At 73.9% G+C, this 115,343-nt stretch carries 85 protein-coding genes, 3 pseudogenes and 4 riboswitches (2 of these 92 cut by a window edge); of the genes and pseudogenes, 44 read left to right on the top strand and 44 right to left on the bottom strand.

The features are described from left to right. Both ABT015_RS37950 and ABT015_RS02540 read right to left on the bottom strand, forming a co-directional pair. On the bottom strand, positions 1 to 390 hold the 5' portion of the coding sequence (locus ABT015_RS37950; RefSeq protein ID WP_502897259.1) for a tetratricopeptide repeat protein. 120 nt of this gene lie to the left of the window's left edge; only the first 390 of its 510 coding nucleotides appear in the window; its start codon is at positions 388 to 390; its stop codon lies off the left edge, out of view. Between the two features lie 195 nt (positions 391 to 585). Next, a pseudogene (locus ABT015_RS02540) lies at positions 586 to 930 on the bottom strand (glycoside hydrolase family 15 protein); the annotation flags it as partial. Between the two features lie 80 nt (positions 931 to 1,010). Between ABT015_RS02540 and ABT015_RS02535 the strand changes: the two are divergent. After that, a complete protein-coding gene (locus ABT015_RS02535; protein ID WP_350875948.1) occupies positions 1,011 to 1,259 on the top strand; it encodes an alpha/beta fold hydrolase in 249 nt (82 codons plus the stop codon). Positions 1,260 to 1,361: 102 nt separating this feature from the next. Here ABT015_RS02535 and ABT015_RS02530 read toward each other — a convergent pair whose 3' ends face one another. Continuing rightward, a complete protein-coding gene (locus ABT015_RS02530; RefSeq protein ID WP_350875946.1) occupies positions 1,362 to 1,727 on the bottom strand; it encodes a darcynin family protein in 366 nt (121 codons plus the stop codon). A gap of 80 nt (positions 1,728 to 1,807) precedes the next feature. Beyond that, positions 1,808 to 2,701: an NAD(P)H-binding protein gene (locus tag ABT015_RS02525; protein ID WP_350875944.1), complete on the bottom strand. Its 894-nt coding sequence runs from the start codon at positions 2,699 to 2,701 to the stop codon at positions 1,808 to 1,810. 104 nt (positions 2,702 to 2,805) lie between these two features. On the opposite strand from ABT015_RS02525, the gene ABT015_RS02520 reads away from it, so the two are divergent. Beyond that, positions 2,806 to 3,789, top strand: coding sequence for a LysR family transcriptional regulator (locus ABT015_RS02520; protein ID WP_350875942.1), 984 nt, complete (start codon positions 2,806 to 2,808; stop codon positions 3,787 to 3,789). 26 nt (positions 3,790 to 3,815) lie between these two features. Here ABT015_RS02520 and ABT015_RS02515 read toward each other — a convergent pair whose 3' ends face one another. From ABT015_RS02515 to ABT015_RS02490, 6 genes and pseudogenes are all read right to left on the bottom strand, one after another. Next, positions 3,816 to 5,012 (bottom strand): cytochrome P450, encoded by a 1,197-nt coding sequence (locus ABT015_RS02515; RefSeq protein WP_350875940.1) that lies wholly within the window; start codon positions 5,010 to 5,012, stop codon positions 3,816 to 3,818. A 31-nt stretch (positions 5,013 to 5,043) separates the two neighbouring features. Continuing rightward, positions 5,044 to 6,417: an NAD(P)/FAD-dependent oxidoreductase gene (locus ABT015_RS02510; RefSeq protein ID WP_350875938.1), complete on the bottom strand. Its 1,374-nt coding sequence runs from the start codon at positions 6,415 to 6,417 to the stop codon at positions 5,044 to 5,046. Beyond that, positions 6,407 to 6,616, bottom strand: coding sequence for a ferredoxin (locus ABT015_RS02505; RefSeq protein WP_350875936.1), 210 nt, complete (start codon positions 6,614 to 6,616; stop codon positions 6,407 to 6,409). The genes ABT015_RS02510 and ABT015_RS02505 overlap by 11 nt, the downstream gene beginning before the upstream one ends. Before the next feature lie 266 nt (positions 6,617 to 6,882). Further along, positions 6,883 to 8,088 carry a cytochrome P450 gene (locus ABT015_RS02500; protein ID WP_350875934.1) on the bottom strand — a complete coding sequence of 402 codons (1,206 nt, stop codon included), beginning with the start codon at positions 8,086 to 8,088 and terminating at the stop codon, positions 6,883 to 6,885. A gap of 93 nt (positions 8,089 to 8,181) precedes the next feature. After that, the gene (locus ABT015_RS02495) at positions 8,182 to 8,400 is read right to left on the bottom strand and encodes a ferredoxin (RefSeq protein WP_350875932.1); all 219 of its coding nucleotides are present in this window, start codon (positions 8,398 to 8,400) and stop codon (positions 8,182 to 8,184) included. Between the two features lie 164 nt (positions 8,401 to 8,564). Continuing rightward, a pseudogene (locus ABT015_RS02490) lies at positions 8,565 to 8,873 on the bottom strand (ATP dependent DNA ligase); the annotation flags it as partial. A 281-nt stretch (positions 8,874 to 9,154) separates the two neighbouring features. Between ABT015_RS02490 and ABT015_RS02485 the strand changes: the two are divergent. Next, the gene (locus tag ABT015_RS02485) at positions 9,155 to 15,337 is read left to right on the top strand and encodes a DNRLRE domain-containing protein (RefSeq protein WP_350875930.1); all 6,183 of its coding nucleotides are present in this window, start codon (positions 9,155 to 9,157) and stop codon (positions 15,335 to 15,337) included. Beyond that, the gene (locus ABT015_RS02480) at positions 15,334 to 15,591 is read left to right on the top strand and encodes a hypothetical protein (protein WP_350875928.1); all 258 of its coding nucleotides are present in this window, start codon (positions 15,334 to 15,336) and stop codon (positions 15,589 to 15,591) included. The genes ABT015_RS02485 and ABT015_RS02480 overlap by 4 nt, the downstream gene beginning before the upstream one ends. A 144-nt stretch (positions 15,592 to 15,735) precedes the next feature. Here ABT015_RS02480 and ABT015_RS02475 read toward each other — a convergent pair whose 3' ends face one another. From ABT015_RS02475 to ABT015_RS02465, 3 genes are all read right to left on the bottom strand, one after another. Further along, complete coding sequence (locus ABT015_RS02475; RefSeq protein ID WP_350875926.1) at positions 15,736 to 16,653, bottom strand: phosphatase PAP2 family protein; 918 nt, start codon at positions 16,651 to 16,653, stop codon at positions 15,736 to 15,738. Positions 16,654 to 16,809: 156 nt separating this feature from the next. Beyond that, entirely contained in the window at positions 16,810 to 17,472 is a 663-nt protein-coding gene (locus tag ABT015_RS02470; protein WP_350875924.1) for a response regulator, read from the bottom strand. Beyond that, positions 17,469 to 18,764, bottom strand: coding sequence for a sensor histidine kinase (locus ABT015_RS02465; RefSeq protein ID WP_350875922.1), 1,296 nt, complete (start codon positions 18,762 to 18,764; stop codon positions 17,469 to 17,471). Before ABT015_RS02465 ends, ABT015_RS02470 begins: the two co-directional genes overlap by 4 nt. A gap of 325 nt (positions 18,765 to 19,089) precedes the next feature. Here ABT015_RS02465 and ABT015_RS02460 point away from each other — a divergent pair, with 325 nt between their 5' ends. After that, positions 19,090 to 20,589, top strand: a complete 1,500-nt coding sequence (locus ABT015_RS02460; RefSeq protein ID WP_350876329.1) for an alpha/beta hydrolase family protein — start codon at positions 19,090 to 19,092, stop codon at positions 20,587 to 20,589. A 111-nt stretch (positions 20,590 to 20,700) separates the two neighbouring features. Here the strand turns inward: ABT015_RS02460 and ABT015_RS02455 are convergent, their stop codons facing one another. Continuing rightward, on the bottom strand, positions 20,701 to 21,189 hold the full coding sequence (locus tag ABT015_RS02455; protein ID WP_350875920.1) for an SRPBCC family protein: 489 nt from the start codon (positions 21,187 to 21,189) through the stop codon (positions 20,701 to 20,703). 63 nt (positions 21,190 to 21,252) lie between these two features. On the opposite strand from ABT015_RS02455, the gene ABT015_RS02450 reads away from it, so the two are divergent. Then, entirely contained in the window at positions 21,253 to 21,921 is a 669-nt protein-coding gene (locus tag ABT015_RS02450) for a TetR/AcrR family transcriptional regulator (protein ID WP_350875918.1), read from the top strand. Here the strand turns inward: ABT015_RS02450 and ABT015_RS02445 are convergent. From ABT015_RS02445 to ABT015_RS02435, 3 genes are all read right to left on the bottom strand, one after another. Next, a complete protein-coding gene (locus tag ABT015_RS02445) occupies positions 21,888 to 22,820 on the bottom strand; it encodes a glycoside hydrolase family 18 protein (RefSeq protein WP_350875916.1) in 933 nt (310 codons plus the stop codon). The genes ABT015_RS02450 and ABT015_RS02445 overlap by 34 nt on opposite strands. A gap of 229 nt (positions 22,821 to 23,049) precedes the next feature. Then, positions 23,050 to 23,475, bottom strand: a complete 426-nt coding sequence (locus tag ABT015_RS02440; RefSeq protein ID WP_350875914.1) for a VOC family protein — start codon at positions 23,473 to 23,475, stop codon at positions 23,050 to 23,052. Positions 23,476 to 23,629: 154 nt separating this feature from the next. Continuing rightward, positions 23,630 to 24,496 (bottom strand): LLM class flavin-dependent oxidoreductase, encoded by an 867-nt coding sequence (locus ABT015_RS02435; RefSeq protein ID WP_350875912.1) that lies wholly within the window; start codon positions 24,494 to 24,496, stop codon positions 23,630 to 23,632. A 781-nt stretch (positions 24,497 to 25,277) separates the two neighbouring features. Between ABT015_RS02435 and ABT015_RS02430 the strand changes: the two genes are divergently transcribed. The 12 genes and pseudogenes from ABT015_RS02430 to ABT015_RS02375 all read left to right on the top strand — a co-directional run bounded on the left by ABT015_RS02430 (position 25,278) and on the right by ABT015_RS02375 (position 50,985). Further along, on the top strand, positions 25,278 to 31,712 hold the full coding sequence (locus ABT015_RS02430; RefSeq protein WP_350875910.1) for a non-ribosomal peptide synthetase: 6,435 nt from the start codon (positions 25,278 to 25,280) through the stop codon (positions 31,710 to 31,712). Then, the gene (locus ABT015_RS02425) at positions 31,709 to 34,669 is read left to right on the top strand and encodes a type I polyketide synthase (RefSeq protein ID WP_350875908.1); all 2,961 of its coding nucleotides are present in this window, start codon (positions 31,709 to 31,711) and stop codon (positions 34,667 to 34,669) included. The genes ABT015_RS02430 and ABT015_RS02425 overlap by 4 nt, the downstream gene beginning before the upstream one ends. Further along, the gene (locus ABT015_RS02420; protein ID WP_350875906.1) at positions 34,666 to 39,336 is read left to right on the top strand and encodes a non-ribosomal peptide synthetase; all 4,671 of its coding nucleotides are present in this window, start codon (positions 34,666 to 34,668) and stop codon (positions 39,334 to 39,336) included. The genes ABT015_RS02425 and ABT015_RS02420 overlap by 4 nt, the downstream gene beginning before the upstream one ends. A gap of 85 nt (positions 39,337 to 39,421) precedes the next feature. After that, positions 39,422 to 40,321 carry a phytanoyl-CoA dioxygenase family protein gene (locus ABT015_RS02415; RefSeq protein ID WP_350875904.1) on the top strand — a complete coding sequence of 300 codons (900 nt, stop codon included), beginning with the start codon at positions 39,422 to 39,424 and terminating at the stop codon, positions 40,319 to 40,321. Between the two features lie 2 nt (positions 40,322 to 40,323). Beyond that, a complete protein-coding gene (locus tag ABT015_RS02410) occupies positions 40,324 to 41,766 on the top strand; it encodes a cytochrome P450 (protein WP_350875902.1) in 1,443 nt (480 codons plus the stop codon). Next, positions 41,763 to 43,616 (top strand): non-ribosomal peptide synthetase, encoded by a 1,854-nt coding sequence (locus ABT015_RS02405; protein WP_350875900.1) that lies wholly within the window; start codon positions 41,763 to 41,765, stop codon positions 43,614 to 43,616. The genes ABT015_RS02410 and ABT015_RS02405 overlap by 4 nt, the downstream gene beginning before the upstream one ends. Further along, a complete protein-coding gene (locus tag ABT015_RS02400) occupies positions 43,613 to 44,347 on the top strand; it encodes a DUF6875 domain-containing protein (protein WP_350875897.1) in 735 nt (244 codons plus the stop codon). Before ABT015_RS02405 ends, ABT015_RS02400 begins: the two co-directional genes overlap by 4 nt. Further along, on the top strand, positions 44,344 to 44,580 hold the full coding sequence (locus tag ABT015_RS02395; RefSeq protein ID WP_350875895.1) for an MbtH family protein: 237 nt from the start codon (positions 44,344 to 44,346) through the stop codon (positions 44,578 to 44,580). Before ABT015_RS02400 ends, ABT015_RS02395 begins: the two co-directional genes overlap by 4 nt. Next, positions 44,577 to 45,869, top strand: a complete 1,293-nt coding sequence (locus ABT015_RS02390) for an ATP-grasp domain-containing protein (protein WP_350875893.1) — start codon at positions 44,577 to 44,579, stop codon at positions 45,867 to 45,869. Before ABT015_RS02395 ends, ABT015_RS02390 begins: the two co-directional genes overlap by 4 nt. A gap of 133 nt (positions 45,870 to 46,002) precedes the next feature. After that, positions 46,003 to 47,301, top strand: coding sequence for an MFS transporter (locus ABT015_RS02385; RefSeq protein WP_350875891.1), 1,299 nt, complete (start codon positions 46,003 to 46,005; stop codon positions 47,299 to 47,301). A 123-nt stretch (positions 47,302 to 47,424) separates the two neighbouring features. Then, positions 47,425 to 47,547 (top strand): annotated as a pseudogene (locus ABT015_RS02380) (LysR family transcriptional regulator); the annotation flags it as partial. A 615-nt stretch (positions 47,548 to 48,162) separates the two neighbouring features. Continuing rightward, entirely contained in the window at positions 48,163 to 50,985 is a 2,823-nt protein-coding gene (locus tag ABT015_RS02375) for a hypothetical protein (RefSeq protein WP_350875889.1), read from the top strand. A 75-nt stretch (positions 50,986 to 51,060) separates the two neighbouring features. Here ABT015_RS02375 and ABT015_RS02370 read toward each other — a convergent pair whose 3' ends face one another. Continuing rightward, entirely contained in the window at positions 51,061 to 51,600 is a 540-nt protein-coding gene (locus tag ABT015_RS02370) for a hypothetical protein (protein ID WP_350875887.1), read from the bottom strand. A gap of 364 nt (positions 51,601 to 51,964) precedes the next feature. On the opposite strand from ABT015_RS02370, the gene ABT015_RS02365 reads away from it, so the two are divergent. The 3 genes from ABT015_RS02365 to glsA all read left to right on the top strand — a co-directional run bounded on the left by ABT015_RS02365 (position 51,965) and on the right by glsA (position 54,040). Further along, a complete protein-coding gene (locus ABT015_RS02365; protein ID WP_350875885.1) occupies positions 51,965 to 52,387 on the top strand; it encodes a DUF6325 family protein in 423 nt (140 codons plus the stop codon). A gap of 47 nt (positions 52,388 to 52,434) precedes the next feature. Continuing rightward, positions 52,435 to 52,737, top strand: coding sequence for an SHOCT domain-containing protein (locus ABT015_RS02360; RefSeq protein ID WP_350875883.1), 303 nt, complete (start codon positions 52,435 to 52,437; stop codon positions 52,735 to 52,737). 76 nt (positions 52,738 to 52,813) lie between these two features. Continuing rightward, positions 52,814 to 54,040 (top strand): glutaminase A, encoded by a 1,227-nt coding sequence (gene glsA / locus ABT015_RS02355; RefSeq protein ID WP_350875881.1) that lies wholly within the window; start codon positions 52,814 to 52,816, stop codon positions 54,038 to 54,040. Positions 54,041 to 54,075: 35 nt separating this feature from the next. Here glsA and ABT015_RS02350 read toward each other — a convergent pair whose 3' ends face one another. From ABT015_RS02350 to ABT015_RS02340, 3 genes are read right to left on the bottom strand one after another with little or no spacing between them, the layout of a single operon-like run. After that, a complete protein-coding gene (locus ABT015_RS02350) occupies positions 54,076 to 55,884 on the bottom strand; it encodes an SLC13 family permease (RefSeq protein WP_350875878.1) in 1,809 nt (602 codons plus the stop codon). A gap of 36 nt (positions 55,885 to 55,920) precedes the next feature. After that, positions 55,921 to 57,621, bottom strand: a complete 1,701-nt coding sequence (locus ABT015_RS02345; RefSeq protein ID WP_350875876.1) for an AbgT family transporter — start codon at positions 57,619 to 57,621, stop codon at positions 55,921 to 55,923. Next, a complete protein-coding gene (locus ABT015_RS02340) occupies positions 57,618 to 59,147 on the bottom strand; it encodes a leucyl aminopeptidase family protein (protein WP_350875874.1) in 1,530 nt (509 codons plus the stop codon). Before ABT015_RS02340 ends, ABT015_RS02345 begins: the two co-directional genes overlap by 4 nt. A 258-nt stretch (positions 59,148 to 59,405) precedes the next feature. On the opposite strand from ABT015_RS02340, the gene ABT015_RS02335 reads away from it, so the two are divergent. Beyond that, positions 59,406 to 60,077, top strand: a complete 672-nt coding sequence (locus ABT015_RS02335) for a hypothetical protein (protein ID WP_350875871.1) — start codon at positions 59,406 to 59,408, stop codon at positions 60,075 to 60,077. A 61-nt stretch (positions 60,078 to 60,138) separates the two neighbouring features. Here the strand turns inward: ABT015_RS02335 and ABT015_RS02330 are convergent, their stop codons facing one another. Further along, positions 60,139 to 61,431 carry a cytochrome P450 family protein gene (locus ABT015_RS02330; protein WP_350875869.1) on the bottom strand — a complete coding sequence of 431 codons (1,293 nt, stop codon included), beginning with the start codon at positions 61,429 to 61,431 and terminating at the stop codon, positions 60,139 to 60,141. Between the two features lie 185 nt (positions 61,432 to 61,616). On the opposite strand from ABT015_RS02330, the gene ABT015_RS02325 reads away from it, so the two are divergent. Beyond that, complete coding sequence (locus tag ABT015_RS02325) at positions 61,617 to 62,168, top strand: P-loop NTPase family protein (RefSeq protein ID WP_350875867.1); 552 nt, start codon at positions 61,617 to 61,619, stop codon at positions 62,166 to 62,168. A 58-nt stretch (positions 62,169 to 62,226) separates the two neighbouring features. On the opposite strand, the gene ABT015_RS02320 is transcribed toward ABT015_RS02325, so the two are convergent. Next, positions 62,227 to 63,228 carry a LacI family DNA-binding transcriptional regulator gene (locus ABT015_RS02320; protein WP_350875865.1) on the bottom strand — a complete coding sequence of 334 codons (1,002 nt, stop codon included), beginning with the start codon at positions 63,226 to 63,228 and terminating at the stop codon, positions 62,227 to 62,229. A gap of 178 nt (positions 63,229 to 63,406) precedes the next feature. Here ABT015_RS02320 and ABT015_RS02315 point away from each other — a divergent pair, with 178 nt between their 5' ends. Then, positions 63,407 to 64,348 (top strand): nitrilase-related carbon-nitrogen hydrolase, encoded by a 942-nt coding sequence (locus ABT015_RS02315; protein WP_350876327.1) that lies wholly within the window; start codon positions 63,407 to 63,409, stop codon positions 64,346 to 64,348. A gap of 112 nt (positions 64,349 to 64,460) precedes the next feature. Here ABT015_RS02315 and ABT015_RS02310 read toward each other — a convergent pair whose 3' ends face one another. Beyond that, complete coding sequence (locus ABT015_RS02310; protein ID WP_350875863.1) at positions 64,461 to 64,793, bottom strand: ArsR/SmtB family transcription factor; 333 nt, start codon at positions 64,791 to 64,793, stop codon at positions 64,461 to 64,463. Positions 64,794 to 64,890: 97 nt separating this feature from the next. After that, a riboswitch (cobalamin riboswitch) is annotated at positions 64,891 to 65,132 on the top strand. Between the two features lie 51 nt (positions 65,133 to 65,183). On the opposite strand from ABT015_RS02310, the gene nicT reads away from it, so the two are divergent. After that, positions 65,184 to 66,293: a Nickel transporter NicT gene (gene nicT, locus ABT015_RS02305; RefSeq protein WP_350875861.1), complete on the top strand. Its 1,110-nt coding sequence runs from the start codon at positions 65,184 to 65,186 to the stop codon at positions 66,291 to 66,293. Between the two features lie 104 nt (positions 66,294 to 66,397). Here nicT and ABT015_RS02300 read toward each other — a convergent pair whose 3' ends face one another. Beyond that, positions 66,398 to 67,801 carry a short-chain fatty acyl-CoA regulator family protein gene (locus ABT015_RS02300; protein WP_350875859.1) on the bottom strand — a complete coding sequence of 468 codons (1,404 nt, stop codon included), beginning with the start codon at positions 67,799 to 67,801 and terminating at the stop codon, positions 66,398 to 66,400. 347 nt (positions 67,802 to 68,148) lie between these two features. Between ABT015_RS02300 and aceA the strand changes: the two genes are divergently transcribed. The 6 genes from aceA to ABT015_RS02270 all read left to right on the top strand — a co-directional run bounded on the left by aceA (position 68,149) and on the right by ABT015_RS02270 (position 75,880). Beyond that, positions 68,149 to 69,444, top strand: coding sequence for an isocitrate lyase (gene aceA, locus ABT015_RS02295; protein ID WP_063352213.1), 1,296 nt, complete (start codon positions 68,149 to 68,151; stop codon positions 69,442 to 69,444). 101 nt (positions 69,445 to 69,545) lie between these two features. Then, positions 69,546 to 71,156 (top strand): malate synthase A, encoded by a 1,611-nt coding sequence (aceB, locus tag ABT015_RS02290; protein ID WP_350875856.1) that lies wholly within the window; start codon positions 69,546 to 69,548, stop codon positions 71,154 to 71,156. A 24-nt stretch (positions 71,157 to 71,180) separates the two neighbouring features. Beyond that, positions 71,181 to 72,047 (top strand): 3-hydroxybutyryl-CoA dehydrogenase, encoded by an 867-nt coding sequence (locus ABT015_RS02285; RefSeq protein ID WP_350875854.1) that lies wholly within the window; start codon positions 71,181 to 71,183, stop codon positions 72,045 to 72,047. 253 nt (positions 72,048 to 72,300) lie between these two features. Then, positions 72,301 to 73,806, top strand: a complete 1,506-nt coding sequence (locus ABT015_RS02280) for an MmgE/PrpD family protein (protein ID WP_350875852.1) — start codon at positions 72,301 to 72,303, stop codon at positions 73,804 to 73,806. Continuing rightward, positions 73,806 to 74,711: a methylisocitrate lyase gene (gene prpB, locus ABT015_RS02275; protein ID WP_350875850.1), complete on the top strand. Its 906-nt coding sequence runs from the start codon at positions 73,806 to 73,808 to the stop codon at positions 74,709 to 74,711. Before ABT015_RS02280 ends, prpB begins: the two co-directional genes overlap by 1 nt. Positions 74,712 to 74,731: 20 nt before the next feature. Then, positions 74,732 to 75,880, top strand: coding sequence for a bifunctional 2-methylcitrate synthase/citrate synthase (locus ABT015_RS02270; protein WP_350875848.1), 1,149 nt, complete (start codon positions 74,732 to 74,734; stop codon positions 75,878 to 75,880). Here the strand turns inward: ABT015_RS02270 and ABT015_RS02265 are convergent. After that, positions 75,826 to 77,292: a short-chain fatty acyl-CoA regulator family protein gene (locus ABT015_RS02265; RefSeq protein ID WP_350875846.1), complete on the bottom strand. Its 1,467-nt coding sequence runs from the start codon at positions 77,290 to 77,292 to the stop codon at positions 75,826 to 75,828. The genes ABT015_RS02270 and ABT015_RS02265 overlap by 55 nt on opposite strands. Positions 77,293 to 77,309: 17 nt before the next feature. Continuing rightward, the gene (gene folP / locus ABT015_RS02260; protein ID WP_402447911.1) at positions 77,310 to 78,170 is read right to left on the bottom strand and encodes a dihydropteroate synthase; all 861 of its coding nucleotides are present in this window, start codon (positions 78,168 to 78,170) and stop codon (positions 77,310 to 77,312) included. A gap of 114 nt (positions 78,171 to 78,284) precedes the next feature. Between folP and metF the strand changes: the two genes are divergently transcribed. Beyond that, positions 78,285 to 79,202, top strand: a complete 918-nt coding sequence (gene metF, locus ABT015_RS02255) for a methylenetetrahydrofolate reductase [NAD(P)H] (protein ID WP_350875841.1) — start codon at positions 78,285 to 78,287, stop codon at positions 79,200 to 79,202. Positions 79,203 to 79,291: 89 nt separating this feature from the next. On the opposite strand, the gene metE is transcribed toward metF, so the two are convergent. The 6 genes from metE to ABT015_RS02225 all read right to left on the bottom strand — a co-directional run bounded on the left by metE (position 79,292) and on the right by ABT015_RS02225 (position 90,043). Continuing rightward, complete coding sequence (gene metE / locus ABT015_RS02250; protein ID WP_350875839.1) at positions 79,292 to 81,607, bottom strand: 5-methyltetrahydropteroyltriglutamate--homocysteine S-methyltransferase; 2,316 nt, start codon at positions 81,605 to 81,607, stop codon at positions 79,292 to 79,294. A 165-nt stretch (positions 81,608 to 81,772) separates the two neighbouring features. Then, a riboswitch (cobalamin riboswitch) is annotated at positions 81,773 to 81,994 on the bottom strand. A 29-nt stretch (positions 81,995 to 82,023) separates the two neighbouring features. Then, positions 82,024 to 82,905 (bottom strand): ECF transporter S component, encoded by an 882-nt coding sequence (locus ABT015_RS02245; RefSeq protein ID WP_350875837.1) that lies wholly within the window; start codon positions 82,903 to 82,905, stop codon positions 82,024 to 82,026. Next, positions 82,902 to 84,590, bottom strand: coding sequence for an ABC transporter ATP-binding protein (locus tag ABT015_RS02240; protein ID WP_350875835.1), 1,689 nt, complete (start codon positions 84,588 to 84,590; stop codon positions 82,902 to 82,904). The genes ABT015_RS02245 and ABT015_RS02240 overlap by 4 nt, the downstream gene beginning before the upstream one ends. After that, positions 84,587 to 85,840 (bottom strand): CbiQ family ECF transporter T component, encoded by a 1,254-nt coding sequence (locus ABT015_RS02235; protein ID WP_350875833.1) that lies wholly within the window; start codon positions 85,838 to 85,840, stop codon positions 84,587 to 84,589. Before ABT015_RS02235 ends, ABT015_RS02240 begins: the two co-directional genes overlap by 4 nt. 10 nt (positions 85,841 to 85,850) lie before the next feature. Continuing rightward, on the bottom strand, positions 85,851 to 87,074 hold the full coding sequence (locus ABT015_RS02230) for a hypothetical protein (protein WP_350875830.1): 1,224 nt from the start codon (positions 87,072 to 87,074) through the stop codon (positions 85,851 to 85,853). Then, positions 87,071 to 90,043, bottom strand: a complete 2,973-nt coding sequence (locus ABT015_RS02225) for a prenyltransferase/squalene oxidase repeat-containing protein (protein WP_502897258.1) — start codon at positions 90,041 to 90,043, stop codon at positions 87,071 to 87,073. The genes ABT015_RS02230 and ABT015_RS02225 overlap by 4 nt, the downstream gene beginning before the upstream one ends. A 378-nt stretch (positions 90,044 to 90,421) precedes the next feature. Further along, positions 90,422 to 90,498: riboswitch (cobalamin riboswitch) on the top strand. 133 nt (positions 90,499 to 90,631) lie between these two features. Here ABT015_RS02225 and ABT015_RS02220 point away from each other — a divergent pair. Further along, positions 90,632 to 92,068, top strand: a complete 1,437-nt coding sequence (locus tag ABT015_RS02220) for a prenyltransferase/squalene oxidase repeat-containing protein (protein ID WP_350875826.1) — start codon at positions 90,632 to 90,634, stop codon at positions 92,066 to 92,068. Between the two features lie 108 nt (positions 92,069 to 92,176). Continuing rightward, complete coding sequence (locus ABT015_RS02215) at positions 92,177 to 92,524, top strand: hypothetical protein (RefSeq protein WP_350875824.1); 348 nt, start codon at positions 92,177 to 92,179, stop codon at positions 92,522 to 92,524. Between the two features lie 66 nt (positions 92,525 to 92,590). On the opposite strand, the gene ABT015_RS02210 is transcribed toward ABT015_RS02215, so the two are convergent. Together ABT015_RS02210 and ABT015_RS02205 are read right to left on the bottom strand one after the other, a co-directional pair. Then, positions 92,591 to 93,070 carry an SCO2322-related protein gene (locus ABT015_RS02210; RefSeq protein WP_350875822.1) on the bottom strand — a complete coding sequence of 160 codons (480 nt, stop codon included), beginning with the start codon at positions 93,068 to 93,070 and terminating at the stop codon, positions 92,591 to 92,593. A 52-nt stretch (positions 93,071 to 93,122) separates the two neighbouring features. After that, positions 93,123 to 94,196 carry a prenyltransferase/squalene oxidase repeat-containing protein gene (locus ABT015_RS02205; protein WP_350875820.1) on the bottom strand — a complete coding sequence of 358 codons (1,074 nt, stop codon included), beginning with the start codon at positions 94,194 to 94,196 and terminating at the stop codon, positions 93,123 to 93,125. A gap of 366 nt (positions 94,197 to 94,562) precedes the next feature. Here ABT015_RS02205 and cobF point away from each other — a divergent pair, with 366 nt between their 5' ends. Continuing rightward, the gene (cobF, locus tag ABT015_RS02200) at positions 94,563 to 95,321 is read left to right on the top strand and encodes a precorrin-6A synthase (deacetylating) (RefSeq protein WP_350875818.1); all 759 of its coding nucleotides are present in this window, start codon (positions 94,563 to 94,565) and stop codon (positions 95,319 to 95,321) included. A gap of 46 nt (positions 95,322 to 95,367) precedes the next feature. On the opposite strand, the gene ABT015_RS02195 is transcribed toward cobF, so the two are convergent. The 5 genes from ABT015_RS02195 to ABT015_RS02175 are packed head-to-tail and all read right to left on the bottom strand — an operon-like array spanning position 95,368 to position 100,774. Then, complete coding sequence (locus ABT015_RS02195) at positions 95,368 to 96,144, bottom strand: enoyl-CoA hydratase (RefSeq protein WP_350875816.1); 777 nt, start codon at positions 96,142 to 96,144, stop codon at positions 95,368 to 95,370. Continuing rightward, positions 96,141 to 97,058, bottom strand: coding sequence for a 3-hydroxyisobutyrate dehydrogenase (gene mmsB, locus ABT015_RS02190; RefSeq protein ID WP_350875814.1), 918 nt, complete (start codon positions 97,056 to 97,058; stop codon positions 96,141 to 96,143). The genes ABT015_RS02195 and mmsB overlap by 4 nt, the downstream gene beginning before the upstream one ends. Continuing rightward, on the bottom strand, positions 97,055 to 98,128 hold the full coding sequence (locus tag ABT015_RS02185) for an enoyl-CoA hydratase/isomerase family protein (RefSeq protein ID WP_350875812.1): 1,074 nt from the start codon (positions 98,126 to 98,128) through the stop codon (positions 97,055 to 97,057). Before ABT015_RS02185 ends, mmsB begins: the two co-directional genes overlap by 4 nt. Further along, positions 98,128 to 99,267, bottom strand: a complete 1,140-nt coding sequence (locus ABT015_RS02180) for an acyl-CoA dehydrogenase family protein (RefSeq protein ID WP_350875810.1) — start codon at positions 99,265 to 99,267, stop codon at positions 98,128 to 98,130. Before ABT015_RS02180 ends, ABT015_RS02185 begins: the two co-directional genes overlap by 1 nt. Positions 99,268 to 99,274: 7 nt before the next feature. After that, positions 99,275 to 100,774: a CoA-acylating methylmalonate-semialdehyde dehydrogenase gene (locus tag ABT015_RS02175; protein ID WP_350875808.1), complete on the bottom strand. Its 1,500-nt coding sequence runs from the start codon at positions 100,772 to 100,774 to the stop codon at positions 99,275 to 99,277. Between the two features lie 217 nt (positions 100,775 to 100,991). Continuing rightward, a riboswitch (cobalamin riboswitch) is annotated at positions 100,992 to 101,164 on the bottom strand. Between the two features lie 268 nt (positions 101,165 to 101,432). On the opposite strand from ABT015_RS02175, the gene ABT015_RS02170 reads away from it, so the two are divergent. The 3 genes from ABT015_RS02170 (at position 101,433) to ABT015_RS02160 (ending at position 103,546) form a co-directional block, all read left to right on the top strand. Next, positions 101,433 to 101,885 (top strand): BlaI/MecI/CopY family transcriptional regulator, encoded by a 453-nt coding sequence (locus tag ABT015_RS02170; RefSeq protein ID WP_350875806.1) that lies wholly within the window; start codon positions 101,433 to 101,435, stop codon positions 101,883 to 101,885. Further along, positions 101,876 to 102,823, top strand: coding sequence for a M48 family metalloprotease (locus ABT015_RS02165; RefSeq protein ID WP_350875804.1), 948 nt, complete (start codon positions 101,876 to 101,878; stop codon positions 102,821 to 102,823). Before ABT015_RS02170 ends, ABT015_RS02165 begins: the two co-directional genes overlap by 10 nt. Positions 102,824 to 103,018: 195 nt before the next feature. Further along, on the top strand, positions 103,019 to 103,546 hold the full coding sequence (locus ABT015_RS02160) for a MarR family winged helix-turn-helix transcriptional regulator (protein WP_350875802.1): 528 nt from the start codon (positions 103,019 to 103,021) through the stop codon (positions 103,544 to 103,546). Positions 103,547 to 103,549: 3 nt separating this feature from the next. Here ABT015_RS02160 and ABT015_RS02155 read toward each other — a convergent pair whose 3' ends face one another. From ABT015_RS02155 to ABT015_RS02140, 4 genes are read right to left on the bottom strand one after another with little or no spacing between them, the layout of a single operon-like run. Beyond that, a complete protein-coding gene (locus ABT015_RS02155; protein ID WP_350875800.1) occupies positions 103,550 to 105,013 on the bottom strand; it encodes an ABC transporter ATP-binding protein in 1,464 nt (487 codons plus the stop codon). Next, positions 105,010 to 105,861 (bottom strand): ABC transporter permease, encoded by an 852-nt coding sequence (locus ABT015_RS02150; protein WP_350875798.1) that lies wholly within the window; start codon positions 105,859 to 105,861, stop codon positions 105,010 to 105,012. Before ABT015_RS02150 ends, ABT015_RS02155 begins: the two co-directional genes overlap by 4 nt. Next, entirely contained in the window at positions 105,858 to 106,856 is a 999-nt protein-coding gene (locus ABT015_RS02145; protein WP_502897254.1) for an ABC transporter permease, read from the bottom strand. The genes ABT015_RS02150 and ABT015_RS02145 overlap by 4 nt, the downstream gene beginning before the upstream one ends. Further along, the gene (locus tag ABT015_RS02140) at positions 106,853 to 108,409 is read right to left on the bottom strand and encodes an ABC transporter substrate-binding protein (protein ID WP_350875796.1); all 1,557 of its coding nucleotides are present in this window, start codon (positions 108,407 to 108,409) and stop codon (positions 106,853 to 106,855) included. The genes ABT015_RS02145 and ABT015_RS02140 overlap by 4 nt, the downstream gene beginning before the upstream one ends. A 382-nt stretch (positions 108,410 to 108,791) precedes the next feature. Here ABT015_RS02140 and ABT015_RS02135 point away from each other — a divergent pair, with 382 nt between their 5' ends. The 6 genes from ABT015_RS02135 to ABT015_RS02110 all read left to right on the top strand — a co-directional run. Beyond that, positions 108,792 to 109,772 carry a TauD/TfdA family dioxygenase gene (locus ABT015_RS02135; RefSeq protein WP_350875794.1) on the top strand — a complete coding sequence of 327 codons (981 nt, stop codon included), beginning with the start codon at positions 108,792 to 108,794 and terminating at the stop codon, positions 109,770 to 109,772. A gap of 84 nt (positions 109,773 to 109,856) precedes the next feature. Then, positions 109,857 to 110,846 (top strand): ornithine cyclodeaminase family protein, encoded by a 990-nt coding sequence (locus tag ABT015_RS02130; protein WP_350875792.1) that lies wholly within the window; start codon positions 109,857 to 109,859, stop codon positions 110,844 to 110,846. Next, the gene (locus ABT015_RS02125) at positions 110,837 to 112,180 is read left to right on the top strand and encodes a type III PLP-dependent enzyme domain-containing protein (RefSeq protein ID WP_350875790.1); all 1,344 of its coding nucleotides are present in this window, start codon (positions 110,837 to 110,839) and stop codon (positions 112,178 to 112,180) included. The genes ABT015_RS02130 and ABT015_RS02125 overlap by 10 nt, the downstream gene beginning before the upstream one ends. 38 nt (positions 112,181 to 112,218) lie before the next feature. Beyond that, entirely contained in the window at positions 112,219 to 113,250 is a 1,032-nt protein-coding gene (locus tag ABT015_RS02120) for a cysteine synthase family protein (protein WP_350875787.1), read from the top strand. A 35-nt stretch (positions 113,251 to 113,285) separates the two neighbouring features. Beyond that, positions 113,286 to 114,758 carry an MATE family efflux transporter gene (locus ABT015_RS02115; protein WP_350876322.1) on the top strand — a complete coding sequence of 491 codons (1,473 nt, stop codon included), beginning with the start codon at positions 113,286 to 113,288 and terminating at the stop codon, positions 114,756 to 114,758. Positions 114,759 to 115,051: 293 nt separating this feature from the next. Continuing rightward, positions 115,052 to 115,343 carry the 5' portion of a nitrilase-related carbon-nitrogen hydrolase gene (locus tag ABT015_RS02110; protein WP_350875785.1) on the top strand. The gene runs 653 nt beyond the window's last position, so 292 of the gene's 945 nt are visible here — the first part of the coding sequence; the start codon lies at positions 115,052 to 115,054; its stop codon lies off the right edge, out of view.

Genomic DNA, 115,343 nt, shown 5'->3' with positions numbered 1-115,343 from the left:
GGCGCGTTCGGCGGCCTGTCCGAGGTACTCGATGGCGTGGGCCGACCAGTGGCGGTGGCCGAGGTGCGCGAACTCCTGCACGGCGATGCTGATGGTCCAGTTCGCGGGGTCGTGCTGACTGGCGAGGGACTGGGCTTCTCCCAGGAACACCCGCGCCCTGGCCACGTTCAGTGGGTCGGGCGGGGTGAGCGATTCGAGGTCGGTGAGGGCCTGCTGGAGCAGTGGGAGCGCGAGGTCCGTGTTGCCCTGACGGGCGGCGGCGGAGCCGAGGAGGATCTCGGCGAGGCCGGTGCCGCGCCGGTCGCCGAGGTCGGCGTAGAGCGTGATCGCACGGGTGAGTTCGGGCTCGGCGGCGGCGTACTGCTCGACGTCGTAGAGGGTGGCGCCGATGCCGGCCGTGCACTGCCGCGATGCGGCTGGCGTCCTGGTCCTCGGTGGCGAGGGTGCGGCCCTCCTCGTAGAGCCGCAGCGCCTCCTCGTGGGCTCCGGTGCGCTTGTGCGAGATGGCCAGGGTGGTGGTCATCTCGTAGATGGCCAGGCGGTGGCCCCAGAGCCGGGCGAAGCCGAGCTTGTGGCAGGGGACGCTCAGGTCGGTGCGCCGCAGGCGGTGGAAGAGCCGCCACAGGTCGTGGACCAGGACCACGGCCGCGGGAAGTTGCCGACCTGGCGCCCCAGCCGCGGGTCCCACTCCTCGGCGAGCAGGCCCAGGTCGCTGCGCAGCGCCAGCAGCCGGTCGAACAGCTCGCGCGCCTCCTGCACCCGGCCGATCATGGCGAGGTCGTCGGCCAGCCAGAACGAGCAGGCCAGGAAGGCGCCCTCGTGGCCGGACAGGCCGTCGACGTTGTTGCCGCTCTCGTCGTGGGTCGGGTAGCGCAGCACGAAGCCGTCCTCGGTGGACAGCTCGCGCTGGATCGCCTCGATGGTCCTTCGCCGCCGCCGTTCGGGGCCTCGTCGAGGGGGGTTCACCCGCCGGGACGGACCCGGCGCTCAAGGACGCGTACGCCGAGAGGATGACCGCGGTGCGCCAGCCCGCGGGCCTGCGGGCCATCGAGGGCCTGGTGCGCTGGGACATGGACGCGGCCCTGCGCGAGACGAGGCAGCCGATCACCGTGTTCGCGATACGCGACCTGGTGACACGGGAAGCGATCGACCGGTACCGGGACCGCCTCGACATCGTGCTCATCGACCTCGGCAGCCACCACTTCCCGGTCGAGGCCCCCGAGGAGACGGCGAAACTGCTCTCCGGCGTCAGGTTCTGACTCGACGCCAGCCCACCGGTGCGCCGCTGCGGGCCGCGGGCCCGCCTGACCGCGAGCGGTCAGGGGGCATCGGCGCTCGTGCGCAGGTGGGCGGGCGGTGTGTCAGGTGGCGATGGTGGCGACGGGTTCGAGGCCGTAGGTTCGCGCGTAGCCGTTCTCGGTGCCGACGAGGAGGTCGACGACCTCGAAGTAGCGGTCCCAGAAGGGGGTTTCGCGCAGTGCGTCGACGAGGAGCCGGTAGGCGTGGTGGTCGTCGGCCTCCCACACCCAGACGTCGGTGACACGAGCGGAGTAGAACTCCGTGTCGTAGAAGCGTGACCGGACGCCGGTGGTCCTGGCCTCGATGGCCGGCAGGACCTGGGTGGTGAAGGCGTCCACGCGTTCCTCGACGGTCAGTGCGAGCCACTCGGGCGTGGTCTTGACCAGCATGAACGCCGTGACCGGCGGTTCGGACTTTTCAGCGGACATCGGGGGGCCTCCGAAGCGGCAGATGGGTCGTGGTCGTGGTTCGCCGGGCTCTGTGCCGCCCCGGCGCCGGGCGATGGACTTCAGGAGAGGACCGCGGGCTTGAGGGTCCGGGCGCACCACTGCTCGAAGCCGGTGGCGGAGGCGGTGTCCGGGGTGCGGACGACGCCGGCGTCGAGGCCCTCGTCCTTGGCCCGCTTCATGTCGACCACGCCCCGGGCGAACGCCTCGTCGAGGCCGTAGCCGACGAGGGTGGTGTACAGCTCGTCGAACGACTGGCGTTCGTAGCGGACGGGGCGGCCGAGCTGCTCGGTCATGATGCGGGCCAGGTCGTTCGGGGACAGGTCCCGCGGGCCCAGGACCGGGACGCTGCCGGTGCCGGTCCACGAGCGGTCCAGCAACAGGCCGACCGCGGCCGCCGCGATGTCGGCGACGGCCACGAACGGGGCCTTGCGGTCGGCGTCGACGGAGTCGGTGAAGACGCCCTTCTCACGGATCGAGTCGGCTTCCTCCAGGAGGTTCTCGAAGAAGGACGGGTTGGCCAGGGCCCGGTAGGCGACGCCGGTGCCGGCGATGAGGTCGTCCATGGCGAGGGAGGCGGTGACGAGGCCCGCTCGGTCGGCGAGCGGGGTGCCGCGGCCGAGCGCGGAGACGCCGACGACGTGGCCGACGCCGTGGGCGACGAGCGCCTCGGTGGCGGGGCGGGTGAAACCGCTGTAGGCGTCGTACGGGGTCAGGGAGGCGTCCGGGGGGACGAGCCAGAAGACCGCGTCCGCGCCCTCGAAGGACCGGTCGAGGACCTCGGCGTCCGCGTGCGAGCCGGTGACCACCTCGACGCGTCCGCGCGCCGCGTCCGGAAGCCGGGCGGGATCGCGCACGATCACGCGCAGTTCCTCGCCCGCGGCGGGGGCGGACTCCAGGAGCCGGGAGAGCAGGTGGCGGCCGATGTTCCCGGTGGGACCAGTGATGACGATCATGAAAACCTCGTAGCTGGTGCTGGTTTCGGTATGCCCTCATCCTGCTGAGGCCCACCGTGCTGCCACAATGGGAACTTCAGCACGGAATCATTGACTGAAATGGAATGATGCTGGTGAGCAGCCCGGATCCGGTCATCGACGCCAATCTCGCCATCGCTCTGGATGCCTTGCTGGCCGAGCACAGCGTGACCCGCGCCGCCGCACGACTGCACACCTCGCCCGCCGCCATGAGCCGCACCCTGGCCCGGCTGCGCCGCATCCTCCAGGACCCCCTCCTGGTCCGGGCCGGACAGACCATGGTTCCCACCCCGCGCGCCCAGGCCTTGCGCGAGGAAGCCGCCGCAGTGGTGCGCAGCCTCGGCGCGCTGCTCGGTCCCGGCACGAGCGTCGACCCCGCCGGCCTCCGCAACACCTTCACCCTCCAGGCCGCCGACCTGGTCGGCGCGGCCTTGGCGCCCGGGCTGCTGCGACTGGCCCGGCGGGAGGCGCCGGGGGTCTCGTTCCGGATCCGGGCCGAGGAACTGGAGGCCGGGCCCGCCCTGCGCGACGGCCGGATCGACCTGGAGGTCGGGTCCATCGACCACGTGGACCCCGAAACCCAGGTCGAGGAACTGGTCAGCCTCCGCATGGTCGCGGCCGTCCGGCCCGGCCATCCGCTCACCGAAGGACCGCTGACCTTGGCCCGGCTCGCGGCCGCCCACCACGCCGCGGTCAGCCGCCGCGGCCGGTTCACCGGCCCCCTCGACGCCGCCCTGGCCGAGCAGGACCTCCACCGGCGGGTCAGCATCGTCCTCCCCAGCCACCTGGCCGCGATGACCCTCGCCACCCGCAGCGACCTCGTCTGCCTCGTACCCGCCGCACTCCCCGGCGCCGCCCCCTCGCCCCTCACCCACGACGCCGGCGCCCTCGGACTGCACCTCCTCGACATCCCCCTGGCCCTGCCGCCCCTGACCATCGGCATGGCCTGGCACCCCCGGCACACGGCCGACGGGGCCCACCGCTGGCTCCGCGACACCGTCCGCCGGGTTCTCCGCACGCCGGCGGCAGCTTCTGGGCCCACCGCGGCGGACGCGATCGGCCCCGCATAGGACGACGCCGCCCCGGCCCGCTGGCTTCAGAGGTGGACGGGCAGGTGGCGGGGTCCGCGGAGCATGGCGTTCTGCCGGTAGGGGGGCGGATCCTGGACCAGGCGTGCCGCGCCGAGGCGGGGGATCAGCGCGCCGAGCGCGGCCTCGGCTTCGATGCGGGCGAGTGGTGCGCCGTAGCACAGGTGGATACCGCTGCCGAAGCCGAGGTGCTGGTTGTCCGGGCGGGTGGGGTCGAACCGGTCCGGCGCGTGGAACCGCTTGGGGTCGCGGTTGCCCGAGGCCAGCGCGAGCACGACGGTGGCGCCTTGGGGGATGGTGGTGCCGCCGACGTCGATGTCGGCGAGGGGGATGCGCTCGCGCATGTGAACCGGGGGTTCGTAGCGCAGCAGTTCCTCCACCGCTCGCGGCATCAGGTCCGGTTCGCGACGCAGCCGGTCCAGCTGCTCGGGCTGGCGCAGCAGGGTGAGCACCCCGTTGGTGATCAGGTTCACCGTGGTCTCGTGTCCGGCGATGAGCAGCAGCACGGCGGTTTCCGCGAGTTCTTCCTGGGTGAGCCGCAGGGCCGGGTCCGGTTCGTTGACGAAGGCGGAGAGCATGTCGTCGCTCGGATTGCCGCGGCGCTTCTCGGCGAGGCCCGCCAGGTACCGGCCCATCTCGCCACGCGCCTGTTCGCCCGCTTGGTCGCCCGCCTCGTCCCGCTCGGAGGAGTCCTCTTCGGGCCGGACGTCGGCGGACGCGACGATCGCGTCGGACCACGCCCGGAAGAGCGGCTCGTCCTCACGCGGCACGCCGAGCAGGCGGCAGATCACCGTGACGGGCAGCGGGTAGGCGAGGTCGTCGACGATGTCGATCCGACCGCCCGCCTGGAACGGCTCCATCAGTTCCCCGGTGAGCCGGACGATCTCGCCGCGCATGGCATCGACCCGGCACGGGCTGTGCGGGGGGCCGAACGGCCGCATGGCCAAGGTGCGCAGTCTGTGGTGCTCCGGGTCGTCGAGCCGCAGGAACGGCGGCTTGTGCGTCGTCTCGCCACAGATGCGGGGGTCGACACTCATCCGTGGATCGTGGAGCAGGGCGGCGACCTCGTGGTAGGTGCCGATCAGGTAGCTGCCGTCTGCCTGCCGCACGACGGGACCGGCCTCGCGGAGTTCCGCGTACAGCGGGTAGGGGTTGGGGCGGTTCGCGTAGTCGGTGATCCGTGCCAGCAAGGTGTCGGAGTCCATGGTGGCTCCTCGTCGTTGGGCGGGACGTGGGTCAGCCGGTGGGCCGCACCACGGTCAGTCGACGGTCGGGCAGGTATCCGGTGAGCGCCACGGTGGGGCCGTGGGACAGCCCCTTCGGATCCGGCACGTCGGACGGAATCGGGATGTCCGCCGCGAGCGCGCGGTCCGCCGCGCCGGGCGGGGGCGGGAACGGCGCGGCCGTCTCGATCAGGTGCCGGTAGTAGTCGAGCGACTTGGCCATGTCGACGGTGACCGCCGCGGTGACCCGCCCCTGGTAGCCGTAGACCATCGCCAGACGGCGCGCCTCCAGAGAACCCTGGGCGATGACCACGTGGTCGGAGAAGGTGGGCACGCCCACCGACTTGATGTTGAGCCCGAACTGGGTCGACCAGAACGTCGGGAGGGCGAGGTGCGGGCGCCGCAGGGGACCTGGACTGACCATGTTGTGGGCCGCCACCCCGGCCTGTTCGACCGCGTTCCCCCAGTGTTCGAGGGAGAGCATCTGGTAACCGAACAGCGGGTGGGGGAAGCGGGAGACGTCGCCGGCGACGAAGACGTCGTCCGTGACGATTCCGTACATGGTGAAGGCGCGGCACCCGGCGTCGCAGGCGATTCCGCGCGGGCCCGCCGCCAGGCCGGAATCCGCCAACCACTCGACGTTGCGGACCGCCCCCAACGCCACGACGCACACGTCCGCCTCGACGCGGCTGCCGTCGGACAGCTCCGCGCCGGTGAAGCGGCCGCCGCCGTCCCCGCGCAGGGCGGTGACCGTCACGCCGGTGCGCAGGTCCACACCGTGGTTGCGCTGCATGGCGGCCGCGAGTTTCGCCAGGGTGCCGCCGAGCGCGCCCACCAGAGGTGCGGGACCGCGTTCGGCGACGGTGACGTCCAGTCCGCGTTCCCGGCAGGCCGAGGCGATCTCCGAACCGGTGAAGCCGCCGCCGATCACCAGCACCCGCCGTGGCCCGGCGGCCAACCGCAGGGCCAAGCCGCCGGCGTCCTCGCGGGTACGCAGGGTGAACACCCCGTCCAGGGCGGCCTCCTGCGGATGGGGCCAGGGACGCGCCCGGGTCCCGGTGGCGATCAGCAACCGGTCGTACGGCAGCGACTCGCCATCGGCCAGCATCACCCGCTTCCCCAGGGGGTCCAGGCCGGTGGCGCGTACACCCAGCCGCCACTCGGCGTCCGGATCCCGGCGCATCGGCAGCCCGGTGGAGTCCGCCGCAGCGTGGCCCAGCAGCACCTGCTTGGACAGCGGCGGCCGGTCGTAGGGCGGATGGGGCTCGTCGCCGACCACGGTCAGTGAGCCGGTGAAGCCCTCCTCCCGCAGCGCCTCCGCGGCCCGCAACCCGGCCAGCGACGCGCCGACGACGACGATCCGGCCCGCTTCCTGGTCACCGGCCATCAGCGCTCACCTCCTCACCGAGGAGGATGGCCTGGACCGGGCACGCCGCCGCGGCCTGGCGCACGCGCTCGACCTGGTCTTCGGGGACAGCCGGGGCATACAGCAGTCCCTCCTCGCCGTGCAGCTGGAACACCCTCGGCGCGAGAAACACGCACTGTGCGTAGCCCTGGCAACGCGTGAGGTCCACAACGGTCCGCATCCCCACCACTTCCTCTGCCGCCGTACCCCCTCTCTCTTCCAGCATGGAACGAGAACCGGACGCGCGCAGCACGGGCCGAGAACCGGGCGCGGGCGCGGCAACCGCTCGGGGACGCCCCGAGGGAGAACACCACGGCGTCACCACCGGCACTCCCGCCGGCACCGTCACCGCAGCCGCTCTCGTCATCCGGCTCCGCACATGATCGCCCGGACAGCTCCGCCCAGGTCCGCCTGGTACTCCGGTGAGAGTTCTCCGTTGAGCCCCGCTCACCAGGTCACGGGCAGTGACCGCATCCCGTAGATGAACGACTCGGTACGGAACTCGCGCTCGCCGGTCAGCCGCAGCCCCGGCAGCCGGCGGAACAGCGTCTCCAGGGCGATCTGGAGTTCGGCGCGGGCCAGCGGCTGGCCCAGGCACTGGTGCACGCCGAAGCCGAACGCCAGGTGCCGCCGGGCGTCCCGGTGCAGGTCCAGCTCGTCCGTCGCCCGATGGCCGGCGCCGCCGAACACCGCCTCGTCCCGGTTGGCGGTGGAGAGCATCGCGATCACGCCCTCCCCGGCCCGGACGGTGACGCCGCCCAGCTCCACGTCCTCCAGCGCCACCCGGGGCAGGCCGGTGTGCACGATGGTCAGCAGCCGCAACAGCTCCTCCACCGCGCCCGGCAGGGTGGCCGGGTCGGCCAGGCCGGGGATCTGCTCGGGGTGCTCCAGCAGCAGCGCGGTCGACAGCGCGATCATGTTCGCGGTCGTCTCGTGCCCGGCGATCAGCAGCAGCACGCCCGTGGCGGCCACGTCGTCCGGGGTCAGGTCGTCCCGCGCCGCGAGTCGGCTGAGGACGTCGTCCTCCGGCTGTGCGCGCTTGCGGGCCGTCAGGTCGCGCAGGTAGTCCAGGACCTCCTCCTGGGCCTCCCGGAGCTGCTCCACGGTGCTCTCCTGGCTGAGCATCGTGCGGCTCAGGCTCTGGAAGCGGTCGTGGTCCTCGTACGGCACGCCGAGCAGCAGGCAGATCACCAGCGAGGGCACCGGCAGCGCGAAGTCGGTGACCAGGTCGGCCGTGGTCCGGCCCGCGGTCATCCGGTCCAGTGCCCCGTCCACGATCCGCTGGATCTCCGGGCGCAGCGCCTCCACCCGCTTGACCAGGAATTCCCCGGTGATCACGCGGCGCTGGCGGGCGTGCTCGGGGTCGTCGAGCCGCAGGAAGTCCGGATTGTCGGTGATCAGCTCGCGAGCGCCGGCGACCAGCAGCGGGAAGGCCGGGTGGCGTATGTCGGCACTGAACCGGCGGTCGGACAGCACGGTGCGGACCTCGGCGAAGCCGGTGACCAGCCAGCAGAGGTCGCCGTCGGGCAGCTCGGCCCTGGTCACCGGCCCGGTGGCGGCGGCCTCGGCGTACGCGGGCGGCGGGCCGAACGGGCAGCCGCCGGAGTGCCGGGCCGGCAGCGGGAGGATGGGGGTGGTGGGTGCGGTGGTCAAGGCGGGGGTCTCCTCACGTCGCGGGTGTTCTCGTGGGGTTCGGGGCCCGGGAAGGTTCCCGGCGCGGCCTGCGGGGCCGGCGGCGGGGGTCCGTCAGGCCCCGGTCCGCGCGGGCTCGTCCCCGGTGACGGTGATCGCCCGGCCCGGGCAGAGCTCGGAGGCGAGTCTGACGTCGTCGAACTGCTCGGGCAGCACGACGGTCTGACGGAGCCTCACGAGACTGTCCCGGTCGTCCTGGTCGAAGACCGCGGGGGCGTTCATCACGCACAAGCCGGAGCTGCAGCAACGGTCCCGGTCGACGCTCACCTGCATGTCTGGCACCTTTCGCCAGGGCGGCGCCGGCTGCCCGGCGGCCGCCGCTCGTTGTCACGGTCAACCTAGCCGTCGCCAGTCCGTTCACGGAGGGGTACGGTGGCCGGATCGAGAATGGCTGATTCGACCCCTGTGCGTGAACTCCCATGGCGGCGCAATGCGTTTCAACCCGCGGTACTTCGCCGGACGGGTCGGCGGACCCGGGCACGCGGACGGCCTCGCAAGCCTTCGGCGGTGGCCAACTCCCGTACGGAGGCCACCGTGTCGGCCTCGGCGGCGCTCTTGTCCGGCCGGTAGCGCACCACCCGGGCGAACCGCAGGGCCGGCCCGGCGGGGTGGTGGGGGCTGCGCCGGAGGCCGTCGAAGGCGACCTCGACGACCAGTTCCGGCCGGACCGGCACCGCCCGGGCGTCCCACCCGGTCTCCCGGGCGAGCAACTCGGCGGTCTGCCAGGCGAGCGTCCGGTCGGTCAGCCGGAACGGCCCCGCCCTACCGGCGGTGGCGGCCGGTAAGCGGCCGGCGCCGCTGACGTAACGCGCAGGGCGCGGGCGCGGTTGCCTACGCCATGATCACGGTCACGTGAATCTTGTCGAAACAAGATCATTATTTGATGATCCTTTGGTGTTGTTTGACCCCATCTTTGATCTTGCCGCCCACTCCTATGCTCCGAGAGCGCCGTCGAGCGACGGTGTCCCAAGGAGTCGATATGAACAGACGGATGACCACACGACGCAGACCCGGCAGGCCTGTTGGCATGCGGACGCTGAGCGGGTCGCTGGCCCTGGCCGTGGCGGTGTCGCTGCTGGCCGGGTCCGAGACGGCCCTCGCCGCGTCGCCGAGCGCGGCGGCGAAGGCGGGCAAGGGAGCCGGGCAGTGGGCCACGTCCGCCGCCGACGTACCGTCGGCGAGGGTCGCGGCGCGGCTGTCCGGGCAGCGGGTGGAGGCGCTCTCCGAGCGTACGGAGACGTCGACGACGTGGGTGAACAAGGACGGTTCGCTCACCACCGAGCTGTTCGCGGGCCCGGTCCGTTTCCAGCGTGACGGCCAGTGGGTGGACGTCGACCTCGGCCTCCAGGCCGGCGCGGACGGGTCGGTGGCACCGAAGGCCCACCCGAACGCGCTGCGGCTCGCCGGTGCCGGCGGCACCCGGGCGAAGTCGCTGCTCCACGCGCAGGCGGCGGCCCCGGACGACGCCCGCACCCTGGTGACCCTCGGACAGGGCGACCAGCAGGTCGAGCTCCAGTGGCGGGGCGGCCTGCCCAAGCCCGCCCTGGACGGCACGAAGGCCACCTACCGGGACGCGATCGCGGACGGCGCGGCCGACCTGGTCGTGGAGGCCACCCGGACCGGCTTCGAGCAGTACACGGTGCTCAAGCAGCGCCCGAGCGCCGCCGGGTTCTCGTACACGATGCCGCTGAAGGCCGACGGCCTGAAGGCCGAGGTCCAGCCGGACGGCGGCGTGCTGTTCACCGACAAGCGCACCGGCGAGCGGCGGGCCGTGCTCCCGGCGCCGGTGATGTGGGACGCGACGGCCGCCGCCGAGGGCTCCGGCGAGCACGCCCGGCAGGCGAAGGTCGGCCTGAAGGTCGTTCAGCGCGGCGACGGCATCGACCTGGTGTTCACGCCGGACGCCGCGTTCCTCGCGGACCCGAAGACGCAGTACCCGGTGACGGTCGACCCCTCCACCACGGCCCTCGGCAACGCCTTCGACACCCGGGTGCAGCAGGGCGAGACGGTCGACTGGTCGGCCGACACCGAGATCTACTGGGGCAACTCCGGCACCAAGAACGCGGACGGCTCCTCCCGCCAGGCCCGGTCGTTCATCAACTGGAACACCGCGCCGATCGCGGACGCGCTGATCACCAACGCCAGCCTGTCGCTGTACAACTTCCACTCCGGCAACAGCGACTGCCAGCCCTACGCGTGGGACATCTGGGACACCGGCCTCGCCTCGACCGCCTCGCGCTGGACGGCGCAGCCCTCCTGGAACGCCAAGAAGGCCACCGGCACCGAGACCAAGGGCCGGGACGCCTGCGGCGGCGACGGCTGGATCACCGCGGACGTCACCAACCTGGTGCAGACCTGGACGTCGGCGAAGAACACCACCTCGGGCATGGGGCTGCGCGCCCCGGACGAGACCAACACCAAGTACTGGAAGGAGGTGAACTCCGCCAACGCCGCGACCAACGTCCCGAAGCTGACGGTGACGTACAACTACCGCCCCCGGACCGGGACGGACCAGCAGGCCGGCTCCCCGTTCTACAAGGACACCGCCGGCACCTGGTGGGTCAACTCCACCACCCCGACGCTGCGCGACACCTTCGTCGACCCGAACAACGACAAGGTCGACGGCACCTTCCAGATCTTCGACACCGCCACCGACACCCAGGTGGGCAACGTCCTGGTCTCCCCGTACGTGCCGAGCGGGGCCCCGGCCTCCGTCAAGGTCCCGGCCGGTGTGCTGACCAACGGCAAAACGTACAAGTTCCGCACCTCCCCGTACGACGGGCTGCACTACAACAACAACTGGTCGGCGTGGGCCACCTTCACGGTCGACACCTCCGCCCCCTCGGCGCCCGCCGCGCTCTCCTCCACCGACTACCCGTCGGGCCAGTGGGTCAAGGGCCCCGGCCAGGCCGGTTCCTTCACCGCGACCCCGCCGGCCGGTGACCAGAACGCGCTGGAGTGGACGCTCGACGGCGCGACCTGGACGAAGGTCGCGACGAACGGCTCCGCCGCGCCCGTGACCTTCACCGTGACCCCGGCCAAGGCCGGCACCAACACCCTCCAGGTGCGGGCGGTGGACCGGGCGGAGAACAAGTCCGAGGCCCGTACCCACACCTTCCAGGTCGGCGCGGGCGGTGTCACCTCCCCGAACGACGGCACCCGCACGGCGGCGCGCCTGCCGCTCACCGCCGAGGCCGACGCCGCCCGGTACGACCAGGTGGCCTTCTCCTGGCGGCGCTCCGACGCCGACGCCTGGACGCGGATCCCCGCCGGCGACATCACCAACGGCGGTGCCGCGCCGGCGGCCTGGCCCGTGCCCCTCACCGCCGGTAAGAGCCCGGCGCTCACCTGGAACGCCACCTCCACGGTGAGCCCGGACGGCACCGTCCAGCTCCGCGCGGACTTCACCGGCCCGGGCGCCGCCGCCGTCTCCTCGGAGCCGGTGCGGGTCGTCGTCGACCGCAAGGCCGACGGCGCGGCGACGGAGAACGTCGGCCCCGGTGCGCTGAACCTGCTCACCGGCGACCTCAGGGTCCCGGCCACCGACGTGTCGCTGTTCGGCATGACGGTCGGCCGCACGCACTCCTCGCGTGACCCGCGGGCCGCCGCCGGCCAGGACGGCCAGGCGGCGGTCTTCGGCCCCAACTGGGTGTCCAGCGTGTCGTCGAGCCTGTCCGCCTCGGAGTACACGGAGATCCGCAGGACCTCCGGCACCTCGCTCAGCGTGATGTCCGCCGACGGCTCCGCCGTCTCCTTCACCTCGAACGCGGCCGGCAACGGCTGGACGCCCGAGCCGGGCAGCGAGGACCTCACCCTGAGCGGCTCCTTCGGCGCCGACTTCACGCTCTCCGGCACCGAGGGCACCGTCACCACCTTCGCCAAGGCCGATCCGGCCGCCGCCACCTGGACGGTGACCTCCACGCTCCAGGGCGGGCTGGCCAACACCACCACCAGCGTGGTGTCGGAGACGACCGTGGTCGGCGGCAGGACGCTGGCCCGGCCGAAGCTCGTCATCGCGCCGACCACCGCGGCCACCCCGGCGGTGTGCGCGGCGAACGTCGCCGCCAAGGGCTGCCGCGTCCTCCAGTTCGTCTACGCCACCGCGACCACCGCCACCGGCGTCACCGCCGACACCGAGTTCGGTGACGTCGCCGGGCAGGTCAGCGCGATCCGGCTCTGGAGCACCGCGCCCGGGGCCGCCGCGGCCACCGCCACCGACGTCGCCGTCTACCGCTACGACTCGGCCGGGCGGCTGCGCCAGACCTGGGACCCGCGGCTCGGCCAGAGCAGTCAGAACCAGTACACCTACTACACCCAGGGTGCCGACGACGGCCTGCTCTCCTCCGTCCAGCTCAGCGGCACCCGCGCCACCTCGCTGGCGTACGGCACCGTCGACGCCAACCCGGCCGCGGGCCCGGGCATGCTGACGAAGACCTGGCACGACACCCTCGCCCCCGGCACCACGGGCACGGTGAACGGCACCGCCACCACCACGGTCGTCTACGGCGTCCCGCTCTCCGGCGCGAAGGCGCCGGAGGACCTCTCCGCGCCGGCCGCCTCCGCGTGGGGCCAGAGCGACCTGCCGACCGACGCCACCGCGGTGTTCCCGCCGGACCAGGCCCCCGCCTCCAACAACGGCACCGACCTCGGCGCCGGCGACTACACCCGGGCGAGCGTCACCTACCTGAACGCCTCCGGCCGCCAGGTCAACCAGGCCACCCCGGGCCACCACGTCACCACCACCGAGTACGACAACCAGGGCCACCAGGTCCGCAGCCTGACCGCGGGCAACCGCGAGCTCGCCCTCGGGGCCACCACCGCGACCAAGGCCCAACTGGCCGACCTCGGCATCGACACCCTGCCCTCCGCCGAACGCGCCCGGCTCCTGTCGAGCAGCAGCGCCTACAGCGCGGACGGCCAGCAGGAGACCGACGTCTACGACCCGCTCCACCGCATCACCCTCGCCACCGACGCCACCTCCGGTGCGACCGTCCTGGCGAAGGCCGGCACCCAACTGCCCGCCCGCCAGCACACCGTGAAGACCTACGACGAGGGCCGGCCGACCGACGGCACCGCCAAGATCAAGAACCAAATCACCCTCACCTCCACCGGCGCCCGGCTCCGCGCCTGGCCCGACCTGCTGGTCGACGCCCGCCAGGACCGCACCGCCTACAACTGGGCGCTCGGCGTGCCCACCGCCCAGATCAAGGACAGCGGCGGCCTCGCCCTGACCACCACCACCGGCTACGACGGCCAGGGCCGGGTCGTCTCGACCCAGCAGCCGGCCTCCACCGGCTCCGACGCGGCGGCCGGCTGGACCACCTACTACACCGCCGGCGGCACCGGCACCTGCGGCAACCGCCCCGAGTGGGCCGACCTCGTCTGCCAGACCGGGCCCGCCGCGGCCATCACCGGCGGCGGCGCCAACCCCGCACAACTGCCCACCAGAACAACCCAGTACGGGCAGTTCGGCCAGGCCGTCCGCACCACCGAGACGGCCAACGGCGTCACCCGCACCACCGTGACCGACACCGACGCCGCAGGGCGCCCCACCACCGTCACCGTCACCGACGGCCTCGGCACCCCGGCCCCCGCCGCCACCACCACGTACCACCCGGGCACCGGCGCCGTCACCCGCCAGACGTCCGCCACCGGCGGCACCATCACCAAGGGCTACGACGAACTCGGCCGCCTGATCTCCTACACCGACGCCGACGGCGCCGTCACCACCACGGAGTACGACGCCCTCAACCGCCCCACCAAGGTCACCGACACCTCCCCCTCCACCACCACCTACACCTACGACACCGCCGTCGACCCGCGCGGCCTGGCGACCTCGGTGACGGACTCCGTCGCCGGCACCCTCACCGCCCGCTACGACGCCGACGGCGCACCGCTCACCCAGGGCCTGCCCGGCGGCTACACCCGGACCGACGACAAGGACCCGGCCGGCACCACCACCAGCCGCACCTACACCCGCGACAGCGACGGCCTCGTGCTGGTCTCCGACGGCATCACCGAGACCATCCACGGCCAGCGGGCCACCCACACCGGCACCCCCGGCGTCACCGCGGCCCAGACCTACGCCTACGACCGGGCCGGCCGGCTCCTCCAGGTCCAGGACACCTCGACCGACGCCGTCTGCACCACCCGCACCTACACCTTCGACCGCGACACCAACCGCACCGCGCTGGCCACCGCCGACGCCGCCCGCGGCCAGACCTGCACCACCACCGGGGGCACCACCCAGACCGGCAGCTACGACACCGCCGACCGCCTGGTGAGCCCCGGCCACACCTACGACGCGTTCGGTCGCACCACCGCACTGCCCGGCAGCACCCTCGCGTACTACAACACCGACCTGGTGCAGCAGCAGACCAGCGGCACCAACCGGCAGAGCTGGACCCTCGACTCGGCCCAGCGCTTCCGCGCCTGGACCACCGAGACCAACACCGCCGGCACCTGGGCCCAGACCGGTCTGCGGACCAACCACTACGGCTCCGACACCGACAGCCCCCGCTGGATCACCGAGGACACCGCGGGCACCCTGACCCGCAACGTCACCGGCCCCGCCGGCACCCTCGCCGCCACCACCGCGAAGACCGGCGGCACCGTCCTGCAACTCGCCAACCTGCACGGCGACATCACCCTGCGGCTGCCGCTGGACACCGCCGTCGCGCCCACCGTCCTCGACTACGACGAGTACGGCCAGCCGCGCACCGGCCAGCCCGGCACCCGCTACGCCTGGCTCGGCGACAAGCAGCGCTCCGACGAGACCCCGAGCGCCCTCACCCTCATGGGAGCGCGCCTCTACAACCCGGCCACCGGCCGCTTCCTCTCCCCCGACCCGGTCCAGGGAGCGAGCGCCAACGCCTACGACTACTGCAACGCCGACCCGGTCAACTGCACCGACCTCAACGGCCGGATGCCCGGCTGGCTGAAGGCCGCGCTCAAGGCCGCCGTCGCCCGCGCCGTCCAACTGTCCGTCACCGCGGCCGTGGCCGCCTGGATCCCCTTCCTGGCACCCTGGGCGCTCCACATCGGCAACTGCGCCGGCGGCGCCTGCGCCGGTGTACTGTTCGGGAGCGGCGGCTGGAAGCAGCGCATCGTCTGGGCCGTCGCCGGCTGCCTCGCGGGCTTCGTCTTCGACCGCGGCGTCTCCCAGCGGATCGTCGACAAGGTGATCGGCGTGGTCAGGAGGTTCGTGTGACATCCACGGAGTCGGCGGAGTCGGCGGAGGAACCGGCAGCGCGCCGGGCGAGCCCGCTGCGCCTCGCCGCGACCAACGGGGCCTGGCTCGCCCCGTCCTTCCTCGCCGCCTACCTGCTCGCCGACCGGCTCACCGCCGACGCCACCACCCGCACCTGGTGCACCCTGCTCCTCGCACCGGTGATCGGCCTGGCCCTGCGCGCCACGGCCACCCTCGTGGCCCGCCGTCGGCGGGCGCGGACCAGCCGCCGCTAGGCGAACGCACATCCTGCAACAGGCCGACCCGCCGGTGCCACCGGCGGGTCGGCCTGTTCCGTGCCTGTTCCGTGCCTGTTCCACAGCCGCATCCGACCGGATTCACTCCGCCCTGCCGCCGACCGGGAAATGCTCACCGGACGGTCAGCCGACCACAGGCCGTGTACGACGCGCGGCGCGGGCAGGGCCCTCCACCACGGTGAACCAGACCAGGACCGCGCACAGGAAGGCCGCGGCCGCGAAGAGCAGCGGTCCCTGGACGGAGTCGTCCCGCGCGCCGGCGGCGAGCGCGGCGGCCGCCGACAGGACGAGGGCGACGGCCGGCAGAGCGCGAGGAGTGCGCGCGACGCCCGGTGCGGCGGAGGACGGCAGCAGCCGGAGCGCGAGACCGTAGCAGGCGCAGCCCAGCAGCGCGGCCCCCAGCACGTCGCTGGGCCGGTGGTGGTAGAGCGCCTGCACGGCAGCGGCGGTGACGGTGAGCCACAGCATGCCGACCGCGGTGACGTAGGGGCGCAGGCGAGGGGAGGCGACCAGGGCGGCGCCGAGGACCAGTCCGATGGGGACGGCCGCGTGCCCGCTGGGGAAGCTCACCTCGGTGAGCATGGCGGGCGCGTTCACCAGGTCGGGGCGGGGCAGGACCATCTTGCTGCACACCTCGGTGCCGCCGAACGTGCCCAGGACGACCCCGATCGCCGCGACGCCCTGCGACCAGCACCGCCGCACCAGGGCGACGACCACGATCACGGCCGTTCCCACGACCAGGGTGGGCAGGGCGGTGAACTCCAGCGGCGGCATGGCCGCCGAGTCGAAGGCCGACCCCGACCAGTCCCAGATCCACGCCGGTTCGCCGCCGTGCCCGTTCATCAGGGAGTTCTCCCCCCGCTGCCCGAACGGGGTCCAGACGGCGAGCAGGTAGACCGCCACGAACCCCAGAGCGCACAGCAGAGCCGGCAGCCACGGCCGTACCGACCGCGCGGGGCCCCCTCCGGCCGGGGTCCCCGGGGCCTGCCCGGGTGCGTCCGGCCCGGGTGCGGGCAGGGCCGGGTGATCGTGCTGAGTCATCACTGTCCTTCTGCTCGCAACTCGGGGAGCCGCGAGCCCTGGTCGTAGACGACTTGGTTTGAACGGGGACGCCGACGACGACGACGCGGTTCCCGTCCCGACACCGGCCCCGGACCCGGACCCGGACTGAGGACGTCGCCGTCGGCCCCTGCGGCGTCATGCCGGGTGGATGAGGCGGCTCTCGTAGGCGAAGACCACGGCCTGTATCCGGTCGCGGAGTTCGAGCTTGTGCAGGATTCGCCCCAGATGGGACTTCACGGTCGCCTCCGCGAGGTGCAGGGCGGCCGCGATCTCAGTGTTGGACAGGCCGCAGCCCACCTGGACGAGCACCTCGCGCTCACGGGCGCTGAGCCGGCTCAGCCGATGGTCGGGGCCGGCGCTGCTGCCGTCGGGGATGTGCGGGCGCAGCTGCTCCAGCAGGAGGCGGGTGATCCGCGGGGACACCACCGCGTCGCCCGCGGCGACGCTGCGTATCGCGGTGAGCAGTTCCTCGGGCCTGGTGTTCTTCAGCAGGAAACCCGAGGCTCCGGCGCCGAGTCCGGCGAAGGCGTATTCGTCCAGGTCGAAGGTGGTGAGGATCAGCACCCTGCTGTGCGGGGAGGCCCGGATGACCTGCCGGGTCGCCTCGATCCCGTCGATCCCGGGCATCCGGACGTCCATGAGGACGACATCGGGGCGCAGCTCCCGGGCGAGGCGTACGGCCTGGGCGCCGTCCGCGGCCTCGCCGACCGGTGCCATGTCGGGATGGGCCTCCAGGACCGTGCTGAAGGCCATCCGGAGCAGTGCTTCGTCGTCGGCGATCAGGATGCGGATCGTCATGCGGACGCCGCTCCGCCGCTGTCGAGGAAGAGGCGGGTGTGGACTCCCCAGCCGCCACCCGGAAGCGGTCCGGCCCGCAACGACCCTCCGTAGGCGGCCGAGCGTTCGCGCATGCCGGGGATGCCGTGGCCGGACGGTGTGGCACCGGGAAGCGGCGGGCGGGGGCCGCTGTCGGTGACGTCCACGGTGACGGTCCCGGCCGAGCACCGTAGCCGGACCTTCGCGCGTGTGCCGGTGGGTGTGTGCTTGAGGGTGTTGGTCAAGGCTTCCTGTACCAGGCGGTAGACGGTCAGTTGGGCGGTGGCGGGTATGTGGGTGTGGCCGCCCTGGACCTCGATGCGGGTCGGCAGCCCGGCGGCGCACATCTGGTCGGCGAGGGCCTCCAGTTGGGCGATGCCGGGCAACGGGTGGCGTTCCGCGTCCGGTTCGTCGGTCCGCAGGACGCCCAGCGAGCGCCGCATGTCGGTCAGGGCCTGCCGGCCCGTCTCGGAGATCTGGAGCATCGCGGTGGTGGCCTTGTCGGGCGACCGGTGCTGCGCGTAGACGGCGGCGTCGGTGAGCGCGACCATGACGGACAGGTTGTGGGTGACGATGTCGTGCATCTCCCGGGTGATACGTGTCCTCTCCTCGGCGACGGCCAGTCGCGCCTGCTGTTCCTGCTGCTGCTCCAGGCGTGCGGCCCGTTCCTCCACGGCCGCGAGGTAGGCACGCGTGGTCCGCACGTTCACACCCAGGACGGCGGCGGCGACGACCATCGCGGTGACCGCGACGAAGGGGGTCAGGAACGCGCCTTCCGTCGCCCAGCGCAGGCAGGCCAGCAGGGCCCCCGCCTCCACGACGGCACCGGCGAGAAGCGCGCCGCGCCGGCCCGAGTTCGCGGCCGCCGCGTAGAGGGCCACCAACAGGCAGACGTCCGCCGGAAGTTGAATGTCCGTCAGCCACTGGACGAAGGCCGCGGCCGCCACGGCGCCGAACACCGCGAGCGGGGCCCGGCGCCGACACACCAGGGGCAGCGCGAGGGCGGCGGTGAGGGCGACGGCCACCGGCAGCTCGTGCGGTGCCCGGGTGGTGACGATGTTGAGCAGGAGAAGCGTCGGCAGCAGCGAGTCCCACACCACGGGCGGCAGCCGGGAGCACCGGCGCCCGGCAGCTGTCACCAGTCGCGCGGCTCGCACGGAGGCCAGGTCGGCGTACCTCGTCAGCCGTGAGGCCGTCCTCGCCCAGCGCGCCCGCGGCAACGCCCGCACCCGATCCCGGTAGGCACTGCCGGGTTCCGCGGCCGCCTCGGTCATCACACGTCCCTGTCGATCCAGCGTCATGGTGGCCCCGGCCGGGGCTACCACCGCGTACAGCCGGATCCGAGTCGAGTACGGGGAACGTACGCCTCGCGCCGCCCGGCACGTATCGCGGCCCTGTCACGGTAGGCCACGGGCCCCACAGAGCACATGAGTCCACCGTCTGACGGCGCCGTGCCCGGATACGCCCGCAGGAGGAGTCCCGCCACCTCCCGTGGTCGTAGGGCGGCCGCCGATCCGGCGTGCCCGATTGCCACTCCGGTCGCACCGCGAGCTGCCACGGATTGCGACCCCGGTGGCACACGACGGCGACCCGGGATCGATGTGGCAGCGCGTACCCGGCGCCGAATATGGCCTGGTGACCGAGATCATCACGGGGCTGTACATGTCCCCCCTGGAAATCCTTGCCCTGCTGGGCGCCGTCGCACTGGTGGTGGCGCGCTGGCTTCCCCCCTCCGCCCGTCCACGCGTCACGATCGCGGCGGGGGCGGTTCTCGTGCTGTCCGCGATCCTGCTGGGCGTGACAGGGATCCGCTGGCAGATGCTGCCGGTACTGGCAGGCGCCGCCTTCGCGCTGCCGTTCGCCCTCTCCCCCCTGCTGCGGCCGCTTCGGCGCCGTCCCGGCCGGCCCGCGTGGCGGGCCCGCTGGTGGCTGGCGCTGCCGGGATCGCTGGCCTGCGTCGGCCTGATCGCCACGGGCCCGGCGGCCGCCTGGGCCCTTCCCGTACCCGAGTTCCCCACCCCGACAGGCGAGTTCGCGGTCGGCACCCGCGTGGTCCAGTGGACCGACCCGCGCCGTCCCGAGACCTTCACCGCCGATCCGGACGACCGGCGCACGGTCGTGGTCCAGCTCTGGTACCCCGCGCAGAAGAGCCCCGCCGGCGCGCAGCGGGCCCAGTACCTCGGACGCACGGAGCACGAGGCGCGCACCGTCTCCGACGCCCTCGCCCGCCAGGTCGGCCTGCCGGGTTTCCTGGTCGACGGTGTCCCGCGTGCCCACACCCATGCCGTCTTCGACGCCCCGGTGGACAGCGGGCGGGGGCGGTTCCCCGTCGTCCTGTTCTCTCCCGGGTCGGGCGGAGTACGGACCCAGAACACCGCCTGGGCGGAGGAACTGGCCAGCCACGGCTACGTGGTCGCCGCCCTCGACCACCCGTACGACTCCGCCGCCGTCGTCCTCTCCGACGGCCGGACGATCACCACCGAGACCTCCTCCACCGGCGACCCGGACCAGGACGAGAAACTGGCGGCCGACTGGACCGCGATTCGGGCCGCCGACCTCGGCTTCGTCCTCACCCGACTGGACGGCCTGGACCGGGGTGAGACCGCCGACCCGCTGAGCGGACACCTGGACACCGGCCGGGCCGCGGTGGCCGGACACTCCATGGGCGGCGCCGCCGCCCTCCAGGCAGCCCGGCAGGACCGCCGCTTCCACGCCGTCATCGACCTGGACGGCTACCCCCACGGCCCCGCCTCCCCCGCCCTCGACCAGCCGACGCTCGCGCTCACCCAGGCCATCACCCCGGCAACCGACCCGCGCTACCTGCCCCGCCTCACCGAGGCGCTCAAGTCCAGCACCACGACGAGCTACCGGCTCACCATCCCCGGCGCCGCGCATCTCACGTTCATGGACGGCCCCCTGTATCTGCCGCCCGTGCCCTCGATCGTCGGCTCCCTGGGCCGCACCGAGAGCCCGCGCGTCGTCGCCGCAGCCACTCTCGCCTTCCTGGACGCCACTCTGCGGGGCAAACCCGGCGACCTGGCGGGCGCTCTGCCGGCCTACGGCAACCTCAGCGTCTACCGCCCGGACAGCTCCCGCTGACCAACTGTTCCGGGGCACGTACGCCTGCCGGACGAGGACGACGAGATCAGACGAGATCATCGGCCGGACGGCCGCGCTCGAAACCGCCGGCAGGCGGCCCCGTGTCGCTGTTCACCTGTGTGCGAACGCACGGAGCAGGCGCACGTACGGGGTCCAGCGGGCCGGGCGGGCCACCGTGCCCGTGCAGGCGAGCTCGGCGCGGTCCAGGCCGTCCTCCAGGCAGGCGTCGTGCATCGGGCGCCAGGCCGCCGGCCAGGTCAGGCGAGCCAGGCCGCCGGCCTTCATCGCGAGGGTGTGCCGCAGCACGGTGCGTTCGTCGCCGACGGGCAGCACCGTGAACTCGTGGAAGCCGTGGAATCCGCGCGGCCCGCTGAAGGTGAAGCGGATCCAGACCCCGGGCACGTACGCGGTGACCGTGTAGCGGACCGGGCCGTGGCCGCCGGTCGCGCCGACCGCCAGTGGGCGGTCGAACTCCATCGCGGGCCAGTCCGGGCGCGGCCAGAGCCGGTCCGCCGGGCCGCCTGACAGGTTGTCGATGAGCGCGCCCACCTCGCTCGCCTTGGCGGCCAGCAGGCGCTCGTGCACGTTGTAGACGCCCATGCGTCCTCCCCTCCAGATTATTAGAGACCATCCTCTAATAATCTGGAGGGTACCCTCTGATTCATGGCGAGACCACCCCGCTTCGACACCGACCAGATCCTCGACGCCGCCGTCCGGCTGGCCGCCGCCGGGCCCGCAGGCGTGACCATGTCCGCCGTCGCCCAGGCGATCGGCGCGCCGAGCGGCTCCATGTACCACCGCTTCCCCGGCCGTACGGCGCTGCTCGCCGAGGTGTGGCTGCGGACCGTGGAGCGTTTCCAGGAGGGGTACTTCGCCGCACTCGGCAGCGCCCCCGACCCCCACCCGACCGCCCGCGCGGCCGCCCGGCACGTCATCTCCTGGAGCCGCGCCCACCCGCAGGAAGCCTCGCTCCTCCTCTACGGCGCCGAGGAGTTCGGCCGCGCCGACTGGTCCGAGGACCACAAGGAGCGCGCGGACCTCGGCAGCCGACGCGTCCTCGACTCCATCGGCTCCCTCGCCGAAGCCCTCGGCGCGGCGGGCCCCCAGGACCACGAGCGCGTCACCCTGGCCCTGATCGACCTGCCGCTGTCCGTGGTCCGCCGCCATCTGCGCGCCGGGCAGCCGCTGCCACCGCACGCAGAAGACCTCACCGAGGACTGCACGACGGCTCTGCTGGCCGGCGTGGAGGCTCCGCGGTCGGATGCCACGGAACCGGAGGACTGCGCGGAGCTACACCGTCAGACCTTGGCCGCCGGGGCGACGAGCGCCTGACGGACGGCGCAGTACCAACTGGCGGGGCCGCTAGGGCAGTTGGGGCCGTCGATGGCCCGGGAGAGCGCGTATTCCCAGCCCGCGGCACCGGCGAAGTCCGGGTACTTTTCGGCGAGAGCGCGCAGGGTCCGCTGGAGGACCGGCATGTCGACGTAGCCCTCGCAGTCCAGGTTGTCGTTGGTGATGCCGGCGGCGACGACCTTGGAGGCGGGGAACTGGTTCCGGATGACCGCATCGTAGTCGGCGGTGTCGGCGAGGCTGCCGTTGCCGCAGTAGAACTGGGTGTTGTACCAGCGGATCAGGGGGCCGACCTGCTTCTCGAGCGTGCGGTAGTCGAGGAAGGGGAGGTTGCTGCCCTCGGGCATGGTGAGCTCGCCGGGCCCCGGGGCAAGAGTGATCAGGAAGTCCGGCCCGAAGTCGGAGCGCAGCTGACGGATGAGCCTCTCGGCGGTCGCCTCGTGGAACGCTTCCTCGACGTCGAGGTCGATGCCGTCCAGCCGGTACGTCCTGAGGGCGTCGCGGACGGGCGGGTAGTACATGCCGAAGTCCTTGTCGAGCAGCCCGTACGTCCCCTGCGCGGCGCCGCCGAGGAGTGCGGTGACCTTGACGCCCTTCGCCTGCACCGAGGCGATGTCACGCCACATCGGAACGTACTTGGGCGCGGAGGGCGGGTCGTCGTTCAGGGTGAGGATCGGGTACTGGGTGGGGTTGTTGAGGTGGAACGCGGCCACCTCCACCACGTCCGCGTGACCGATCAGGGGCACCGGGGAGACGTACTGGCTGCCTGGGTCACCCGTGGTCGTGCCGGTCTGGTAGAACGCGACGACGTGGCGGGTCGCCGACGTCTTCGCCGCGGAAGAGGTGCCTCGCACCCCATCCGGGTGTCCGTGACTGCTCATGGGCGGGTTCCTCCTGGGTGATCGGCCACAGACCTGCTGTGGGTCACCAGGAAGCGTGCCGTCCCGCCCTGGAGGGTCGTGCGCATTCCCGCCACGCGTCCTGGAATTCCACTCCGCCAGCCCCGTACCACCGCCGCCGCCCATCGGCCCGGCCCGCCGGGTCGAGGCCGGCGAGGCCGGTGTCGCGCTCGGCCCGACGGGCTCCCCGTCTCGCCGGCTCGGGGGAGGCTCAGTCGACGCAGAACTCGTTGCCCTCGATGTCCTGCATCACGATGCACGAATCGTGGCCGTCGTAGAGCAGTTGCACGCGTACCGCGCCGAGCGCGAGCAGCCGGGTGCACTCGGCTTCGAGCGTGGCGAGGCGCTCCTCGCCCACGAGCCCGGTGCCGACCCGCACGTCGAGGTGCACCCGGTTCTTGGCGACCTTCCCTTCGGGAACGCGCTGGAAGAACAGTCTCGGCCCCACACCCGAGGGGTCGATGCAGGCGGACCACGAACCCCGGTCCTCAGCGGGCTGGGAGCGGTCGTACTCGTCCCAGGTGGCGAACCCCTTCGGCGGCGGCGATTCGTACCCCAGCACCTCGCACCAGAAGCGGGCGACGCGCCGGGGTTCCGCGCAGTCGAAGGTGACTTGGAACTTCTTGATCGGTGACATAAGCGCACCATAACAGGGGGGTTGTCGCCCATCTCCGGCCCAGAATCCGCACGTTGGCGCTCCCGAAGCGGCAGGGCCGGATCCTCCAGGAGAACCGGGAGCCCCGCAGCCGCGGGAGTGCCAGGTGTACTGACCACGGAGGTTGGTGCAGGGCCTAGCCGAACGACGTGGTGGCGGTGTGGTGGACCCGGGCGATCTCGTCCTCCCAGTCGGGGACCGCGCGGGCGGGGACCAGGATGACGTGTTCGACGCCGACGGCCGCGAACTCGGCCAGGCGCTCGCGCAACGCCCGGTCGCCGCCGACGGCGTAGACGTCGCGGCTGGTACAGCCCTGCTTGTGGGCCGAGACCTCGGCATCCAGCTCGCGCCGGAGCTCGGGGGTGTCGATGGCGGGCGGCACGTAGACGAGCTGCACCGCGCGGGTGATGTGCTCGGTGCGGCCGAGGTGCTGCCGCTCCTCGTCGAGGACCTTCAGGCGCCGGCGGTACTCGGCGGGGGTGATGAACGCGGGGACCCAGCCGTCCGCGAGAGCGGCGACGCGCCGTACGGTCCTCTCCCGACCTCCGCCCAGCCACACGGGCGGCACCCCGGTCGGGCCGCAGCCGCTGGATTCCCCGGCGGACTCCCCCACGAGGCGGCGCAGGCGGCGCAGGATGTCCTCCAGGGCGGCGGCCGCCTCGGCGGGGTCCCGGATGAGGGCCTCGCGGGGGCCGCCGATGCCGAGCTGGGCGACGAACCGGCCGTTCGACCGCCGGTACAGGTCGGTCAGTTCGCGGACCACGGCGGCGGGTTCCAGGCCGGCGGCGACCAGGACGTGCGGACCGAACACCAGGGCCGACGTCCTGCGGGCCACTTCCCGTGCCAGCTCGAGCGGCGGGGGCATGTCGTCCCCGTTGTTGTTGTAGAACCAGAACGAATCGAATCCGTGCCGCTCCACCGCGTCGAGCAATTTCCACAAGTGGTCCCGCTTCACGTCATGGCGCAACGAGGTACCGAAACAGAAGCCGAATTGCAGACCCATGAGACCTCCCTGTCGAGATATTGCCTGCAAGGCACGGACGCCTACCGGGCAGGCGGTCGATGAATTGGCGAGAGCCAGCTGAATACCGACTTCAGGTCCGCGATCCACAGGATTTCCCGCTCCTGCCGGACCATTTCGAACCGCGTCGAAATAAGGGGTGTCCGCTCGTCGCACGCACTCGATGACGCGGATCCGGTGCACCTTCGCCTGGAACGTACCACAGGGGTCAAGCCTTCGAGAAGTACGCCAATCCTGGCCTGAGGCTGGTTTACCGAGCCATATAACATCCTTTAACCGACCTTCGCAAGGTCCACAGGTTTCACCCAAATCAACGGTGCGATTCGCCCCAAAGTGCACCCCTGCACGGGCCCCGAGGCGGCAGGAGGGCCGGCGGAAGCGCCGGATCCGGTGTCGGGAGAGACGGGCGCAGCCCTATGTCCAGAAAGTCGCCCTCCCCGCACCTGTGAGAATAAGACATTCCGTTTGAGCGTTCTTGAAAAATTCCCAGGGCACATACAGACTCGTTTCGTGAACGGACCCCGGCAGGCCGGAGGTCCGACCCGGGGCACCGATCTCCGAGGGCGCCGACCGCACCTTCACGTACGCGCCCCCGGTTCCCCGCCCAATTCGCCGTCGCCGGCGTCCGCCCGCTCACGGGCGAACTCTTCGAGTTTGCAGAGCCCCGCACCCGGATGGCCGCACAGCTTCATTCTTCCTCTCGACACCCCGCACTCGGGCCACCGGCCGAGTGCCGCCAGCACGTACGGAAGGGGCAACCGAAGTGAACAGGAGCGACCTGGTTTCGGATTCGGGTCCGGCGTCGGATGCCGAATTCGCATTCCCGCTCTCGGCCCCGGAGTTCGGTATCTGGCTCACGTGTCGGGACCAGCCGGAGTCCTTCAACATCCACCGCGTCTGGGAACTGCGCGGGCAGCTCGACAAGCAGGCCCTGAAGGGCGCCGTCGAGGAGACCGTCGCCCGGCACCCCGTGTTCGCCCGCCGGCTCGTCGACGAGGACGGCGTGCCCTCCTGGGTTCCCGGCGCGCCGCAGCCGCGTTGGACCGTGGTGGACACCGCCGCGACGGCCGACGCCGCGCCCTGGGCGCCCGTCGGGCGCCACCGGTTCGACCTGAGACGGGACTGCCCCGTCCGCGTCGACCTGTTCCGGCACCGACCGGACCACCACGTGCTCTCCCTCCTGGTGCACCACATCGCGTGCGACGGGGCGTCGTTGGAGAACGTGCTGGCGGACATCGGTGCCGCCTACAACGCCCGCACCGCCGGCGGGCCACCCTTCTCGCCATCACCGGCCCCGACACCCGACCGGCCCGCGCCGGCGGAGCCCTCCCGCTTCTGGCCCCTCGAACTGGCGGACGCCCAGTGGCCGGAGGCCCTGCCGCGCACCCCGGGCCCCCGGACGGCCGAAGCCGACGTCCTGGTGCTCCCGCTGCCCCCGGACGAGGCCGACGCGGTGCGCGCGGCGGCCCGCCGCCTGCGCGTCACCCCGTACCTCCTGGGGCTCACCGCCCTCTACGCGGCGTTCGCCACGCAGGGCAACGCCCCCGACGTCATGGTCGCCACACCGTTCGCCTCCCGGACACCGGCCACCGTGTCGCTGGTCGGCTGCTTCGCGCGGATGGTCCCGCTGCGCCAGCGGTGGCCCTCGGGAGCCTCCGGCGCCGAGCTCTGCGACGGTGTGCGGCGCACCGTCGCCGAGGCGCTGTCCCACGCGCACGAGCCGATCCACGAGAGCGCGGACCTCTTCGACGCCGCGGCGCCCGGACTCACCGTCAGTTTCCAGCTGCGGGACCCCCTCCCGGGGCCTGCACTCGGCGGGCTCACCGTCCGTGCGATGGAGGCGGCGCGTGAGCCGGCGGCACCCGTCGCAGGCGCACCGGAGGCGCCCGGAGCGACTGAAGCGACTGAAGCCCCCGGAACCCCTGAGGCCTTCGAAGCCCCCGCGGCCGCCGAAGCCGATCCCCCGGCCGATCCCCCGGCCGAGCACCCCGGCGGGACGAACGGCCTCACGCGTTTCGACCTCGAATTCGACCTCTCCTTACGGGCGGACGACGCCTCGGTGACGGTGACGCGCCGGATCCGCGGCGGCACGACCCACGCGGCCGCCGCCGAACTGCTCGCCGTCTACCGCCGGGTCCTGCTTGCCCTCGTCCGCGACCCGGGGGCGCCGCTGCCCCGCTCGACGAGCGCGGCGACGCCGTCCCTGATCGTCGCGCCGGCCGATCCGTCGGAGCACGCACAGCCCCTCATGGACCGGTTCGACGCCTGGGTGCGCACACAGCCCCGGCGGCCGGCGGTGCGGTGCGGCGACGACCTCCTCACCTTCGCCGGCCTGGACCGCGAGGTCGCCCGGCTCGCCGCCGCCCTGCGCCGCCACGGCGCGGGCCCGGGCACCGCCGTGGGCGTCCTGCGCGAGCGGGGCGTCGCCCTGGTCGCGTCCGTGCTGGCGGCGTGGCGGGTGCGAGCCCACGTCGTCGCCCTCGACCCCTCCCAGCCCGACTCCCGTCTCGCCTACGTCGTGGCGGACACGGGCACCCGCCTCGTGCTGTGCAACCCCGCGTCGCGCCACCGGCTCGACGCGTCGCTCACGATCGTCGACGAGGACGCGCACGCGGACACCGAGAACGCGCACACCGAAGACGCCCGCCCCCACGATCTGGCGTACGTCCTGCACACCTCCGGCACCACCGGCCGCCCCAAGGGCGTCATGGTCGAGCACCGGGGTCTCGCCGTCCTCGTCGACGCGCAGCCGGCGGGAGCCGGGGCCGCCCGGGTCGGCGTCACCGCCGCCGTCTCCTTCGACGTCTTCTTCCAGCAGCTCCTCTACCTCTTCCGGGGCAGCTGCCTGGTGGTGGCCGACCAGGCCACGTACCGCGATCCGCAGGCGCTGGTGGAGTGGGTCGAGCGCAACGACGTGCGCCTGCTCAGCACCTCGCCGTCGATGTTCGCCGCCATGCGCCCCTTCGGCGTCGAGGAGATGTTCCAACGCACGGGCCTGGAGCTGGACTTCGGCGGCGAGGCGGTCGACGCCACGACCTGGAGCAGGCTGCGCGAGCTGGGTGTCAGGGGGTCCAACGGCTACGGTCCGACCGAGGTCACGATCCAGACCACGTGGTGCGGTTTCGACGAGTACGGGACGCCCAGCATCGGCCGGCCCCTCGACGGCACCTCGGCCTACGTCCTGGGCGCCGACCTGCGCCCCGTGCCGGTCGGTTCCCGCGGCGAGCTGTACCTCGCGGGGCCGCTGGTCACCCGCGGCTACCTCAACGCCCCCGCGCTCACGGCCGAGCGCTACCTCCCGGACCCCTTCGCCCCGGCACCCGGAGCCCGGATGTACCGCACGGGCGACCGCGTCACCCTCGGTGCCGACGGGCACCTGATCTACCACGGTCGGACCGACCACCAGCTGAAGGTGCGCGGCCAGCGGGTCGACCCGTACGAGGTGGAGGAGGTGCTGCGCGGCACGCCGGGCGTCCAGGACGCCTACGTGGCACGCCGGGGTCCGATCGGGACGGCGGGGCTCCTCGCCTGGGTCACCCCCCGCCGCCCCGGGCCGGTTCCGGTGCCGGGGGAGCTGCGCGGCCTCGCGGCCCGGCGGCTGGCGCCCGCCGCGGTGCCCGCGCACATCGAGGTCGTCGACGCGTTCCCGCTCACGCTCAGCGGAAAGGTCGACGAGCGTGCCCTGCACGTGCCCGCGCCCGTGCGGCCGCCGGACGGCGGCACGGACCCCGTCGTCCGGCTCTGGGCGCTGACGCTCGGCCGGCCGCCCGCCTCGAACGGGGACAACTTCTTTTTCCGCGGCGGGAGTTCACTGGACGCGGCCCGGCTCGTCGCCGAGGTCAACCAGGAGTGCGGGGTGCGCGTCGACCTCGCCTCGTTCTTCGGCGACCCCACACCGGAGGGGTTGCGGCACCTGGTCGCGCGGGCCGCGCCCGCCGGCGGCGAGGGCCCGTCCACGGCCGCGCCCGCCGGTGGCGAGGGCCCGTCCACGGCCGCGCCCGCCGGTCTGTCGGCCGCCCAGCGGCGGCTGTGGCTGCTGCACCGGGCGGAGCCGGACAGCCACGAGTTCACCGTGTACTGGGCGCTGCGGCTGAGCGGTCCGCTGGATCCCGGGCGTCTGGAGGCGGCCTGGCACGACGTGCTCACCGCCCACCCCGAGACGCGGCTGCGGGTCATCGACGACGACGTGGCCCCCGGGCGCGGGCAGTGGCCCCTCACGGCGTTCACCGTGAGCGTACGGGACGTGCCCGGGCACGCCCTGGCGGAGCACCTGCGGCGCGTGGCCCACCGGCCCTTCGACCTGTTCGAGGAGCCCTTGGTCGAGCTGCGGGTGCTCAGCACCGGCCCCGGGGAGCACGTGCTGGTCTTCGTCGGCCACCACCTCGTGCTCGACCGCCGCTCCACGGAGCTGATCACCGAGCAGTTGCTGAGCCGGCTGGCCGGCGGCCCGGCGCTGCCGCCCGCCCCGGCGGGCGCCGTCCCCGGACCGTCGCCCGCCGAGGCCGAACGGCTGCGCCGGTTCTGGGCCGAGGAGCTCGCCGGCGTCTGCGCCCACTCACCGGTCGCCCTCGGCGGGCCCCGGCCGGGCCCGCACCGGCGCACCGCGGCGACGGTCGGCGTCCCGCTGGACGCGGCGCAGTGGCGGCGCGTGGCCGAGGCGGCGCGTACGCACCGCACCACGGCCCTCGTCCTCGTCCTGTCGGCGTTCGCGGTGACGGCCGACCGGTACGGCGCGGCGGGCGACGTCCTGGTCGGCACCACCATGGACGTCCGACCGCCCGGTTTCGACGAGGCCGTCGGCCTCTTCGTCAACCCCGTCCCGGTACGGCTGCGCCCCCGCCCCGGCGGCACCGCCGGCGAGGCGATCGCCCAGGCGCACGCGGCCCTCCTGCGGGCGCACGCGCACCGCGCGCACCCCTTCGACGAACTCGTCCGTGAGCTCGGTCTGCGGGCCGGTCCGGGGCAGGCCCCCCTGTTCCAGGTGCTGGTCGACCATGAGCGACCGTCCACGGCGACGGCCACGCCGCCCGGCCTCCGTGCCCGCCCGGTGGAGATCCCGGCGGCCATCGCGAAGTACGACGTCGAGATCCTGCTCCGGGAGACCGCTGACGGCGCCCGGCTGGACGTGCTCCACCGCACCGACCGGTGGACGACGGACCAGGCCCGGCAGCTGGCCGAGCGGATCCGCGGGGCGCTGCTCGCGCTGGTGGGCGAGCCCTCCGCACCGGCCGCGCTCCCCGTGGCGCTGGACCCGGGGCGCCTCCCCCTGGAGTGGGGGCGGGGCCCGGAGCCGTTCGCGCCGGTGGTCCCGGTGAGCGAGCTCATCGTCCGGATCGCCCGGGAGGCACCGGGGCGGACCGCCGTGGTCGCCGGGGGCGAGCAGCTCACGTACGGGCGGCTGCGGGCCGAGGCCCTGGACCTCGCCGCCCGGCTGACGGCCCGGGGCGCGGGCCGGGGTGCCCGGGTGGCGGTGCTGACCGAGCGGTCCACGGGCCTGCTGACCGCGCTGCTCGGCGTGCACTTCGCCGGTGCCGCGTACGTCCCGCTCGATCCCCGGCACCCCGACTCCCGCATGACGGCGTGCCTGGCCGACTGCGGGGCCTCCGCCGTCGTCACCGACGCGGCCATGGCCGGGCGGGCGGCCTCGTTCGGGCTGCCGCTGGTCCCGCTGCGCGCACTGCCCTCGACGACCGGGCCGACGGCCGGGCCGACGACCGACCGGAGTGCCGAGCCCGCCGTCCCCCTCCCGCCCGGACCGCACGACCCCGCGTACGTCATCTACACCTCCGGGACGACCGGGCGGCCCAAGGGCGTGGTGATCGAGCACGGCACGCTGGCCGCCTCCACGGCCGCCCGCCGCACCGTCTATCCGGGGCGGCCGGTCTTCCTCTTGCTCTCGCCCGCGGCGTTCGACTCGGCCGCGGCCGGCATCTGGGGAACGCTGTCGGCCGGTGGCCGCCTGGTCGTCGCGGGCGACGACGAGGTCCGCGACCCCGAGGCCCTGGTCGCCCTGATCGCCCGGCACCAGGTCACCCGGCTGCTGTGCGTGCCCTCGCTCCACGCCCTGCTGCTCACCGCCGCCGACCGGGCCGGCCCCGACGCGGTGCGGAGCCTGCGCGAGGTCGTCACGGCCGGGGAGCCGCTCCCGGACGAGCTGCTGCGGCGCCACTTCGCCGTCCTGCCCCGGGTGGCGCTGGTCAACGAGTACGGGCCCACCGAGGCCACCGTCTGGGCGAGCTACCGCCGCTACCACGGGCCGGAGGCCGTCGACATCGGCGGCCCGGTACCGGGCTACCGCCTCTACGTCCTGGATCACGCCCTGCGCCCCGTCCCCCCGGGGGTCGACGGCGAACTGTACGTCGCCGGCGCGGGGGTGGGCCGGGGGTACGTCGGCCGGCCCGCCGAGACGGCCGGCGCCTTCCTGCCCGACCCGTTCGGCGGCGAGCCGGGGGCCCGGATGTACCGCACGGGCGACCGGGTGCGGTGGCAGGGGCCGGAGGCGCTCGCCTTCGTCGGCCGGCTGGACCACCAGATCAAGGTCCGCGGCCACCGGGTGCAGCCCGCCGAGGTGGAGGCGGCGCTGCGCGGCGCCGAGGGCGTCCGGGAGGCGGCCGTGGTCGCCGACGGCGGCGCGCGCCTCGTCGGCTTCGTCACCGGCGGCGGGCGGCCGGAGGCCATCCGGCGCGAAGTCGCCGAACTCCTGCCGGAGTTCATGGTCCCCGCCGTGGTCCACGCGCTGGAGCGGCTGCCCGTCACCCCCAACGGCAAGGTCGACCGGGCGGCCCTGGAGCAGGAGGCGGCCCGGCGCCGGGCCTCGGCGCTCGCCCGGCCCGCCGGGGACGTGTCGCCCGGGCACGCGGCGGTCACCGCGGCGTGGCGGGAGGTCCTGGGCGTCGCCGACGTTCCCGGCGACGTCAACTTCTTCGACCTCGGGGGGCATTCGCTGCTGGTGCCGGCGCTCCAGGAGGCCTTGCACCGGCACACCGGCGTCCGGCTGCCGATCCTCGACCTCTTCCGCCACAGCACCGTCGCCGACCTCGCGGCCCGGCTGGCCCGGCTGGCCCGCGCGAAGACGGACCCGCCGCCCGCCCCCGGGACGGAACCACCGACCTCACCCTCAGCCGGTTCGCCCCGTCGCCGACGCGGCGACGCGGCCCGTACGCTCCGCGACCGCCGTGCCCAGGAGGCCGACCGATGAACCGCGACCGTTCCCTCGACATCGCCGTCACCGGCATGACGGGGCGCTTCCCCGGAGCGGCCGATGTGGCACAGCTGTGGCAGGCCCTGCGCGACGGGCGGGTGCTGACCCGGCGCCTGAGCCGGGAGGAGCTGTCGGCCCGTGGCGTCCCCGCGTCCCTCGCCGACGATCCGGACTACGTCCCCGTCCACGGGTCGCTCGACGACTCCGACCGCTTCGACCACGCGTTCTTCGGCGTCAGCCCCCGCGAGGCCGGGCTGACGGACCCGCAGCACCGCCTGCTGCTGGAGTGCGCCTGGGCCGCCCTGGAGGACGCCGGCCACAGCGTCACAGCCGGCGACGAGCTGCGGACGGCGGTGTACGCGGCCGCCAGCGGCAGCGGCCATCTGAGGGCGCTCCTGGCCTCCGGCTCGCTGGCGCCCCCGGAGTTCGAGGAGGCGCTCCTCGTCAACGAACGCGACTTCCTCGCGACGCGCATCGCCTACAGACTGGGGCTGACCGGGCCCGCGCTCACCGTCCTCACGGCCTGCTCCTCCTCGCTCGTCGCGGCCCACCTGGCCGTCCAGGCGCTGAACAACGGGGAGTGCGACCAGGCCCTGGTGCTCGCCGCGTCGGCCAACGCCCCCCAGGCGGGGCACCTGCCCATGGCCGGCGGAGTGATGTCGCTCAGCGGGCACTGCCGCCCCTTCGACGCCTCGGCGGACGGCACCCTCGGCGGCTCGGGCGCGCTGGGCGTCGTCCTGCGCCGCTACGAGGACGTGGCGGACGGCCCGCTCCCCCTGCACGGAGTGCTGCTGGGCTCCGCCGTCAACAACGACGGCACCGCCAAGGCGGGCTTCCTCGCGCCGTCGGCGGCGGGCCAGGAGCAGGCGATCCGCGCCGCGCTCGCCGCCGCCGACGTCGACGCCGCGTCCGTCGGCTACCTGGAGAGCCACGGCACCGGCACCCGCGTCGGCGACCCCATCGAGTGGTCCGCGGCCTCTTCGGTGTACCGATCGCTGGGTGCCGCTCCCGGCAGTATCCCGGTCGGCGCGCTCAAGGCGACCATCGGCCACCTCGACGCCGCCGCCGGACTCGCCGGGCTGGTGAAGGCGCTGCTGGTGCTCCGGCACGGGTACGTGCCCGCGATTCCCGGGCTGAGCCGGGCCAATCCGCTGCTGGAACGGGAGGACTCGCCGCTGTCCCTGCCCACCGAGGCCGGGCCGTGGCGGGGCCCGCAGCCGCGCCGGGCCGCGGTGAGCTCGTTCGGCGTGGGCGGGACCAACGTGCACATGCTGCTGGAGCAGCCTCCGGAGCCGCCCACCGCTCCGCCCGCCCCGCCGCCCGGGCGGGAACGGCTGGTGGTGCTCTCCGCGAAGGACCCGCGGGCCCTCGCCCGCATGCGGGAGCGGCTCGCCGCGCACCTGGAGGACGCCGAATCCGCGCCCTCGCCGGCGGATGTCGGCCGGACCCTCACCCGGCGGCCGGAACTCCCTTACCGCTCCTCGGCGGTGGGCGCGAACGTGGCCGAGGTCGTGGCGGCGCTGCGGGCCCCGGCCGGGCCGGCACCGGAGCCCGCAGCGCACCCCGCCCCGGCGCTGCTGCTCTTCCCGGGGCAGGGAACGCAGTTCCCCGGCATGGCGGCGCCCTTCGCCGCCACCCTGCCCGCGTTCGCCGACGCGCTGGACGCCTGCCTGGCCGCCTTCTCCCCCGGGCTCGCCCGCGAGGTGGACGAGGCGCTGCACGACGCCTCCTTCCCCGCCGAACGGCTCGCCCGGACGGCGCTCGCCCAGCCCGCGCTCTTCGCCGTCGAGTACGCCGCCGGGACGGCGCTGCTCGCCCTGGGCCTGGTGCCCTGCGCCCTGCTCGGGCACAGCCTGGGGGAGATCACGGCGGCGACGCTGGCCGGCGCGCTCGCCCTCGACACCGCGGCCCGTCTCGTGGCACGCCGGGCCCTGCTGATGCAGGACTGCGCCCCGGGCGCGATGGTCTCCCTGGCCTGCGGCGAGACCGAGGCCCGGGCCCTGCTGGCCGAGACCGGCGCCCAGCTGAGCGTCGCGGCGGTCAACGCCGCCACGAGCACCGTGCTCGCCGGGCTCCCCGAGGCGGTGGCGGCCTTCCGGGAGCGGATCGGCGGCCGGTACGCGGCCAGGGTGCTGCGGTCCTCCCGGGCCTTCCACTCCCCGCTGATCGAACCGGCGGCCGACGCGCTGCGGGGCACCCCCGCGGCCGCCGAGGTGCGCCCCGCCGTCCTGCCGTGGATCGAGAACACGGAAGGGCAGCTGCTGCCCGAGGGCTCGCTCACCGACCCCGGCCACTTCGCCCGGGCCGCCCGCCGGCCGGTGCGCTTCGCGGACGCGCTGGCGACGGCCCGGGCGAAGTTCCCCGACGCCGTCGCGGTCGAGGTGGGGCCCGGCCGGGTGCTGAGCGGCTTCGCGGAAGCCGCCGGGCTGCCCGCGATCCCGCTGCTGGGCTCCTCGCCGTCGCACGCCCCGGCCGCTTCCGCCGCCCGCCCGGTGCTGGCGGCGATCGGCCGGCTGTGGTGCTCCGGCCTCCCCCTGGACCTCTCCCCGCTCCAGGGCCCGGGGCGCTCCGTCCCCCTGCCGACCTATCCGTTCCACGGCCCGCGCCACCCGGTGCCGGCCGCCCCGACGCCCGGACCACCGCCAGGACCACCGCCCGGACCACCCGTCGCCGACGCGGCCGAGCCCGTCGCGGACACCCCCGTCGCGATCCTCCGCGCCCTGTGGACCGAACAACTGGGGGTGAGCGACGTGCCCGACACGGCCGACTTCTTCCAGTTGGGCGGTGACTCGCTCACCGTGGCCCGGCTGGCGCGCGGGATGAGCCGCCGGTTCGGCGTCGACGTCCCCGTCGGCGAGCTGTTGCAGGCCCGGTCCATCGGACTCCAGTACGCGCTGGTGGAGCGGCTGATCGCCCAGCAGATCCTCGACGAGGCCGGGGAGGGGCTCGGATGACCGCCTCACCCCTCGACCGGCTCACTCCCGAGCAGCGCGCCGAACTGGCCGCCCGGCTCCGGGGGCGCAGCCCCGCGGCCGCGCCACCGGCGGCTGCCGCACCGTCACCGGCGGACTCCGGACCGGCGCTCCCGCCCCACCCGGAGGCCGTGGCCGGCAGCCACCCCCTCTCCGTCACCCAGTACCGGATGTGGCTCGCCGAGCAGGCGTCCCCCACCGCGTCGGCGGCCTACACCGTGCCCCTGGCCCTCCAGCTCGGAGGCCCGCTCGACGTCGACCGGCTCCGCGCGTGCCTGGACGCCCTCGCCGCCCGCCATCTGGCCCTGCGCACCCGTTTCGGCCAGGAGAACGGGGTGCCCCGGCAGCGGTTCGACCTGCCCGCCCGCATCCCGCTGGAGGTCCGGGAACTGCCTGCGGGAGCACCGGAGCGGGACCGGGCCCTCGACGCCGAGGCGGCGCGCCCGCTCCGCCTGGACCGGCCCCCGTACGTCCGTGCCGTCCTGCTGGCCCAGGGGCCGCGCCAGCACACCCTCCTCCTGACCTTCCACCACGCCATCTGCGACGGATGGTCGCTGGGGGTGCTGATCGACGACCTGCTGGACGCGTACGCCGCCGGGGGCGGCCCCGGTTCCACCCGTCCCGCGCCGGCCGCCCAGCACCTCGACTACGTCCACTGGGAGCAGTCGCCGGACGGGCGGGCCGCGCTGGCCGCCCACGCCGCCCACTGGGCCTGCTCCGGCGGCGGCGCCGACGACGGGGCCGACGACGGGGCCGAACTCCCCTTCGCCGTCGACCCGACCGCCACGCAGCAGGCCACCGTGCAGCAGGCCACCTCGCGGCAGGCCACCCCGGAGCAGACCGCCTCGCAGCAGGCCGCCCGGATGCCGCACGCCGAGCTGGCACTGCCCCCGAGCCTCACCCGGCGCGTCCACGCGTTCGCCCGGCGGCACGCCTGCACGGCGCACGCGGTGTGGCTCGCCGCGTTCGCGGCCACCTGGAGCGCGGTCACCGGCGCCCGGACGGCCTCCGTGAGCGTTCCCACCGCCAACCGGGCGGCGGAGCGCTACGACCTCACCGTGGGCGCCTTCGTCTCCGCGATGCCCCTCGCCCTGCCCCTGCCCCCCGCGCTGGACTTCGCCGCGCTGGCCCGGCGGACCGGCGAGCAGCTCCTGACCGGTTCCCAGCACCCGACCCTCCCCCTGACCTCCGACGACACCGCCGTGCCCGTACCCGCCGCCGCCTTCGTCCTGACCCACGAGGACAACCGGCCGCGCCCGGCCGGCCCCCTCACGGTCACCCCCCTGCCGGTGCGCGTCCAGGGCGACCAGGGCGTGCTGACCGTGCAGCTCACGGAACACGCCGACACCGCCGCCCTCCGGCTGACCGGCTCCCCGCAGCACTACACCGACGCGGCCCTCGCCCGGCTCGGGCGGGCCTACCGGCGCTGCCTCGCCTCCGTCCTCGCCGCCCCCGACGCGCCGCTGGCCGCACTGGACGCACGCGACCCGGCCGAGCGCGCGACCATCGCGGCCGCCTCGACGGCGCCGCCCGCGGCCGGGGCCCGCCTGCCCTACGACGCCTTCGCGGACTGGGCGCGGCGCACCCCCGAGGCATTCGCCGTCTGGGACGCCGCCGACGGTCACCTCACCTACCGGGCACTGCGCGAGCGCACCGAGCGCGCGGCGGCCCACCTCGCCCTGGCCGGGGTCGGCCCCGGCTCGGCGGTGGCCCTGGACGTACCGGCGGGCGCCGACTACCCGGCGCTGGCCCTGGCGGTCTGGCGGCTCGGCGGCTGGATCATCGCGCTGCGCCCCGACGACCCCGTGGAACGCCGCCGCGCCCTGCTGCGCAGCGCCCGGGCCGACTTCCTCGTCCGCACGGCCGACGCCCCCGGGCACGACGCCGACACGCACGACGCCCACACGCACGACGCCGACGGCGGCCCGCCGGGGAGGGCGCTGCGGACGATCCGGCTCCCCCGAGGGGGCGCGCGAGAGCTCCCGGCCACCGGCACGGCGGTGCCGCCCGTGGCCCGCACGGGCCCGCAGGACCTGGCCTACGCGGTGTTCACCTCCGGCACGACCGGTACGCCCAAGTGCGTCCCGGTGCCGCTGGGGGCGCTGGCCAACGAGCTCGCCTGGCGCCGCGAGGCGATCGGCCTCGCCGCCCCCGACCGGGTGCTCCAGACCATTCCCCTGGTCTTCGACCCGTCGCTGTGGCAGTGCTTCGGACCGCTCGTCGCCGGGGCCGGCGTGGTCTTCCCCGGCGTCGACCTCGGGGCGCGTCCGGCCGCCCTCGTGGAGGCCGCCCTGGAACACTCCGCGACCGTGGTCGACGTCGTCCCGTCCCTGCTCGCGGCCCTGGACGACGAGGATCTGCGCCGGCTGCCGGCCCGGGTCGTCTTCTGCGGCGGGGAGGCGCTGCCCTCGGCGCAGGCCGACCGCTACCTGCGCGTCGGCCGCGGTGAACTGCGCAACCAGTACGGGCCGTCCGAGGCCTGCATCGACGCCACCTCGTACCGGTGCGCGGCGGGGGCCGGGGGCGGCACCGCCCCCGTGGGCCACCCCGTCTCCGGCGTGCGGCTGCACATCCTCGACGGCGCGCTGCGCCCGGTGCCCATCGGGGTCACCGGCGAGCTGTACATCGGCGGCACCGGGGTGGCGCGCGGCTACCGGGGCCGTCCGGCCGAGACGGCGGCCCGGTTCCTGCCCGACCCGGCCGGGCCCCCGGGCTCGCGGATGTACCGCACCGGGGACCGGGTGCGGTGGAACGCCGACGGGAGCGTGCAGTTCGTCGGCCGCAGCGACAACCAGGTCAAGGTGCGCGGCCAGCGGGTGGAGCTGGAGGAGGTCGACCGGCACGTCGTGGACGCGCCGGGGGTGCGGGAGGCGGCCACCGTCGTCGTCGGGGAACGCGTCAGCCGCCTGGTGGGCTTCGTCACCGGCGAGCCCGCCCCGGACCCGGCGGCGGTGCGCGCCCATCTGGCCCGTACCCTCCCGCCGTACATGGTGCCCGGCGAGATCCGGGTGCTCCCCCGGCTGCCGGTGACCGCCAACGGCAAGGCGGACCGCCGCGCGCTGCTGGCGATGGTGCGCTCCGCGCGCACGGCGGCGGGCCCCGCCACCGCCCACGACCGGGTGGCCGCCGCCGTGGTGGAGGCGTTCGCCGCGGCGCTCGACCGGCCGTCGGCCACCCTGGACGATCATCTCTACGACCTCGGCGGGGCGTCGCTGGGGGCGGCCCGGATCGCCTCCGCGCTGAGCCGCCGCCTCGGGGTGGAGGTCCCCGTACGCACCGTCCTGACGCATCCGCTGGCCGCCGAACTCGCCACCGAGGTCAGGACGTTGCTCGCAGCGGCAGCAGCGGCAGCGCCGCCGACGCCAGCCGACGCCGAAGCCGACGCCGACGCCGACGCCGACGCTTCCCAGACGCCCGAACAACTGCTGGTGGCCCAGCAGGAGCGGGCCCTCGGACTCCCCGCTCCCCCGATTCCGCTGCTGCTCAGGCTCGACGCCCCGGCGGATCCACGGGACGTGGAGCGGGCGGTCCGCGCACTGGTCGCCCGGCACGAGGCCCTGCGGCCGACGGCCCCGCAGGCCGCGCCCGGGACGACGGAGGCGACACCGAGGGCGACACCGGAGGCGACACCGGGGGCCGCCGGAACGGGACAGCACGACACGTGGCAGCCCTGCCCCGTGGCCCCGCTGCCGGACCGGCCCGCCCAGGCCCACTGGGACACCGCGCTGATCGAGCGTCCGCTGCCCGCAGGATCACCGGGGCTGGAGGTCGTCCTGCTGACCGGGGAGGACGGCACCGTCCGGCACCTGCTGCTGAGGCTGGCCCGCCACCGGGGCGACGGCGCCTCCGTGGGCATCCTCGCCGACGAGCTCCTCGCCCTGCTCGCCGGACGCGACCTGCCGCGGCCGGCCCCGCGCTACAGCGACTACGCCCGTGCCAGGGCCGCCCGCCGCACGGCCCGGCGCGCCGAGCTGGAGCGGTACTGGCGCACCAGCCTGGGCCCGGTTCCCCCGGACCCGTTCGCCGAGCGCCGCACCGGACCGAGGACCTTCCGCAACCACGGGGTGCGGAAGGTCCTCCCCGCCGACGCGTACGCGCGCCTCCAGCGGGCGGGGCGGACGGCGGGCACGACCACCACGGCCGCCTTCCTCGACCTGCTCGGCCGGATCGTCTCCCGGATGTCGGGCGGCACGTCCACGGTGATCGGCGTGCCGGTATCCCACCGCTCGGCGGCCACCGAGGACTCGCTCGTCGGCCGCGCCGTCGACCTGCTGCCGGTGGTGCTCGGCGCCACCGGGGCCGGCCACGCCCACCGGGCGCTGCTGTCGGCCCTGGACCACGCCGACCTGCCGCTGCTGCACATCGCCGAGCTCGCCGATCCGGTCGACCCCGCGCTCCGGCCGCCGGTCTGCGCGGCCGGGCTGGTCGTCCACGGGCAGGAGGAGAACCCGGCCGTGGTGCCGGACGACCTGCCCCACGACACCGTGCCCGAGCACTGGTCGGACCTCGACCTCGTCCTCCACGTGCAACCGGCCCGCTCGGGAAAGTGTTCGGTGCTCCTGACCGGAGCCGTCGACCTCTTCCCGCAGGCCGAACTGCGCGGGCACCTCGCCCGGGCCCTGGCGGAGCTCGAACCCGACCGGAGCTGAGCTCCACCCCGGCCGTACCTCCCGCGCGGTACGCCCGTCGTACCCGCACCCCGACCGCCCGCTCTCCGACACAAGGGGAAAAATCATGGACGAAGAGCAGAAGTACCTGTTCGACCTGCGCGGCTACCTGGTCCTGGAGGACATCCTCTCCGCACGGGAACTCGCCTCCGTCAACGCCGCCCTCGACGGCCACGGCCTGTGGGACGGCGAGAACAAGCTCGACTACCCGCTGCTCAAGCGGTACAACCCGTTCATCGCCAACGCCGGTCCGCTCCACACCACCCCCCGCCCGGTGCGCGACCTGATCAGCCACCAGAAGGTGCTGCCGCACCTGGAGGAGGTGCTCGGCCCCGACCTGCGCTACGACGAGGGCCAGGTGCTCTACGCGCGCAAGGGCGCCGGAGCGCTGATCCTGCACAACGGCAACACCCCGTGGGAGTACCCGCCGCTGACCTACCAGGTCCGCGACGGCCGGATCTACGGCGGACACCTGATCGTCGCGTTCTGCCTCACCGACGCCCTCGCCGACCAGGGCGGCTTCGCGGTGGTCCCCGGCAGCCACAAGTCGGCCTTCGAGATCCCGGAGGACTTCCAGACCTGGCAGAAGGTCGGCGACTGGGTCTCCCGCGTCCCGGTCAGGGCCGGCTCGGTGGTCCTCTTCGCGGACACCGCCACCCACGGCAGCTGGCCCTGGGCCGCCGACTTCGAACGCCGGGTCGTCTTCTGCCGCTACACCGCGGGCATGGTGCAGCACACCGCTCCCGCGCCCGTACCCGAGGACCTCCCGGGCGAGGAGTGGACCCCGGTCGAACGCCGGCTGCTCCGCCCCCCGTTCGCCTGGCACTTCCACGACCGGGGCAGGGGCTACACGGAGCAGCAGCGCACCTCCGTGCGCACCGCCGAGGGCTGGACGATGAACGACCACTCCCAGCAGATCATCACGCTCGCGGAGGACGCGGAGAAGTCCGCCGAGGGGCGGGGCTAGCCATGGCGAGGATCACCGTGAGTCCGGTCGGCTACGAGGAGTTCGACCAGGAGCTCGGCAGCGACCCCCTGGGGCTGATGACACGGCTGCGCGACGAGGGCACGGTCAGCGCCGTCCCGCTGGACGACGGCACGCGGCTGATCGTCGCGGCGGAGCCCGCCGTCGCCGCCGCAGCCCTCGCCCACGGCACCCGCAACCACCGCGGGCTGCTGCGCGACCTGGTGGGCAGCGGACTGTTCGTGGTCGCCTCCGGGGAGCAGTGGCGCCACCGCCGCGCCCTGCTGCGCCCGATGTTCTCGGCCCGGGCCGTGGCGGAGTTGCACACCCTGGTGCTGGAGAGCGCGGAGGACTTCGTGCGCCGTCGGCTGCTGCCCGCGGCGGGCCGCGAGTTCGACCTCGGACACACCCTCCAGCAGCTGAGCATCGAGATCATCCTCCGGCTCGTGGACCCGGAGCTGACCGGCGCCGAACTGGCCTCCCTGGCCTCGACGGTGGACACGGCCGTCCACTACCTGGACCGGCGGCTGTTCGCCCCGGAGACCGTCACCGAAGCGGACGGCGAGGCGTTCGCCCGGGACAGGGCGGTGCTGGAGGAGTTCATCGCGCACCGGGCGGCCCAGGTGCCCGCGGCGGCCACGGCCGACGGGGTCCTGCCGTCGCTCGTCGCCGCCCTGCAGCAGCGGGGGGACACGCTCGGCGACCGTCCCGAGGACGTGCTGCGCGAGGAACTGATGTCGATCTTCGTGGCCGGCGTGGAGACCATGGGCACCCTGCTCACCTGGACCTTCCACAACCTGGCCGGCTCGCCCCCGGCCCTGGCCCGCGCCCTCGACGAGGTCCGCTCCACCGACCTCGGCGCCCTGCGCGCCGCGCCGTCGATCCCCCAGGGGGCCTTGCCGTACACCCTGGCGGTGGTCGAGGAGTCCCTGCGGCTGCACCCGCCCGCGTGGGCGCTCTTCCGCCGCATCGCCACCCCCGTCGAAGCGGCCGGCGTACGGCTGGAGCCCGGCGACCTCGTCCTGGCCAGCACCTACGCCATCCACCGCGCCCCGGCCCTGTGGGAGGCGCCCGAGGAGTTCCGCCCGGAGCGCTTCCTGGGCCGGCGCCCGCCCGTCCAGCAGTACTTCCCCTTCGGGGCGGGCCCCCACCAGTGCCTGGGGCGGCAGTTCTCGCTGCTGGAGGCGCAGCTCGCCACGGCGACGATCCTCGCGCACGGCCGGTTCACCCTGCTGGGCGACCGGGCCGCGACCGGGCTCCGACCGGCCATCGCCCTGACGCCGGACCCCAGCCCGCGCGCCGTGTTCACCCCGCACCCCGACACCGACCCCGAACCCGACCGCGGCACCGACACCGGCACCGACCGCGGCACCGACCGCGGCACCGGCACCGCCCCCGCGACCACCGGCCTCGGCAGCGCCCGCAAGCACCCCTCGGGGGCACGATGACGACCGCGCCGCACGCCCGGATCGAGCAGTGCTTCACCGCCGTCGCCGAGGCGTTCCCCGAGCGCGTGGCGCTGGCCGACCGGTACGGCGAGATCCGCTACGGGGAGCTCCTGACGCGGGCGCGCACCGCGGCGGCGTCGCTCCGGGCGAAGGGCGTCGACTCCGGTACCGCCGTGCTGATCGTCGGGCACGGCGACCACCGGACCGTCCTCGCCATGCTGGCCGTCCTGATGGCGGGCGGCTGCTACGTGCCGGTGGACCCCCGGTACCCGGCGGACCGCGTCCGGCTCATGGCCGGCACGGCCCGGGCGGCCCTGGCCCTGCACGCCGACGACGGCGCCGACAGCGCGACCGTGGCGGACCTGGGAGTCCCCGTGCACGACATCGCCTCCCTCCTCGCGGAGCGGACCGGCACGGCGGTGCCGTCCGCACCGGCCGGCCCCGACGACCTGGCCTACGTCATGTTCACCTCCGGCACCACGGGAGCCCCCAAGGCCGTGGGCGTCACCCACCGGGGGGTCACCGGGCTGGCGCTCGGGGCGGAGTCCCTGCGGCTGGGCCCCGGCGACGGCGTGCTCCTGCACTCCACCCTCGCCTTCGACGCGTCCACGTTCGAGATCTGGCCCCCGCTGCTGGCCGGGGCCCGGATCACGGCGGCCGACCACCACCCCCTCGCGCTCCACGAACTGGCCGCCCTGCTGGCCCGGCCGCAGATCACCACGGCCTGGCTGACGGCCCCGCTCTTCCGCCTCATGGCCGGCCACCACGGCCCGGCGCTGGGCACCCTGCGCACCCTCGTCACCGGCGGTGACACCGTCCCGGCCGGCACCGCGCGCTCCTTCACCGCCGCCCACCCCGCCACCCGGCTGGTCAACGGCTACGGCCCGACCGAGAACACCACCTTCAGCACCCTGGGGGACGCCGCCGCGTGGGACCGCGAGCACTCCGCCGCGTTCCCGATCGGCTCCGCCATCGCGGGTACGACGTGCCACGTCCTCGACGAACGGCTGCGGCCCGTCGCCCCGGGCGCGGTGGGCGAGCTCTACCTCGGCGGCCCCCGGCTCGCCCGCGGCTACCTGCACGACCCCGCCGCGACCGCCGCGCGGTTCGTGCCCGACCCCTTCTCCGCGCGGCCCGGTGCCCGCATGTACCGCACCGGTGACCGCGTACGGCACCTCCCCGACGGCGCCCTGGACTTCCTCGGGCGCGCCGACGACGAGGTGAAGGTCAGGGGCTTCCGCACCGATCCGGCGGAGGCGGCGGCGGTCCTCGCCGCCGACCCCGCCGTCGACGACGCCGTGGTCCTCGCCGGCACCGGGCCCGACGGCGCCGTCCTGACCGCCTTCCTCACGCCCGCGTCCGTCGACACCGACGCGGTGCGCCGGGGCGCGTGGCAGCGGGCACCGCGCCATCTGGTGGCCGAGCGGATCATCGCGGTCGACGCCCTTCCGCTGGGGCCCACCGGAAAGGTGGACCGCGCCGCCCTCGCCCGCCTTGCGGACGACATGGACGACACGCACGACGCGGACGACGCGGACGCCCGGACGCACGACTCGGACGACACCGCCGCCCGGACACACGGCACCGCCGCCCCGGGCCACCCCGCACTCGCCGCGGCCTGGGAGGCCCAGACGGGGCACCACCCGCTGCCCGACTCCGACTTCTTCGCCGACGGCGGCACCTCCCTGGGGCTGATGCGCCTGGTCGAACAGGTGCGCACCCAGCTCGGACCGACCCTCGACTTCGCCCAGCTCTACGCCGCTCCCACGTACGCCGATCTGTGCCGGCTGACCGCCCCGAGCGCCACCCCGGCACCCCCCGGCGACCGAACCCAGGAGGCCGTCGCATGACGCAGGTGATGCAGGATCAGGACAATGATCTGGCCAGAATGGACGGCCTGTGGATCCGGGTGATCGAACCCCAGTCACCCGCCCGGCACGCCCGGGACTTCGCCCGGGTCCACACCTGGCTGCGCCAGTACATCAGCCGGCCCCACGACGAGATCGGCCGCACCGGGCCGGTCTGCCCCTTCATCCCACCCGCCCTCAGCGGCAAGGACGCCCAGTTCAGCTTCCGCTACGACATCACCGGGAAGGACGAACGGCACCTGCGCGAGGCCCTGGAGGCGGAGATGTCCACGTTCGCCCTCGGCACCGAGCGCAGCCGTACGCACACCGGAGCCTCCCTCGACTGCCGCATCGTGGTGCTGCCGGCCACCGGGCCGGAGGGCTGGCGGGTCCTCGACGAGGCGTACGAAGGCCTGAAGAACAACGCGGTCGCCCACGGGCTGATGGTCGGCCAGTTCCACCCGCACTGCGACGAACGGGCCGTGCGCAACCCGCTCTTCCCCGTCTCCGTGGCCCCCGTCGGCCTGTTCGCGATCCGCCGGATGGCGCCCCACGATGTGCTCTTCTTGTACAAGCACCGCGCCTGGTTCAGGATTTACGATCAGAACTTCCGCGCCCACTACGAACGGGGCCGCGTACGCGACCCGCTCCTGCGGGAGTTGTACACGACCGCTGTGGAACGTCACGGCCTGCCCGAACTCGCCCCGAAGGCAAAGGAGAACGACGCGCCGTGACCGAGGACCAGTACCACGTCGTCGTCAACCACGAGGAGCAGTACTCGATCTGGCCCACCTACCACGACGTCCCCCAGGGGTGGCGGACGGTGGGAGAGCCGGCGTCCCGCGAGGGCTGCCTGCGCAGGATCGAGGAGGAGTGGGACGACATGACCCCGAAGTCCGCCCGGCGCGCGGCGGCCCCCGCCGCACCGGCCCCCGCGGGCCCGGCCGGCTCCCCGGAGTCCCCGTGACCGACACGCTTCCCACGGTCGCCGTCGTCTACGGCAGGGGGTCGGCGGGGCCGGCCGAGATCCTCGGCGCCGCCCGCGGCCTGTGCGACGTGGTCTTCGTCTGCGACCCGGCCGTACCGGGCGTGGCTCCGCTGCTCGCGGGGATGCGCCGGCGGGCACGCGTCTGCGAGATCAGCGGACACGACACCCCCGCCGTCGCCGAACTGCTGCGCGGGCACGGCCCGGTGGGCATCGTCACCTTCAGCGAGTACTGCCTCGCCGGCACCGCGCGGCTCGCCGAGGCCCTCGGCCTGCCCTACCACCGGCCGGACACCGTCCGGCTGCTCACCGACAAGGCCGACCAGCGCGCGGCGTTCGCGGCGGCGGGGGTCGACCACACCCCGAGCGTCGTGGTGCGCTCCGCCGCCGAGGTCGACGCCGCCGTGGCCCGCCTGGGCTACCCCGTGGTGCTCAAACCCCGTACCGGGGCAGGCAGCCAGGACACCGTACGGCTGGCGGACGCGGAGCAGCAGCGGCGCGCCCTGGCCGACGTCGGCCTCGCCCCCGAGCCTGGGCCCGGTGACGGTGACGAGCCGGCCGGCCCGGGCGGCGGCCCGCGCGACTTCGTCGTGGAGAGATACCTGCCCGGGGACCCAGCGGTGGCCGGACCGGACTGGGGGGACTACGTCTCCGTCGAGGCCGTCGTGCAGCACACCGAGGTCACGACCCTCTGCGTCACCGGCAAGTTCGCCCTGGCCGACCCGCTGCGGGAGACCGGACTGTTCCTGCCCGCCACGCTCACGGCCGCCGTGGAGAAGGACGTCGCCGAACTCGCGGCGGCCGCGGTCCGGGCCCTCGGCGTGACGACCGGGGTGACCCACACGGAGGTGAAGCTCACCCCGGACGGCCCCCGCGTCATCGAGGTCAACGGCCGCGTCGGCGGGCGTGCCGTGGGCCTGCTGGACCGGGCGCTGGGCATCGATCTGCTCGCCCTCGCCTTCGCGGTGGCCCTGGAGCGCACCGTCGAGCCCGTCACGGCCCCCCGGCCGGCGGCGGTGACCTTCGAGTACTTCATCGTGCCACCGCGCACGGTCGGCACCGTCCGGGCGATCGACGGCGCCGACGCCGTGCGGGCCCTGCCCGGCGTCGGCGAGGTCGACGTGGCGACGGCCCCGGGGCAGCCCGTCGACTGGCGCCACCCCGCGCAGCGCCTGGCGTTCGTCCGGGGCGCCGTCGCCACCCATGACGAGCTGCTCCGGCTCATCACGTCCGTCCATGACAGATTCCACCTGGAGTTCGCACCCCAGTGAAGAGAACGCTCCCCACCACAGACCGGCCGCGCGCGCCCCACCGAGAGCGTCGAAGAGCAGGTGCCCCGCAGTGTCCCGCAGTCCCTCATCGTGGAACAGTGGAAAAGCAGAGAGGTAGTCGATGCTCGACAAGGTGCGACAGCCACTGAAACACCGGCCCTTCCGGCGGGTGTGGCTGGGCGAGACCGTCTCCCTGGTGGGGGACTACAGCTTCGAGGTCGCCTTCATCTGGCTGATCCTGAACGAGACCGGATCGACGACCACACTGGCCACGATCCTGCTCGTCCAGGCCGTCCCCCGGGGCGTGCTGATGCTGGTGGGCGGCGCGGTGACCGACCGGCTCTCCCCGCGCGCCGTCATGTTCTGCTCCCACACGCTCAGGGGGCTCGCCGTCGCCACACTGGGGCTGATCGCCCTGACGGACCACGTGAGCACGTGGCACCTCTACGCCCTCGGCGCGCTCACCGGCATCGCCGAGGCGTTCTTCTGGCCGGCCGCCGGCAGCATCATCCCCTCCCTCCTGCCGCCCGAGCACCTCGCCCGGGGCAACGCGCTCGTCGGCTTCGGAGAACAGGGGGCCCGGCTGCTGGGGCCGATCCTGGGCGGCGCCCTCGTGGCCGCGGTGGGGACGTCGACCACCATCCTGCTCAATGCCTTCACCTTCTTCTTCGCCGCCCTGACGGTCTTCGGCGCACCCCGCAGACAACCGGCCGACCAGGCGGGCGACCAGACTTCCGACCAGGCGGGCGAGGCCGAGGAGGGCGCCAAGTCGTTCACGGCGATCCGCCGGGAGATCGTCGAAGGGCTCCGCTACGCCGGACGCAGCCGGGAGATCCGCACCGTCCTCCTGCTGATCGGCGCGGCGGCCCTCAGCTACAGCGGCCTCTTCAGCGTGGGGCTGCCCGCGCTGGCCAAGACCTTCCCCCAGGGCTCGCTCGCGCTGGGCGTCCTGCTGTCCGCCTGGGGGCTGGGGCAGCTGATCGGCACCATCGGCGCGGTCTTCACCGGGCTGCCGCGCCGCTGGGGACTGCTCATCATCGGGATGACGCTCTGCGAGGGGACCGCCTTCGTGCTGCTGGGCTTCCTTCCCAGCGTGTGGAGCGCGGCGGTGGTGCTCACCCTGCTGGGGATCGGCGTCGCGTACTCCAGCGACGTCGCGCTGCCGACGTTCATCCAGACCAGGACCCCGACGGACGTGCTGGGCCGGGTCAGCAGCGTGATGGAACTGCCCCGGGCCACGCTGGAGCCGCTCTCCATCGCGGCCATGGGCCTGCTGGTCGGCTGGGACATACAGTGGGCGTTCGTGCTGGCCGCGATTCCCATGCTGGCCGTCGGTCTCCACCTCGCCCTCGACCGCGAGGCCCGCGCGCTGAGCACCACGGCCTCGGAGGACCATCCGGCGGCCAAGGACCCGGATCCCCTCGTCTTATAGGCCCCGCCCGCCGGTGGCGGTCGGCGACCGGCGTCTCCTCGACCAGCGCATACCCTGGGACACGCCCTCGACAAGGCGCCGCCTCGTGCGCCCGAGGACGACGCCGGGAGGGGACGGGAGTCGATGAGTCTTCGTCAGTTCGAGTACGCCCTGGCCGTTGCCGAGGAGGGTTCGGTGACGGCCGCGGCGGAGCTGCCGCACGTCGCCCAGCCGTCGGTGTCCCAGCAGATCCGCGCCCTGGAGCGCGCCCGGTGTCCCCGCCCGTCTGCCGGCCCGTCATCGCCGTGGTCCGCCACGCTGCGGGCCCGGCGGAAACGACCCTGACCGAACTCCTGCGCCAGGAGACCTGGTCCGAGCCTTTCCTCGCTCCGCCGCCTGGGCTCATGCCTGCGATCGGCACACCGGGAATCCGCCCAGGCCGGTGATCTCGAATGGCCGCGCTTTCCGGCCGCAACCCCGGATTTCTCGGACAGTGCGCCAGCACATCGTTGTCGAACCTCCTCCGGAACGGGTGCGGTCACGGCCACCGTCGAGCCGGTGGCCGCCCGGGCCCACGGATGCGGCGGCTCACGGGTTCACGATCCCGAGCAGAGGATTCGGGAGAGGAATTTCCCTGGTCGGCGGAGTGCGGCAATACCGGAATTGTGAAGTGCGCATGGCATTTTCCCCCTGCTTACTTGATTCGCCCGAATCCCTTCCGTTCCCGGAGCGAATCTGACAGCATCGTCCGCTATCCGGCGACCGAATGTCGGTGATCACTGCGCCGGTGCGCCCGCGGGTGTCCGTCCACGGCCGAGATGCGCCTGGACCGGATCACCGCCGTCGGGACGTGGCCACCCGGCCGCGCCACGTGGAGGAGATGTGACCCCCCGGACCGGCACCACCGTACCCACCACCGCGCCCAGCCCCGGGACCGCCCACCGCCCCGCACGCTGGGTCCACACCAGGCTGCGGGCGAACCCGCTGGCCGCGCTGCTCATGGCGGCCCTGGCGTTCGCCGCCGTCTTCCTGGCGGCGGCCTTCCCCCGCATCGCGGACCGGGGCGCGGACACGGCGCTCCAGGACTTCGTCGGTCAGAGGGGCTTCAACCAGACCAGCCTGCAGACCACGTCCAAGACGCAGGACGGCGACAAGGCCGCCGAACTCGACCGGGTGCAGCGGCAGCTCACCGAGCTGGTCGGCCGGCAGCTGACACTGGCCCAGCCGGGCCAGGCCTACGGTGCCCGCGCCCTGGGCGACCGCGGCATGGGCAATCCGGAGTACGACCGGTTCGCGGAAAGGAGGACCGACCCGGTCCTCGGCCTGCTCTACCTGCACGACCTGGCCGCCCGGGCCACCCTCACCGACGGCACCTGGCCGACCCCCGGCGCCGTCGGCGGTCCGCTGCCGATCGTGATCAGCAAGAAGGCCGCCGAGAGCATCCACATCAAGCTCGGTGACGTCATCGACAACGGCACCGAGGGTTCGGGCGCCAAGCGGACCACCGTGGTGGTCGGCCTCTACCAGGTCAACGACCCCCAGGACCCGTTCTGGGAGGAGCTCGGCTGCCCGGCCCGCGCCTGTCTGAGGGCCGAGCCCGAGCACGAGCACTGGATGACCAGCGGATTCGTCGACGGCGACAGCCTGCCCGCGATGGCCCGCTGGGGTTCGAACGCCGAGAACTTCTGGCGGCTGCCCGTCGACGCCGCCTCGCTGCACGCCGACCGGCTCGACCGCACCCGCGGCATCCTCAACTCCTTCCTGACCGGGCGCGACGCCACCGCCCTGGCCGCCGCGACCGGGCGTCCCGACCTGCACACCTCCTCGGGTCTTCCCGAGATCCTCAGCCGGGCGGACGACCGCTACCAGGCCTCGCTGTCGCTCAGCACGATCGGCCCGGCCGCCGTCGCGGGCGTCGCCGCCGTGGTGCTGTTCCTGGCCGCCGCCCTCACCACCGACCGGCGCACCGCCGAGATCAGGCTGCTCCAGGCCCGCGGCGGCTCCCGTGCCGGGGTGCTGCGACGGCTGGTCGCCGAGGGCGCGGTCACCGTCCTGCCGGCCGCCGTGCTCGGAACGGCCCTCGCCCTGGTGCTGCTGCCCACCCCCCGCTGGGACCGCTCGGTGCTGGCGGCCCTGGCCGCGGCCCTGATCGCGCTGCTGGCCTTCCCGGCCCGCGCGGCCCTGCTGTGGGCACGCCGGCGGCCGGCCGGCGGCCGACGCCGGCTGGTCGGCGAACTCGCCGTCCTCGCGGTCACCGCCGCGGCCGTGGCAGAGGTCCGGCACCGGGGCGTCGGCACCGGCTCCGGGCTGGATCCACTGCTGGTGGCCGCCCCGCTCCTGCTCGCCGTCACCGGCGGCCTGCTGCTCGCCCGGATCGAGCCGGTGGTGGTCGGCTGGCTGGCCGCCCTCGTCGGCCGGGGCCGCGGCCTGATCGGCTTCCTCGGCCTGGCCCGCGCCGCCCGCGACAACTCGGGCCGCCGCCGGCCCTCCGCGCTGCCGCTGCTCGCCCTGGTGATCGCCGTCACCACGACCGGCTTCGGCGCCACCGTGCTCGACACCGTCGATCACGCCCGGACCCGCGCCGCGCGCATCGCCACGGGCGGGGACATCGGCGTCTCCCTCCCGGGCTACGCCACCCTGTCCGAGCCGTTCACCAAGGCCGCCGACGCCCTGCCGGGCGTGCGGGCCTCGACCGCGGTCTGGGTCGAGCCCAACGCCCGCGTCGTCGGCGCCGACCAGCGCTACACCGAGGCCTACCTGATCATGGTGGTCGATCCGGCGGCGTACGCCGAGATCGCCCGGACCCTCGGGGCCGGCGAGTTCGATCCGGCGAAGCTGGCCGGGGCGGCCGGCGGCCGGGACACCCCGGTGCCCGCGCTGGTCAGCCGCGACCTGGCCGAGCGCCTGGCCGCAGGCTCGTCCCAGGTGCGCACGCCCAACGGCAACGACCTGCGCCTCGCCGTCGCCGGGACCGTCGGCGCCACCCCCGCCCTGCCGGACCCGGGCAAGCCGTTCGCCGTCGTTCCCGCCGGCCCCGCCTGGGAGCGGCTGCCGGACGCCAAGCGGGTGAACCAGTGGTTCGCCGTCGGCGGGATCGACCCCGAAGGAGTCAGGGCGGCGCTGCGGGACAACGGCGGGGTCCAGCCGACCGGCCTGGCCAAGATGATCGCGGACGACGCCGCGGCCGTCGGCAAGGCTGTCCGCGGCCTGCCCGCGGGATACACGGTGCACAGCAGCCGGGAGACCGTCGCCGAGCTCGGCGACGACCCGCTGCAGCACGCCGCCGGGCGGCTGTTCTGGTACTCGGGTGCCGCCGGCGCCGGGTTCGCCCTGCTCGCGGTGCTGCTGACGCTGTTCCGGGCCGCGCCCGACCGCACGGCCGTGCTCGCGTGGCTGCGCACCATGGGCCTGCGGCCCCGCCAGGGGCTGGCGCTGATCGTCGCCGAGGCGCTGCCGCAGACCCTGGCAGCCGCCGTCGGCGGCGGGCTGGTCGCGGTGGCGGCGGTGGCCCTGCTGGGCGGCGCGCTCGACATCTCGACCCTGGTCGGTGCCCGGGTCGGGGAGGTCGTCACCCCCGCGCTGATGCCGGTGCTGCTGCCCACCGCGGGCCTGGCCCTGCTGGTCGGCCTCGGGGTGGTGCTGGAGACGCTGGTCGCCGGCCGACGCCAGATCGCCACCGAACTGCGGGCGGGGGAGCAGCCGTGACACCGCGACGGCGGCTCCCCTCGATCACCGGAGGGCCGGCCCCCGACCCCGTGGTCGAGGGCACGCGGTGGCGCGTCAGTCCTGGTCCAGCTTGGACAGGGCGTCGGTGATCAGGCGGGTGGCGAAGTCGTGGTCGTCGCCGGACACCCGGTTGACGTGCTCCGCGAGCAGGGTGGCCGTGGCTTCCAGCGGGTTCATCTCGGCGTCGGTCCAGGGTCCGTACTGCGCGCGCCACAGGTTGGGGCTCAGGCCGCTGCCCGCGGCGATCACCAGGCCGGCCATGGTGGGGATGACCTCGGGGCGAAAGGTCCTGGGCATCATCCGCATCGTGGCGACGAGGGTGGGCACCACGTGCTCGATGACGTCCTTGTCGTGCTCCTCGCAGGCCGACCGCAGCCAGTTCATGAACAGGTAGATGAGCGTGCACGCGCCGTCCAGCAGCTCGTTGAACTCTTCGGGGCCCACGGATGCGGCGAACTCGTCGACCAGCCGCTGCTGTTCGGGGTCCGTCCCGGTCCTGCCGTCGTAGACGGCCTTGAGCCGGGAGTCGATCATCATGAGCGCGGTGCTCACATCGCCGACGGCGGCGTATCGGGGGTCACAAGGCGATGACACGGGACTCCTTCTCACACGGCCGCGGCGGGTGCGCGGCAGGTCCGGACGCAGGGTTCTCCGGCCGGTAGGGTCACCCGCCCGACGGTACCGCTCGCCGTCGCGGCCGGGCGCCCGTTCCCGCCCCTCGCCCACGCCACGGCCGCCCGCCCGTGCTCACCCGTCCGCGGCGGCTTTCCGCAGGTCCCGGTGGTACGGCGGATCGCCGGGGCGGTGGCCCGGCCCCCGGCGATGCGACTCCACTGGTCAACAGCGCACCCTCAGTACGTCATCAGTACGGGTGAGCCGTCCGCGCGGTCGCGGCGGCGCCGGGCCCGGCGGAGGATGAGGGTACGGGCGGAACGCGACGCGGAAGGGGCGTGACGCCATGGACGTCGGGCCGGTCGAATACGCCGTCATGGCCTTCCCGGGCAACCGGTTCCGGGGGGCGATCCTGCCGGAGCTCAAGCGCCTGACCTCCGAGGGGATCATCCGCATCCTCGACCTCACCTTCATCAAGAGGGATGAGCAGGGGGCGGTCCGCGTGCTCGAACTCGATGCCCTGGACAGCGACGAAGCCGCCGGGTTCGCCGAGCTGGACGGCGAGATCATGGGCCTGCTGAGCGACGAGGACCTGGCCAGCATCTGCGACGAGATCCCGGCGGGGTGCTCGGCGGCGATCATCGTCTGGGAGCACCGCTGGGCCGCGCCGCTGCTGCGGGCACTCGACGACGCGGACGGGATCCTGGTCACGCGCGAGCACGTGCCGCACACCGTGGTGGCGGCCGACCTCGCCGCGATCGGGCTCTGAAGGACCGGGCTCCACAAGGGGAGCCGGACTCCGAGAAGGAGGCTGTCATGATCGGCCGCCGTCTGTCGCGCGGCGGGCGCCCGGGGCTCATCGGCACCGCCGCCCGCACCGCCGTCATCGCCGGGACCGCCACGTCCGTGTCGAGCAGGGTCGCCGCCCGGCACCAGCAGGCCACCGCGCAGGCGGCCCCGGCCCCGCCCTCTCCCCCACCCGCGCCTCAGGCCGCACCGGGCACCGCCTCGGACGACCCGACGCTCGCCCGGCTCGAACGCCTCGTCGAACTGCGGCAGAGCGGGATGCTGACCGACGACGAGTTCACGGCGGCCAAGCAACGCCTGCTCACCTCGTGAACCCCCTCCGCCGGACGGCGCCCGCACGGGGGCGGGGCCCGACCGGGCCCGCGCGCTCCGCCGCCGTGGTGCGGTGATGGAGCCCGTGACGGCGGTGCTCGCCGAACTCGTCGAACGGCACCGCGCCGACACCGCCGGTGACGTCGCCCGCTACATCCCCGAACTCGCCCGCGCCGACCCGCACGCCTTCGGCCTCGCCATGGTCAGCGTCCAAGGCCACGCCTATCAGGCCGGTGACGCGTCGGCCGCCTTCACGATCCAGTCGGTCTCGAAGCCCTTCGTGTACTCACTGGCCCTGTCGGAGCTGGGCCTGGCGGAGGTGGCCAGGAGGGTCGGGTTCGAACCGAGCGGCGAGCCGTTCAACGCGATCAGCCTGGAGGCGGGCACCGGGCGCCCGGCGAACCCGCTGATCAACGCCGGGGCGATCGTGACGACCGCGCTGATCGGCGGCGACGGCGAGGCCGCGTTCGAACGGATCCGCGACACCCTGTCGGGCTTCGCCGGCCGCCGGCTGACGGTCGACGAGGACGTCTACCGGTCCGAAGCCGCCACCGGGGACCGCAACCGGGCGCTGGCCTACCTCACCCTCTCCCAGGGCGTGCTGGAGCGCCCGGCCGAGCAGGCCTGCGACGTCTACTTCCGCCAGTGCGCGATCGAGGTCACCGCCGTCGACCTGGCCGTCATGGGCGCCACCCTGGCCAACGGCGGACGCAACCCGGTGACCGGTCGCCGCGTCGTGGACGCCGACGCGGCGAGCGCGACGCTGTCGGTCATGGCCACCTGCGGCATGTACGACCACAGCGGCGAATGGATGCTGAGGGTGGGCCTGCCGGCCAAGAGCGGTGTCGGCGGAGGGGTCTGCGCCGTGAGCCCCGGCCAGTTCGGCGTCGGCGTGTTCAGTCCCCCGCTGGACCCTCAGGGCAACAGCGTCCGCGCGAGCGCCGTCCTGCGGGAGCTGTCCGCCGAACTGGGCCTGCACGTCCTGCGGCACACCGAGCGCGCGCGCTCACCGCTCCAGGCGGTGCGCACCGACCACGGCGCGCACCACCTGGAGCTGTTGGGCGACCTCGGTTTCGCCGCCGCCGAGGAGATCGTCCACCGCGTCCGCCGCCTGGCCTGCGACCAACCCCGCCCGCTGGTCACGGTCGACCTCTCCCACGTCACCGCCGTGCGCCCGATCGCCCGCAGGCTGCTGGCCGACTGCGCCGCCGGCCTCCGGGACCGGACGACGGTGCGCTTCGTCGACCCCGCGAGCCTGGTCCGCGGGCCGTCCGCAGACCGGCACGACACCCCGGCCGAGTAACCCTCCACGAGCCCGATCACGGCGGCCGGCTCCGTTCACAGCGGCCAGACCAGGGGAACCACGGTCGTGGCGACGACGAGGTACCAGGCCAGGACCGGCAGGCCGAGCCGCCAGTAGTCACCGAACCGGTAGCCGCCGGGGCTCATGACCATGAGGTTCGCGGCGGTGGCCACCGGCGTGAGCAGGGCCGCCGCCGCGGGGACCGCGACGCACATCAGGACGGGCAGGACGGAGACCCCGGCATCGCGGGCGGCGTTGACGGCGATCGGGGCGACGATCAGCGCGGTCGCCATGTTGCTGATGAACTGGCCCAGTACGGCGGTGAGGACGAACACCGCGACCAGCAGCAGCCGGCCGTTGCCGGAGGCCGCGGTGACGACGAGGTGGGCGACCTTCTCCGCCGCCCCGGAGGACTTCATGGCCTCGGAGAGCGGGAACATGCCGCCGACGATGACCAGGGTGGTCCAGGAGATGCCGCCGTAGGCCTGGTCGACGCGCACCACGCGAAGGGCGACCAGGAGCAGCGCCGCGAGGGTCGCGGCGACGGCCGGCGGCGTGGCGCCGGAGGCGAGCAGGGCGATCATCCCGCCGAGCACGGCGAGGGCGCGCACGGCCGCGCGCCCCGGCGGGGCGGCCTGGCCGCGGATGGCGGAGGGCTGGTCGACGGCCAGCACACCGGGGCGGGCGCCGGCACGCTCGAGTTCGTCCCACCGGCCGCGGAGCAGCAGGTGGTCGCCCGGAGCGAGCGTCAGGGGCTGGGGGCCTACGGGTCGGTCCTGGCGGTGGACGGCGAGGACGGCCAGGTCGCCGGTGCTGTCGGTCATACCGGCGAAGGCGGTCATGCCCGTGAAGGAGGAACGCGGGCTGACGACGAGTTCGAGCAGGCCCGTGTGCTGGTCCAGGAGGACGCTCGCGAGGTGGTCGTCCAACGGCGGGGGCAGGGGCTCCAGACGGTGGCGGTCGCTGAAACCGTCGATGGCGTCCGGGGTGCCCCGGAGGATGACGATGTCCCCGGCGGCGAGGGGCCCGGTGCCCCGTGGGTCATGGCCGTCGGCGGTCATGGCTCCGAGCACCAGCACCCCGTCCTGGGCCGTGGCGGCCAGCTGCTCGACCGACGCGCCGATCGCGTCCGAGCCCTGCGGAACCTGCCGGGCGGCCGAGTCCCGGGTCAGTGCGTAGTGGTCGATCAGGGTGCGGGCGTGCCGGCTCAGGTCGGCCGGGAGGGCGTCGGGTGTGCGGGCGGGCAGCAGAGCCCGTCCGAGGAGGGCGCAGATGGCGACGGTGCCGGCCAGCACCGGGAGCCCCACCACCGCGAACTCGAAGAACCCGAAGGGCCTGGCACCGGCCGCTGCCGCACTCTCGGAGACGATCACGTTGATGGGCGACCCGATGAGGAGCAGCAGCGAGCCGGCGTGCGCGGCGAAGGCCAGCGGCATCGCGAGCCTGGAGACGGGCAGACGGTGGCGGACGGCGAGCAGCACGGTCATCGGCAGCAGGGCCGCGACGGCGCCGTTGACCGTGATCAGGGCCGTGAGCAGGGCGGACGCGAGCATGGTGAGGACGAGCAGGCGGCGCTCGCCGGTGCCGGCGAGCGCCGCCAGTGCCCGGCCTGCCCAGGTCGTGACGCCCGTGGCCTGCAGGGCGGTGCTGACCACGAAGAGGGCCGCGATGAGGGCGACCACCGGATCGCCGAACCCGGCGAAGACCCGGTCGGTGGGCAGCAGCCCGACGGCCGGCAGCAGCAGGGCGGAGCCGAGCGCGACGAGCTCGACGGGCAACCGGTTCCACACGAACAGGGCGATGACCACGGCCAGCACGAGCAGGCAGAGGACGGAGTCGCTCACCGTCTCACCCTGCTGGTGGGAGGGGCAGGTGCCGGTTCACTGGCTGACGGGTGCGCCCGGCCCCATCGGGATGCCGATGGCGTACCACGCGACGAAGAACAGCAGCCAGGCCACCGCCACGACGACCGTGTAGGGGAGCATCAGGGAGATGACGGTGCCGACACCGGCCTGCTTCCTGAACTTCTGGCACTGCAGGACGATGAACGGCAGGTAGACCATCAGCGGGGTGACGACGTTCGTCGGGGAGTCGCCGACCCGGTAGGCGGCCAGCACGGTCTGCGGCGCGACGCCGAGGCGGATGAACAGGGGCACGAAGATCGGCGCGAAGATCGCCCACTTGGGGATGATCCCCGGGATGATCAGGTTGATGACGTAGGTCAGCAGGATGAAGGCGATCAGGAGCCAGATCGGGCCGATGTTCGCGCTCTCCAGCTGGTCGGCGAGCTGCACGGCGACCACCGTGGCGATATTGCTGTAATTGAAGTACGAGATGAACTGGGCGATGATCAGCAGCAGGAAGATCAGGCCGCCGAGCCCGGCGAAGGTCTTGGTGATCGCGTCCATCGCGGCGGCGCTGCCGCGCAGGGTCTTCGCGCCCGCGCCGAAGGCCAGGCCCATCACCAGGAACGCGATCATGATGATGACGATCAGGCCGTCCATGAACGGCGAGTCCTCGAACAGGCTCCCCGTCTCCGGGTTGCGCAGCGGCGCGCCGGGGATGAAGGCGAGCAGCGTGACGGCCAGCACGAGCGCGATCAGCGAGAGGCCGGTGTAGCGCAGCCCCCGGGCCTCGGCCGCCGTGTCGACGGAGGGCTCCTCGCTGTCCGCGACGGCGGCGGCGTCCCCCGGCTGCCAGGGGCCCAGGCGGGGTTCGATGATGCGTTCGGTGATGAAGGTGATGACGATGGTGAGGAACAGGGTGGAGCCGATCGCGAAGTAGTAGTTCGCGGTCAGGTTGAGGGACTGCCCGGGGTTGACGAGCCTGATCGCCTGGTTGGTGATCTCGGTCATGATGCCGTCGATCGGGGCGATGAGCAGGTTGACGCTGAAGGCCGCGCTGACCCCGCCGAAGGCCGCGGCGATCCCGGCGAGCGGGTGGCGTCCGGCGCTGATGAAGGCGACCGCGCCCAGCGGGATGAGGACGAGGTAGCCGGCATCGGAGGCGATGCTGGACAGGATGCCGGCGAAGACGATGATCGCGGTCAGGGTCTCCGGTGGCGAGATCCTGACCAGGCGTCGGATCAGGGCCGCGATCAGTCCGGCCTCCTCCGCGAGCCCGACGCCGACCATGATGACGAGGATGACCGCGACGACGCCGAAGTCGTTGAAGTTGTGCGCCGCGGAGGTGAACAGGAACCGGACGCCGTCACCGGACAGCAGGCTCTCGACCTTCGTCGTCTCGACGACGGTCTCGTAGCGGTGGGTGTACGTCGACTCCGGCGGCAGGTGGGTGCCCGGGTACTCGGTGCCGCCCTCGTGGACCTGCGTCGCCGGGTAGGGAACGGACTTGACCGTCTCGCTGGTGACGTGGACGTCGAACGCGGCCAGGACCGCCGACAGCACGATCACCAGGACGCACAGCAGCAGGAAGATGATGGCCGGGTGCGGGACCTTGTTCCCGATCTTCTCGATGGCGTCCAGGACGCGCCCCGAACCGCCACCGGACTTCCCGCTCCCGGAGGCGGTGGCGCTCTTGTCCTGCGGGCCGTCGGCCTGGGCGTGGGCGAGGGCGCTCACCGGCCGGCCTCCTCACTGATCGAGCGGGTGGAGTCGGTCCGCGCGGCCGTCGACGGAGGGGTGAAGGCCAGCGCGAGCTCTGCGAGCAGGCGCGCGCCGAAGCCGGTGCAGCCCTTGGTGCGCCAGCCGCTCGGCTTGTCGTTCTGGGCCGGCCCGGCGATGTCGATGTGCGCCCAGGGTCGGCCGGCGACGAACTCCTCCAGGAACAGCGCGGCATGGATCGCCCCGCCGTTGGGGCCGCCCATGTTCTTCAGGTCCGCCACCTCCGAGTCCAGCTCCGGCCGGTAGCGCCGCGACAGCGGCAGCTGCCAGGCCGGCTCGCCGGTGCGGGCGGCGGCGTCCAGGACCTGGTCGACCAGCGGCTGGGCGTTGCCGAACACGCCCGCGGTCTCGGCGCCGAGCGCCCGCAGACACGCGCCGGTCAGGGTGGCGATGTCCACGATCGCGTCCCCCGGCTCCTCGCCGGCCAGGACCAGGGCGTCCGCCATGACCAGGCGGCCCTCCGCGTCGGCGTTGACCACCTCCACGCTCGTGCCGCCGCGCATCCACAGCACGTCGCCCAGCTTGAGCGCCGAGCCCGAGGGCATGTTGTCCGTGCACATCAGGTAGCCCGTCACGGCCGTCCGGCAGCCGAGCCCGGCCAGGACGCACAGGGCCGCCAGGATCGCCCCGGCACCGGACATGTCGTTCTTCATCGTCGCGTGCACGGCGTCGGCGGGCTTGAGGCTGATGCCCCCGGAGTCGTAGGTGATGCCCTTGCCCACCAGGGCCAGCCGGGGCGTCCCGTCACCGGCGCCGGAGGGCAGGTAGGTGAGCTTGATCATGCGGGCTTCGTCCACGCCGCCCCGGTTCACGCCCAGCAGGCCGCCGCAGCCCAGCTCCTCCAGCTCCCGCTGCCCGAACACCTCCACCTTCAGGCCGCACTGCGCGCCGAGCCGCACCGCGACCTCGGCCAGGTCCGGCGCGGTCAGCAGGCTGGGCGGCGCGCTGGCCAGGTCCCGGGCCAGCATCGTCGCGCGGGCCAGCCACACCCCGCGCTCCACGCCCCGCTCGACGGCCCCGCGCGAGTCCGCATCCGCATCCGCATCCGCATCCGAGTCCGCCACGACCGTGACAGCCTCCAGCGCCGTGCCGGACGGCTCGCGCTTGAGCGGATCGAATGCGTAACGGGCCAGCAGCACCCCCTCCACCAACGCCTGCGCCGCCTCCCCCTGCGTCGCACCCGCCCCGGACGGCACCACGACGGCCAGCCGCGAACGGCCCGGCACCGCGAGCGCCACGGCCGCCCCGGCGTCCCTCAGCACATCGGGACCTGCCGCGCCGTCCGGCCCCGTCCCGTAGAGCACGACGTCCGGCCCCTCCTCCCGGGGCACCAGCAGCACCCGGCCCGCCGCCCCCGTCATCCCGGCGGCCTCCACGGCTCCCGGGCCCAGCCCGATCCACGCCGGCACCGCCACCGCCCCTTGGACCACCGGCAGCCCCACCGCCTCCGCATCCCGCACCGCCTCCGGATCCCGGGCCGGCACGACGTCAACCCTCGGAGCGTGGCTCCACGAAGGGATGAGATCGAGGGCTGCCTTGCTCTGCGCCACTGTGCTCTCCTCTGCTGGGGGCGGCGGTCAGAGGCCGCCGGTCCCAGCAGCCGCTCCCCAGTAAGACGCACGGTCAGGGCGCTTCCACGACACGCCACGCACTGTGCCCCCCAAACGCACGAACGCCCGGCGCCCCGGCGTCGGCGCGCGGGCGGACCGGGAGTGTCGGTGGCGTGCTGTTGAGTGTGCGCCATGACTGTTCACCACCTGCTGGCCGCCCTGCCCGGGCCCGACGAGCTGCGCGCCCGCTGCCGGGCGCTGGCGCTGCTGGACTCGATCGTCTCCGTCCCCTACGCACCCGACCACTCGTACGTGGCCGAATGGCGTCCGGGCGTCGATCTGGCGTGCATGGACAACGGTTCCGGTGACCAGTACGCGATCGTCTTCGACCCGGCCGGGGTGTTCCTCTACGGGTTCGACCACGAGAGCGACGCCACGCCGTGGCGGGAGGAGGACCGCGCGCACTGGCCCGGCCTGCTCGACGGCCTGCCCGGCCCGCTCGCGCACTACGCGCGGGCGCCGGAGTTCCAGCTCGAAGGCTTCTTCGACGCGACCGTGTGCGCCTGGCGCGAGACGGGCGGCACCGACTGGCGGTGCGGGCCGGTCGAGTTCGCCGACGGCGAGACGGACGGCGCCGACTGGCTGTTCGACCTGCTCACCGCCGCCGACGGTACGGAGGCGTTCGTGGACTACGCCGAGGACTACCACGAGCGGTCCGTCGACCAGGAGGCGGTGGCGGCCGTGCTGGCTGCCGCCCCGCTCGACCGCCGGACGGTTTCCACACTCTCGCCCACCGCGAACTTCGACACCGTCGCCGCGTTGGCCCGCGCGCTGGGTTACCACACCGTTCGGGAGGACGGCTGAGAAGTCGCCGGTCAGCGACGTCGTGTCGGCCGGGTCCACTGGCAGACGCGACCCGCACCGGCTAGAGCGGCGCCGTGTGGGTCGGGGGTTGGAGGCGTACGGGGAGGGTCTTCAGGTGCCAGTTGAGCGGGTTGGTGCCGCGTTGCAGGTGCTCCGGGTCGACGGCGAGTTGCAGGTCGGGTACCCGGCTGAACAGCGCGGCCAGGGCTACGGCGGTCTCCTCCTGGGCGAGGTGCGCGCCCAGGCAGCGGTGCGCGCCGTGTCCGAAGCCGAGGTGGGGCTCCTTGCTGTGGCGGGTGCGGCCGAGGTCGAGGCGGTCGGGGTCGGCGAAGGCGGCCGGGTCCCGGTTGGCCGCGGACACGATCGGGAGGACGGCTTCTCCGGCGCACACCGGGGTGGCGCCGACGGTGGTGTCGCGGGTGGCGTAACGGGGCAGCGCACGCACGACGGGCCCGCAGTAGCGCATGAGTTCGTCGACGGCGTGCGGCATGAGGGCGGGGTCCTCGCGCAGCAGGGCGAGCTGGTCGGGGTGGGCGAGGAGCGCTTCGGTGCTGTTGGCGATGAGGTTGACGGTGGTGATGTGCCCGGCGACGACCAGGTTGGTGATGAGCGAGACGAGTTCGTCGGTGCTCAGGCGGTCGTCGTGGTGGGGCGCGAGCAGTTCGGAGATGAGGTCGTCGCCGGGGTCGGCGGTGTGGAGGCCGACGAGGAGGTGGGCGTCGGCGACCATGCCGGCGAGCGCGTCGCCCAGTTCCTCGCCGCAGGTGCCGGCGGCCAGGGTGGCGCTGCGGCTCCGCCAGCGGTCGCGGTCGGCTTCGGGGACGGCGATGAGTTCGCAGATGACGGTGATGGGCAGCGGCCGGGCGAAGTGTTCGATCAGGTCGACGACGCCGTCCTCGGCGTGGTCCGGCAGGCGGTCGAGCAGGTCGGCGGCGATGGCTTCGATCCGGGGCCGCAGCGCGGCCACGCGGCGCGGGGAGAACGCGGCGGCGACCAGGCCGCGCAGCCGGCGGTGGTCGGAGCCGTCCGAGTCGAAGATTCCGGCGCGCAGGTACTTCTCGTGGCCCGCGTACATGCCGCGGGCCTGCCAGGTCTGTTCGGTGCGGTGGGCCACCGGCGCGCCGGGGACGGTCGCGGCGTCGATGGTGAAGTCGGGGTCGCTCATGATCGTGCGGATGTCGTCGTGGCGGGTGGCCACCCACATGGGGTCGACGCCTCGTACGCGGCCCCGCACCAGTTGCTCGCGTTCGCGGATGTGCGCGTAGGAGGTGAACGGATCGCGGACCAGCTCCTGATCGGCGAGGTCCAGTGATTCGTCGCCGGTCTCGGTGGTGGCCCGGCCTTGCGTCGTCATGGTGAGGCGCTCCCAACGGGTGGTCGTTCCGTGACGGCATCATGGCGGCCGGGCCGTGCCCCACCTGCCGTTATCGGTACCAATCCACCCGAACGAACGTATTCGCCCTCGGCCCCGGGGACGAGGACGGCCGTCACGAGGACGGCCGTCCTCCGGGGCCGCCGCCACGGCCTAGGGTGGCGGTCGTGGAACGGGTGCTGATCGCGGGGATCTCAGGGGCAGGCAAGACGACAATGGCCGGACGGCTGGCCGAGCGGCTCGGTCTGCCGCGGTACGAGCTGGACGCCCTGCACCACGGGCCGAACTGGACTCCGCGCCCGGAGTTCCGCTCCGACGTCGAGGCGTTCGCGAGCACCTCACGCTGGGTCGTCGAGGACCAGTACACCCGGCTGCTCGGTGACCTGCTGACTGCTCGGGCCGACACCTACGTCTGGCTCGACCTGCCCCGGGCCACCGTCATGTACCGCGTCCTGCGCCGCTCGTTCGCCCGCGCGCTCAGCCGCCGCGAACTCTGGAACGGCAACCGTGAGCGCTTCCGCGACTGGCTGGACCCGGAACACCCGATCCGCTGGGCCTGGGCCAGGCACTCCGTCCACCGCCGGCGCACGTTGGACCGGCTCGCGGCCCACCCCGGGCTGACGCTGGTCCACCTGACCTCGGCGCGCGCGGCGCGCAGGTGGCTGCGGGCGGTCGGCGGCCCGGCACCGGAACCGGCCCCTGTCCGGGCCCGGGGGTGAACCGCGCGGGCGCCCGGTCGTCGTCCGGGGTCGCGGCCGGTGTCCGTTCGGGTCGGTGTCAGCCGCGCCCGGCGGTGGAGGACCGGACGTGGAGTTCCCAGGCGTGGGTCCGTACCACGCCCGGTTCCGCCGCGCCCGACAGCAGGTCGCTGAGCAGGGCCGCGCATTCGCGGCCGTACTCCGCCGCGCGCAGGTCCACCGCCGTCACCTGCGGGCTCGACCCGCGTGCCGCGGCGCCGTCGACGCAGGCGGCCACCAGCACCTCGGTTCCGGCCCGCAGGCCTGCCCGGGCCACGGCTGCCAGCACGCCGGGCACCGCGCCGTCGGGGGCGCAGACCACGGCGTCCAGGCCCGGGGTGCCGGCGAGCAGGTCGGTGGTGGCGGCCTCGGCCTCGGTCGGCGTGGCCGCGAACGGGACGGTTCGCACGGCGACCTCGACGCCGTGGCGCCCGGTCCAGTCGGCGGCGGCGGCCCGCAGGGCGGCCGCCCAGTCGGATCCCGGGCCGGGGGCCAGCAGTGCCGGGCGGTGTGCGCCGCGCTGCGCGAGGTGGTCCAGCAGGGCGGCGAGCGAGGTGGCGTTGTCGCACACCACCGATCCGCTGGGCGCGGCCCCGCCGCCGAGGTAGCGCTCCCCGGTGACCACGGGTACGCCGGCGGCCAGCAGGCCGGGCACGGCCGGGTCGTCGACCTCCGGGTCGATGACCATCAGCCCGTCGACCCGGGCGGCCAGCCCGCCCTCCGCCGCCTTCCCCGGGGCCAGCAGCACCACGTCGAGGCCGTCCTCGCGGGCCCGCTCGACGGCGCCGAACGCCAGCTTCATGTAGTAGTCGAGGCGGGTCGCCGTGCGCGGCAGGTACAGGCCCACCGCCCCGGTGCTGGAGCGGCGCAGGCTGCGCGCCGCCGAGTTCGGCCGGTAGCCGAGCTCTCGGGCCGCGGCCTGGACGCGTTCGCGCGTCGCCTCGGCCACCCGGCCGGATCCGAGGAGGGCGTCGGAGGCGGTGCTCTTGGACACCCCGGCCGCCCGGGCCACGTCGAACAGGGTCACGGATCGGCTGGTCACAGCCCGGAAGTCTAGACGCAGTACCGGCGGCCACCCGTGGTCCGGGCGCCTGCGATGCTCCTCGCACCCCCTTGCCGGAACGTTCCGGCACAGCTTAGGGTCACCCGTGCCGGAACGTTCCGGCACGGCTTCGGCCGCTGCTCCGGCACCATGACCCGAGATGACCCGAGGACCCGCCATGCGCCTGATCACCGCCCTGAACCCGCCCGCGTCCCCGGCCCGCACCCGCGCGCCCCGGCGCGCCGCCCTGCGGGTCGCCCTCGTCCAGCAGCGCTGGCACGCGGACCCCGAGCAGCACCGGGCCGGCCTGCTGGAGGGAATCCGCCTCGCCGCCGAGCAGGGCGCCGCCCTCGTCGCCCTCCAGGAGCTCACGCTCTCCCCGTACTTCGCCGTGCTGCGCCAGTCCGACCACCCGCAGGCCGTCGAGCCCGAGGACCTGCGCACCGGCCCGACCTTCGCGTTCGCCGCGGCCGCCGCCCGCGAGCACGGCATCCACGTACACGCCTCGCTCTTCGAGAAGGCCGACGGACCGGACGGCCCCGACGGCCTCGGCTACAACACCGCGATCCTCGTCGCCCCCGACGGCACCCTGGTGCAGCGCACCCGCAAGCTGCACATCCCCGTGACCGAGGGCTACTACGAGGACACCTGGTTCCGCCAGGGCCCGGCCGGCGAGGACGCCTTCCCCCTCGCCGAGGTGGGCGACGCCGCCGTCGGCCTGCCGACCTGCTGGGACCAGTGGTTCCCCGAGCTCGCCCGCGCCTACTCCCTCGCCGGCGCCGACGTGCTCGTCTACCCGACCGCCATCGGCTCCGAGCCGGGCCACCCCGGCTTCGACACCCAGCCGCTGTGGCAGCAGGTCATCACCGGCAACGCCATCGCCAACGCCACCTTCATGGTCGTCCCCAACCGCATCGGCACCGAGGGCGAACTCACCTTCTACGGCAGCTCGTTCATCGTCGACCCGTACGGCCGCGTGCTCGCCCGGGCACCGCGCGACGAGGCCGCCGTCCTGGTCGCCGACCTCGACCTCGACCAGCGCCACGACTGGCTCGAACTCTTCCCCTTCAACACCACCCGCCGCCCCGACGCCTACGCGCCCCTGACCGCCCAGCGCTGACGCCCCCCGGCCTCCCCGGCCCGGTTCCGGCCGGGGGACGGGGAGGCCCTTCGGCACCACCGACCAGGCGACCGGACCTCACCGGGACAGCACGCTCAGCGGGCGCTCGCGCTCAGGCGCGCCTCGGCAGGGTCTCGTCGAGGAGACGGGCGATGCCCGGGTCACGGAGCCGGTACCGGACCACCCGCCCGTCCCGCTCGGCCGAGACCACGCCGGAGGCCCTCAGGATGCGGAGGGTCTGGGAGACGGCGGTCGGGCTGATGCCGCAGGCGCCGGCGAGGTCGGAGACCGGGATCGGTCCGGCAGCGTGCATCGCCGCCAGCAGGGCCAGTCTGCCGGGCTCGGCCAGCAGCGCGAACCGCTCGGCCGCGGAGCGCAGCCGGTCACGGTCGGCCACCGCAGCGGCGGCCGCCTGGACCGCTCGGGCATCGATTGCCTCGGGCATGTGCTGCCCTTCCCCCTCGTCACGGCTTTGTCAGCACTTTGCGTTATTGCAACATATGCGCAACTGCGCAGCCTTGTCGACTGGCTGTCCGAGCCCCTACGGTGTTCCCCGCCGTGGTGTTCGGGAAGTTCGGTGACAGCTCCTCAGGGGCCCAATCCGGCGCGGCCCTCGCCACTGTGAACGGGAAGTGCCCCCGGCGCGCCCGCAGCCACTGCGGGCAGTCACCGGTGCCGTACGGCGCACGGGAAGACGAGCCGCGGGGTGCGCTCAGCCCTGCCCGGACGCGGGCAGAACTGTCCATCCCCCAGTCAGGAGACCGGCCACGGCGCGCACGACTCCCCCGACCTCACCGGGGGTGCCCCCATCGAGGAGCTGGAGAGGCCGCCCGTCATGACCCTCACCGACGACACCCCGTCATCCGCCCTGCCCCTGCCCCCGCGCTGGCGGCGCCAGGACACCGTCCGCACCGCCAGCCTGCTCGGCGTCATCCTCGCCATGCACGTGGTCGCCTTCGGCATGCTGTTCCTGCTCGTCGCGCCCAACCACTACACGATCGGCAACCAGGCCTTCGGCGTCGGCCTCGGCATCACCGCCTACACCCTCGGCATGCGGCACGCCTTCGACGCCGACCACATCGCCGCCATCGACAACACCACCCGCAAGCTGATGGCCGACGGCCAGCGCCCGGTCTCGGTCGGCTTCTGGTTCGCCCTCGGCCACTCCAGCATCGTCATGGCGATGGCCGCCCTGGTCGCCGGCGGCGCCCAGATCGCCGGCACCCTGGTCGATGACAAGTCCACCGCCCACCAGTGGCTCGGCGTCATCGGCACCAGCGTCTCCGGCACCTTCCTCTACCTCATCGCCGCGCTCAACCTGATCGCCCTGGCCGGCATCTACAAGGTCTACAAGGCCATGCGGGCCGGCCAGTTCGACGAGAAGCAGTTGGAGAAGCACCTCGACGAGCGCGGCTTCATGAACCGCATCCTCGGCAGGCTCACCAAGTCCATCCGCCGCCCCGGCCAGATGTACCCGGTCGGCGTGCTCTTCGGCCTCGGCTTCGACACCGCCACCGAGGTCGCCCTGATGGTGATGGCCGGCTCCGGCGCCGCCTCCGGTCTGCCCTGGTACGCCATCATCTGCCTGCCGTTGCTCTTCGCCTGCGGCATGAGTCTGTTCGACACCCTCGACGGCACCTTCATGAACTTCGCCTACCACTGGGCGTTCTCCAACCCGGTCCGCAAGGTCTACTACAACCTCACCATCACCGGCCTGTCCATCGCCGTCGCCTTCGTCATCGGCACCATCGAACTGGTCGGCGTGCTGCACGAGAAGCTCGACCTCACCGACCCGGTCACCGGCTGGATCGCCGACATCAGCCTCGACAACGTCGGCTACATCCTCGTCGGCATGTTCGTCGTCGTCTGGGCCTGCGCACTCGCCTACTGGCGCTTCAGCAACGTCGAGCAGCGCTGGGCCACCCGCGTCGAGAAGACCGGCTGACCCGCCCGCCCGGTTCCGGCGGTTCCCGGGGGTGTCGACGATCGTCGACACCCCCGGCGGTCTGCCCGCAGACGGTCGCGGCAGTGGAGTTGCGCCCCCGGCCTTCAGCGCCGGGGGTCGGGTAGTGCCGGGTACGGGACGAAGGTGCTGGTGTGCTCGTCGAGCGCCAGCGGCCGGCCGATGGCGGGCGCGGCGCGCTGGGGGCACGCCGGGCGTTCGCACACCTTGCAGCCGAGCCCGATCGGGGTGGCGGCCGCCACGTCGCCGAGGTCCAGTCCCGCCGAGTACACGAGCCGTGCGGCGTGGCGGAGTTCGCAGCCGAGGCCGATGGCGAAGGTCTTGCCGGGGCGGCCCCAGCCGCCGGGTGAGCGGGTGACGGCGCGGGCGGTCCAGAGGTAGCGCCGGCCGTCGGGCATGGCGGCGACCTGGACGTGGACCCGGCCGGGGGCGGCGAAGGACTCGTAGACGTTCCACAGCGGGCAGGTGCCGCCGGTGCGGGAGAAGTGGAAGTCGGTCGCGGACTGGCGCTTGGAGACGTTGCCGGCCCGGTCGACCCGGACGAAGGAGAACGGTACGCCGCGCAGCCGGGGCCGCTGGAGGGTGCTGAGCCGGTGGCAGACCGTCTCGTAGCCGACGCCGAAGTGGTCGGCGAGGTGCTCGATGTCGTAGCGCGCCGATTCGGCCTCGGCGTGGAAGGCGGCGTACGGCAGCACGAGGGCGGCGGCGAAGTAGTTGGCCAGGCCGATCCGGGTGAGCGACCAGGCGGTGGAGCCTTCCGGGCTGTCCTGGGCCGCGAGTTCGGACAGCAGCGGATCGTGTTCCAGGTAGGCGAGTTGGGTGGCCATCCGGAACGCCTGCTGGCCCGGGCGCAGCCGGTCCGACAGGCTCAGGATCCTGCTGCGCGGGTCGTACCGGTGCAGGTGCTCGCCTCCGGCGGCGGTCCGTACGCCGTGGCCGGAGGCGAGCCGGTCGGCCAGCACCGCCCTGACCTCGCCGCGCCGCAGGCCGATGGTTGCGGCCAACTCCTCGGCTGCGGTGTCGAGTTCGTGGAGGTAGTTCTGGCGGCGGTAGAAGAACTCGCGGACCTGTTCGTGCGGGGTGAGGGTGTCGGGCGCCGGGCCGCGGTCCCCCGCGAGGACGGCGAGCTGCTCGGATACCGCCCGTCGGCCGCGGCCGAGGTCCATCAGCAGCCGCGCCACGGCGGGCAGGCGGGCGGCCACCTCGTCGAGGTCCCCGGCGGTGACCCGTCCGGCCGCGAGCTCCTCGCCGAGCGCGTCGCGCAGTTCGGCGGTGAGCCGGGCGCTGCCGGGCGGGGCGAAGTACCCGGCCTCGACGCCGAAGGCCTCGGTGAGGCGCAGCAGGACGGGCACGGTGAGCGGGCGGGCGTCGTGCTCCAGCTGGTTGAGGTAGCTGGGTGACAGGTCGATCAGCCGGGCGAGGGCGGCCTGGCTGAGTCCGCGTTCCTCGCGCAGGCGGCGCAGCCGGGCGCCGGCGAAGGCCTTTCCCATCGTGTCGTTCTCCCCTCACCGGCCGTCGGCCGACCTGGTGCGGGAAGCCTAGCCGCACGGCGAGAGGTCGCGTCGTCGCAACCTTCGCAGATTCGCCGGGGACCGTTCGCAGAAGTTGGCAGTGGTCCATCGGTGACGGCGGCTTCGCCGGGTGCCAGAGTCGGTGGTGCGGCCGGGAGGTGCGCAGGACAGCGGCGAAACACCAGGTCGGTCGCGGCCGGGCAGGCTGTCCGGGCGTCCACGTCCTGCGGTGTTCCGCCGCCGCCCGGCACCGCCCGGCCGCCCACTCGCCCTCGCGGTGAGACACCTCACAACCTTCGCAACGAGCACCCCTGGGGAGCAGACCCATGACTCAGTCGGTTCGGCAGCAGCAGGAGCAGCAGGCGGCGGCGCTGGCCGCTCGGTGGGCGTCCGACCCGCGGTGGGCGGGCATCGAGCGCACGTACTCGGCGGCCGAGGTCGTGCGGCTGTCCGGCACCGTCCGCGAGGAACACACGCTGGCCCGCCGGGGCGCCGAGCGCCTGTGGCGGCAGTTGCACGAGCAGGACTACGTGCACGCCCTCGGCGCGCTGACGGGCGGCCAGGCCGTGCAGATGGTGAGGGCCGGACTGCAGGCGATCTACCTGTCCGGGTGGCAGGTCGCGGCCGATGCCAACCAGGCCGGGCAGACCTACCCGGACCAGAGCCTCTACCCGGCCAACTCCGTTCCCCAGGTGGTGCGTCGGATCAACAACGCGCTGCTGCGCGCCGACGAGATCGACGCGGCGGAGGGGACGGACGGCGGGCCGGACTGGCTGGTGCCGATCGTCGCCGACGCGGAGGCCGGGTTCGGCGGTCCGCTGAACGCCTTCGAGCTCACCAAGGGCATGATCGCGGCCGGCGCGGCGGGCATCCACTACGAGGACCAGCTCGCCTCCGAGAAGAAGTGCGGCCACCTCGGCGGCAAGGTGCTCGTCCCCACCGCCCAGCACGTCCGCACCCTCAACTCCGCCCGCCTGGCCGCCGACCTCGCCGACGTGCCGACCCTGATCGTGGCCCGCACGGACGCGCTCGCCGCCAACCTGCTGACCAGCGACGTCGACGAGCGCGACGCCCGGTTCTGCACCGGCGAGCGCACCGCCGAGGGCTTCTACCGGGTCGAGCCGGGCATGGCTCCGGTGATCTCGCGCGGCCTCGCGTTCGCCCCGTACGCGGACCTGATCTGGGTGGAGACCGGCACCCCGGACCTCGCCCAGGCCCGCGAGTTCGCCGAGGCGCTCAAGGCCGAGTACCCGGACAAGATGCTCGCCTACAACTGCTCGCCGTCCTTCAACTGGAAGGCGGCCCTGGACGACGACCAGATCGCCAAGTTCCAGAGGGAGTTGGGCGCGATGGGCTACCGCTTCCAGTTCATCACGCTGGCCGGCTTCCACGCGCTGAACCACTCGATGTTCCAGCTCGCCCGCGGCTACGCCGAGCACGGGATGACGGCCTACGTCGACCTCCAGGAGGCCGAGTTCGCGGCCGTGCCGCAGGGCTACACCGCCGTGAAGCACCAGCGCGAGGTCGGCACCGGCTACTTCGACCTGGTCTCCACCGCGCTCAACCCGAACGCCGAGACGCTCGCCCTGACCGGCTCCACCGAGGCCGAGCAGTTCCACTGAGCCTCCCTGGCGGCCTCCCTGGGGAGAGACCGCCCTTCACCCCGCCGCCCGGGGCCTCGTTGAGGGACGAGGCCCCGGGCCCACGCTCCTGGAGAAACCGGATGAGCCAGCCCAGCCGCATCGACGTCCTCGGCGAACACGAGGACCGCTTCGACGAGATCCTCACCCCTGCCGCCCTGGACTTCGTGGCACGCCTGCACGAGGCCTTCGCCGACCGCCGCGCCGAACTCCTCGCCGAGCGCCGCCGCCGCGGTGCGCTCCTCGCCGCCGGAGGCACCCTGGACTTCCTGCCCGAGACCCGCGCCGTCCGCGAGGACCCGACCTGGCGGGTCGCCGGCGCCGGCCCCGGCCTGGCGGACCGCCGGGTGGAGATCACCGGCCCGCCCGAACGCCGGATGGCCGTCAACGCGCTCAACTCCGGCGCGAAGGTGTGGCTGGCGGACTTCGAGGACGCCACCTCCCCCACCTGGCACAACCTGCTCACCGGCCAGCTGAACCTGCTCGACGCGATCGAGCGCCGGATCGACGACACCACCCCGGAGGGCAAGCGGTACCGGATCGGCGACACGCCCGCCACCATCGTCGTGCGCCCGCGCGGCTGGCACCTCGACGAGCAGCACCTGCTGATCGACGGCCGCCCGGCGATCGGCGCGCTGGTCGACTTCGGCCTCCACCTCTTCCACTGCGGCCGGCGGCAGATCGAGCGCGGCAGCGGCCCGTACTTCTACCTGCCCAAGCTGGAGAACCACCTCGAAGCCCGGCTGTGGAACGACGTCTTCACCTTCGCCCAGCACGAGTCGGGCATCCCGCACGGAACGATCCGCGCCACCGTGCTGATCGAGACCATCACCGCCGCGTTCGAGATGGACGAGATCCTGTACGAGCTGCGCGAGCACGCGGCCGGCCTCAACGCCGGGCGCTGGGACTACCTGTTCAGCCTGATCAAGAACTTCGCCACGCACGGCCCCCGCTACGTCCTGCCGGACCGCGCCACCCTCACCATGACCCAGCCGTTCCTGCGCGCCTACACCGACCTGCTGGTGCGCACCTGCCACCGCCGCGGCGCCCACGCCATCGGCGGCATGGCCGCCGCCGTCCCGCAACGCGACCCCGCCGCCAACGAGGCGGCCCTGACCAAGGTCCGCGCCGACAAGGAGCGCGAGGCCGGCGACGGCTTCGACGGCTCCTGGGTCGCCCACCCCGGCCTCGTCGCCACCTGCCGGACGGCCTTCGACACCGTCCTCGACGCCCGCCCGCACCAGCTCGACCGCACCCGCGAGGACGTCGAGGTCACCGCCGCCGACCTGCTCGGCGTGCACAGGCTGTCCGTCGGCCTGCCGACCGAACAGGGCCTGCGCTCCAACGTCGCCGTCGCCCTGCGCTACCTGACGGCCTGGCTCGGCGGTTCCGGAGCCGTCGCCGTCTTCGGCCTGATGGAGGACGTCGCCACCGCCGAGATCGCCCGCTGCCAGATCTGGCAGTGGCAGCACCACTGCTCCCGGCTGACCGGCGGATCGCTCGCCACCCCCGACCTCGTACGGCGGCTGATCGACCGCGAGCGCGCCACCCTGCTCGCCGAGGGCGCCGACCCGGCACTGGTGGACGACGCCGTACGGATCCTGGAGGAGACCGCCCTCGGCGCCGAACTGCCCGCCTTCCTCACCACCGAGGCCTACGCCCGCCACCTCGTGCGGATCCGCACCGCGGCCTGAGCCGCCCGACCACGGAGGTATCCGATGAACGACATCCGCCGCGTAGCGGTCGTCGGCGCCGGGCAGATGGGCTCCGGCATCGCCGAGGTCTTCGCCCGCGCCGGCCTCGACACCGTCGTCTGCGAGGCCGGCCGGGGCGCCCTGCGCGCCGCCCGGGCCCGGATCGACCGCTCCCTGCACCGCGCCGTCGACCGCGGCCGGATCAACGAGCAGCAGCGCACGGACGCCTGGGCCCACCTGCTGTTCGCCGACGACCTGGAAGCGCTCGCCGACCGCCAGCTCGTCGTCGAGGCCGTCGTCGAGGACGAACGGGTCAAGACCGAGGTGCTCGGCGCCCTGGACAAGGTGCTCGTCACCGACGACGCCGTCCTGGCCACCAACACCTCCGCCATCCCGGTCACCCGCCTCGGCATCACCACCGACCGCGCCTCCCACGTCCTCGGCCTGCACTTCTTCAACCCCGCCCCCGTCATGCCGCTCGTCGAACTGGTCGCCTCGCTGCACACCGCCCCGGCCGTCCTCGACCGGGTGGAGGCCTTCACCCGGGACACCCTCGGCAAGCACGTCATCCGCTCCCGCGACCGGGCCGGCTTCGTCGTCAACGCCCTGCTGGTGCCCTACCTGCTCTCCGCCGTCCGGATGGCCGAGGCCGGCCACGCCAGCCCCGAGGACATCGACGCCGGCATGGTCCACGGCTGCGCCCACCCCATGGGCCCGCTCCAACTCGCCGACCTCATCGGCCTGGACACCGTGCAGGCCATCGCCGAGTCCATGTACGACGAGTACAAGGAGCCGCTCTACGCGCCGCCGCCCCTGCTCTCCCGCATGGTCGAGGCCGGACTGCTCGGCCGCAAGAGCGGGCGTGGGTTCCACGTCCACCAGGCGGCCTGACGGTCTCTCGGCCCGCTCGGCGCCCGCTACGCCCACCGCCCCGGAGAACGCGCCACCCGCGCGCTCTCCGGGGCGCCGTGCTGTCCCGGGCCGCCGCGAGGAGCCGGTTCCCCGGCCGGGTTCGCAGGTTTCGCAGCTTCACAGGAATCCGCCGTACGGATTCCACCGATCGGCATGCTGGATCATCGGCCGTCCGACCAGCAGGCTCGATCACGCAAGCCCCCAGAGTCGTCACACACTCCCGAGGAGTCCCGTGATCGAGCACCACGTCCGCGTCCACCCCAGTGCCGACCGGCTGCCGCGTGAGGAGCAGCTCGCCTGGAAGCTGGCCGCCGTCGCCACCGGCACCGAGGAGCTGGACCCGGCCGGCGTGAACATGGCCGTCAACCGGGTGATCGACAACGCGGCGGTGGCCGTCGCGTCGCTGCTGCGCCGGCCCGTGGCGGTGGCCCGCGCCCAGGCGCTCGCCCACCGCGGCGCGCCGGGCGCCCGGGTGTTCGGCAGCCCGGCCCGGGTCTCGCCGGAGTGGGCGGCCTGGGCCAACGGGACGGCGGTGCGCGAGCTGGACTTCCACGACACCTACCTCGCCGCCGACTACTCCCACCCCGGAGACAACATCCCGCCGCTGCTTGCCGTCGCCCAGCACACCGGCCGCAGCGGGGCCGACCTGCTGCGCGGCATCGTCGCCGCCTACGAAGTCCACGTCGCGCTGGTGCGGGGCATCTGCCTGCACGCCCACCGGATCGACCACGTCGCGCACCTGAGCGCGGCCACCGCCTGCGGGCTCGGGGCGCTGCTGCGGCTGCCGACCGAGACGGTGTATCAGGCGGTGCAGCAGGCCGTGCACACCACCACGGCCACCCGGCAGTCCCGCAAGGGCGAGATCTCCAGTTGGAAGGCCTTCGCCCCCGCCTTCGCCGGCAAGGCCGCGATCGAGGCGGTGGACCGGGCGATGCGCGGCGAGACCTCCCCGTCCCCCGTCTACGAGGGTGAGGACGGCTTCCTCGCCTGGCTGCTCGACGGCCCGCAGTCCGACTACACCGTGCTGCTGCCCGGGCCCGGCGAGCCGCGGCGGGCGATCCTGGACACCTACACCAAGGAGCACTCCGCCGAGTACCAGGCCCAGGCGATCATCGATCTGGCCCGGCGGCTGCGCGAGAAGGCCGGGCCGCTGGAGAAGGTGCGCTCGGTCGTCCTGCACACCAGCCACCACACCCACCACGTCATCGGCTCCGGCTCGGGCGACCCGCAGAAGTACGACCCGACCGCGAGCCGCGAGACCCTCGACCACTCCATCCCGTACATCCTCGCCGTCGCGTTGGAGGACGGCGCCTGGCACCACGAGCGCTCCTACGCCCCCGAGCGGGCCCAACGCCCGGAGACCGTGACGCTCTGGCAGAAGATCACCACCGTCGAGGACCGGGAGTGGACCGCCCGCTACCACGACCCCGACCCGGCCCGGCGGGCCTTCGGCGGGCGTGTGGTGATCACCCTGGACGACGGCACGGTGATCGAGGACGAGCTGGGCGTGGCGGACGCCCACCCCGCCGGCGCGCGCCCCTTCGACCGCCCCGCGTACCAGCGGAAGTTCCGCACCCTGGCCCAGGGCGTCGTCTCCCCCGCCGACCAGGACCGCTTCCTGGCAGCCGCCGCCGACCTCGCCGAGCTGAAGGCCGCGGACCTGGACGAGCTGTTCCCGGCTGTCGACACCGAGGCCGTGCGCGCGTTCGACGCGCTCCTCCCGAAGGGCCTGTTCTGATGCTGCACACCCGCACCACCCCCACCCAGCGCCGCCGCGCCCTGCGCGAACGCCTCGCCACCGGGCGGCTGTTGACGATGCCCGGCGCGCTCAACCCGCTCTCCGCCCGGCTCGTCCAGGACCTCGGCTTCGAGGCCGCCTACCTCTCCGGCGCCGTCCTCGCCGCCGACCTCGGCCTGCCCGACATCGGCCTGACCACCGCCACCGAGGTCGCCGCCCGCGCCCAGCAGACCACCCGCGTCACCGACCTGCCCGTCCTGATCGACGCCGACACCGGCTTCGGCGAACCCATGAACGCCGCCCGCACCGTCCAGCTCATGGAGGACGCCGGCCTCGCCGGCCTGCACCTGGAGGACCAGGTCAACCCCAAGCGCTGCGGCCACCTCGACGGCAAGGCCGTCGTCCCCCGCGAGGACATGACCCGCCGCCTGCGCGCCGCCGTCGACGCCCGGCGCGACCCCGACTTCCTGCTGATGGCCCGCACCGACGCCCGCTCCGTCGAGGGACTGCGCGCCGCGATCGACCGGGCCAAGGCCTACGTCGACGCCGGAGCCGACGCGATCTTCCCCGAAGCCCTCGCCGACGAGGCCGAGTTCGAGGCCTTCCGCAAGGCCGTCGACGTCCCGCTGCTCGCCAACATGACCGAGTTCGGCAAGTCCCCGCTGCTCGACGCCCGCACCCTCCAGAACCTCGGGTACGAGATCGCGCTCTACCCCGTCACCCTGCTGCGCCTGGCCATGGGCGCGGTCGAGGACGGCCTGCGCACCCTCGCCGCCGAGGGCACCCAGGAGTCGCTGCTGCCGCGCATGCAACCGCGCTCCCGGCTGTACGAACTCCTCGGCTACGAGCAGTACGCGGCCTTCGACACCGCCGTCTTCGACTTCACCCTCCCGCCCGGCGCCTGACCCCGCATCGGAGACCAGCCATGCCCACCACCGCACCCGGGATCCACCGCGGACTCGCCGGAGTCGTCGTCGACACCACCGGGATCTCCACCGTCATCCAGGAGACCAACTCCCTCACCTACCGCGGCTACCCCGTCCAGGACCTCGCCGCCCGGCGCTCCTTCGAGGAGGTCGCCCACCTGCTGTGGCACGGCGAACTGCCCGACCCCGGGCAGCTGCGGGAGTTCCGGGCCCGCGAGGCCGCCCTGCGCCCGCTCGACCGCACCACCGCCGAACTGCTCGCCAAACTGCCCGAGACCTGCCACCCGATGGACGTGCTGCGCACCGCCGTCAGCTTCTTCGGCGCCGAGGACCCCACCGAGGACGACGGCCGCCCCGCGCCCCACCTCGTCAAGTCCCTCACCCTGCTGGCGAAACTGCCCACCGTCGTCGCCGCCGACCAGCGCCGCCGCCGGGGCCTGGCGCCCATCCCGCCGGACCCCGGGCTCGGCTACGCGGAGAACTTCTTCCACATGTGCTTCGGCGCGGTGCCCGCCCCCGAGGTGGTCCGCTGCTTCGAGATCTCCCTCGTGCTGTACGCCGAGCACAGCTTCAACGCCTCCACCTTCACCGCCCGCGTCGTCACCTCCACCCTCTCCGACCTCTACAGCGCCGTCACCGCAGCGATCGGCGCACTCAAGGGCCCCCTGCACGGCGGCGCCAACGAGGCCGTGATGCACATGCTGGAGGAGATCGGCGACACCGCCCGGGCCGCGCGGTGGCTCGACGAGGCACTCGCCGCCAAGCGGAGGATCATGGGCTTCGGCCACCGCGTCTACCGGCACGGCGACTCCCGCGTCCCGATCATGCAGGCTGCCCTGGACGACCTGGTGGCCCGCAGCGCCGACCCCGGGACGGCCCGGCTGGCCGCACTGCACGCCGCACTGCGCGAGGCGATGCTGGAACGCAAGGGCATCCACCCCAACCTCGACTACCCCGCCGGCCTCGCCTACCACCTGATGGGCTTCGACACCCCCGTCTTCACACCCCTCTTCGTGATGAGCCGCATCACCGGCTGGACCGCCCACATCACCGAACAGCTCGCCCACAACTCCCTGATCCGCCCGCTCGCCCGCTACGACGGCCCCGGCCAGCGCCCGGTGCCGGGGCTGTCACCGAACACGGCGTAGGGAACGCGGCTGCGGCGGTCCGGCTCGACGGCCAGGCGCCCGCCCGCCGGCGGGCGGGCGCGCTGGGCGCAGTCGCGGCGCTCGCAGATCCGGCAGCCCAGCCCGATCGGGGCGGCCGCTCCCGGAGCGTCGAGCGCGACGCCCTCGGCGTAGACGAGGCGGTGGGCGTGGCGCAGCTCGCAACCGAGCGCGACGGCGAACTCGCTGCGCGGTGCGCGGTGGCCGAAACCGCCGTGGGAGACGGTGCGGGCGATCCAGAAGTAGCGCTTCCCGTCGGGCATCTCGGCGACCTGGGTCAGGATCCGGCCGGGTGCGGAGAACGCCTCGTAGACCGTCCAGAGCGGGCAGGTACCGCCGAGGCGGGAGAAGTGGAAGTCGGTCGCGGACTGGCGCTTGGAGATGTTGCCCGCCCGGTCGGCGCGCAGGAAGGAGAACGGGACGCCGCGTCGGCCCGGACGCTGGAGGGTGCTCAGCCGGTGGCAGACCGTCTCGAACCCGACCCCGAAGCGGGCCTGGAGCAGCTCGATGTCGTACCGCAGCTCCTCGGCGGCCGCGTGGAAGGCGGTGTACGGCATCAGCAGGGCGCCGGCGAAGTAGTTGGCCAGGCCGATCCTGGCCAGGTCGGCGGCCTGGGGTGAGGTGAGGCCGGGCCCGGCCGCCGCCACGAGCGTGTCGAGCAGCGGCCGGTGCTCCAGCAGGGCCAGCTGGGTGGCGAGTTGGAAGGCGCGCTGGCCGTCGGCCAGCCACGGTGAGAGCCGCAGTGTGCCGGCCGCCGGGTCGTAGCGCCGCAGGTCGCCGGGCCGCCGGTGGTCGGCGTCCAGCACCCGCACCCCGTGCCGTTCGCCGAGGCGGGCGGCCAGCGCGGCGGCGGTGCGGCCGGCGGTCGTGGTGGCCAGGCACTGCGCGGTCCGCTCCGCCGCCTCGTCCAGGGCGGCGATGTGGTTGTGGTGGGTGTAGAAGAAGTCCCTGACCTCGTCGTGGGGTTCGGCCGGGCGGATGCCCGCCCCGGTGCCGGGCTCGCCGAGGTCGACGACGCGCGCGAGCGCCTCGCGGTAGCCGCGGTGCAGCGCGACCAGGGCCCGTGCCACCTCCGGGTGGTTGCGGCTCACCTCCGCGATCTCCTCCGTCGGCACGGCTCCGCCGCAGGCCTCGTCCGCGAGCGCGGTGCGCAGGTCGGTGCCGAGGCGTTCCTCCTCGGCCTCGGAGAAGAACTCCGGGTCGACCCCGAGCACCTCGGCGATCCGCAGCAGCACGGCGGCGGTCAGCGGACGCTGGCTGTGCTCGATCTGGTTGAGGTAGCTGGTCGAGATGCCGAGCTCGCGCGCCAGCTCGACCTGGTTCATGCCGTGCTCGCGGCGCAGTCGGCGCAGCTTGGCGTGGGCGTAGATCTTCCGCCCGGTCGGACGTGGCATGGCGCGTACTTCCTCTCTCAGACCCGGTTGGTTCGGATCGCGGCCTCGACCCGGACGGCGTCCGCCGTGTCGCGGACCTCGTGCACCCGCACCGCCCACGCGCCCTGCGCGGCGGCCAGGACGCTGGCCGCCGCGGTGGCCGCGTCGCGTTCCCGGGCCGGACGGGCCTCGCCCGTCCGCGGGTCGGCCAGCAGCTCGCCCAGGAAGCGCTTGCGCGAGGCCGCCACCAGGAGCGGGCGCCCCAGTACGCGCCAGGCGTCCAGCGACGCCAGCAGCGCCCAGTCGTCCTGCCGGCGTTTGGCGAAGCCGAGGCCCGGGTCCACGATGACCCGGGAGGGGTCGACCCCGGCCGACACCACCGTGTCCATCTGCCGTGCGACCTCACGGATCACCTCGGCCGCGACGTCCTCGTACGCGGCCAGCTCGTCCATGTGGGCGGACTGCCCGCGCCAGTGCATGACGACGAAGGGCACCGCGGCCCTGGCCGCGGCGCGGGCCATGCCCGCGTCGGCCCGGCCCCCGCTGACGTCGTTGATGATCCGGGCGCCGGCCTCCACCGCCGCTTCGGCGACCCGGGCCCGCATCGTGTCGATGCTGACCAGGACGCCCTTGTCGGTGAGCGAGCGCACCACCGGCAGGACCCGGCGCAGTTCCTCCTCCTCGGACACCCTGGCCGCTCCCGGCCGGGTCGACTCCCCGCCGACGTCCACGATGTCCGCGCCCTGCTCGGCCAGCAGCAGTCCACGGTCCACCGCGCGCCCCGGGTCCAGCCAGCGGCCGCCGTCCGAGAACGAGTCTGGGGTCACGTTCACGACTCCCATCACCGCGCACCGATCCCATCCGGGCAGCCCCGACAATACCTGCGAAGGTCTTTTCATGCGCCCATTGTGCCGCTCGCCCCACCCGTCTCCCAACTCGTACCCCCGAGAGAATTCGTATCACAGAGTGGACACCTGAGGACTATCGCGAGCCCGGCTGGTTAACCTCCTGCCATGACACTCGGAATTCCCTCCACGCGCACGGATCGGGCGACCTCCGTCCGCGAACTCCTCGCGACCGGCAGGCTTTCCTATTCCTTCGAATTCATGCCGCCCCGGAGCGCCGAAGCGGAGGTCGGCCTGTGGAATGCGATCCGGCGCCTGGAAGCGCTGTCCCCCACCTTCGTCTCCGTGACCTACGGCGCCGGCGGGTCGACACGGGAGCGGACGGTGAACGTCACCGGCCGCATCGCGCAGGAGACCACCCTCACGCCGACCGCCCACCTGACCGCGGTCGACCACAGCGTCGCCGAACTGCGGAACATTCTCGGCCACTACGCTGACCAGGGAGTTCGTAACATCCTGGCGCTGCGCGGCGACCCGCCGGGCGATCCGCTGGGCACCTGGCACCGCCACCCCGACGGGGTGGAGTACGCCGCCGACCTGGTGCGGCTGATCAAGGAGTCCGGCGACTTCTGCGTCGGTGTGGCCGCCTTCCCGGACCTCCACCCGAGGTCCCCCGGCTGGGATTCCGAGATCAGGCACTTCATCGAGAAGTGCCGGGCGGGAGCCGACTACGCCATCACCCAGATGTTCTTCGACGTCGACAGCTACCTCCGTTTCCGGGATCGACTGGAATCGGCCGGCTGCACCGTTCCGATCATTCCGGAGATCATGCCGGTGACCAGCATCCGGTCACTTCGCAGGATTCCGACGCTGACCACCGCCGCCATTCCCGATGGGCTTTCCGAAAGCATGCTGAAGCAGCAGGAGAACCCGAACGCCGTCCGGGCGATCGGTATCGATCACGCCACCGGAATGTGCCGGCGCCTGCTGTCCGAGGGTGTTCCCGGGCTGCATTTCATGACCATGAACTTCTCCACGGTGACGACGGAGATCTACCAGAACCTCGGGCTTCCCGGGTCCGGGTGAAACCGGCCGGGCCGCCGTCGGGGAAGCGGCCCGACCCGGCCGGGCCCCGCACGGCGTGCGGGGCCCGGCCGGGTCGCGTCACCGGCGGGTCAGCCGGCGAGCTCCGCGCGCAGGTGGCGGGCGGCGCCGACGAGGCTGTCGAGCGAGGCGCGGGTCTCCGTCCAGCCGCGGGTCTTCAGGCCGCAGTCGGGGTTGACCCACAGCCGCTCGGCGGGGATGGCGGCCAGGCCCGCGCGCAGCAGTTCCACGGCCTCCTCGGTGCTCGGGACGCGCGGGGAGTGGATGTCCCAGACGCCCGGCCCGACCTCGCGCGGGTAGCCGGCCCCGGCGAGTTCTCCGGCGACCTCCATGTGCGAGCGGGTGGCCTCCAGCGAGATGACGTCCGCGTCGAGTTCGTCGATCGCCGTCATGATCGCGCCGAACTCGGCGTAGCACATGTGGGTGTGGACCTGGGTGTCCGCGCGGACGCCCGAGGTGGCCAGGCGGAAGGACTCGGTGGCCCACGCCAGGTACGCCGGGCGGTCGGCGGCGCGCAGCGGCAGGGTCTCGCGCAGGGCCGGCTCGTCGACCTGGACGACGGCCGCGCCCGCGGCCTCCAGGTCGGTGACCTCGTCGCGCAGGGCGAGGGCGACCTGCCGGGCGGTGTCGCCGAGCGGCTGGTCGTCGCGGACGAAGGACCAGGCGAGCATCGTGACGGGGCCGGTGAGCATGCCCTTGACCGGGCGGTCGGTGAGGCCCTGCGCGTAGCCGAACCAGTCGACGGTCATCGGGTGCGGGCGGGAGATGTCCCCGGCCAGGACCGGCGGGCGCACGTACCGGGTGCCGTAGGACTGCACCCAGCCGTGCCGGGTGGCGAGGTAGCCGGTGAGCTGCTCGGCGAAGTACTGGACCATGTCGTTGCGCTCGGGCTCGCCGTGCACCAGGACGTCCAGTCCGGCCTTCTCCTGGAAGGCGATGACCTCCCGGACCTCGGTCTCCATCCGCTCCCGGTAGGCCGCCGCGTCGATCCGGCCCGCCGTGAGATCGGCCCGCGCGACCCGCAGTTCGGAGGTCTGCGGGAACGAGCCGATGGTGGTGGTCGGCAGCAGCGGCAGGCCGAGCCGGGCGCGCTGGGCCTCGGCCCGCTGCGGGTAGGCCTGGGCGCGGCGGGTGTCGTCGGCGGTGACGGCGGCGGTACGGGCACGCACCGCCGGGTCGTGGGTGATCGGCGAGTTGGCGCGCGAGGCGAGGTCGGCGCGGTTGGCGGCCAGGTCGGCGGCGATCGCCCCCGTGCCCTCGCGCAGACCCCGGGCCAGCAGCGCCACCTCCCGGGCCTTCTGCTTGGCGAAGGCGAGCCAGCGCAGGATCTGCGGGTCGACGTCGCGTTCGGCGGCGGCGTCCAGCGGCACGTGCAGGAGCGAGCAGGACGGGGCGACGTCGACCCGCTCGGCCAGGCCCAGCAGGGTCGCCAGGGTCGCCAGCGACTTCTCCAGGTCGTTGATCCAGATGTTGCGCCCGTCGACCACCCCGGCCACCAGCCGCTTGCCGGGCAGCCCGCCGACGGCGGCCAGATCGTCCAGGTTCGCAGCGGCGGGCCCCGTGAAGTCCAGCGCCAGGCCCTCGACCGGGGCCTTGGCCAGCACGGGCAGGGCCCCGCCCAGCCGGTCGAAGTAGCTCGCGACCAGCAGCTTCGGACGGTCCGCCAGGCCGCCCAGCTCACGGTAGGCGCGGGCGGCGGTGTTCAGCTCGGCCGGGGTGCGGTCCTGCACCAGCGCGGGCTCGTCCAGCTGCACCCACTCGGCGCCGGCCGCCTTCAGATCCGCCAGCAGCTGCGCGTAGACCGGCAGCAGCCGGTCCAGCAGGGTGATCGGCTGGAAGTCCTCGGCGACACCGGGGGCGGGCTTGGCGAGCAGCAGGTAGGTGAGGGGGCCGACCAGCACGGGGCGTGCGGTGTGGCCGAGCGCCAGCGCCTCCCGGAACTCCCCGACGGCCTTGGCCGGGTCCGCGGTGAAGACGGTGTCCGGGCCGAGTTCGGGCACCAGGTAGTGGTAGTTGGTGTCGAACCACTTGGTCATCTCCAGCGGCGCGACCTCCTGGGTGCCGCGCGCCATGGCGAAGTAGCCGTCCAGCGCGTCCGCCTCGACGGCCGCCCGGTGGCGGGCCGGGATCGCGCCGACGGCGACCGTGGTGTCCAGTACGTGGTCGTAGAACGAGAAGTCGCCGGTGGGCACTTCCAGGACCCCGGCCTGGGCGAGCTGCGCCCAGTTCTCCCGGCGCAGGCCGACCGCCGTCTCCCGCAGGGCGTCGGCGGTGACCGTGCCCTTCCAGTAGCCCTCGATGGCCTTCTTCAGCTCCCGGCCCTGGCCCTGCCGGGGGTAGCCGTACACGGTGGCCCTGGTCGCCGCGGCTGCGGACTTCGTGGTCAAGGGACTCTCCTTCGCGAGTCTGGCTCCTCAAGTGCCCGGGGACGGGACGAGAGCGCGAAGGGATGACGAACCGGGCGGCGGCTCACGTCGACGCGTGTGCCCGATCCGCCTGGTATGGTCGCCGACCCGCCCACGAGGTCACCGGGGTATCCGCACGCGGAACGGTCCGCGGGCGGGCAACGGGCAGGTCTTCGGACTCGTGGGCGCACCGGGCCTGTCTGCGTCCGGTACCTACTGGCCATCGCTTCCCAGACCCGTCCCGGGTCCAGTGCGTATGACGGCGGTCGTTCCCACTCACCGCTGCGGGGCAGTCCCGGATTCCCACCGGGTTCCCTCTTGCGACGTCCTGCCTGGCGGACAGGACGAACCAGCTGCGTGGCCAGCTTAGGGGCAAACCACCGGGGCCGACGCGGAATTCACGGAAGCCGTCCGCATGGTGAGACTCCCTCGCCGTCCGCGGTGCCGTTCGCGGTGCCGCCGGCGGTGCCGTTCGTGGTGACTCGTCGACCGTCCGGGGCTTCGAAGCGCACCACGGGCTCGAAGTTGGCGCGGCGGGCCGCGCGGCGCAGGACGGTGAGGACGGCCGGGCCGACGACGAGCACGGCCGTGAAGGTGGTGACGGCCCGGCCGGTGTCCCAGCCGAGCGAGGTGGCGAGGTCGAAGAGCAGGTAGCGGTGCCACTGCTCGGTGAACGGCAGCCCCGGCAGGTAGGCGATGGAACTGTTCGGGTCGGTGGAGAACGGCCAGAAGGAGAGGTTGAGAAGGAAGCCGAAGAGGTACCCGGAGAAGGCCCCGTACGCCGCCAGCATCGCCACCTCCCAGCGCCGCCGCCGGGTTCTCGGCAGGAGCCCGGCGAGCATGCCGACGAACGCGCAGCCGAACATCTGGTACGGCATCCAGGGGCCGACGCCGCCGGTGAGCAGCGCGGAGGCGAACAGCGAGGTGCAGCCGAGGGTGAACCCGAAGCCCGGGCCGAAGACCCGGCCGGCCAGGACGAGGATGAAGAAGACCGTCTCCACTCCTGCGGTGCCGGCGCCGAGCGGGCGCAGCCCGGCGTTGACGGCGGACAGGACGCCGAGCATGGCGAGGGCCTTGGCGTCGATGCCGCCGGCCGCGATCTCCGCGATGACGACGGCGAGCACCAGGATCAGCAGGGCGCCGAAGATCAGCGGCGGGGCGTAGGAGGAGCCGAACTTTCCCGGGGCGACGACGAACGGCCAGGTGAAGGCGACCAAGCCGATGAAGGCGGCCAGGGCCGCGACGACGCGGGCCCGGCCGGGGATTCGGACGGCGCTCACCGGGCGGTCTCGGCGGGCGCCAGGGCCTCGGCCACCTGCCGGGTCGTCAGGTAGGGCAGCGGGGCGAGGATCTTGGCGGTCTGGGGGGCGAAGGTGGGCGAGGCGACGATGACCTGGGCGGTGGGGCCGTCGGCGACGATCTCGCCCTCGGCCATCACCACCACCCGGTCGGCGGTGGCGGCGACGAACTCGACGTCGTGGGTGGAGACGACGACCGTACGGCCTTCGGCGGCGAGGGCGTCCACGATGCCGGTGAGCGCCTCCTTCGCGTGGTAGTCGAGCCCTCGGGTGGGTTCGTCCAGCAGCACCACCCTTGGCGCGGCGGCCAGTTGGATCGCCAGGACCAGGGCCAGCTTCTGGCCCTCGGAGAGGTCCCGGGGGTGGGTGCCGTCGGGGATCCCGGGGGCGAGCCGGTCGAGGATCTGCCGCGCGGTCGGGCCGGCTGTGGTCCGGCCTGCTGTGGTCCGGCCTGCTGCGGTCGGGCCTGCTGCGCCGCGGGCCTCCAGGTCGCTCTGGGCGAGTTCCTGGGCGACCGTCTCCAGGTACAGCAGGTCGGTCGGGGTCTGCGGGACGAGCCCGACGAGCTGCCGGGCCCTGGTCGCGGAGAGCCGCTTGGGGTCCGCGGCCGGCCCGCCGTCGGCTCCGAGGACCCGCACGCTGCCGCCCTGTCGCGGGCCCGAGCCCTGAAGGGCCCACAGGAGCGAGGACTTGCCCGAACCGTTGCGCCCCATCAGCGCCGTGACCTCACCGGCCCGCAGGTCCAGCCCGACCTCCCGGACGGCGGCCACCGGCCCGTACCGGACGACCACCCCCCGGGCGTCCAGCACCCGATCCCCCACCACCGCTGCCCGGCGCGGCGGAGGAACGGGCACGTCGGTGAGCCGCTCCCGCAGCGGAGCGGCGGCGCGCCGGGCGTCCCGGACGGAGAGCGGCAGCGGCCGCCACCCGGCCAGCCGCCCGAGGTCGACGACCGGCGGCGCGATCGCGGTGTGCCGGAAGACCTCGGCGGGCGGCCCGTGCACGACCGTGCCGTCGCCGGGCAGGTAGGCGACGCGGTCGGCGTACTGGACGACCCGCTCCAGGCGGTGTTCGGCGAGCAGGACGGTGACGCCGAGGTCGTGGACCAGGCGGGTGATGGCGGCGAGCACCTCCTCGGCGGCCGTCGGGTCGAGCGCCGAGGTCGGTTCGTCCAGGACCAGGACGCGGGGGTGCGCGGTGAGCACCGAGCCGATGGCGACGCGCTGCTGCTGGCCGCCGGAGAGCTCGTGCAGGGCGCGGTGGCGCAGGTCGGCGAGGCCGAGCAGGTCGAGGGTCTCCTCGACGCGCTTGCGCATCACCTCCGGCGGGACGGCCAACTGCTCCATGACGTAGGCCAGTTCCTCCTCCACCGTGTCGGTGGTGAAGCCGGCCAGCGGGTCCTGCCCCACCACACCCACCACGTCGGCCAGTTCGCGCGGCGGGTGGTGCGCGGTGTCCCGGCCGTCCACGGTGACCCTGCCTCGCAGGGTGCCGCCGGTGAAGTGCGGCACGAGGCCGTTGACGGCGCCGAGCAGGGTCGACTTGCCGACGCCGGTACGGCCGACCACCAGGCAGAGCTCGCCCTCCGGGATGTGCAGGTCGACGTCGCGCAGGACGGGGGTGGTCTCGCCGTCGTACACCACACCGACCTGGTCGAATCGGATCACGTGCTCACCTCGGGGGTCGTACGGTCGGTGCCGGTACGGCGGGTACCGGTGGCGGGCTCCGGGGTACCGCCCGGCGGCGGCGCGATCACCCCGGCGGCGCCGGCCAGCAGCAGGGCGAGCACCGGGACGAGCGGCAGGCTCGGCCAACTGAGCGGGTAGAGCGACGGGTTGAGATCCGTGGCGTCGTAGCCGACGGTGGCGAACAGCAGGACGGCGGCGGTCACCCCGCAGCCCGCGACGGCCCACTCGGCGGCCCGCCAGCGGTCCGGCCGGTAGGTGGTGCGCCGTACGCGCCGGCCGCCGAGGACCAGCCCCGCCACGCAGAGCAGGGCGCCCGCGAGGAAGGCCGGAAGCCCCAGGGCAGCGGGGGCGGTTCCGTCCAGGAGCCCGTACACCCCGGCACACAGGCCGCACATGCCGAGCAGCATCAGGGCGCCGGTGACGTGACGGGAGCGGCGGGTCGCGGTGCCGGAGCGGCCGTAGCCACGCGAGTCCATCGCGGCGGCCAGGTGCAGCGAACGCTCCAACGCGTCCTCCAGCACCGGGACGACGATGCTGCGCAGCGCGCGGACGCCCTTGCGCCGCCCGGCACGCAACCGCCGTGCCCGGGCGACGCGTTGGACGCTCTGCACCAGCTGCGGGGCGACGCTCAGCGACACCGTCACGGCCACACCCAGCTCGTACAGGGCGCCGGGCAGGACGCGCAGGGCGCGCTTGGGGTTGGCGAGGGTGTTGGCGGCGCCGATGCAGCAGATCAGGCAGGCCAGGCGCAGCCCGTCGAAGGCGGCGGAGAGGGTCGCCTCCAGGGAGACCGGCCCGCCGATCCGGATGCCCGCGTACCAGGCGGGGGTGGGCAGGTGCGGGAGCGAGAAGAGCAGATGGTCGTGCGGGGTGATACCGGTGGCGAAGACGCACCGGAACACCACCCGGATCGCCACCACGGTCAGGGCCAGCCACAGATAGTAGGTGAACCCGCGCGCCCACGGGGCCTCGGTCCGGCGGGCGGTGACCACGTAGCCGAGCACGGCGAGGACGAGCAGGAGGAGCAGCGGGTTGGTGGTGCGGCTGGCCGCCGTCGCCAGGGCCAGCGCCCAGGTCCACCAGGCCAGCGGGTGCAGGTTCCGGGGGCTGCGCCGGCTCCCGGCGTCGCGTCCGGGGGCGGGCTTCGGCTTCGGGTCGGGCTTCGGGTCGGGCTTCGGGTCGGGCTTCGGGTCGGGCTTCGGGGGGACGGCGGCGTGCTGATCGGGCATGGTCACCGGATCACTCGGCCCGGCGGCGGCGCCGTCGCGCGACGACCACGGTGGCCGCGCCCAGCACCCCCACGAGGGCGGTCGCGATGACGGCGGGGGCCATCGACCCGGAGTCGTGCGGGGCGTCGGCCACCGGGTTGGCGTCCACCACACCGCCGGGCACGGCGGGGGTGGACGTCGGCGCGGCCGCTGCCTCGACCGTCTGCGGGGTCGGCTGGTCGCTCGGGGCGTCCGCCGGCGGCGCGGTGGACGGCTCGACCGGCACCGGCGTGGCGGGCACGGGCGTCGACTCGGGCGCTCCGGGCGGCGTGATGCCGTCCTCGGGGGTGGCGACGGCGCCGGGCCCCGGGGTGGTGGCGGGCGCGGGCGGACGGGCTCCGCCCGCCGGGGGCTTGGCGGGCGCCGGGGCCCGGCCCGATCCGGTGCCACCGGCCGTGCCGGCGCCGCTGGTGCCGGCGGTTCCGCCGCTGCCGGTGCTGCTCCCGCCGCTGCTGCCGGTTCCGCTCCCGTTCCCGGTCCCGCCGCTCGAACCGGTGCCACTGCTCGAACCGGTGCCGCCGCCGGTCGTCCCCGTGGCACCCGTCGACCCGCCGCCGGAACCGTTGGAGCCGCCGGAACCGCCAGTGGTGCCCTGGCCGGGGTCGGCGGGCTGCCCGCCGGGGCTGGAGTTGTTCGCGCGAACGCTGTCCGGTGAGAAGCCCGGCCGCCCCTCGGTGCCCTCGACGTCGGTGCCACCGAAGATCCAGAGGTCGACGCTGCCGGGCTTCGGCTGGTAGCTCATCGCGCCGAGCTGGCTGTAGGACCACTCGTTCTGGCCCGGATCGGCGTGCCAGTACGACCAGTAGGCCGTGGCCGGGGGCGTCAGAACGCACTTCTCCTGGTCCGGGGCCGGGAACTGCTTGCCGCCCTGGAAGCCGCTGTAGCCGATCCGGCAGATGAACGCCGGACCGTCGTGCCCGGTCCCGGTGGTCTTCCAGCCGCCCTGGTTGAGCAGGGTGAAGCCGGTGGTCGGGGTGGTCCCGCAGGAGCGCAGCAGCGGGCCGCCCCACTTGCTGAAGTCCACGGCGAGCACCACGCCGGAGGTGGTGGTGCACTGGTCGATCGGCAGCGGCGCCGCGGACGCCGGGGCGGTGCCCGCGGCGACGCCGCCGAACGCGAGGGCGAAGGTCAGGGCCGCCGCCCCGGACAGCCGGCCGAGCCGCCCGCCGAGCCGACCGCCGAGTCCCCGGCTCACCGGTGCCGCCCCGGGGCGGCCGCGGCGCGGCGTCGGGCGACGAGGACCGCCGCCGCACCGAGCGCGGTCAGCACACCCGCACCCGCCGTCAGCGTCAGAGCCTGGGTTCCGGTCCCGGCCAGGCTGCCGGAGCCGGTCTGCGCCGCCGCGCCACCGGCGGGGGCGCCCCTGCCATCGGCCGGGGCGTCGATGCCGCCGGCCGACCAGGTGGCCGAGCCGTCGCCGGTCGAGGGAGCGGCGGTGTCCGAGGGCCCAGCCGTGGCGGGCGAGCCCGTCGGGCTCGGCGTGTTCGTGGGAATGCTCGTAGGTGTGCCGGTCGGGGTGCCCGTGGGCGTGCCGGTCGGGGTGCCGGTCGGCGAACCCGTCGGGGTCGCCGTCGGGGTCGCCGTCCCGGTGGAGGTCGGAGTGGGCGTCGGCGTCGACGTTCCCCCGAGCTCCCGGAACAGCGTGCCGAACGAGATCCCGGTGGCACCGCCGAGCACCTGCGTGGACGCGCGGACGTCCGATCCCGGCTGCCCGGCGGAGGCCACGTTGAACCCGCCGTCGCCGTTCTGCTGGCCCGACAGGAAGTCGCGCGCCTTGGCGATCTGGGCGCCGTACGTGGACTGGCGCAGTGTCATGCCCTGGATGGCGAGCGCGGCCGAGTTGGTCGAGTCGCCGGCCGCTCCCGGGAAGCCGCCGTCGGGCAGCTGCCGCGCGGCGAGCCAGCCGAGGCCCTGGTCGACGGCCCGCGCGGCTTCGTCGCCCGGCACGAGGGCGAGGGCCATGACGGCCATCGCCGTGCTGTCCACGTCGGAGTCACCGGTGGCGGGGATCAGGCTCGGCCACGAGCCGTCCTGGTGCTGGAGACCCTTCAGGTAGGCGATCGCGGGAGCCGCGTTCGTCGAGTCCCCGGCCCGGAGCTGGGCCATGATGCCGAGCGCCTGGGAGAACACCGAGGTCGCGTAGGTGTAGTTGCCGGGCGCCGCGCAGCCGGTGCTCTGGTCGGCCTTGGTGCACACGAGGGCGGCCAGGGCGGCGATCAGGTCGTGGCCGCCGAAGGCGCGCGGGTTGCGGCCGACCGCCTCGGCGAGCAGCGCCTCCTTTCCGATCGAGCCGCCGCCTGCGTACTCGGTGCCGATGCCGGTCCAGTCGTTGACGGTGCGCTCGCTGGCGTCCTTGCCCGGCTGGTCCAGGAAGTCGACGATCCTGCGCAGCGCGGCGTCGTCGGTGCCGGTGGCCGCGAGGGCGTAGGCGCCGTCGATGGTGAGGCCGAAGTCGGCGAAGGCCGGGAAGCCCTCGTAGTAGCGGCCGTTGATCAGGCGGGACGGGTCGGTGAGGTAGGCGCTGCCCTTGGCGGCGTCGGGGGTTCTCCCGGCAGGCGGCGTGGTCGCGGGCGAGGTCGGCGGGGTGGTGGCGGGCGAGGTCGGCGGCGTGGTGGCGGGTGTCGTCGGCGGGGTGGTGGCGTCCGGGTTGTGCCGGACGCTGGTGAGGTCGGTGCCGGTCAGGGCCAGAATCGCCTGCTCGGTGGCCGCCGGGTCCGGGTCGGTGGTCGACGCGTCGGGGCCGAAGCCGCCGTCCGTTCCCTGCCGGGCGGCGAGCCAGGCCGTGGCGGCGGCCCGGCGGGTGTCCTGTCCGGTGGCCCTGAACGCCTGGGCCGCGCTCGCGGTGCTGATGGTGTCACCGGGGGCGCCGAGGTACGGGAGGAGGGAACCGTCGGCCTGCTGTCCGGCCGCGAGCTGGTCCGACGCCTTCTTCGCGGCCGTCTCGTACCCGGGGGCCGTGCGCAGGGCGAGGACCGCGAGGCCGGTGGTGAGCGGGTCGGACTCGCAGTGGTCGCCGGCGACGATCATCGATCCGGCCACTCCGCCGTCGGCGCACTGGAGCGTCGTGAAGCGGGCGAGCGCCGGGGCGGGTGGCGTGACGCCGGCGCGCTGGAGGGCGATGACGCCGAGGGACTGGACCCAGGGCGAGGCCGCGCCGAGGAAGTCCCCGGCGGCGGTGCACTTGCCGTTCTCCCCCGCCGCCGTGCAGACGTGGCCGGTGAGCGCGGCGATCAGGTCCCGGCCGCCGAAGGCCCGGGGATCGCCACCGGTGCTCTCGGCGACGAGGGCCAGCAGTGCGGCGGCCTTCGCATCGGGCCGGCCGGCCGGTCCGTCGGGATACAGGAAGGCGTCGGCGTGGGCGGAGAGGAAGGCGGTCGTCCGGCGCAGCGCCGGGTCCTGCGTGCCGGCGGCGGCGAGGGCGATGGCGGTGAGGGCGGTCCGGGGGTGGTCCGGCCCCTCGACGGCCCAGTTCTCCATGTGGTCGCCGCCGACGAGTTGGCGGGCCAGCCAGGCTGCGGCGGCCGCCGGGTCTCCGGTGGCGGACGGCCCGGTCGAAGTCGGAGTCGGAGTCGGGCTCGGAGTCGAGGTCGGAGTCGGGCTCGGGGTCGCCGAGGGTGACAGCGGGGCGGACGGCGAAGCCGACGAGCCGCCGCTCTTCGCCCGGACGGAGTCCGGCGTGAAGCCCGGCGCCCCGCTGGTGCCGCCGATGTCGGTGCCGCCGTACACCCAGGCCTCGACCTCGCCGGGCTTTGGCTTCTGCGTCCCGGCGCCGAACCGGCTGTAGGACCACGCCTGTTGGCCGGGTTCGGCGATCCAGTACGACCAGTACGCGGTGGCCTGCGGGGTGTTGACGCAGGGTTCTTCGGCCGGCGTCGGGTACTGGGTGCCGCTGTTGAAGGTCCCGGTTCCGAGTCGGCAGATGAAGGCGGGTCCGTCGTGCTCGGTTCCGGCGGTGGTGAAGCCGGCGGCGTGCAGCAGGTTCATCCCGGTCGTGGGGTGGGCGTCGCAGCCCCGGACGACGCCGCCGCCCCAGTGGGTGAAGTCGACGGCGACGATCGCGCCCGTCGTCGCCGTGCACTGCTCGATCGGGTCGGCGGCCGCGGTACCGGGGCGCCCGAACAGGACGCTTCCGCAGGCGGCGGCCGCGACAGCACCGGCGACCACCAAGGAGGCGAGGTCACGGTTCCTGTGACGTGTGCGACTGCTGCTGACCCTCACGACGACTCCCTGGTCGGTCGACGCAGGACGCAACGGCGCAGCCCACGGTCTCCTGGGCAGGGACCGTCCGGACCGCGTCGTAGTCCGCGACGACGCAAGTGCTCTGTGAACAGGCCCCCGGTCCAGGCATTCCGGCTCACCCACCACAGGTGGGTCCACGGTTGCGGGTCAGCGCCGGAGTTCGACCGGCTTCCCCTGAATGCCGAGGGCAAAAAATCGGTTCATCAGACCACGCCGGTCGAACGGGAGTCAACGGGTCGTCATGTCGATCACACCACCTCGTGCGCCGGTGCGCCGTGCGGTAGCGTCCGCGGTGGCCGAGCGGGGGAACCCGGTGCGAATCCGGGGCTGACGCGCAGCGGTGTGGGGCGGCGATCACGCCGCCCTGAGCCCGAATGCCCGACCGGCCACGCACCATGGCGAAAGCCGGCCCACGCGATCCGGGCGGCGACCGCTCCGGCAGTCGCGCGCCCTCGAACGGGCGCCGGAACTCCGGGGCAGGGTCGGCGCCCGCCACCCCAAGGAGCCCGTCCCATGTCCCTCCTCGCCCCCGCGCGGACCAAACCTTCCCGCGCCGCCTCCGCCGCCTCCGCCGTCACCGTCGCCCTGACGGCCGGCGCGCTCCTGCTCTCCGCCGTCCCCGCCCACGCGACGGCCAGCCCGACCCAGATAGCCACCTCGAAGAGCACCGGCGTCACCTACCTGAAGTCGCTCCAGGCCGCCGACGGCAGCTACGTCACCGGCGGCGGGCTCTCCAACGAGTGGGCGTTCAGCGCACTCGCGGCCGCCGGCACGGCCGCCGCGGACGTCACCCCCGGCGGCGACCCCACCAAGAACGCCCGCCTGGTCTACCGCGGCCAGCTCGCCGCCCCCGGCTGGCCGAGCGCCTCGCCGGTCGTCACGGACTACGAGCGCGGCATCCTCAACGCCTACGCCGCCGGCATCGACCCCGCCCGGGTCGGCCCGGGCCGCAACCTCGTCGCCGACCTCGCCGCCTACTGGCAGACCGCCGAACCCGGCTACTACGGCCCGTCCGCCAACTTCAACGGCACCGTCTTCGGCCTCCTCGCCCTCGCGGGCGCCAGAACCCAGGCCGGCAGCCCTCGCGTCCCGCAACCGCTGCTCGACGCCTCCGTCACCGCGGTGCGCGCCAACCAGCACAACGACGGCGGCTGGAACTTCAGCAAGGCCGCGGGCGACCCGAACGCCCTCGCCCAGGGCAGCGACATCGACATGACCGGCGCCGCCATGGCCTCGCTCTGCACCGGGGGCGTCGCCGCCACCGACCCGGCGATCGTCGCCGCCAAGAACTTCCTCAAGGGCAAGCTCACCGCCTCCGGCGCCTTCAACGCCATGTTCGGCGTCAACACCGACTCCAACGGCTGGGCCGTCTCCGGCCTCAACGCCTGCGGCATCAACCCCCAGGGCGCCGACTTCACCAGCGGCACCGGCAAGAGCCCCGTCGACTTCCTGATCGCCCAGCAGTTCAAGCCCGGCGGCGGCTTCAAGTACCTGCCCACCGACACCAACCCCTCCCCCTACGCCTCCGTCGACGGCCTGCGCGCCGTGGCCGGCGCCGGCTTCACCGCCACCCCGCCGACCCCGACCACCGCCGGCGAGCCCGCCTGGGCCGCCACCACCGGCTTCACCGCCGGCACCGCCGCCAGGCTCGCCCTGGTCGTCGACGACGGCACCGGCGCGCTCAAGGTCTGCGCCGTCACCCTCACCCCGACCGGCACCACCGCAACCCTCGGCGACGTCCTCGACGCGGCAGGCAGCGCCACCCCGGGCGGCTGCGTCACCTCCGTCACGCCGTCCACCGGCGGCGGCACCGTCACCGCGCTCAACGGCACGGCCAACAGCGGCTCGTCCACCTGGCAGGTCGGCCTGGACGGCGGCGCCGCGACCGGCGCCACCCGGGCCACCACCGTCCACCTCGGCGACACCGTCTCGCTGCGCTACGGCAGCTGACCGCGCTGCGCCGGAGGGGAGCCGACCACGGATCGCCTCCCCTCCGGCGGGGCAGAACCATGATGGCCCGACGGATCCGCCGCCGGACCGACAGGACAGGGGGAACGGATGCCGACGGGTGTTTCCAGATGGGTGGCGGGCGGCTATGTGGCCTTGGTCGGCGGGCTGGCCGTCCTGGGCGGGCTGACGGAGAACGGGCGTTACTACCTCGCGTCGATCGTCCTCACCCTTCCCGTCGGCCTTGCTGCGCTGGCCGCCGTCTACCTCGCACGAGGGGTGCTGACCGGCATCGGCGGGCTGTTCACCGACACCACGCTGCCTAACGGCGAGGAGCCCGGCTGGCTGACCACGGGCGGCATCGTGGCCAACACGCTGCTGTTCACCGCGGCGGCCGTCGCCACCGTACTGCTGGTCGAGCGCTTCGTCCGCCGCCGGAGGGCTTCTCACGGCAGCTGAGCCACGGGTACGCGGTGCCCCGGCCCCCCTTCCGGAGGGGCCGGGGCACCGGGGCGCCCCCGGGGGTCAGGGCGCGGTGACGCCCGGCTGGGCGCCGGCGCCGAAGGACCAGCCCTCGACGTCGCCGGGTGCCGGGTTGTAGCTGCCCGCGCCCAGGTTGCTGTAGGACCAGGGGCCGCCGTGCTGGGCGTGCCAGTACGACCAGTAGGCGCTGCCGGTGGGGTTGGTGCAGGTCGTCGGCAGGGCGTTGATGGTGCAGACGAAGCCCGGGTAGCGCGGGTGGAAGGTGTACGCGAACCCGGCGCCGGTCAGCGCGGCCAGGCCGCTGGCGGGGTCGCCGGGTGCGCAGCCGGTCTGGATGCCGCCGCCGACGGCGGTGAAGTCGACCACGACGGTGACGCCGGTGGTGCCGTCACAGGCGGCGGCCCGCGCCTGCGGGGCCTGGACGGCGGAGACGCCGAGCAGGCCTGCGGTCAGAGCGGCGGCGGCGGCGATCGAGCCGAGGGTACGGCGGGCCGGGCGCGCGGGCGCCAGGGTGTCGGTCATCGGAGCTCTCCTTTCGGGGTCGGCGAGTGGTCAGCGAGTGGTCAGCGGGTGGTCAGCGGGTGGTCGCCGGGCAGGCCGGCACGGGCGCGTCCGGGCGGGCACCGGCGGCGGAGAGGGCGGCCAGCGGGGTGCCGGCCAGGCCGAGGACGGCCTGCGCCGTGGCCCGGGCACCGGTGGCCGCGTTGAAGCCGTTCGCGTCGTAGGCGACGGCCCCGCGCACCGCCGGATCGGCGGAGCAGCCCTGCTGGAGCTTGACGAGACCGCTCCAGCCCTTGAGACCGGCCCCGAAGCGCCCGCCGGCCAGCAGCGCCTGCGTGGCGAGGCCGGTGGTGTTGGCGTTGGACGCGGCGGCCCCGGCGGCCGAGAAGCCGCCGTCGGCGTTCTGGTGGGCGGTCAACCAGCCGAGCCCGGCGTTCGCCTTGGCGGTGCGGCCGGTCGCGGCGAGGGCCTGGGCGGCGAGCGCGGTGGCGTCCGGGTCGCTGGTGCAGGTGGCCTGGCCGAAGGACAGCGGGTAACCGCCGTCCGCGCACTGGTTGTTGGCGAGGAAGTCGACAGCCGCCGCCGGGGCGCCACCGGCCGTGCGGTGCAGGGCGATCACGGCCAGGGACTGGCCGAAGGCGTTGCTGTAGTCGCCCCACTGCGAGCGGTCGGAGAACCGGCCGTCGGTCGTCTGGAGCGAGCGCAGCCGGGCGGGCAGGTCGACGCCGCCGAAGGCCGTCGGGTTCCCGCCGCGTACCTCGACGGCGAGCAGCAGCTTGGCGGTCGCGCCCGCGTAGGCCTCGGTGGTGCCGTCGCCGAGGTAGCCGGTGATGATCTCGGGCTTGGCGAGCCAGGCGGTGGCCTTCGCGGCGGCCTGGTCGGAGCTGTGCGAGGCGGCGAAGGCCAGCACGGCGTCGATGGTCAGGCCCTGGTCGGGGTAGGCGGTCCCGTTGAAGACGGACTCGAAGTGGTCGCCGTCGACGAGCTGGCGGGCGAGCCAGCCGCCCGCGGCGGCGTCGGGGCGGAGCGTCGGGGACGAGGTCGCGGCAGCGGGCGCGGCCTGGGCGGCGGCGGCCGCCGGGAGGACGGTGGCGAGGGCGAGCGCGGGTATCGCGAAGAGGCGCAGGGGGCGTCGGAACGAGGACACGGTGGGCCTTTCCGGGCCCGCACGCAGGGGCCCGGAGGACGGCGGCGACAAGCCGGGCAGCCCTCGGAGCTCCGGCCCGCAGACCACGACGGGAGGAGGGGACGACACACCTCCGCCGCCGGGTACTCGGGCTCGCCGCCGACGTGAATCGGCGGCCTACCGTTGCGGGTCAGCGCCGGATTCGGACCGGACTTCCCCCAGTGGCGGAGTCACAACATGACGGCCCATCATGGCGATACGGAAAAGATCCGGTCAAGGGTTCGTGCGTCATCTCACGGTGGTCCGCACCCGGCTTCGCGACGCGCTCCTCCCGGCTGCCGGCGTGATCAGGGTGTCCTGGACGGCAGAATTCCTCCCATGCGGAACATGCGGAGCATTCTCGTCATCGGCATCGGCGCGGGCGACCCCGACCACCTCACCCTGCAGGCGGTCAAGGCACTCGCCCGCACGGACGTCTTCTTCATCCTCGACAAGAGCGAGGAACGGCAGGACCTGATCCGGTTGCGGCGCCGGATGCTGACCGAGCACGGGCGGCCCGGGCACCGCGTGGTGGAGGTGCCGGACGCGGAGCGGGACCGCACCACCCCGGCGTACGCGGCCGCCGTGGACGACTGGCGCGTCCGCCGTGCCGATCTGGTCGAGCGGTTGGCGGTCGAGCACCTCGCTGAGGGCGAGACGGGCGCGTTCCTGGTCTGGGGGGATCCGAGCCTCTACGACAGCGTCATCGCCGTGGTGGAGGACGTACGGGTCCGCGGCGCCGTCGCGTTCGACTACGAGGTGGTCCCGGGCATCAGCAGCGTCTCCGCACTCGCCGCCCGCCACCGCACCACGCTGACCCGGGTGGGCCGCCCGGTGCAGATCACCACCGGCCGCCGTCTGGCCGAGGGCTTCCCCGAGGGCGTGGACGACGTCGTGGTGATGCTCGACGGCCGGGCCGCCTTCGCCGAGATCGACCCGGAGGGGCTGGAGATCCACTACGGCGCCTACCTCGGCACCCCCGACGAGATCCTCGTCGCCGGCCCGCTTGCCGAGGCCGCCCCGCGGATCCGCGAGCTGCGCGAGTCGGCCCGCGAGAGCAAGGGCTGGATCATGGACACCTACCTGCTGCGGCGCTCCGAGAGCTGACCGGCGTGCGCCGCCCCGGACGAGGGGCGGCGCACCGGACGGGATGTCAGCGGTTGAGGAACTCCGGCGGGCGCTTCTCGGCGAAGGCCGCCATGCCCTCCTTCTGGTCCGCCGTCGCGAAGGTGGCGTGGAACAGCCGCCGTTCGAAGCGGACGCCCTCGGCGAGCGTGGTCTCGTACGAGCGGTTGACGCTCTCCTTGAGCATGACCGCCGCCGGGGTGGACATCGCCGCGATCGTCTCGGCCACCGTCAGCGCCTCGGAAAGCAGTTGATCGGCCGGGACGATCCGGGAGACCAGGCCGGCCCGCTCGGCCTCCTCGGCGCCCATCATCCGGCCGGTCAGGCACAGTTCCATCGCCTTGGCCTTGCCGACGGCCCGGGTCAGCCGCTGCGAGCCGCCGATGCCGGGGATCACGCCGAGCTTGATCTCCGGCTGCCCGAACTTCGCGGTGTCCGCCGCCAGGAGGACGTCGCACAGCATCGCCAGCTCGCAGCCGCCGCCCAGCGCGTAGCCCGCCACCGCCGCCACCACGGGCTTGCGCAGCGCGGCGAAGCGGTCCCAGGCGGCGAACCAGTCGCCGAGGTAGGCGTCGACGAAGTCGAGCGTCTGCATCTCCTTGATGTCGGCGCCGGCCGCGAAGGCCTTCTCCGAGCCGGTGACCACCAGACAGCCGATCTCCGGGTCACGGTCGAACTCCGTTGCGGCCGACACGACTTCGTTCATCAGCCGGGTGTTGAGCGCGTTGAGCGCCTTGGGCCGGTCGAGCGTGATCAGCCCCACCCGGCCCTTGCGCTCGACCAGGATCGTCTCGTAGCCGGTCACTTGCCGTCCTCCCGCAGGGTGGTGATGATCGCCGAGAAGTCCAGGCCGGCGCCGCCGTCGGCCTGCGCGAAGTCCGCGTACAGCTGTGCCGCCCTGCGTCCGAGGTCCGTGGACAGGCCGGCGGCGTCGGCGGCCCCGGCGGCGAGTCCGAGGTCCTTGGCCATCAGGGCGGCGGCGAACCCGGCCGCGTAGTCGCGGTTGGCCGGGCTGGCCGGCACCGGCCCGGGGACGGGGCAGTTGGTGGTGAGCGCCCAGCACTGGCCGGAGGCGGTCGAGGCGACGTCGTAGAGGGCCTGGTGGCTGAGCCCGAGGCTCTCCCCGAGCACGAAGGCCTCGCTGACCGCGATCATCGAGATGCCCAGGATCATGTTGTTGCAGATCTTCGCGGCCTGCCCCGCGCCGGGGGATCCGCAGTGCACGACCTTGCGGCCCATCGCCTCCAGTACGGGTCGGGCCGCCTCGAAGTCCGGCGCGGCGGCTCCGACCATGAAGGTGAGGCTCGCGGCCGTGGCACCGACCACCCCGCCGGAGACCGGCGCGTCCACCGCCCGGTGCCCGGCGTCCACGGCCAGGGCGTGCGCCGCCCGGGCGTCCGCGACGTCGATCGTGGAGCAGTCGACGAAGAGCGTTCCCGGGCGGGCGGCGGGCAGCAGGTCGGCGTAGGCGGCCAGTACGTGCCGGCCGGCCGGCAGCATGCTGATGACGACGTCGGCCTCCCGCACCGCCTCGGTCGCGGACGGCGCCGGACGGACGCCGCCCTGCTCCGCCCGCCGCAGCGCCTCCGGCGCCAGGTCGTAGCCGGTCACGGTGTGTCCGGCCGTGGCGAGGTTGGCGGCCATCGGGCCGCCCATGTTGCCGAGTCCGATGAATCCGATGACTCCGTTGACTCCGTTGAATCCGTTGCGGTGGGTCACCAGCGCTCCAGGGGTGTGGTGGGGGCCAGGCCAAGTTCCCGGTCGCCGAGCGGGGCGAAGTAGCGGGCCACCGCGGCGGGCCCGACGGCGCTCAGCGTCGACGGGTTCCACCGCGGGGAACGGTCCTTGTCGATGACCTGGGCGCGGATCCCCTCGGCCAGGTCCGGTGTGGAGAGCGCCGCGCAGGAGGTCCGGTACTCCTGGTCGAGCACCGCCTCCAGCGGACCGAGGGTGCGGGCCCGGCGCAGCGCCGCCAGGGTGGCCTTCACGGCGGCGGGCGAGTTGGCGGCGATCCGGTCCGCGGCCTTCTTGGCCTCCGGTTCGCCGCTGTCCCGCAGGCGGTCGAGGATCTCCTCCACGGTGTCGGCCCCGTAGCAGTGGTCGATCCAGGCCCGCCGGCCGTCCAGCACGCCGGCCGGTGCGGGCCCGACGTTGCGTTCGAGGGCGTCGTGCACGGGGAGTTCGGCCAGGTCGTCCAGCAGCGCGGGCAGCCGCTCGGCCGGGGCGAAGTGGTCGGCGAGGCCGCACAGCAGCGCGTCACCGGCCTCGACGGAACCTGCGGTCAGGGCCAGGTGGGTGCCCAACTCGCCGGGTGCGAGGGCGAGCAGGTAGGTGCCGCCGACGTCGGGGACGAAGCCGATGCCGGCCTCGGGCATGGCGACGCGCGTGGTCTCGGTGACGATCCGGACGCTGCCGTGGGCGGAGACCCCGACCCCGCCGCCCATCACGATGCCGCTCATGAGCGCGACGTAGGGCTTGGGGTAGCGGGCGATGCGGGCGTTGAGGCGGTACTCGTCGCGCCAGAACTCCTCGACGGCGCCCGGGTCCGCGCCGGTGGCGGCGCGGTGGATGGCGACGATGTCGCCGCCGGCGCAGAAGGCCCGCTCACCGGCGCCGGTGATGACCACGGTCGCGACCCGCTCGTCCTCCTCCCACGCGTCCAGCGCTTCGGAGACCCTGCGCACCATGCCGTGGGTGAGGGCGTTCAGGGCCGCGGGGCGGTTGAGGACGATCAGGCCCGCCCGGCCCTCGCGGTGGACCAGGACCTCGTCGAGGTCGGTCCCGGCCATCACGCGGCCCCGATCAGGCCGCGGGCGACGATGACGCGCATGATCTCGTTGGTTCCTTCCAGGATCTGGTGCACCCGTAGGTCGCGGACGATCTTCTCGATGCCGTACTCGGCCAGGTAGCCGTAGCCGCCGTGCAGTTGGAGCGCCTGGTTGGCGACCTCGAAGCCGGTGTCGGTGGCGTGCCGCTTGGCCATCGCGCACAGCTCCGGGGCCCTCGGGTCCCCCCGGTCAAGGGCCGAGGCGGCCCGCCAGAGCAGCGACCTGGCCGCCTCCAGCTCCGTGGCCATGTCGGCGAGCCGGAACTGCAGCGCCTGGGCGTGCAGGAGCCGGGCGCCGAACGCCTCGCGGTCCGCCAGGTAGCCGGTGGCCCGCTCCAGGGCGTCCTGCGCTCCGCCGAGGGAGCAGGCGGCGATGCCGAGCCGGCCGCCGTTCAGCCCGTTCATGGCGATCCGGAAGCCCTCGCCCTCGGCTCCGAGGAGGCGGTCGGCCGGGAGCCGGACGCCGTCCAGGAGCACCTGGCGGGTGGGCTGGGCGTTCCACCCCATCTTCTTCTCGTCGGGCCCGAACGAGACGCCGGCGTCCTCGCGTTCGACGACGAACGCGGACACCCCGCCGGCCCCCGGCCCGCCGGTGCGGGCCATCACCAGGTAGATCCGGGAGACGCCGGCACCTGAGATGAACTGCTTGACGCCGTCGAGGACCCAGTGGTCCCCGTCCTGGCGGGCCCGGGTGGTCAGTGCCGCCGCGTCCGAGCCCGCGCCGGGCTCGGTGAGGCAGTAGCTGGCGGGGGTCGCCATGGCGCTGAGACCCGGCAGCCACCGGGTGCGCTGGGCGTCGTCGCCGTAGCGGTCGATCATCCAGGCGACCATGTTGTGGATGGACAGGTAGGCGGCGATGGACGGGCAGCCGGTGGCCAGCGCCTCGAACACGAGCACGCCGTCGGCGCGGGTGAGTCCGGAGCCGCCGGACTCCTCGCGGACGTAGACGCCGGCCAGGCCGACGTCCGCCGCCTTGCGCAGCACGTCCACCGGGAAGTGCTTGGCCTGGTCCCACGCGACCGCGTTTGGCGCCAGGTGTTCGCGGGCGAAGGCCCGGGTGGTCGCCGCGATGGCGAGCTGGTCCTCTGTGAGGTCGTGCACGACGCCCTCAGCCCATCGTCGGGATGGTGAAGCTCGCGCCCTCCTTGACCCCGGAGGGCCAGCGCGAGGTGACGGTGCGGGTGCGGGTGTAGAAGCGGATCGAGTCCGGCCCGTGCTGGTTGAGGTCGCCGAACCCGGAGCGCTTCCAGCCGCCGAAGGTGTGGTACGCGACCGGCACGGGGATCGGCACGTTGACGCCGACCATGCCGGTGTTCACCCGGCGCGCGAAGTCCCGTGCCGTGTCGCCGTCCCGGGTGTAGATGGCCACGCCGTTGCCGAACTCGTGCTCGCTGGGCAGGCGCAGCGCCTCCTCGTAGTCGGCGGCGCGGAGCACGGTCAGGACGGGGCCGAAGATCTCCTCCCGGTAGATCCGCATGTCGGGAGTCACCCGGTCGAACAGCGAGGCGCCGAGGAAGTAGCCGCCCTCGTGCCCCTCCAGCCGGAAGTCCCGCCCGTCGACCACGAGTTCGGCGCCCTCCTCGACCCCGAGGTCCAGGTAGCCGCGGACCCGCTCCAGCGCGTCGGCGCCGACCAGCGGGCCGAAGTCCGCCGCCGGGTCGTCCGAGCGTCCGACCTTCAGCGCGGCGATCCGCTCGACCAGTTTGGCCACCAGGGCGTCGGCGGTCTCCTCCCCCACCGGGACGGCCACCGAGATCGCCATGCAGCGCTCGCCGGCCGAGCCGTAGCCGGCGCCGATCAGGGCGTCCGCGGCCTGGTCGAGGTCGGCGTCCGGCATCACGATCAGGTGGTTCTTGGCGCCGCCGAAGCACTGCGCCCGCTTCCCGTGCGCGGCGGCGGTGGCGTAGACGTACTGGGCGATCGGCGTGGAGCCGACGAACCCGACCGCCTGCACCCGCGGGTCCTCCAGCAGGGTGTCCACGGCCTCCTTGCCGCCGTTGACCACGTTCAGCACGCCCGGCGGCAGCCCGGCCTCCAGGAACAGCTCGGCCAGGCGCAGCGGCACCGAGGGGTCGCGCTCCGAGGGCTTGAGGACGAAGGCGTTGCCGCAGGCGAGGGCGGGTGCGGCCTTCCAGAGCGGGATCATCGCCGGGAAGTTGAACGGCGTGACGCCCGCGACCACGCCGAGCGGCTGGCGCATCGAGTACACGTCGATGCCGGTGCCCGCGTTGTCGCTGAACTCGCCCTTCAGCAGGTGCGGGATGCCGGCGGCGAACTCGACGACCTCCAGGCCGCGCTGGATGTCCCCGTGGGCGTCGGCCACGGTCTTGCCGTGCTCGGCGGACAGCAGCCGGGCCAGTTCCTCCTTCTCCTGCTCGACGAGCTGGAGGAAGCGCAGCAGGACGCGGGCCCGCCGCTGCGGGTTCCAGGCCGCCCACGCGGGCTGGGCCTGCGCGGCGTCGGCGATCACCGCCTCGACCTCGGCCCGGCTCGCCAGCGGCACCCGGGCCTGCACCCGGCCGGTGTTGGGGTCGTACACGTCGCCGAAGCGACCGGAGGTGCCGGCGGTGGGCTTGCCGGCGACGAAGTGGGTCAGTTCTCGGACCATCGGGTTCCTTCTCTCGACAGGGGTGGGGAGAGGAGGAGGATCGGAGGCCGCCGCGGGTCCGCGGGCACACGGTGGTGCGCCCCGCGGCACGGGCGTGCGGCGGCGGAACGGAACGTCAGGGCGTGGACGCCCCGGCGGCCGTGGGCACGGGACAACCAGGAGCGGCAGTGGAGCGGGAGCAGCCCGGGGTCATGCGTGTCGTCTCCATCCTCGTGGAAAACACGGAACACCCGCGGCCGGTATCCTGACTCCCGGATCACCGCACGCCCCCAGGCCTTCCCGGCTGGCTGCCAGTAGCCTTCGTCTGCGAGGACGAACTCCCCGGTCACAGTGGCGGGACCGTGCCGGACTCACACCGGCTTCCCTGACACCGCGGACCTGCCATCGACCATATAGTTGGACGTCCTAGTAAGTCCAGAGGCCCGCACGCGCGTTGCGCCACCGGCTTTCCACCGCGCCGAGCGACACGCGACCGGACGGGGTCCGCGATCGGGCGCCCGGCAGCGCGGGGCCACGAGCCCGTAAAGTTAGCTGAGGCACACCTAAGCAACACAGGCCGAGCCCATCCTCGCCATACCAGCGCGGGTGGGCCTCGACTGCCGACCGCTGTCGGCGCCGGGGGTGTGTCTGCCGGGAGTGTCGGGACAGGGAGAACGATGTGAGGGACGGTCGGGACGCCAGGCGTCCGCACGGGGAGCTGGTCGCGGACGTGCTGGCGGTGTTGTGGGCGGCCGGCGAGCCGCTGACCGCCCAGCAGGTCAAGGCGGCGCTGGACCACGGGCTGGCCCGCACCACCGTGGCGACGATCCTCACCCGCCTGCACGAGAAGGGGACCCTGGTCCGCAGCCGCCCCGCGCGGTCCTTCGCCTACGCCCCGGTGGAGGACGCCGCCGGGCTGGCGGCCGGGCGTATGCGCCGGGAGTTGGAGAAGGAGCCTCAGCGGGACCTCGTGCTGAAGCGGTTCGTCTCCTCCCTGTCCGAGGACGACGAGGACGTCCTGCGCCGTCTGCTCCTCGATGCCGAGGCCGAGGCCCAGACCGATGCCGCTGCCGAGGCCGCGACCGCGACGGACTCCGGCAGGCCCGAGCCCGAGGACGACGCATGGGCCTGATCCTGGTGGTCGTCGCCCTGGCCCTGCTGCTCCCCTGGGCCGCGGCGCCCGCCGCCCGCCGCCTGGCTCTGCTGCTCCCCCCGCGCGAGGCCTCGCTCGCGCTCACGGGCGCGGCCGCCCTGCTGGCGGGCGGCACCGTCGCGGCACTCGTCGGGCTGTTCCACGTCCCGTTCCTGGCAGGCCTGGAACACCTGCCGCTGTCCGACGTCGTCGCCCGGTGGCCGGCCGTGGTGCCGGTGTCCTGCGCCGCCGGGGCCGCGCTGGCCGTCCAGGCGGTACGGCTGACGCTGCGGTGGCGCGGGCACCGCGTGCTCCTCGCCCGCGCCTGGGGCCTGACCGCCGATGCCACGAGCGACGGCGACCTGCTCGTGGTCGCGGGCAAGGAGGCCGAGGCCTTCGCCCTGCCCGGCCACCGGGGGCGCCCCGGCCGCGTCGTCGTCTCGACCGGCATGCTGAGCGCGCTGGGCCCGGCGGAGCGCGCGGTGCTCCTCGCCCACGAGCGCGCCCACCTGCGCGGGCGCCACCACCTGCTGTCCGTCGCCGCCGACCTCGCCGCCGCCGTACACCCGGCGCTGGCCCGGCTGCGGGCCGACCTCGACTACCACCTGGAACGCTGGGCCGACGAGCGGGCCGCCGCCGCGGTCGCCGACCGGCGCACCGCCGCGACCGCCATCGCCCGGGCGGCCCTGGCCGGATCGCCGGCCGCCCACCGGGGCGCCGGGCCCCTGCTGTCCGTGAACACCGGCCCCGTGCCCCAGCGCGTCCAGGCCCTCCTGGGCCCCGAACCCGCCCGCCCGACCGGCCGCAGGGCGCACGCCGCCGTCGCCCTGGTCGCCGCCGTCACGGTCGCGGCCCTGCTCGGCCTGGCCCTGGCCTACGGGCTGCACGAGTACGTCGAGTACGCGGCCCGGACCTTGAGGGCTCACGGCACGGTCTGACGACATCGATGTAGACCAACCGTGCGGGTCCGGGTATCGTGAGGCTCGGCTTACCCGCGCGGGCCTTGGCGCAGCCGCCCGCCGGCGATTCGGAGGCCGTGTCCACCCCGGCCTCCGGGCTCGGCACCCCCGCGCGGTGCCGCCACCACGGCCCCGACCCGAGAACACGGCGGCCACCGGACGATTGGACCTGGTGTGTACGACGGGAGGACGGGCTCGACGAGCCCCTTCGAACAGACCGTCTACCTCCTGTCGACGGCCGGCCGGGCGGTCGACCGGCTGCTCGCCGACCGGCTCGACGCGAGGGGACTGGGCCCGGCCCACCAGGCGCTGCTGTCCACCCTCTCCCGGCTGGGGCCGCACGGGCGCCGTGACCTCGCCGAGCACGCCGCCGCACCCGAGACCGACTCCGCCCGGGCACTGGACGACCTCCTGTCGGCAGGCCTGGTGCACTCCATGGTCGTCCAGATCGGCGGGCGGCAGGAGGTGCTGACGATCACCCCGGCCGGACAAGCCGCGCTGGACGTGCTGCACGACGACGCATCCGCCGTACAGGGCGACCTGCTCGCCTCGTTGACGAAGGGCCAGCGCACCGAACTCAACTCCCTGCTGCGGCGGGTGTGCACGGCGGCTGCCCGCGGCGCGGGGCGCCGCACACCCTCGCGGCCGGGCCCCGAGCGGGAGCTCATCGGCGGACAGCGCCGACGGTGGGTCGCCGAGTAGGGGTCAGCGGATGCCCGCGGGGTGCTGCGCCGTGAGCGGTGCGGGGTGGGGGCCCGCGAGAGGCAGGACGTGGTCGGCGCGGCCGGTGACGAGGGGGAGGTCATGGCTGACGAGGACCACCGCCAGGCCCCGGCTGGTGCGCAGGTCGTCGAGGAGTTCCATGAGCGCGGCGGCGGTGTCGGTGTCGAGGGCGGAGGTGACCTCGTCGCAGAGCAGGACGTCGGGTTCGGCGGCCAGGGCGCGGGCGAGGGAGACGCGCTGGCGTTGGCCCCCGGAGAGTTCGTGGGGGTGGCGGGTCGCGTGGTGCGGGGGCAGGCCGACGGCGGTGAGCAGGTCGGCGACGCGCTCCTCGCACCGGGCGGCGGGAAGGCCGAAGTGCAGCTTCAGCGGCCGGGTGAGGGTGGCACCGACGGTGTGGGCCGGGTTGAGGGCGCCGAGCGGGTTCTGGGGGACGAGCTGGATGCGGCGGCGCTGGTCGCGGCTGCGGCGCCGGTAGGACGGGGCCAGGTGCTCGCCGTGGAGGATGACGCTGCCGGACTCGGGCCGGTGAAGGCCGGCCAGGGTGCGGAGCAGCGTGGTCTTGCCGCATCCGGACGGGCCGGTGATCCCGGTCAGCGTGCCGGGCATCAGGACGAGGTCGACGGCGGCGAAGACGCGGTGGCGGGTGCGGGCCGTACCGATGCCGGCGCTGAGCGCCTTCACCTCCACGACGGGCGGCATCTCGGCGGCCCGGGTACGAACGCGCGCGGCCTGCGCGCCCGTTGCCGGCGCAGCCCCGGCCGGGACTGCGGCAGGGCGGTCGGGCCCCAGGGCCAGAACGTCGTCCGCGCAGCGGGCGACGAAGTCGGGGTCGTGGCTGGTGAGGGCGATGGCGAGGCCGTCGGAGTCGGCGATCTCGCGCAGCAGGTCGGCGATGTCGTCGCGCAGCGCCGCATCGAGGCCGGCGGTGGGTTCGTCGAGGAGGAGGATCTCGGGCCGTCGGGCGAGGGCGCGGGCAAGCGCGACACGCCGCTGCTGACCGCCGGACAGGCCCGCGGGGCGGCGGTGTTCGAGGCGCTCGCCGACCGGCAGGCGGACCGCGCGCAGCAGGTCGGGTACGGAGGTCCGGCGGCGGTCGGCGGCGGTCTCGGTCAGGAGGCGGTCGACGCGCATGCGCGGGTTGAGGTCCGAGCCGGGGTCCTGGCCGACGAAGGCGAGCTGGTGGCGGCGGAGGCGGCGCAGGTCCTCGGGCGGGAGGGCGAGGATGTCGTGGCCGAGGACGTCGAGGGTGCCGGTGGTGACGCGGGCGCCCGGCGGGAGGGCTCCGACGAGGGCGCGCAGGAGGGTGGTCTTGCCGGCGCCGGAGGGGCCGGTGATGGCGGTGACGCGGCCCGGGGTGAGGGTGAGGGTGGCGTCGGTGAGCAGGGGCGTGTCCGCGAGGGTGATGGACAGGCCCGTGGCGCGGGCGGCGGGGGCGGCGGTGCTCACAGCGGGGTCTCCGGGGTCGGCCGGGCGGGGGCGAGGGCTTCGGCGGCGAGGTTGACACTGATGGCGAGCAGCCCGATGGCCAGGCACGGCGCGCCGACCGCCCAGGGGTTGAGGGTGATCCCGGCGGCGTTCTCGCGGATCATCAACGCCCAGTCGGCTTCCGGGGGTTGGGGGCCGAGCTGGAGGAAGGCGGCGACCGAGACGATGTAGACGCCTTCGACGAAGCGCAGGCCGAACAGGGCGAGGAGGGTGGAGCGCAGGTTGGGCAGTACCTCGCGGACCGTCAGGTGCCACAGACGTTCGCCGCCGACGGCCGCGGCCTCGACGTAGCCGGTGGCGGCGATGGGGGCGGCTGCCGCGGCGACGATGCGCACCGCGTAGGGAATGCCCAGGAGGGTGGCGGCGGCCGCGACGGCCAGGCGTCCCCCGGCGGGCCAGGCCAGGGCGATGAGCATGATGGCGAGGACGGAGGGCAGGAGGATCGTCAGGTCGGCGGCGCGTTCGATCCACCGGCCGAGCCGGGGCCGCAGGACGGCGAGGATGCCGAGGACGGTGGCCGCCGCCGTGACGACCAGGGCGATGGCCACGGCGGTGGCGATCAGGGGCGCGCCGCCGGTCAGCAGGCGGCTGAGGACGTCGCGGCCGAGCTGGTCACCGCCGAGCGGCGCGTCGCCGCCGGCTTCGGCGTAGGGGAAGGTGACGGGGGTGTCGATGGGGTGCGGGGCGAGGAGCGGTCCGGCGAGGGCGAGGAGGACGAGCAGGAGCGCGGGCACGGCGCGGACGAGCACGCGCCTGCTTCGCCGGGTGGCGGGCGCGGGGGCCGCTGCGGTCGGGGCATCGGCGGTCATCGGCGCTCCTCTCCGAGGGCGGTGGTGCGGATGAGGTCGGCCAGCAGCAGGAGCAGGCTGATGGCGGCGCCTGCCGCGGCCACGACTCCGGCGACGAGCGGGGTGTCGCGGTCGGCGATGGCCCCGGCCAGGACGGCGCCGATGCCGGGGTAGTTGAAGAGGGTCTCGACGACGACGGTGCCGCCCAGCAGCATGCCGGCGGAGGTGGCGATGCCGACGGCGATGGCGGACAGGGCGCCGGGGAGCATGTGGTGACTGAGGATGCGTCGGCGCGCGAGGCCGTCGAGGACGGCGGCCTGGACGTGCGGCAGCGCGGCCTGGTCGGCGAGCGCGCCGCGCACGATGCGGGTGTTCCAGCCGATCTGGGGGATGGCCAGCGAGAGCACCGGCAGGACGAGCATGGTCCAGGACTCCGGGGCTCCGTCGGGGCCGGTGAGGGTGACGGCGGGCAGCCAGCCGGTCCACTGGGACAGCAGGAGCAGGAGAGCGACGGAGACGACGAACTCCGGGAGGGCGAACGCGGCGGTGGAGGCGGCGTCGATGGCGCGGTCGGTGCGTCCGCCGGGGCGCAGCGCGGCCCGGCTCCCGAGCGCGAGGGCGCCGATGGTGCTCAGGGCGAGGGCGAGGGTGCCCAGGAGCAGGGTGTTGGGGAAGGGGCCGGCGAGGATGTCGGTGACGTGCTGGCCGCGCGCGGTGACGCCGAGGTCGCCGGTGGGCAGGCCGGTCATCCAGTCCCAGAAGCGTTCGGCCACCGGGCGGTCGAGCCCGAGGGCGCTGCGGCGGGCGGCGAGGTCGGCGGCGGTGACCCCGCGCTCGGCGGTCGCGCCGGCGGCGTCGCCCGGGAGCAGCTCGACGGCGGCGAAGACGCCGGCGAGCAGGACGGCGAGCAGGGCCAGGCGCCGGGCCGCCTGACGGGCGACCCGGCCCGCACCGGGGAGGATGCGGGCCGGGACGCCCTGCGGCGCGCGGGCGCCGGCCGGCTGAAGCGTGGTCAACGCGCCAGCCAGGTCTTCTCGAGCTGGACGCGGCCGTAGCCGGGAAGCCTGGGCAGGTCGCGCACGGCGGCTCCGGCGAGGTCGATGCCGTCGGCCATGCCCCACAGCAGGTAGCCGGACCGGGCGAACTCGATCTCCTGGAGCCGGTGCAGCAGTTTGTCGCGCGCGGCGGCGTCGGCGGTGCCCATGGCCGTGCGGTAGGCCTCGTCGAATGCGGGGTCCTTGAAGGCGGACTCGTTCTGGCCGGCGTCGGAGAGCATCGTCTTGGAGGCGAAGAAGACGACCGAGTCGTTGGTGCCCCAGTACGTCGTGTAGAGCGGCGCCTTGAGCCAGGTGGCGTCCCAGAAGGTCTTGGAGTCCTGCTTCACGACGTTGATCTTCACGCCGGCCTCGCGGACCTGGGTGGCGAAGAGGGTCGCGGACTCGGCGAGGCCGGAGACGTCCTCGGTGGTGATCAGGTCGTAGGTCCGGGAGGTGTCGAACCCGGCGTCGGAGAGCAGCTGCCTGGCCTTGGCGAGGTCGCGCCCCCGCTGCGGTATGTCCTTGGCGAAGGCGGGGTCTCCGGTGCCGAGGATGTCGTTGGCGACGCTGCCGTAGCCGGAGAGGACCTGCTTGACCATGGCGTCGCGGTCGACCGCCAGCTTCAGGGCCTCGCGCACCCGTGCGTCGGCGAACGGGCCGTCGGCGGTGCGCATGACGACGGGCATCGCCATGTCGTTGGGGCGGCGCAGGATCTGGACGTCCTTGCGGGCCTCGGCGGTGCGGGCGGCGACGGCGCCGACGTTGGAGGCGAGGTCGATCTGCCCGGCGAGCAGGGCGTTGGCCATGGCCTGCGGGCTCTCGAACAGGCGCACCTCGACGGCGTCGAGCAGCACCTTGCCGCCGTACCAGTTGTCGTTGCGCACCAGCCGGGCGTTGCCGTCGCGGTACCAGTCGAGCTTGAACGGGCCGGTGCCGGGGGCGCCGGCGATCGCGTCGTCCTTGGTGTCCTTCTTCAGGACGAAGGTGGTCAGACGGGTCAGCAGCGGCAGATCCGCGTTGGGGTAGTCGGAGACCAGGACGACGGTCTTCGCGTCCTCGGCGCTGATGCCCTCGGGCTGGATGCCGGGCAGCCGGCTCTTGCCCGCCGGGGTGTTGCGCAGGCGCTGCAGCGACCAGACCACGTCGGCGGCGGTGACCGGGGTGCCGTCGTGGAACGTCGCGCCGTCGGCGATCGTGAAGCGCCAGGTCTTCAGGTCCTCCGACGGCTTCCAGGAGGCCAGGCGCGGGACGGTGTTGGCGGTGGATCCGGGAACGGCCAGCGTGTCGTAGAGCAGGCTGATGATCAGGTAGTCGCTCTCGTTGGCCTGCGTGCCGTGCGGGTCGCGGGTGATCGCGGAGGCCTTGCCGAGAGCGCCGACCTTCAGCGTCCCCCCGGCGCGGGGCTGCGAGGACGCCGAGCCCGCGGATGCGGCGTCCCTGGATCCGCCCGCGCCACTGCCGCAGGCGGCGAGCGCGCCGGCCGCCCCGACACCGGCACCGGCCCACAGCAGCTGTCGTCTGGTGACGCCCACGTTCGTTCCTCGATTCGGGTTGAGCTCGATTTGCTTAGGCTTACCTACCCTAAGTTTGAGACAGGTCGCAAGCCGCCCGACGGAGCGCACCGACCCACCGGGCGTGCGCCTCCCTGCCGCAAATGGCAATCCGAGCAGCGGAGTTGACCCTGCGCGGCAGGTGCGCCGCCACCCCGAACTGAGACTACGTAAATGTAGACATCTGGCCGGGTAAGGCTTGCCTTACCTCGAAGTCGTTGTTACGTTTCCTGTCGTCCGGCCGTCGGAGCCGACCCGGACCCCACGCCTCACGCGCTGCTCCCGCCCGCCGTCCCGCACCGGCGCGGTGATGCCGCGTGCCCGCACCACCTCCTCCCCAGCCCTGCCCATGGAAGGCCCCGTCGTGCCCACCTGCCCTGCCCCGGTACGCCGCCTCGACCCCGCCGCCACCGCGGAACTGACCGCCACCGCCGCCAAGCTGCTGGACTTCCACGGCTCTGCGACCAGTCCCCACCTGCTGGCCGACCTGCCCGTGATGTGCGCCCAGCTCAGCCGCGAACTCCGGCACGCGCTGCGACCCGTGGACACCGCCGACGGCCTGTTCGTGCTGCGCGGACTGCGCCCGGACGACGCGGAGCTGGGCCCGACGCCCGGCCACTGGTCGACCGTCGGGGACGCGGGCGCGCTGTGGGACGTGGTCCTGCTGCTCGTCTCCACGCTGATGGGGACCCCGATCGCCTGGGACGGCCAGCAGGAAGGCCGGTTCGTGCACAACATCGTGCCCTCGCCCGGCCACGAGAGCGAGCAGACCGGTGCCTCCAGCTCCGTCCTGCTCACCCCGCACACCGAGGACGCCTTCCACCCCGGCCGCGCCCACCTGCTCCTGCTGTGCTGCATGCGCAACCACGACAACATCGCCACCACCGCGGCCAGCATCCGCCTCACCGACCTCGCCGACGAGGACGTCGACCAGCTCAAGCGTCCGATCGTGCCGATCCTGCCCGACGACGCCTACGAGCAGGCCCGGCAGTTCGCCGGCCGACCCGCACCGGTGCCCACCCTCTTCGCGGCACCCGAGGGCCTGACCATGCGCTTCGACCCCGCCTACACGCCGGTCGAGGACGCCGACGAAACCTGGCGCGCGGCCTACCGGCGCCTGGAGGACGAACTCGCCCGCGTCTCGGTGGCGGTGAGCCTGGAGCCGGGCGACGTGCTGGTCGTCGACAACGACATCGTCGTCCACGGCCGCGTCCCCTTCCGGGCACGCTACGACGGCACCGACCGCTGGCTCAAGCGCGCCTCCGTGCGCGTCGAGGGCCGACCCACCCGCCCGGTCGCCGAACACGACGAACACGGCTACGGCCAGGCCGCCCTCACCGCCTGACCCGCCTTACCGCCATACCGCCTTCCTGCCATACCGACTTACCGCCTTCCAGATGCCGCCTCACCCATCCGAAAGGGCACCCCCGTGGACCGGGACGACACCACCCTGCGCGTACTCTCCACCAGCGACCTCGCCGGCCTGGACATCACCCTGACCGACGTCGTCGACACCGTCGAACAGGCCTACCGCACCCTGGCCGCGGGCCAGTCCGACAACCCGCGCAAACTCACCGTCAAACCCGCCGACGGACACTCCGTCTCCTACGCCATGCTCGGCCGCGACGGGGCGCGCAACGTCGTCGCCATCAAGACCTCGTACAAGCACGGCCTCGACAAGGGCCGCGAGGAACAGCACTACTACACGACGCTGACCGTCTACGACGACATCACCGGCCTACCGGTCGCCATGATGGACTGCTCGCGCATCGGCTCACTGCGCACCCCGGCCGTCTCCGCCCTGCTGGCCCGTGAGTGCGCCTCCCCCGACGCCTCCACGGCGCTGGTGATCGGCACGGGCACGCAGGGCCGCCTCGCGCTGCCGTTCCTGCTCACCACCCTGCCGAAGCTGGAGCGGCTGCTGCTGGCCGGCACCCACCCCGACGGCACAGCCGCCGTCCGCCAGGAGCTGAAGCGCCACTTCCCCGGCCGTGAGCTGGAGTTGGTCACCGACCTCGAGCGCGCCGCGCACGACGCGGACATCATCGTCGCCACCGCCGGCGCTCACACCCGCGCCGCCGTCGAGGCCGACTGGCTGAAGCCCGGCGCGACCGCGATCCTCGTCGGCCACGGCCTCGCACCGTCCACGCTGCACCGGGCCGACCGCGTGATCGCCACCAGCGAGGCCCAGATGCGCGTCACCGGCACCGACATGGCCGACGCCGACGGCAACCTGCCCGTCGTCGACCTGGAGCTGCCCGCCGCCATCTCCGGCGCCTCCCAGGCCCGTACCGCACCCGACCAGCGGATCTTCGCCTACAACAGCGGCCTGGTCGTCACCGACATCGCGCTGGGCCACCGCTTCGCCCAGCTCGCCGCCGACCAGAACCTCGGCACCGAGGTCGCGCTGTGGCGCTGACCCTTCCCGCCCACCCCGACCCCCTCCACGACAGGATCGCGGCCGGAGACCTCCTGCACGACCTCTCCCACGCCTTCGGCGGACCGTTCCACTTCGTGCTGCCCGAACGCTTCGACGCCAACCTCGCAGCCTTCCGGGCCGCGCTCGACGAAGCGCGGGTGGCGGGCACCGTGTACTTCGCGAAGAAGGCCAACAAGGCCGCCGCGTTCGTCGAACGCTGCGCCCACGCGGGAGCCGGCGTGGACGTCGCCAGCCACGGCGAGCTGCGCGAAGCCCTCGGCCACGGTGTGCGCGGCGAGGACATCGTCGTCACCGGCCCCGCCAAAGCCGACCCGCTGCTGCGCGTCGCGGCCCTCCAAGGCGCACTGACAGCCGTCGACTCCCTCGACGAACTGAGCCGCATCCTGCACCTGGACGTCCCCCGACCCGTCCGCATCCTGCTGCGCCGCTTCCCGCCCACCCACCCCGGGAGCCGCTTCGGCCTCACCGACGACCAGCTCGACACCGCGCTGCTGCGCTGCGCCGCGGCGAAGGAGCGGGTCCGGATGGAGGGCTTCAGCTTCCACCTGTCCGGCTACGACGTGCAGCCCCGCACCGACCTCGCCGGAGAGCTCGTCGAACTCTGCCTCAAGGCACGGCTTCTGGGGCTGCAGGCCGACCGGATCAGCATCGGCGGCGGCTTCGCCGTCGACTACGTGCCCGCCGAGGCCTGGCGCACCTTCCTCGCCGAGCAGGGCCCCGACGACTACCACGCCCGCAAGTCCTTCGGCACGAGCGACTTCTACCCCTACCACTCGCCCGTCGCCGGGGCCGATGCCCTGCGGGCCGTCCTCGCCGCCCGCCCCCACGGCACGGGTGACTCGCTGGCCGGGCGGCTGCGGGAGGCGGGCGTGAAGCTGCTGCTGGAACCCGGACGCGCCCTGCTGGCCGGGGCCGGCTCCTCGGTGTTCGCCGTCCAGGGCGTCAAGGACCGCCCCGGGTACGGGATCGTCACCGTCGCCGGCACCAGCCTGAGCCTGTCCGAGCAGTGGTTCAACAGCGAGTACCTGCCCGACCCCCTGCTCCTCACCCCGCACCCCGGCCAGGACGCCGCGGAGTACCGGGCGTGCGTGGGCGGGGCCAGCTGCCTCGACTCCGACCTGCTCACCTGGCGCAAGATCGCCTTCCCCCGCCGCCCCCGGGTCGGCGACCTGCTCGTCTACCCCAACACCGCCGGCTACCAGATGGACTCGAACGAGTCCCCCTTCCACGACCTCCCCCTGCCGGCCAAGGTCGTCATCCACCACGAGAACGGCCGGCCGCGCTGGCGCCTCGACCGCCGCCCGGCCCTGTGACCCCACGCCACCCCGCTCCCGAGAGGGCCCTCCCTGCCATGACCGACGCTCTCCACCGCCCCCCGGTGGTCACCCGGATGACCGACCTCATCGGCTGCACCCCGCTGTTCGAGCTCGCCCGCGCCGACAACGGCGCCCGCCTCCTGCTGAAGCTGGAGATGTTCAACCCCACCGGCAGCGCCAAGATCCGCATGGCCCGGCAGATGGTCCTCGACGCCGAGGAACGCGGCCTGCTGCGCGAGGGCGGCCACATCATCGAGTCCACCTCCGGCAACACCGGCCTCGGGCTGGCCGTCGTCGCCGCCGAGCGCGGCCACCGCTTCACCGCCGTCGTCGACAACCACGCCGCCGCCGACAAGCTGCGCGGCATGAAGGCGATGGGCACCGAGCTCGTGTACGTCGACGCCGACACCGACGGCGAGGAGCTCCACACCGCCGCCCGCGAGGAACTGGCCGAGGAGATGGCCCGCGGCAAGGACAACACGTTCTTCACCGAGCAGCACAACAACCCCAGCAACGCGGTGGGTTACTTCGCGGTCGGCCGGGAGATCGCCCAGGCCCTCGACAACCGGGTCGACGTGCTGATCGGCGCGGTCGGCACCGGCGGCGGCCTGTGCGGCACCGCCCGCGAGCTCAGGAAGTACGTGCCCGGTGTCTCGGTCGTCGGTGTCGAGCCGAAGGGCTCGATCGCCTTCGGCCCGCCCGCCCACGACTACTACCAGTCCGGCACCGGCACCCCCGAGGGCGCCACCATCGGCCTGCTCGTCGACTACGACCTCATCGACGAGGGCGTCAAGGTCGGCGACGTCGAGGCCTTCGCCACCGCCCGCGTCGTCGCCCGCCGCACCGGCCTGCTCATCGGCGGCTCCGCCGGCGGCGTCGTCCACGACGCCCTGGCCCGCCTGACGACCCTTCCGCCGGACGCCGTCATGGTCGCGTTCATCAACGACGGCGGCGAGAAGTACATGGATACCGTCTTCAACGACGACTGGATGACCGCCCGCAACCTCGTCGACGAAGCCGTCGAGGCCGAGATCGACGAGTCCCTCGCCAAACTCCGCAGGCCCTGACTTCTGGAGACGTGACCAGAGACGTGACACCCACCATGCAGCAGCTGACCACCCTGGCGCGCGACAGCCGCGCCCTCACCGCCCTCGCCGTGCCGCTCGCCCTCACCCAGCTCGCCCAGGTCGCCCTCACCACCACCGACACGATCATGATGGGCGTCCTGGGCACCGAGGCGCTGGCCGCCGGCGGCCTCGCCCTGGTCATCTTCAACCAGCTCCGCACCATGGGCGTCGGGCTGGTCACCTCCGTCGGCAACCAGGTGGCGGCGGCAGCGGCCCGCGCCGAACGCGGCGCCGAGGAGGCCGGGGCCGAGGAGGCCGGGGCCGCCACCCAACCGGCCACCGGCGCCGCCCCCGAAGCGGCCACCGACGCCGACCACGAGGTCCGGGGCCTGGTGCGTGCCGCGATGGCCGTCGCCACCCTCGCCGGCCTGGCCGGCGCCGTCCTGATGGTCCTCATCGGCCAGGCCGCCACCTGGCTCGGCCAGGACGCCACCGTCGCCCACCGCGCCCAGGGCATGCTCGCCGCCCTCGCCCCCGGCCTCGTGCCCTGCCTCTGGTTCCAGGCCGTCCGCCAGTTCACCGTCGGCATGCGCCGCCCCCAGGCCCTGCTGCAGATCACCCTCGCCTCCGTCGCCGTCAACGCCGCCCTCAACTGGGCCTTCATCCACGGCACCTGGGGTCTGCCCCGGCTCGGCCTCACCGGCATCGGCGTCGCCACCAGTAGCGTCTACCTGCTGTCCTTCCTCGCCCTCTACGCCTCCGCCCGCCGCGACCCGCACCTCGCACCCCTGCTCAGCCTCGACTTCTGGCGCGCCGATCCGGCGACCGTCCGCCGCCTGCTCGGTCTGGGCACCCCCATCGCGGCCACCTACGGCTCCGAAGCCGGGTTCTTCTCCGTCACCGCCCTGCTCGCCGGCAGCTTCGGCCCGGCCGCGCTCGCCGCCCACACCGCTGTCAACCAGCTCATCTACATCGTCTTCCAGGTCGCCGTCGGCCTCTCCCACGCAGCCTCCATCAACGTCAGCCGCGAACTCGCCCTCGGCGAGCACGCCGCCGCCCGCCGCATCAAGAACACCGCACTCGCCTGCGGCGCCGCCGTCACCACCCTCGTCGGCATCGTCTACCTCACCGTCCCGGACCTCGTCCTGCGCCCCTACTTCGACCCGGACTCGCCCGCCGACCAGCAGGGCCTGGCCATCGCGACCAGCCTCCTCGCCGTGGTCGCCGTCCTGCAGTTCTTCGACTGCGCCCAGAACATCGGCGTCGGACTGCTACGCGGCCTCGACGACACCAGGAGCGGCTTCCGCATCACCCTCATCGGCTACTGGGTCGTCGGCCTGCCCTTCGCGTGGCTCCTCGCCTACCCCCTCGGCGGCGACATCCGCGGCCTCTGGTTCGGGCTGCTCATCGGCCTCGCCACCACCGCCGCCCTCCTCCTGCGCCGCTACAGCCGCACCCTCACCGCGAAGGCCGCTGCGGCGCCCGACGCCGTCTCCGCCGGAGCCTGACCGCCCGCCGGAGGTGCCGGGGCAAGGCCCCACCCCGCCCTCCGGCGGCACGTGTCGTTCCTTCGCGGGCCCCCGCCCCTTGCCGGAACGTTCCGGCATGGCTACATTCTTCATCACGCCAGCAAAGCTGACTGAACTTTCAGTTACACCGCAGGGCCGCGCCAGCACCAGAGAGCAGAAGGAACACCCATGACCACGTCCACCCCCACCGCCCGCACGGCCGCCGGAGGCCCCGCCTCCGGCGCCTCCCGCGCCTGCCGGACGTCCCGCCGGCAGACGAGGACGGTCCGCCCGTGACCTCGTACGCCGTTCTCACCTCCTTCGGCTCCCCGCTCGGCTCCCCCGGCCGCACCAAGCCGGCCGAACGCGCACCGCTGCGCGTCGGGCTCGTGCAGATGCGCTGGCACGCCGACCCGTCCGAGCACGACGCCCGGCTGCGCGAGGGCGTGGCACTCGCCGCCGCGCAGGGCGCGACGATGGTGTGCCTGCCCGAGCTGACCCGCAGCCCCTACTTCTGCAACACCGACGACCCGATGGGGGAGGGCGCCGCCCGCTACCTGGAGGACGTCGAGACCGGGCCGACCG

Source organism: Kitasatospora sp. NPDC094016, from assembly GCF_040304045.1.
Lineage (GTDB): Bacteria > Actinomycetota > Actinomycetes > Streptomycetales > Streptomycetaceae > Kitasatospora.
Note: the sequence above shows the minus strand (reverse complement) of the source record. Positions and strands in the feature narration are given on the sequence as shown.

Coding starts and splice junctions, on each gene's coding strand:
- ABT015_RS02505 (WP_350875936.1), bottom strand. CDS start 6,616: ATGCGGACCGTTGTGGACCTCACGCGTTGCCAGGGCTACGCACAGTGC.
- ABT015_RS02175 (WP_350875808.1), bottom strand. CDS start 100,774: ATGGTCCGAGAACTGACCCACTTCGTCGCCGGCAAGCCCACCGCCGGC.
- ABT015_RS02515 (WP_350875940.1), bottom strand. CDS start 5,012: ATGGACTCCGACACCTTGCTGGCACGGATCACCGACTACGCGAACCGC.
- ABT015_RS02270 (WP_350875848.1), top strand. CDS start 74,732: ATGCCCACCACCGCACCCGGGATCCACCGCGGACTCGCCGGAGTCGTC.
- ABT015_RS02420 (WP_350875906.1), top strand. CDS start 34,666: ATGACCGCCTCACCCCTCGACCGGCTCACTCCCGAGCAGCGCGCCGAA.
- ABT015_RS02425 (WP_350875908.1), top strand. CDS start 31,709: ATGAACCGCGACCGTTCCCTCGACATCGCCGTCACCGGCATGACGGGG.
- ABT015_RS02210 (WP_350875822.1), bottom strand. CDS start 93,070: ATGACCGACACCCTGGCGCCCGCGCGCCCGGCCCGCCGTACCCTCGGC.
- ABT015_RS02150 (WP_350875798.1), bottom strand. CDS start 105,861: ATGACCGCCGATGCCCCGACCGCAGCGGCCCCCGCGCCCGCCACCCGG.
- ABT015_RS02535 (WP_350875948.1), top strand. CDS start 1,011: ATGACCGCGGTGCGCCAGCCCGCGGGCCTGCGGGCCATCGAGGGCCTG.
- ABT015_RS02360 (WP_350875883.1), top strand. CDS start 52,435: ATGATCGGCCGCCGTCTGTCGCGCGGCGGGCGCCCGGGGCTCATCGGC.
- metF (WP_350875841.1), top strand. CDS start 78,285: ATGACACTCGGAATTCCCTCCACGCGCACGGATCGGGCGACCTCCGTC.
- ABT015_RS02220 (WP_350875826.1), top strand. CDS start 90,632: ATGTCCCTCCTCGCCCCCGCGCGGACCAAACCTTCCCGCGCCGCCTCC.
- prpB (WP_350875850.1), top strand. CDS start 73,806: ATGCTGCACACCCGCACCACCCCCACCCAGCGCCGCCGCGCCCTGCGC.
- aceA (WP_063352213.1), top strand. CDS start 68,149: ATGACTCAGTCGGTTCGGCAGCAGCAGGAGCAGCAGGCGGCGGCGCTG.
- ABT015_RS02475 (WP_350875926.1), bottom strand. CDS start 16,653: ATGACTCAGCACGATCACCCGGCCCTGCCCGCACCCGGGCCGGACGCA.
- ABT015_RS02455 (WP_350875920.1), bottom strand. CDS start 21,189: ATGGGCGTCTACAACGTGCACGAGCGCCTGCTGGCCGCCAAGGCGAGC.
- ABT015_RS02445 (WP_350875916.1), bottom strand. CDS start 22,820: ATGAGCAGTCACGGACACCCGGATGGGGTGCGAGGCACCTCTTCCGCG.
- ABT015_RS02400 (WP_350875897.1), top strand. CDS start 43,613: ATGACGCAGGTGATGCAGGATCAGGACAATGATCTGGCCAGAATGGAC.
- ABT015_RS02460 (WP_350876329.1), top strand. CDS start 19,090: ATGTGGCAGCGCGTACCCGGCGCCGAATATGGCCTGGTGACCGAGATC.
- aceB (WP_350875856.1), top strand. CDS start 69,546: ATGAGCCAGCCCAGCCGCATCGACGTCCTCGGCGAACACGAGGACCGC.
- ABT015_RS02185 (WP_350875812.1), bottom strand. CDS start 98,128: ATGGCCGGGACCGACCTCGACGAGGTCCTGGTCCACCGCGAGGGCCGG.
- ABT015_RS02435 (WP_350875912.1), bottom strand. CDS start 24,496: ATGGGTCTGCAATTCGGCTTCTGTTTCGGTACCTCGTTGCGCCATGAC.
- ABT015_RS02285 (WP_350875854.1), top strand. CDS start 71,181: ATGAACGACATCCGCCGCGTAGCGGTCGTCGGCGCCGGGCAGATGGGC.
- ABT015_RS02215 (WP_350875824.1), top strand. CDS start 92,177: ATGCCGACGGGTGTTTCCAGATGGGTGGCGGGCGGCTATGTGGCCTTG.
- ABT015_RS02235 (WP_350875833.1), bottom strand. CDS start 85,840: ATGCCCGATCAGCACGCCGCCGTCCCCCCGAAGCCCGACCCGAAGCCC.
- ABT015_RS02120 (WP_350875787.1), top strand. CDS start 112,219: ATGACCGACGCTCTCCACCGCCCCCCGGTGGTCACCCGGATGACCGAC.
- ABT015_RS02410 (WP_350875902.1), top strand. CDS start 40,324: ATGGCGAGGATCACCGTGAGTCCGGTCGGCTACGAGGAGTTCGACCAG.
- ABT015_RS02405 (WP_350875900.1), top strand. CDS start 41,763: ATGACGACCGCGCCGCACGCCCGGATCGAGCAGTGCTTCACCGCCGTC.
- nicT (WP_350875861.1), top strand. CDS start 65,184: ATGACCCTCACCGACGACACCCCGTCATCCGCCCTGCCCCTGCCCCCG.
- folP (WP_402447911.1), bottom strand. CDS start 78,170: ATGAAAAGACCTTCGCAGGTATTGTCGGGGCTGCCCGGATGGGATCGG.
- ABT015_RS02365 (WP_350875885.1), top strand. CDS start 51,965: ATGGACGTCGGGCCGGTCGAATACGCCGTCATGGCCTTCCCGGGCAAC.
- ABT015_RS02310 (WP_350875863.1), bottom strand. CDS start 64,793: ATGCCCGAGGCAATCGATGCCCGAGCGGTCCAGGCGGCCGCCGCTGCG.
- glsA (WP_350875881.1), top strand. CDS start 52,814: ATGGAGCCCGTGACGGCGGTGCTCGCCGAACTCGTCGAACGGCACCGC.
- ABT015_RS02315 (WP_350876327.1), top strand. CDS start 63,407: ATGCGCCTGATCACCGCCCTGAACCCGCCCGCGTCCCCGGCCCGCACC.
- ABT015_RS02415 (WP_350875904.1), top strand. CDS start 39,422: ATGGACGAAGAGCAGAAGTACCTGTTCGACCTGCGCGGCTACCTGGTC.
- ABT015_RS02330 (WP_350875869.1), bottom strand. CDS start 61,431: ATGACGACGCAAGGCCGGGCCACCACCGAGACCGGCGACGAATCACTG.
- ABT015_RS02300 (WP_350875859.1), bottom strand. CDS start 67,801: ATGGGAAAGGCCTTCGCCGGCGCCCGGCTGCGCCGCCTGCGCGAGGAA.
- ABT015_RS02440 (WP_350875914.1), bottom strand. CDS start 23,475: ATGTCACCGATCAAGAAGTTCCAAGTCACCTTCGACTGCGCGGAACCC.
- ABT015_RS02465 (WP_350875922.1), bottom strand. CDS start 18,764: ATGACCGAGGCGGCCGCGGAACCCGGCAGTGCCTACCGGGATCGGGTG.
- ABT015_RS02450 (WP_350875918.1), top strand. CDS start 21,253: ATGGCGAGACCACCCCGCTTCGACACCGACCAGATCCTCGACGCCGCC.
- ABT015_RS02115 (WP_350876322.1), top strand. CDS start 113,286: ATGCAGCAGCTGACCACCCTGGCGCGCGACAGCCGCGCCCTCACCGCC.
- ABT015_RS02335 (WP_350875871.1), top strand. CDS start 59,406: ATGACTGTTCACCACCTGCTGGCCGCCCTGCCCGGGCCCGACGAGCTG.
- ABT015_RS02510 (WP_350875938.1), bottom strand. CDS start 6,417: ATGGCCGGTGACCAGGAAGCGGGCCGGATCGTCGTCGTCGGCGCGTCG.
- ABT015_RS02470 (WP_350875924.1), bottom strand. CDS start 17,472: ATGACGATCCGCATCCTGATCGCCGACGACGAAGCACTGCTCCGGATG.
- ABT015_RS02495 (WP_350875932.1), bottom strand. CDS start 8,400: ATGCAGGTGAGCGTCGACCGGGACCGTTGCTGCAGCTCCGGCTTGTGC.
- cobF (WP_350875818.1), top strand. CDS start 94,563: ATGCGGAGCATTCTCGTCATCGGCATCGGCGCGGGCGACCCCGACCAC.
- ABT015_RS02525 (WP_350875944.1), bottom strand. CDS start 2,701: ATGATCGTCATCACTGGTCCCACCGGGAACATCGGCCGCCACCTGCTC.
- ABT015_RS02520 (WP_350875942.1), top strand. CDS start 2,806: ATGATGCTGGTGAGCAGCCCGGATCCGGTCATCGACGCCAATCTCGCC.
- ABT015_RS02165 (WP_350875804.1), top strand. CDS start 101,876: ATGGGCCTGATCCTGGTGGTCGTCGCCCTGGCCCTGCTGCTCCCCTGG.
- ABT015_RS02530 (WP_350875946.1), bottom strand. CDS start 1,727: ATGTCCGCTGAAAAGTCCGAACCGCCGGTCACGGCGTTCATGCTGGTC.
- ABT015_RS02485 (WP_350875930.1), top strand. CDS start 9,155: ATGCGGACGCTGAGCGGGTCGCTGGCCCTGGCCGTGGCGGTGTCGCTG.
- ABT015_RS02265 (WP_350875846.1), bottom strand. CDS start 77,292: ATGCCACGTCCGACCGGGCGGAAGATCTACGCCCACGCCAAGCTGCGC.